Genomic DNA, 112,426 nt, shown 5'->3' on the forward strand with positions numbered 1-112,426 from the left:
TCGGCACGTTGTGCAGGATCGGCTCCTCGCCGGTGAAGAACTTCACGATCTCCGGCATGTAGCTGTAGACCGCCTTGTCGTCGGCGATGCCGGTGCCCACCGCGTTGGCGAGGGTCACGGTCCCGCGCTCGTAGGCGTTCATGATGCCGGGCACGCCGAGCACCGAATCGGGCCGGAAGACCAGGGGGTCGAGGAAGTCGTCGTCGAGGCGGCGATAGAGCACGTCGACCCGGCGCGGCCCCTCCGTGGTCCGCATGTAGACCACGTCGTCCTTGGTGAAGAGGTCCGAGGCCTCGACGAGGTCGACGCCGAGTTTATCCGCCAGGAACGAGTGCTCGTAGAAGGCCGAGTTGTAGCGGCCGGGCGTGAGCAGCGCCACGGTGGGGTCGCGGGTGGCGGTCGACGGCGCGAGGCTGCGCAGGGTGGCGAGCAGCGCGTCCGGGTAGTTCTCCACGGGGGCCACGCGGTGGCGCGAGAACAGCTCGGGGAAGAGCCGCAGCATCACCTCGCGGTTCTCCAGCATGTAGGAGACGCCCGACGGCGTGCGGGCATTGTCCTCCAGCACGAAGAAGTCGTTCTCGCCGGTCCGGACGATGTCGATGCCGGCGATGTGCACGTAGAGGTCGTGCGGCACCCGGAAGGCGCGCATCTCCATGCGGTAATGCGGATTGCGGTAGACGAGGTCGGCGGGGATTACCCCGGCCTTGATGCATTCCTGCGCGCCGTAGATGTCCTTCAGGAACGCGTTGATCGCGGTGACGCGCTGCTTCAGCCCCCGCTCCAGGAAACCCCATTCCGGCTTGGTGATGACCCGGGGAATGATGTCGAACGGGATCAGCCGCTCGGTCGATTCGTTCGCCCCGTACACCGCGAAGGTGATGCCGATGCGCCGGAACAGCATCTCGGCCTGGCTGCGGCGGGTGTTAAAATGCTCGGGCGGCGTCGTGTCGAGCCAGGTCTTGAGGCTGTTGTAGGCTTCGCGCACGGCGGGGTCGCTCAGCGCCCCATCGGGCAGGCCGGTCATCTCGTCGAATGCAGCGAGCGCCATTCGCGCCTCCCCCTTGAAACGCCACGATCCAGGCAAGAGGCGCGCCAGCGGTCGAGCCCCGCGGTCACAACCCTACCGCCCTGACGTGCACCGTAGCACGATCAGATCAACTTCAAGCCCTTGAAGCTGGCATGTCCCTCACGCCCCAGGATGATGTGATCGTGGACGATGATCCCGAGGGGATCGAGCACGCCGATGATCTCGCGGGTCATCCGGATGTCGGCCGCCGAGGGGGTCGGATCGCCCGACGGGTGGTTGTGGGCGAGCAGGATCGCGGTCGCGGAGAGCTCCAGCGCCCGGCGTGCCACCTCGCGCGGATAGACGGGCGTGTGGTCCACGGTCCCGCGCCCCTGGATCTCGTCGGCGATCAGATGGTTGCGCCGGTCGAGGAACAGCACGCGGAACTGCTCGCGGGGCGCGAAGGCCATGGTGGCGCGGCAGTATTCCAGCACCGCGCTCCAGGAGGAGAGCAGGGGCCGCTCGGCGATTGCACCCCGCGCCAGGCGGTGACCTGCCGCTTCGATGAGCTTCAGGTCGGCGATGACCCCGGCGCCGATGCCTTCGATTTCAGCAAGTCGGGCGGGTTCGGCGCTCACCACCTCGGCAAAGCTGCCGAAGCGCCGGATCAGGGCCTTGGCGAGCGGCTTCACGTCCCGGCGCGGAATCGCGCGGAACAGCGCGAGTTCGAGGAGTTCGTAGTCCGGCAGGGCGTCGGCACCCGCCTGCGCGAAGCGGGCCCGCAGGCGGTCGCGATGGCCGAGATAATGCGGCTCGGCCTCCTTCGCGCCGTCGAGGGGGTCGGGGCGGGGCGGGGGCGGGACGCTCACGGCGCGCGACGTCAGCCGGCCGTGGGAACCGGCTGGTGCAGGCCCTTGGGCGACAGGGTGAAGATCTCGGCCCCCGTCTCCGTCACCGCCACGGTGTGCTCGAACTGAGCCGAGAGCGACCGGTCCCGCGTCACCGCGGTCCAGCCGTCGGAGAGTACCTTCACCGCCGGGCGGCCGAGGTTGATCATCGGCTCCACAGTGAAGAACTGGCCGGGCTGGAACTTCACGTCGTAGCTCGGCTCGACGTAGTGCAGGATGGTGGGCGCGTCGTGATAGCTGCGTCCGAGGCCGTGGCCGCAGAAGTCGCGCACCACCGAGCAGCGCTCCGCCTCCGCGTAGGCCTGGATCGCCCGGCCGATATCCGTGGTGGAGCCACCGGGCTTGATCGCCGCGATGCCGCGCATCAGGCATTCATGCGTGATTTCGCAGAGGCGCTGGGCCTTGCGCGGCACGTCGCCCACATAGGCCATCCGGCTCGAATCGCCGTGCCAGCCGTCGACGATGAGGCAGATGTCGAGGTTGACGATGTCGCCCTCGCGCAGGGGCTTGTCGTTGGGAATGCCGTGGCAGACCACGTGGTTGATCGAGGTGCAGATCGACTTCGGATAGCCGCGGTAGAGCAGCGAGGCCGGGTAGGCGCCGTGATCCATGGCGAAGGTGTAGGCGAGCTTGTCGAGGTGTTCGGTGGTGACGCCGGGGCCGGTCGCCTCCATCAGGACGTCGAGGGCCTCGGCGGTGAGCCGGCCCGCCTTGCGCATGCCCTCGAAGGCCTCCGGGCCGTGGATCGGCGGCTGGGGCGTGCGGCGGCCGCTCTCGGAGGCGGCCTGTTCGGTCTGGGTCATGGGCGGGTTTCGTGCAGGTGCCGGAGCGGGTCGATCCCTCTGTACGATGGCGCGGGCAGGAGGCCAACCCGGCGGCCGGCCTTCCCGCGATGCACTAGGCGTGCGCCGTGCGAGCCGCTAGAGACGGGATCGGCAGACCCTTCACACGGAGCCCGCGCGGACGGCATGTCCCCGGGCCGGCAGGCAGGACGAGGCGATGGCTGACAAGGCGGTGCCGCATTTCCACAACGACCCCGGCGTGGCCGTGATCCATGTCGGTTCGAAGGAGTTCATGTGCATCGGCGCGAAGCCGCCCTTCGATCATCCGCACATCTTCCTCGACATGGGCACCGACGACGAGACCATCTGTCAGTACTGCTCGACGCTGTTCCGCTACCGGCCGAACCTCGCGGCCGGGACGGCGGACCCGGCGATCTGCGTCTGGGACAACCAGGCCTCGGCCGCCGCCTGACGCCTTGGATCGGACCGTCCCCGTGCCGGGACTGAACATCGCCATCGTGGGCGCCGGGATCGGCGGTCTCACGGCCGCGCTCGCCCTCGACGGGGCCGGCCATGCGGTGACGCTGATCGAGCGGCGCACCGGCTTCAGCGAGGTCGGGGCCGGCATCCAGGTTTCGCCGAACGCGAGCCGGGTCCTCATCGGCCTCGGCCTCGGCGCGGCCCTGCGGCGGGCAGCGAGCGAACCGCCGCGCGTGGTGGTGCGGTCGCTGCGCGGCGGTCAGCCGATCGGCGGCGTGGCGCTGGGGCAGAGCCAACGCGACGCCTTCGGCGCGCCCTACTACGTGATCCACCGGGCCGACCTTCAGACCCTGCTCCTCGACGCCGTGCGGGGGCGGCCCGGCATCCGTCTCCTCGTCGGCCGCGACGTGACCGGCTACGCCGAGCGGGCCGACGGCGCCGACCTGACCCTGGAAAGCACCAGCGGCGGACGGCCCGAGACCATCGCGGCCGACCTCGTCGTCGGGGCGGACGGCGTCCGCTCGCGCCTGCGCGCCCATCTCGACGGACGAGCGCTGCGCTCCTGTCGCGCGGCGGCGTGGCGGGCCATCGTCCCCCGCGAGGCGATGCCGCCGGATCTCGATGCGGAGGCCACCGGGCTCTGGCTCGGCCCGGGGCGCCACGTGGTGCACTACCCCTTGCGTGGCGGCCAGCACGTCAACCTCGTGGCGGTCATTCCGGAGCGCACGGGCAGCGAGGGCTGGGGCCAGCTCGGCGAGCCCGCCGTGCTGCGTGCCCGTTTCCGGGATGCCGCCGCCCCCCTCGCGGGCCTCCTCGCGGTGCCGGATTCCTGGCTCGTCTGGTCCCTCGAGGACCGCCCGGCCGCGCGCGTGATGGCGCGCGGGCGCCTCGCCCTCCTGGGTGACGCCGCGCATCCGATCCTGCCCTTCCTGGCCCAGGGCGCGGCCCTCGCCATCGAGGACGGTGCCGTCCTGGCGATGGCCCTCGGGCCGGCGGGCTCCGCGCGCGATCTGCCCGCGTCGCTGGATGCCTATCGGCGTGCCCGGACCGACCGCGTCGCCCGCGTGCGCGCGGCCGCCCGCGCCAACGGGCGCACCTATCACGCGGGCGCCCTCGTCGGCCGTGTGCGCAACGCCGTGATGCGCCGCCTCGGGCCGGACGGCATGAATCGCCGCTACGCCTGGCTGTACGGCTGGACGCCTTGATCTCCTTGGCCCATCCCGCTACCGCTGATCCGGGCACGCGGACGTGGCGAAACCGGTAGACGCACGAGACTTAAAATCTTGCGGCTGTAAGGCTGTGCGGGTTCGAGTCCCGCCGTCCGCACCAATTCCGTTCGGTGACCCTCGCTCCTGTCCGTCGACCGGACTTGGAGTCGGCCTCAGCGCGAACCGTGTGCCGGAATCCTTGCCACCGCCACCGAGCCGTCGTTGAGCATGAGGAAGCGAATCCCGGCGCGATGAAGGGCCACGATGGCCTTCCGGCGCGAGCGGCTGGGATGGGGATCCCCACCGTCTTCCAGGCGCTTGACGGTCGATATGGAGAGGTCGCTGAAGCCGGCCAGGGTCTGCATCGGCCAGTCGAGCAGCGCGCGCGCGGCCCTCAGATGACAGCCGAGGACCGCCCGCTCGAAGACGGTCGGAATCGAAAGCTCCGGCGGCAGATCCCGCGCGCGAGGGCCGGTATGCAGGGCGGAGTCCGGTTCAACCGGTCGACCGGACTCTCCGAGGGCGGATGGCGGCATATCCGGGAACCCCGTCATCACCGGCGACGAAATGCGATGTTTAAAACCTCAAGTTTATTTTGTGCCGCATAAGACGGGCGCAACATAAACATCAGGTTTATTTTGGTGATCGACCGCACAAGGCTTTTCCCGACGTGATAGACAAATGATACACCTTGCTCTTCCTGGCATCACGCGCTTGTCTTGCCCGAAAACGCGCGAACAGTTGTCCGGGGGCGCGAACGGCGACCGATGCCCGAGGAACCTCCGGTCGTCGCGGTCCGACGGTATCCGAGCCGTCCTCGTTGGTCGTCGGTGAGCCGCAATCGCCGTGGCGGAGAGGACGCGTTCCACGAGGAGGCAGACCCGCCGTGCAGACGATCTTTTCGACCGCAGCCGTCAAAGGGAAGGATCGCTTCCGCCTGTGGCAGGACTTCGTCCAGGATCGGGTCGGTCCGATCGAACAGGTGCACCTCGGCGCGGAGCCATTCGACGGACGGGTCGAGGCCCTCGACATCGGTCCGCTCCGGTTGACGCGGGTTGCCGAGAGCGCGGTCCAGAGCCGGGTGACGCCCGCCACCCTTCGCCGGCGCGACGAGCCCGGTTCGCTCTTCGTCCTGATCCAGCAGGCCGGCGTCTCGATGTCGGCACAGGACGATCGCGAGGCGATCCAGCGGAGCGGCGACATCACGGTGCTGGGCGGCAGGCCGAACGTCCACGTCGCGGGCCGGAGGGACGCGATGCTGGTGTTCGAAGTTCCGCGTGAGCGGCTGGAAGTGATGCTCGGATCGAGCCGGCTGTTCACGGCCCTGACGATCGAGGGGAACAGGCCGGCGACGGCGCTGGTGACGGGGTTCATTCAGGATCTTGTCCGTCTGGGCGGCCAACTCGACCCGGATAGCGCCGCCCGCATGGCCCACATCGCAACCGATCTCGTCATCGCCGGCATCGCCGACCGCCTCGCCCGCGACGTTCCCGGCCCGCTTCACGGGACGGTCGTGGTCCAGCGGGCGAAGGCTTACGTCGAGGTCCATCTCGGAGATCCGACCCTCGATCCGCGACGGCTCGCCGAAGCCGTCGGGGTCTCGCTCAGGCGCTTACAGGAACTGTTCCACGCTCAAGGACACCACATCGCCGACTGGATCTGGCAGCGTCGTCTGGAGGTGGCCGCCGAACGCCTCACCGATCCAGGAGCCGGGCACCTGACGATCGGTACCCTCGCGTATGGCTGCGGCTTTTCGAGCGCGGCCCATTTCTCGCGCCGCTTCCGGGCGCGATACGCGATGACCCCGCGCGAGTACCGAGACGCCGCCGGTCAGCCGACGTCCTGATGCATGGGCGCCGGTCGTCCATCGGAATTCGCGGACGCCAAGGTCAGTACGGCGGCGTCGACGCGGTCGCGTCCGTCACGCTTGGCGCGGTAGAGAGCGTCGTCGGCGGCCTTGAGAAGGTCGCTCTCGCTGATCCCGAAGGCCGCGATGCTTCCGTGGGCCGCGGCGATGCCGACGCTCACCGTCACGTGCGCGCTCCGGCCCAGGCCCGGATGCGGATATGCGAGCGCGGCGACCGCCGCGCGCAGGCGCTCGCCGATCGCGCGGGCCCGGCTCAGGTCGGATGACGGGATCTGGACGGCGAATTCCTCCCCGCCATAGCGCGCGATGCGAGCCCCCTCGGCTTCGGCGGCCTCCCGCAGGGCGTGGGCGACGCGCTGCAGGCAGAGGTCGCCTTCGAGGTGCCCCGCGGTGTCGTTCAGCCGCTTGAAGGCGTCGATGTCGATCAGCGCCACCGCCATCCAGTCCCCGGCTTCACAGGCGCCGAGCCAGTCCGCGCGCAGGTTCGCCGTGAAGGAGCGCCGGTTCGCCAGTCCCGTGAGGGCGTCGGTCTCGGACAGCACGGTCAGGCGCGCATTCGCTTCGGCGAGGTCCGCATCCCGGCGTGCCTTCTCGAGGGTCAGGAGGAACGCCTCCTTCAGGGTCCATTCCCGCGAATAGGCGAGTTTGAGCGGCACGAGGACGAGGCTGGCGATCAGCAGCGGCAGGCCCGTCGGTGCATCATGCGGCAGGACGAAGGCGATCACGTAGCCGACATAGAGCGCGAAGGCGGTGACGCAGAAGATCAGGCAGTGCCGGAACGACAGGGGCGCGATCATCCCGACGACGAGGGGAACCACCACCGCGAGGATCCGGTACGAATCGGCATGGCCGGCCGGCGCGATCTGCGCGCTGGTCAGGACCACCGTCATGTCGATGAGCGCGGTCCCGATCACCACCGTCGCCTGCCGGTCCGTGCTGGGCGAGCCATGCAGGGCGAGGATCCCCGCCACGGTGAGCGGCGTGAACACCCCGAGGGTGAGGAACGCCGGAACCACGAAGCGCTCGGCCCCGAACACGTCGAAGTCCATCTTCAGGGACAGGACGTTGAAGGCGATGAAGACGAGCAGCCAGGATTGCAGGTAGCCCCCCGGGGAGACCCGCGTGGTGGCACGGAACGCGGCCTCGAGGGCGCCCGGAAGACGCAGGCGAAACCACGGTCTGCGCCGGGCCGCCTCGATCAGGCTCTCGTTCGGATCAGACATCGGTCCCTTCGCCGGATGGCAGGCCTCATTTAGGCAATCTATCCTTTTCGGATCGTGAAGACGCAGGGTCATTGATCTGTTTTGCGTCAAATCGCGGATCGGAAACCCATGATCGTCCCAATCCCGACCGGGTCAGGAATCGCCTGACGCAGAACTGCCCGACGTTGCAAGGCGGTTCAATCCTGCTAGGAGGGGCCATGCTGAAGGATCGAGCCAGATTGTACGCACGGCCCACGCCGCCGTAGCCACCGCTCTCCGCAGGCGTTCCCCGTTCCGCTTTGGTGCCGTCGACGCGACGGCCGCCGCTTCCCATTCCTGTCCCCGCCGGCGCACGGGCGCGCGGGGACGACTGGATCGACACATCCTATGACGTTCACGAATCTGCGGAGCGAGTGGGCTCCCGACATCACGCGCGAGCTTCTGGCCGGCACTGTGGTCGCCCTGGCGCTGATCCCGGAGGCGATCGCCTTCTCCCTCATCGCGGGGGTCGATCCGAAGGTCGGCCTCTACGCCTCGTTCTGCATCGCGGTGATCACCGCCTTCGCGGGCGGGCGGCCGGCGATGATCTCCGCCGCCACGGGGGCGATGGCCCTCGTCATGGTCAGCCTGGTCAAGGAGCACGGGCTCGGCCACCTCTTCGCCGCGACCCTCCTGACGGGCGTGTTCCAGATCGTCGCCGGGGCGCTGCGGCTCGGCAACCTCATGCGCTTCGTCTCGCGCTCGGTGGTGACCGGCTTCGTCAACGCCCTCGCGATCCTCATCTTCCTCGCCCAGATGCCCGAACTGATCGGGCAGGGGAGCACCGTCTACGCGATGACGGCGGTCGGCCTCGCGCTGATCTACGGGCTGCCCTACCTGACGAAGGCAGTGCCGTCGCCCCTCGTAACCATCGTCCTCCTCACGGGTGTCTCGATGGCGCTCGGCCTGCCGATCCATACGGTCGGCGACATGGGCGCGCTGCCCACCGAACTGCCGGCCTTCGCCCTGCCGCAGGTGCCCTTCACCCTCGAGACCCTGCGGATCATCCTGCCCTACGCGCTGACGCTCACCATGGTCGGCCTCCTGGAGAGCCTGATGACGGCGGCGATCCTCGACGAGATGACCGATACCGGCTCGAACAAGAACCGCGAATGCGCCGGCCAGGGTCTCGCCAATATCGGCGCGGGTCTCTTCGGCGGCATGGCCGGCTGCGCGATGATCGGCCAGTCGGTGATCAACGTCTCCTCCGGCGGGCGCGGACGCCTCTCGACCCTGTGGGCGGGCGCCTTCCTGCTGTTCCTCATCGTCGTGCTCGGGCCCTACGTGGCGCAGATCCCGATGGCGGCCCTGGTGGCGGTGATGATCATGGTCTCGATCAACACCTTCCAGTGGAACTCGGTGCGTACCCTGCTGACGAACCCGAAGAGTTCGAGCGTGGTCATGCTCGGCACGGTGGCGGTGGTGGTGGCCACGCATGATCTGGCCAAGGGCGTGCTGTTCGGCGTGGTGCTGAGCGGCCTGTTCTTCGCCCACAAGGTGACGCGCTTCTTCGCCGTCGCCTCGGAGCGGAGCGGCACGGTGCGGACCTACCGCATCACGGGGCAGATCTTCTTCGCCACGGGGCAAGCCTTCCACGACGCCTTCGATTTCCGCGAGGCCGGGCTGACCGGCATCGTGATCGACCTGAACGCGGCCCATTTCTGGGACCTCACGGCGGTGAACGCCCTCGACCGGGTGGTGCTCAAGTTCCGCCACCACGGCGTAACGGTGGAGATCACCGGCATGAACGCCGCCACCGCCACGATGGTCGAGCGCCTGGGCACGCACCAGAAGCCCGGTATCGCCCTGGCACCCGGCGGCCATTGAGGCCACGGCGCGGGATCGGATCTGGCCCGCAATCTGCAGGCCCGCAATCTGCAATGGTTCGGGCCAGGGTTGCGGGCACAGGCCATTGACGGCGCGCGGGTCCGGCCGAAATCACCGGTCGGGCGCGCGATCGTCATGCGCCTGCGCTAGAATGAGGGTCGCGGCCGGCGCTCGCCCCGTATCGGGGCGGGCTGCCGCCGCGCCGACGCGAGGAGAGATTGGCCATGAGCGCGCTTCACCCCGAGATCGCCGCCGTCACGGCTCGCATCGTCGAGCGCTCGGCGCAGACGCGAAAGGCCTATCTCGACCTGATCGCCCGCGAGAAGGAATCCGGCGTCCACCGCCCGATGTTGAATTGCGGCAACCTCGCGCACGGCTTCGCGGCGTCCGGCGAGGACAAGGCCGTGATCAAGTCCGGCCGGGCCATGAACATGGCCATCGTCACGGCCTACAACGACATGCTCTCGGCGCACCAGCCCTACGGCCGCTACCCCGAGCAGATGAAGCTGTTCGCCCGCGAGGTCGGCGCCACCGCGCAGGTGGCCGGCGGCGTGCCGGCGATGTGCGACGGGGTCACGCAAGGCCAGCGCGGCATGGAATTGTCGCTGTTCTCGCGCGACACCATCGCGCTCTCCACGGCGGTCGCCCTCAGCCACGGCATGTTCGACGGTGCGGCGCTCCTCGGCATCTGCGACAAGATCGTGCCGGGCCTGCTCATCGGCGCGCTGCGCTTCGGGCACCTGCCGATGATCCTGATCCCGGCGGGTCCGATGCCCTCGGGGCTGGCCAACAAGGAGAAGCAGCGCATCCGCCAGCTCTACGCCGAGGGCAAGGTCGGGCGCGACGAGCTTCTGGAATCGGAATCCGCCTCCTATCACGGGGCCGGCACCTGCACCTTCTACGGCACCGCCAATTCGAACCAGATGATGATGGACGTGATGGGCCTGCACATGCCCGGCGCCTCCTTCATCAATCCGGGCACGAAGCTGCGCCAGGCCGTGACCCGCGCGGCGGTGCACCGCTTGTCCGAGATCGGCGCCAACGGCAACGACTACCGGCCGCTGGGCCACTGCGTCGACGAGAAGGCGATCGTGAACGCGGTCGTCGGGCTCCTGGCCACCGGCGGTTCCACCAACCACGCCATCCACCTGCCGGCCATCGCGCGGGCGGCCGGCATCGTCCTCGACTGGGCGGATTTCGACCGGCTCTCGGCCGTCGTGCCCCAGGTGGCGAAGGTCTATCCGAACGGCTCGGGCGACGTGAACCACTTCCACGCGGCCGGCGGCATGTCCTACGTCATCGCCAGCCTGATCGATGCCGGCCTGCTCCACGACGACATCCTCACCGTGGCGGGCACGCGCCTGCGCGACCACGCCCGCGACCCGAAGCTGATCGACGACGGCCTCGTCTTCGAGGACGCCCCCGAGCGTTCGCACGACGAGAGCATCCTGCGCGGCCCCGCCAACGCCTTCCAGCCCGATGGCGGCATGCGCCTGGTCAAGGGCAATCTCGGGCGCGCCACCTTCAAGACCAGCGCGGTCGATCCCGCGCGCTGGACGGTTCAAGCGCCGGCCCGCGTCTTCGACGACCAGGACGACGTCATGGCGGCCTTCAAGGCGGGCGAGTTGGACCGCGACGTGGTCGTGGTGGTGCGCTTCCAGGGGCCGCGCGCCAACGGGATGCCGGAACTCCACAAGCTGACGCCCCAGCTCGGCGTGCTGCAGGATCGCGGCTTCCGCGTCGCCCTCGTCACGGACGGGCGCATGTCGGGCGCCTCCGGCAAGGTCCCGGCCGCCATCCACCTCAGCCCGGAAGCCCTCGGTGGCGGGCCACTGGCGAAGCTGCGCGACGGCGACGTCGTTCGCCTCAGCGCCGAGGACGGGACCCTGGAGGCCCTGGTCGACGCGGACGATTGGGCGCGCCGCGACGAGGCCACCGCCCCGCCCCCGGCCTTCAGCACCGGCCGCGAGCTCTTCGCCTTCATGCGGCATGGGGCCGACGGGGCGGAGCAGGGCGCTTCAGCCATGCTGGCCGCCGCCGGTCTCTGACACCCGCCCCCGATCAAGGAGACTGCCCATGACCTCCATCGACGCGCTGATGCGCTCCGTCCCCGTCATTCCCGTCCTCGTGGTGGAGGACGTCGCCCAGGCCGAGCCCATCGCCGCCGCCCTGGTGGCGGGCGGGTTGACGGCGCTGGAGGTCACCCTGCGCACGCCGGCAGCCCTCGACGTCATCCGCGCGATGGCGCGGGTGGAGGGCGCCGTGGTGGGGGCCGGCACGGTCCTGAACGAACGGGACCTCGACGCCGCGATCGAGGCGGGGGCGACCTTCATCGTCAGCCCCGGCCTGACCGACCCGCTGACCAAGGCGGCGATCGCGCGCGGCATACCCTACCTGCCGGGGGTCGCCAACGCCGCCGACATCATGCGCGGCCTCGATCACGGCCTCGATCGCTTCAAGTTCTTCCCGGCGGAAGCCGCCGGCGGCATCAAGGCCCTGAAGGCCCTGGCGGGCCCCTTCGGTCAGGTCCGCTTCTGCCCGACCGGCGGCATCTCCGAGGCGACGGCGCCGGACTGGCTCGCCCTGAAGCCGGTGCTCTGCGTCGGCGGAAGCTGGGTCGTCCCGCCCGGCGCGCCGGACGCGGCCCTGATCCGGCGTGCGGCCGAGGCGGCGAGCCGCCTGCGTCCTGCCTGAGGCCCCCGGGAGCGGGTCTCGGACCCCGGAACCCGTCGGCGGACGCCGTGCTTGATTGTGGCCGAAAAAGGGCTAGCCTCCCCCCGACGAGCGCCCGGAGCGGCACGTTCCGGCCGAGAGATTAATCCTTTCGGCCGTCATCGCGACCCCGAGCCTGGCATGCCTCGTGCACGATCGTTCCGGACGAACCAGGGTCCTGGTTTTCTCGGAACGGAGCGTTTTCGGGCGCGCCGGGTGGGGGATAAGCGATGCAGTCCAGGCTCACCACGTACATCTTCATCGGCATGCTGCTCGGTATCGCGGTCGGATACCTGTGCAACATCACGTGGCCGGACCCGCAGACCTCCAAGGAAATCTCCGGATATATCGCGCTGATCAGCGACGTCTTCCTGCGCCTGATCAAGATGATCATCGCGCCGCTGGTCTTCTCCACCCTCGTCGTCGGCATCGCCCACATGGGCGACACCGCCTCCGTGGGCCGCGTCGGCGGCAAGGCGATGCTCTGGTTTGTGGGCGCCTCCCTGTGCTCGCTGCTCCTCGGGCTCGTGATGGTCAACATCCTGCGGCCGGGCGACAACCTCAACCTGCCGCTGCCCGATGCCGGCGCCACCACCAACCTCAAGGCCGCGTCGCTCTCCCTGAAGGAGTTCGTCACGCACCTCGTGCCGAAATCCCCGGTCGAGGCCATGGCCAACAACGAGATCCTGCAGATCGTGGTGTTCTCGATCTTCTTCGGCGTGGCGCTGGCAGCCCTCGGCGAGAAGGGCAAGCTGCTGGCGCAGGGCATCGAGGGCCTCGCCGACGTGATGCTGAAGATCACCGGCTACGTCATGGGCTTCGCGCCCATCGCGGTGTTCGCGGCCATCGCCGCGACCATCACCACGCAGGGCATCGGCGTACTCGTCACCTACGGCAAGTTCATGCTGGAATTCTACTTCAGCCTGGCGCTGCTCTGGTGCCTGCTCGCCTTCGCGGGCTTCCTCCTGGTGGGCACGGCGATGAAGCGCCTCCTCGACCTGATCAAGGAGCCCTTCCTCCTCGCCTTCTCCACCGCCTCCAGCGAGGCGGCCTACCCCAAGACCCTGACCAACCTCGAGCGCTTCGGCGTGCCGAACAAGATCACCTCGTTCGTTCTGCCGATGGGTTACTCGTTCAATCTCGACGGCTCGATGATGTACTGCACCTTCGCGGTCATGTTCATCGCCCAGGCCTACAACATTCCGCTCACCCTCGGTCAGCAACTCACGATGCTGCTCCTCCTGATGGTGACCTCGAAGGGCATGGCCGGCGTGCCGCGCGCCTCCCTGGTGGTGATCTCCGCCACCCTGACGACCTTTCACATTCCGGAGGCCGGCCTCCTCCTCATCATCGGCATCGACCAGTTCCTCGACATGGGCCGCTCCGCCACCAACGTGCTGGGCAACAGCGTCGCCACGGTCGCGGTGGCGAAGTGGGAGGGGCAGCTCGCCCTGACCGACCAGCGGCTCGACCGCGACGTCAGTCCCTTGCCGGAACCGGCCGAGTAGCGGCCCGGGAGCCGGTGGTGACCATGCCGCGCCATCCCCTTCTCGCCGCACCGTTGGCCGGGCTGCTCGCCGGCCTTGCCCTCTGCGCCTCGGTCGCACCCTCCCGCGCCGTCGAGGTCCTGACCGGAACCCTGAAGGGTATCGCCGAGACCGGCACCGTACGGCTCGGCTACCGCGAGAGTTCCCTGCCGTTCTCCTTCGCGGACGGCGCCGGCCGGCCCGCCGGATACGCCCTCGACCTCTGCCTCGAGGTCGTCGACGACCTCGCCAAGGAACTCGGCCGCAGCGACCTGAAGGTTCGCTACGAGCCCGTGACCTCCGAGAACCGGATTGAGGCGGTCACCTCCGGCCGCATCGACCTCGAATGCGGCTCCACCACCGCCAACGCCGAGCGGCGCCGCGTGGTGGCCTTCTCGCCCGTGACCTATTTCAGCGCGACCAAGCTCCTCGTGAAGCGCGGCGCGCCGATCGGCTCCTACCGGGACCTGGCCGGGCGCACGGTCGCGGTCACGGCCGGGACCACCAACGAGGCCGTGCTGCGCGCGCTCTTCGCCCGCCTCAAGATCCCCGCGACGATCGTCACGGGCCAGGATCACGCGCAATCCTTCGCCCTGGTCCGGGACGGGAAAGCCGATGCCCTCGGCCTCGACGACGTGCTGCTCTACGGCCTGATCGCCGGGGCCGGGCAGGACGGCGCGGCCTACACCGTCCTGCAGGACAAGCTCTCCTTCGAGCCCTACGGTCTGATGTTCCGCAAGGACGACCCGCAGTTCGCCGGCCTCGTCACTGCCACCTTCCAGCGTCTGGCCGAGTCGCGCGAACTGCGCTGGATCTACGAGCGCTGGTTCCTGAAACGTCTGCCGAGCGGGCTGCGCCTCAACGTGCCGATGTCCGACGAGCTTCACACCAACTTCCAGGTGATCGGGCTCCAGGACTGACCGGCATCGCCGGCTCGCGCGAGGACCTCCCACGTCCGCCCGAGTCGCCGTCGGCCCCGTGATTCGACCACGTGCCGCGCCTCGGAGAAGCCGGTTCTCCACAGATTGGCATACCAGAGCCTGAAAACCCGGAAGCGGGCCCGACGGCGGCGATCCGAGGCGGTGCATTCCCTGAGTGCAGGTCAGGAATGTACCGCGAATCGTGGATTATTCCGTATTCGCTATGACTTGGCGGCCGCGTCCACGCGGCGAATGCCGTCCCGGCGCGCCGAAACGTGCCTCCCTGACAGTCACTTAGCCGCCTGTTCAACGTTGCACGACGGCAACAGCATCGGGGAACCGCCGTCTCGATCACGATTCCGAGTTGCCGCCGTTAACCCGCTCGCACAGAGTGATTTTGCACTGGGGGCAACGCCAGGGCAGCAACGCAATTTCCAGCGGTCAACGCTCGGTCATTCAAAAACAAAGGGTGACGCGACATCGAGGTCTTCGAAGATCTCGGGCGCAGTATGCCTTCCCTCGGGTCTCGAAGCTTTTGGAGATATCAATGAAGCTCTTGAAGAGCTCGCTTCTCGCCTCCGCAGCAGGGTTTGCCGCGGTCGCCGGAGCACAGGCAGCCGACCTCCCGGTCAAGAAGGCCGCCCCGATCGAATACGTCCGCGTCTGCTCCGCCTACGGCGCCGGCTTCTTCTACATCCCCGGCACGGATACCTGCATTCGTCTCTCGGGCCGCGCCCGCCTCGACATCGGCTACCAGCCGACCGCAGCCCGCACCAGCCTCGGCTCGCAGGGTGACACCACCGGCTACATCGGCCTCGCCCGCATCAACGTCGACGCCCGCACCCAGACCGGCTACGGCACCCTGCGCGCCTTCGTGCGTCTCCAGTTCTCCTCGCGCACCGCTGCGACGGGTGGCCTCCGCTCCGGCACGCAGGAGCGTATCGGCAACGCCTTCGCCGCCACCGGTCAGGATCAGGCCGGCCGCGTCCAGCAGTTCGTGAACACCGACAAGGCGTTCATCCAGTTCGCCGGCCTCACCGCCGGTCGCGCCTCCTCGTTCTTCGACTTCTACGCCCACGACTTCGAGTTCGCCGGCGCCACCGCCAACTCCGACGTCCAGTCCACCAACCTGCTCGCCTACACGACCAAGCTCGGCAGCGACGGCTTCTCCGCAACGGTCTCGCTGGAAGATCCGACGTTCCGCCGCAACACGATCTACTCGCAGGAATCGCAGACGGTCGGCGCCCTCTCGCGCGTGGTCATCTCGACGAACGCCCTCGGCGTCCCGACCTTCTCGGCCGTCGACGTTTCCCAGCGTAACCGGATGCCCGACTTCGTCGGCGTGCTCCGCTACGATGCGGCCTGGGGCTCTGCTCAGCTCTCCGCTGCCGTCAAGGACCTGAACACCAGCAACGCGTTCAACCCGGCAGCCCTCGCTGGCGTCGCCAACGGCCTGTTCGCCCCCAACTTCGTCGGCCCCGGCGCGCGCGCCTCGACCGAGTACGGCTACGCCGTCCAGGCTGGCGTGAAGATCAACATGCCGTTCATCGCCCCGGGCGACACCCTGTACCTGCAGGGCGCTTACGGCGAGGGCGCGACCCTCTACACCGGCTACTCCTCGTACAACGGCAGCTACACCTCGCGTGCCAGCACCATCAACGGTGCCGCGTTCGACCCCTACATGGCCGACGCGACGCTCAACCCGATCACCGGCAAGATCGAGGCGTCCACCAGCTTCACGGTGGTTGGTTCGTTCCTGCACTACTGGTCGCCTGAGTGGCGTTCGGCCGTGTTCGGCAGCTACGGCGAGATGAGCTTCGCTCGTGGCGCTCGCGAGGCGAATGCCGCCGTCTATGCCGGTACGGCCTTCGCTGGAACTGGTGCATCGAACAACTTCGTCGGTGCTCCCGGAACCCGCGCCTTCGCGCTGAGCCCCACCCTGCGCGACAACTACCAGATCGTCGCCGGTGCGAGCCTGATCTGGTCGCCGGTGAAGGATCTCGATATCGGTCTCGAGGGCTTCTACACCAAGGTCGGCGTTACGAACGGCCGCGTGATCGACCAGTACAGCAACGCTGGTGTGACGGCTGCTCAGATCAACGCCGGTGCCAACGTTCGCACCGTCACCTCGGCCGACACCTTCCAGGTCCGCGCCCGCGTCCAGCGCGACTTCTAAGCGCCAACACCACGTCCGATCCGGGTTCCAGTGCGAGCCCGGATCGGACAATGCCCAGTATCTTCGAGACATGCGGACTGGCCCGGCTGAAAAGTCGGGCCTTTTTGCGTTTCGGCTCGACGCATCGCGGGGGAGGAGATCGTCAGGCGGCCCGGCCTACGGGATGCCCTCTGCGCGCGCAAATCGTTTCGTGCGCGCCGACGGACGCGTGAGTCGCGCGGCATACCCCTTGCCTGGGGCGAGGGCACTTCCACCCTGGAAAGTGCGAAAACAACGATTGCGGTGGTATACACCGCTGCTACGTTGCCTTCGGTCAAGTCCCAACGACCGCCGATGGGGCGGTCGGCCTTCAGGAGTCATCCTTGCAGATGCGTTCGAGTCATCAGAGATCCACCCTCTCCGCACTGGCACTCAGCCTTGCCGTGGCCGTGTCCGCGGGCGGGAGCGCCCAGGCGCAAGACCTCACGGGGACCCTGAAGAAGATCAAGGAAACCAACGCGATCACCATCGGCTACCGGGACGCCTCCGTTCCGTTCTCGTATCTCGACGGCGACCAGAAGCCCGTCGGCTACGCCTTCGAGATCTGCCAGAAGATCGCCGAGGCCGTGAAGACCAACCTCAAGCTTCCGAACCTCGAGGTGAAGCTGAACCCGGTCACCTCGGCCACCCGCATCCCGCTGATCGCCAACGGCACGATCGACCTCGAGTGCGGTTCCACCACGAACAACCCCGATCGCCAGAAGCAGGCGACCTTCACCAACACCCACTTCCTGACCGCGACGCGCTACGTCGCCAAGAAGTCGGCCAAGCTCGACAAGATCGAGGACCTGAAGGGCAAGACCGTCGTCTCGACCTCCGGCACCACCAACATCCGCCAGATCAACGAGGCGAACACCGCGCGCAACCTCGGCCTGACGATCCTGCCGGCCAAGGACCACGCGGAGGCCTTCCTGATGGTCGAGACCGGTCGCGCCGCGGCCTTCGTCATGGACGACGTGCTGCTGGCGTCGCTCGCCGCCAGCTCGAAGGAGCCGGGTGCCTACGCGATCTCCAGCGAGGCCCTGTCGAAGCCTGAGCCCTACGGCATCATGCTGCGCAAGGACGACGCCCCGTTCAAGGCCGTCGTCGATGAGGCCACCGCGAAGCTCTACAAGAGCCCGGAGGGCAAGGCCCTGTACGACAAGTGGTTCACGAAGCCGATCCCGCCGCGCGGCATCAACCTGAACCTGCCCATGAGCGAAGCGATGGCCAAGCAGTTCGCCGCGCCGAGCGACAGCCCGGACCCGGCGGCCTACTGAGCCTTCCGCCGTTTCAACGCCGAGACGCCGAGCGCCTCGCCCCACCCGGGGCGGGGCGTTCCGCTGTCGGGGGTACGGTCCTCGTTCAGGGCGCTTCGATCTCGCGTCTTTACCGCGTCGCGGCCGCCGCCCCGCGGGCGTCGTCCGAGCCGGGCTCCCGGGCGAGGCGCTCCATCGTCTTGAAGAGCACGGACCAGTCGACGGGCTTGGCGACGTGCGCGTCCATGCCGGCGGCGTGGCAGCGCTCGATCTCCTCGCTCATCGCGTTGGCGGTCAGGGCGATGATCGGGAGCCGGCCCCGCCCCTCCGCCCGCTCGCGGGCGCGGATGGCCCGGGTCGCCGCGAGTCCGTCCTGGCCCGGCATCTGGACGTCCATCAGCACGAGGTCGAGGGGACCCTGGTCGAGGGCGGCCGCCACGGCGCGCTCGCCGTCCTCCACCACCGTGACCGCATGCCCCTTCTGGCGCAGCACCGTGCCGATGATCTCCTGATTGATGGCGTTGTCCTCGGCCAGCAGGACCCGCCAGGCCGCCCCGGCGGTGGCCTGGAGCAGCGACGACGACCGATCCTCCGCCGCGCTCTCCGCCTCGGCCAGCCGCAGCGGTACCTCGAACCAGAAGGTCGACCCGGCGCCGAACCGGCTCTCGACCCCGATCTCGCCGCCCATGAGCTGCACCAGGCGCCGGCAGATGGTGAGGCCGAGCCCGGTCCCGCCGTACTTGCGCGAGGTCGAGCCGTCCGCCTGGGCGAAGCGCTCGAAAAGGTGCGGCAGGGTCTCGGGCAGGATGCCGATGCCCGTATCGACGAGCTCGATCCGGAGGCGCGCGCGGCTGCGGCGGTTCTCGGCGGGATCGCGGAGCCAGGAGGCCCGCAGGGTCACCGTCCCCTGCGGCGTGAATTTGATCGCGTTCGTGATGAGGTTCAGGATGACCTGACGCAGGCGCGTTGGATCTCCCAGGACCCAGTCGGGAACGTCCGGTGCGATCGCGATGCTGAAGGCGACCGGGCGATCCTGAAGCGTCTCGGCACTGAGTTCGCGGCAGCCCTCGATCAGGGCCAGCAGGCTGAAGGGGAGGGCCTCGATCGTCAGGTGACCGGCCTCGATCTTCGAGAAGTCGAGGATGTCGTTGACGATGGTGAGGAGCGAGCGACCCGATTCGCGGGCGAGACCCACGAGGCGCGCCTGGTCGCGGGTCAGCGTCGCGTCCTCCCGCAGGAGATCGTGCACGCCGAGGATGCCGGCCAGCGGGGTTCGGAGTTCGTGGCTCATGTTGGCCAGGAACTCGGCCTTGGCCCGCGCGCCGGCCTCGGCGGCGGCCCGGGCGCTCTTGAGGTCGGCCTCCTGGGTCTGGCGATCCGAGACGTCGCGGATGGCCTGGATGATCTGGATGCCGTTGGTGTCCTCGATCCGCCGGAACGCCGCCTCGACCCAGATCCAGCTTCCGGCCTTCCGACGCATCCGGTAGATCGCAGATCCGGTCGGTTGCTCGGCCCCGAGGGCCCGGAGGGTGGCGTCGAGGTTGGCGCCGTCCTCGCCGTGGACCAGCGTGCGCAGACCGATCGCGTCGGCTTCCTCGGCGGAGTAGCCGAGCATGCTCGTCACGGCGGGCGAGATGTAGCGATGACGGCCGGCCGCATCGTCGAGGACGATGAGATCCGAGGTGTAGTCCGCCAGGAGCCGGAAGCGGGCCTCGCTCTCGCGCAGGCGCTCCTCGGACCGCCGCCGGTGCGTGATGTCCGTCAGGGTCTGCACGTGTCCCTGACCTGTGTGCATCGGCAGGGAGCGGACCTCGATCACGCTGCCGTCCTGGCGCCGCCGCTCCGAGCGCAGGTCGGTGGTGCGGCGGTTCTCGTCGAGGAGCCAGTGGCGGGGATCCTGGATCGACGTGCCCCAGGCGCCGCTCTCGCGCAGGTGGAGCCGGATGGCGCGGTAATCGGGCTGCCGCGCCATCAGGGCGGCGGGTAGAGACAGGATCTCGACGGCGCGCCGGTTGATGACCGGGACCGAGCCGTCCGCGCCGATGAGCAGGAGGCCCTGATCCATGCTCTCGAGGGTCGCCTCCAGCAGCGCCGACTTGTCCGCGAGCGCGCGCTCGGCCTGCTTCACCTCCGTGACGTCGGCGACGACGCCGAAGATCGAGCGCGGCGATCCGAGCCGTCCCGCGCTGCCGTGCTCGAACTGGCAGAGGCCGCGCACCAGGACGTCACGGACCTCCCCCGAGGGACGCACCAGCCGCAGCGCGATGTCGAAGCCCTCCCGGCGCCGGATGGCGCGCGTGACGATCGCCCGGGCGGAGGCGCGATCGTCCGGATGGTAGGCGGCGAGGCTGTTGCGGATCGTCGGCGTGAAGGTCGCGGGGTCGAGGCCGTGGATGCGGTACACCTCGTCGGACCAGGTGAGGCGGCGCGCCTGCAGCTGGAGATCCCAGTGCCCCACATGGGCGACCTGCTCGGCCAGGACCAGGAGCCGGTTGGCCTCGCGCGCCTCGGCCTCGGCGAGCTTGAGGTGACTGATGTCGTGGATGCCCACATAGACGCGATCGATCGCCCGGGTGACGGGATCGCGCAGCGGAACATGCACGGCCTCGAAGAAAGACCCTTCGGCATGGTCTTCCAGGCGCACGGTCTTGCCGCTGACAAGGGTGCGCGCCAGGGCGGTGCGCATCCGCGCGGCCTGGATGGGGGGGAGGACGGCGTCGACCGGCCGACCCAGGGCCTCGTCGCCCTTGCCCGAGGCGGCGGCGGCGGCCGGATTCCAGTTCGCGAGGCGGAAATCCGCCGGCGGCTTGACGTGAAAGATGAATTGACGGTCCGCCGAGGCCTCGAACAGGTCGCGCAGGAGCGTCTGGGCCTCGTGGGCGCTGCGCCGCGCGATCGCATTCTGCCGGCGCCGCCGCCCGATGCGGATGCCGATGAGCACCAGGCCGACCAGGGCCAGCGCCACGGAGACGAGCGCGAGGTCGACACCCCCCGCACCCTCCTTCAGCGCCGCGATCGGATCGACGAGCTCGGCGGGGGTCGGGATCGCGCCGGGTGTGACGCCCTCCGCGCCCGGATCGCGCCAGGCCGGCCCCCAGGCGGGCAGGCTAGCCACGCGGCTCCTCCCGCATCGCGGTCCGGCGCTGCGTGAGCAGGAATGCGAGGCCGACGACGAGGAGCGCGACCGCGCCTCCCGTGATCGCGGGAAGGTGGGGCGCAAGCGGAAGCCGTCCGGCGATCAGCGGATCGGTGGCGATCATCTCCCCGGCGATCCAGCCCAGCAGCGCCGCACCGGCCCAGACGACGACGGGAAACCGGATCAGCAGCGCGGTGATCAGCGAGGCGCCCATGATGATGAGGGGAATCGAGAGCACGAGTCCGAAGGCGAAGAGCGCCGTGTGCCCCTTCGCGGCCGCCGCCACCGCCACCACGTTGTCGAGACTCATCACCGCGTCGGCGATCGCGATGGTGCGGACGGCGCGCCAGAGCGTCCCGCTCGCGGCCACCGTGGGGTCGGGCTCGGCTTCGCCCACCGCGAGCTTCACCGCGATCGTCACGAGCAGGAGGCCGCCGACGATGCGCAGGAGGGGAATCTCGAGGAGCGTCGAGACGATCAGCGCGAACAGGATGCGCAACGCCACGGCGGTGGCGGCGCCGAGGAGGATACCCGTGCGCCGACGGTTCTCGGGCAGGCCCCGGCACGCCATGGCGATGACGATCGCGTTGTCGCCCGAGAGAAGCAGGTCGATCCACACGATCTGAAGGACCGCGACGAGGAATTGCGGGTCGTTGATGTCCATCGAATCCTTCGAGGCCGACGCCCGATCCGGCGGCCGAGCGGGTCCGTCCGAGGTAGCCGATCGCCCCGCCTTCGCACACGCGGCATAGCGCCGATGCGGTGCATCCGCGTCTCAACCCGGAATGGCACCCCGTGGCAAGCGGAAGTTCCCGCCGGGACACGCGCCCGTCGCGCACCCCGACGGATAGCATCGAACCGGGCGCGGCGCGATCCGATGGTGCGGCCGGTTGCACCGCTTCGAGGGCGCGACGGGTTCGATTCGACCCGGCCTCACCCCCGGACCCGGACCAAGACCCGACGCACGGCGCATGGCTCGACCTGGAAGCGTTCGAGTCTGGCGCGCTGGTGCATGCCTCTTAGAATGCCGCCGCGGCCTCGCCGCAACGGGTCCGCGGCACGACGGTTAAGCGCATGATCCGAAGGGCTTCGCGCCTTGACTTCCGGTGACGCGGGGTCGCATTGCACAATCCTGTGGGATGGTGCTTCCGTCCCGCCGGGCTGACATTCCTTTGAAAGCCTCTAAGGTCCCTGCCGGCCATCGCCGCAAGTTGGGACAACGGTCACCCGGCGCATTCATGCTTGGAGCTTGACACTTGGCGAATACGGCAGGCCACCCCGAGAGCCCCCACGGCGCGCCGGACGGTACGCGGCGCGACTTCATGTTCCTCGCGACCGGTGCCGGGCTCGCGGTCGGTGCGGGCGCGCTCGCCTGGCCCTTCGTCGCCTCGATGGCGCCGGATGCGGAGACCATCGCGGCCGGTGCGCCCCTCGAAGTCGACCTGACGCCGATCCAGGAAGGCCAGATCGTCAACGTGTTCTGGCGCGGCAAGCTCATCTTCGTCCGGAACCGGACGGAGAAGGAGGTCAAGGAGGCCTCCGAGGTCAAGTTGGCCGACCTCATCGATCCGCAGGCCGACTCGGCCCGCGTCAAGCAGGGCCACGCCAAGTGGCTCGTCGTCTACGGCAATTGCACCCATCTCGGTTGCGTGCCGATCGGGCATCAGGGGCAGTACGAGGGCTGGTCCTGCCCCTGCCACGGCTCGCTCTACGATACGTCCGGCCGCGTCCGCCGGGGTCCCGCCCCGTCGAACCTGCCCATCCCACCCTACGTGTTCGAGTCGGATTCGAAGATCCGGATCGGCGAAGAGGGTGGCAAGGCGGTCGCCTGACACAGTGAAACAGGAATTGGAGCGGGTCGCCCCATGAGCGCACACGGCAATACCTACGTTCCCAAGAGTGCCCTGGCGAAGTGGTTCGAATCGCGCCTGCCCCTGATCGGGCTGGTGCATTCGTCCTTCGTGTCCTTTCCGGTGCCGCGGAACCTGAACTACTTCTGGACCTTCGGCGCGATCCTGATCGCCATGCTGGTCTCGCAGATCGTCACCGGCATCTGGCTGGCGATGCATTACGACCCCTCCGCCGCCAACGCCTTCAACTCCGTCGAGCACATCATGCGCGACGTGAATTACGGCTGGCTCCTGCGCTACATGCACGCCAACGGCGCCTCGATGTTCTTCGTGGCGGTCTACGTGCACATCTTCCGGGCGCTGTACTACGGGTCGTACAAGGCCCCGCGCGAGGTGCTCTACATCCTCGGCGTGATCATCTACCTCCTGATGATGGCCACCGCCTTCCTGGGCTACACCCTGCCGTGGGGCCAGATGAGCTTCTGGGGCGCCACCGTCATCACCAGCATCCTGGGCGCGATCCCGGTGGTGGGTGAGACCATCCAGAGCCTGCTCTGGGGCGGCTACTCGGTCGGCAGCCCGACCCTGAACCGCTTCTTCTCGCTGCATTACCTGCTGCCGTTCATGATTACGGGCGTCGTCGTCCTGCACGTCTGGGCGCTGCACGTGACGGGCCAGAACAACCCGGCCGGCATCCCGATCAAGTCCGGCAAGGACGCGGTGGCCTTCACGCCCTACGCGACCGTCAAGGACGTGTTCGCCTCGGTCGTGTTCTTCGCCTTCTTCGCCTACTGGATCTTCTACCAGCCGAACTACCTCGGCCACGCCGACAACTACGTGCCGGCCAACCCGGCCGTGACGCCCGCGCACATCGTGCCGGAATGGTACTTCCTGCCCTTCTACGCGATCCTGCGCGCGGTGCCGGACAAGCTCGGCGGCGTCATCCTGATGTTCAGCGCCGTGCTCATCCTGGCGCTGGCCCCCTGGCTCGACACCTCCCGCGTGCGCTCCTGCAACTACCGCCCGATCTACCGTCAGTTCTTCTGGCTGTTCCTGGTGGTCTGCGTGCTGCTCGGCTGGCTCGGCGCCAAGCCGCCGGAGGGTGGTTACGTCATCGCGGCTCGCATCTGCACGGCCTACTACTTCCTGCACTTCCTGCTCGTGATGCCGCTCGTCGGCCTGTTCGAGACGCCCAAGGCCCTTCCGGGATCGATCCTCGAGACGGTGACGGGACCGGGCAAGCAGGTGAGCGGGTCCGGCATGCCGATCGGTGCCGCCGCCGCACCGTCGTCCAAGGGTTGAGGGCAGGGGACTTTTGAGAACCATGAAAACGACCCGTCTCCTCCCCGCGTCCCTGCTCGCGGCTGTCATGAGCGTCTCTGCTGCCCACGCAGAGGACGAGCATGGCGCCCCCCATCCCCCCCGCGAGAAGTGGAGCTTCGCCGGCATCTTCGGCCGCTTCGACCAGGCCCAGCTCCAGCGCGGCTTCCAGGTCTACAAGGAGGTCTGCTCGAGCTGCCACAGCATGAGCCTCGTGCGCTTCCGCAACCTGGCCGAGGCGGGAGGCCCCGGCTTCAGCGCCGGTCAGGTCAAGGAGCTCGCCGCCCAGTACAAGGTGAAGGAGCAGAACGATGCCGGTGAGGACGTCGACCGTCCCGCCCGCGCCGCCGACGCCTTCCCGTCGCCCTTCCCGAACGAGAAGGCGGCCGCCGCCGCCAATGGCGGCAAGGCGCCGCCGGACTTCTCGGTGCTGGCCAAGGCGCGGACCTACGAGCGCGGCTTCCCGCTGTTCGTAATCGATGCGATGCCGTTCGTCGGCTATTCCGAGCAGGGCGTGGACTACATCCACGCGCTCCTGAACGGGTACGAAGACCCGCCGGCCGGCAAGGAGATCCCCACCGGCACCTACTACAACAAGTACTATGCCGGTCACCTGATCGCGATGCCCAAACCCATCAGCGACGGGCAGGTGACCTACGCCAAGAACGACAAGGGCGAGCCGGTCGTGCCCGAGACGACGGAGCAGTACTCCCACGACGTCGCGGCGTTCATGGCCTGGGCCGCCGAGCCCCACATGATGGCGCGCAAGGCCCTCGGCCTGCGGGTGATCCTGTTCCTGCTCGTCCTCTCGGGTCTGCTCTACTACGTGAAGAAGAAGATCTGGGCGAAGGTCGGCGGCGAGGTCCACGGCCTCCAGCCCGAACTGCACAAGACCTACTGATCCGAGACCTGCGGATCCGAGGGCGGGCGGTCCCCACGGGGCCGCTCGCTCTCGATTCCCCCTTCGTTGACATGTCCCGCGCCGGCGCCCCAAGGAGGGGCGACCGGCGCGATCTTTATGGAGACCAGGATGACGGCAGCGGTGCTCGGCGTGATGGGCGGTTCGGGGGTCTACGACCTCCCCGGTCTCGAGGATGTCCGCGAGGAGCGGATCGAGTCCCCCTGGGGCGAGCCCTCCGACGCCCTGCGCATCGGCCGCATCGGTGAGACCCGGGTGGTGTTCCTGGCCCGCCACGGGCGCGGCCACCGCTTCTCGCCCACAGGCATCAACTACCGCGCCAATATCGACATCCTGAAGCGGGCGGGTGTCACCGACCTCGTCTCCCTCTCGGCCTGCGGCTCGTTCAAGGCCGAGCTGCATCCCGGCCTGTTCGTCCTCGTCGACCAGTTCGTGGACCGGACGGTGGGACGGGCCTCGTCGTTCTTCGGCAACGGCTGCGTCGCCCACGTCTCCCTGGCCCACCCGGTCGGTCCCGCCCTGCAGGCCCGGATCGCGGCGGCGGCACAAGCCGAGGACATCGCGGTCCAGCGCGGCGGCACCTATGTCTGCATGGAGGGGCCGCAATTCTCCACCTACGCCGAATCCACCACCTACAAGGCGTTGGGCTACGACGTCATCGGCATGACCAACATGCCGGAGGCCAAGCTCGCCCGCGAGGCAGAGATCACCTACGCGACCATCGCGATGGTCACCGACTTCGACTGCTGGCACCCGACCCATGACGCCGTGGATGTCGCCGCCGTGGTGGCGGTGGCCCGGGCCAATGCCGACAAGGCGGCGCGCCTCGTCGCCCGCCTCGCCCGCGACTTTCCCGCCGAGCGCGAGGTCTGCCCGGTGGGCAGCGAGCGCGCCCTCGACGGCGCCATCATGACGGCGCCCGCCCAGCGCGACGCCACCCTGCTCGCCAAGCTCGAGGCCGTCGCCGGGCGGGTGATCGGGGCCTGACCGGCCGGCGGTGGATTTGGCCCCCACCGCCCTTCACGGGACCCCGACTTCGCACTAGAAGGCGGGTTCGTCCCAGAACCGGAACCGAACCGTGACCCCAGAGGCCCAGCGCGCCGCCAGCATCAGCCGCAAGACCGCGGAGACCGACGTGCGCGTGGCCTTCTCCCTCGACGGGACCGGGCAGGCCAGGATTTCCACCGGCGTCGGCTTCTTCGACCACATGCTGGAATTGTTCGCCCGGCACGGCCTGTTCGACCTCGACGTGCAGGTCAACGGCGACCTCCACGTGGATCACCACCACACCGTCGAGGATACGGGTATCACCCTGGGCCAGGCCTTCGCGCAGGCCCTGGCGGACAAGCGCGGCATCACCCGCTACGCCGACATCCATCTGCCCATGGACGAGACCCTGACCCGGGTTGCCATCGACATTTCGGGCCGGCCCTTCCTGGTCTTTCGCACGCAGTTCCGGGTGGAGAAGATCGGCCAGTTCGACACCGAACTGGTGCGTGAGTGGTTCCAGGCCTTCGCGATGAATGCCGGCCTGACGCTGCATGTCGAGACCCTGTACGGCGACAACGCGCATCACATCGCGGAGAGCTGCTTCAAGGGGTTGGCCCGTGCCTTGCGGCAGGCCGTCGCCATCGATCCGCGCGAGGGCGGGCGCGTTCCCTCGACGAAGGGTTCACTCTGATCCGCGTGACGGATCGGAGCAGAGGAGGCAAGACGTGATGCGGACCTACACGCTGCACCCGGAGCGGGACGCCCTGGCCGGCGAGGCGCACGGCCTCGAGCGCGCCTACCTCGTGCCGGACGGGTTCTCCTGGGCCGCGTTCGCCTACGGCCCCCTGTGGTTCTTCTTCCACCGTCTCTGGCTCGCCGGTCTCGGCGTCCTCGCCCTGCTCGTCGGCCTGGCGCTCGCCGGTCGCTTCCTCGGGCTGACACCGGTGGCGGGTTTCGTGATCGGCCTCCTGGCCATGGTGCTGATCGGCCTGGAGGCCTCGTCCCTGCGGCGCTGGACCTATGCCCGCGCGGGTCGGCCCGTGCGCGACGCCGTGATGGCGGCGAGCCCCGAGGAGGCCGAGATGAAGGCGGCGCTTCGCTGGCTCGGCGGGACTCCGCTCCCCCGGCCGGCCTCAGGCGGCCATGTCGGCCTCGCCGTGCCGCCGAGCGATCTCGCCATCGGCATGTTCCCCTTCAGCGAGGGCCGCCGGTGAGCGCCGAGACCGTCGCGATCATCGATTACGGATCGGGCAACCTGCACTCGGCCGCCAAGGCGTTCGAGCGCGCGGCGCGGGAAGCCGGCCTCGACGGGACCCGGATCGTCCTCACCGACGCGGCCGAGACCGTGGCGAACGCGGACCGTGTGGTCCTGCCGGGCGTCGGCGCCTACGCCGATTGCCGCCGCGGCCTCGACGCGGTGCCCGGCATGGTGGAGGCGATGACCCATGCGGCGCAGGCGCGGGCCCGTCCCTTCCTCGGCATCTGCGTCGGCATGCAGCTCCTGGCGACCCGCGGCCTCGAATACGACACCACCCCGGGGCTCGGCTGGATTCCCGGCGATGTCGGCCCGATCCGGCCCGACGACCCGGCCCTCAAGGTGCCCCACATGGGCTGGAACACCCTGGAGGTGGACCGCGACCACGCCCTGCTGGCCGACATCCCGACCGGGGCGGACGGCCTGCATGCCTACTTCGTGCACAGCTTCGCCCTGAGCCCGGAGCGGCCCGACGACCGCGTGGCGCACAGCGATTACGGCGGCGCCGTCACCGCGATGGTGGCGCGCGACAACGTCGCCGGCACCCAGTTCCACCCGGAGAAGAGCCAGCGCCTCGGCCTCGCGCTCCTCGCCAACTTCCTGCGCTGGCGTCCCTAGAACCACGCCGATCCCGACCCGCAACCCGCCCGCACACCCGAAAGCGAACCGACGCGTGATCCTGTTTCCGGCCATCGATCTCAAGGAAGGGCGCTGCGTCCGCCTCGTGCAGGGCGACATGGCGCAGGCCATCGTGTTCAGCGACGACCCGGCCGCCCAGGCCGCTGTCTTCGAGGAGCAGGGCTTCTCCTGGCTGCACGTGGTCGACCTCGACGGCGCCTTCGCGGGCGCGCCGATGAATGCCGGCGCCGTCGACGCGATCTTGGCCCGGACCAAGCTGCCGGTGCAGCTCGGCGGCGGCATCCGCGAGATGCGCACCCTCGAGGCTTGGATCGCCAAGGGCGTCAGCCGCGTCATCATCGGCACCGCCGCCGTGCGGGACCCGGCCTTCGTGCGCGAGGCCGCCCGGCTCTACCCCGGCAAGATCGCGGTCGGCATCGACGCCAAGGACGGCCGCGTCGCGGTGGAGGGATGGGCCACCACCTCCAGCATGACGGCGGAGGAACTCGGCCGCCGCTTCGAGGATGCCGGGGTCGCCGCCATCATCTACACGGACATCGCCCGCGACGGCATCCTGAAGGGCCTGAACATCGAGATGACTCTCGGGCTCGCCCGCGCGGTGACGATTCCCGTGATCGCGTCGGGCGGCCTCGCCTCCATCGACGACGTCCACCGCATCCTGGAGCCCGACTGCGCGCTCCTGGCCGGCGCCATCACGGGCCGCGCCCTCTACGACGGCCGCATCGACCCGCGCGAGGCGCTGGCCGCCATCAAGCGCGCCACCGGTTCGGCCGATGCCGCCCCGGCGGCCTGACGCGTTCGAGGCCCGCTTATGCTGAAGACCCGCATCATCCCCTGCCTCGACGTGAAGGACGGCCGCGTCGTGAAGGGCGTGCAGTTCCTCGAACTGCGCGATGCCGGCGATCCGGTGGAAGCGGCCAAGGCCTATGACGCCGCCGGGGCCGACGAACTCTGCTTCCTCGACATCACCGCGAGCCACGAGGACCGGGGCACGCTCCTCGACGTGGTCAGCCGCACGGCGGAAGCCTGCTTCATGCCGCTGACCGTGGGCGGCGGCATCCGCACGGTGGCGGATATCCGCACCCTGCTGCTCGCCGGGGCCGACAAGGTCTCGATCAACACGGCGGCGGTGAACGATCCCGACTTCGTGGCGCGCGGGGCCGAGAAGTTCGGCAGCCAGTGCATCGTCGTCGCCATCGACGCCAAGCGCACCTCCGGACCCGGCGAGCCCGCGGCCTGGCAGATCTTCACCCATGGCGGACGCAAGGCGACGGGCCTCGACGCCATCGACTTCGCCCGCACCGTCACCGCGCGCGGGGCCGGTGAATTGCTGGTGACCTCCATGGACCGGGACGGCATGCGCTCGGGCTACGACATCGGCCTGACGCGGGCGATCGCGGACGCCGTCACGGTGCCGGTCATCGCCTCGGGGGGCGTCGGCGGCCTCGACGATCTGGTGGCGGGCGTGCGCGACGGCGGCGCCAGCGCCGTGCTGGCGGCCTCGATCTTCCACTTCGGTCAGCACACCGTGTCCGAGGCCAAGGCCCACATGGCGGCGGCCGGACTTTCCATGCGCCTCGATCTGTAAGCACGCCGGCGGCCGGCCCTTGCGTCATGATCCATCGTGCCGCACGCTCGCGCCGACGGCACGATAGGCCCGGTTCGCCGGGACCCAGGATTGTATGACCCAGTTCACGCTCAACGACCTCGAAGCCCTCGTGGCCGACCGCGCCGCGGCGTCGCCCGAGACCTCCTACACGGCCAAGCTTCTCGCCGGCGGCCAGGGGCGGGCGGCCAAGAAGCTCGGCGAGGAGGCCGTGGAGGCCGCCATCGCCGCCGTGCAGGGTGACCGCGCCGGGCTGGTGAGCGAGGCGGCGGACGTGCTCTATCACCTGCTCGTGGTGCTGCGCGGCGGCGGCATCGCCCTCGACGAAGTGCTGGCCGAGCTGGAGCGCCGTACCGCCCAGAGCGGGATCGCCGAGAAGGCCGCGCGGGGGCCGGCGTGAACGCCGAGACGCCCGTTCCGCTCGCCGCGCCGCGCATGCCCGCGCAGGGGCAGGATCCGGTCACCGGGGAAGGCTCCGAGCGGCTCTCCCCCTACCGCCTGTTCACCCGCGAGGAATGGGCCCAGCTGCGCGCCGACACGCCGCTGACCCTGGCGGCCGAAGAGGTGGCGCGCCTGCAATCGCTCAACGATCCGATCTCCGTGGAGGAGGTCGAGGCGATCTACCTGCCGCTGTCGCGCCTGCTCTCGCTCTACGTCGCGGCGACGCAGGGGCTGTTCAAGGCGACCCAGCGCTTCCTGCTCGCCGAGCACGAGACCAAGGTGCCCTACATCATCGGCCTGGCGGGCTCCGTGGCGGTGGGCAAGTCCACCTCCGCCCGCGTCCTGGCGGCCCTGCTGGCGCGCTGGCCGAACACCCCGAAGGTCGACCTCGTCACCACGGACGGCTTCCTCCTGCCGAACGCCGAATTGCGCCGCATGGACGCGATGGAGCGCAAGGGCTTTCCGGAGAGCTACGACACCGCGGCCCTCCTGCGCTTCCTCACGGACATCAAGGCCGGCAAGAAGCGGGTCGCCGCCCCCCTCTACTCGCACCTCGTCTACGACGTCATGCCGGGCGAGGAGCGGGTCATCGAATCGCCCGACATCCTCATCGTCGAGGGCCTCAACGTGCTGCAGCCTGCGCGCCTGCCGCGCGACGGCACCGCGATTCCGTTCGTGTCCGACTTCTTCGACTTCTCGATCTACCTCGACGGGCACGAGGACGACCTGCACCGCTGGTACGTCAACCGCTTCCTGCGCCTGCGCCAGACCGCCTTCCGCGATCCGCTCTCCTATTTCCGCAAATACGCGGAGGTGACGGAGGCCGAGGCCATCGCGATCGCCGACACGCTCTGGACCACGATCAACCTCCCGAACCTGCGCGACAACATCCTGCCGACCCGCCAGCGGGCGAGCCTGATCCTCGCCAAGGGCGCCAGCCACCGCATCGAAAGCGTGGCCCTGCGCCGGCTCTGAGGTTCGCTATGGGTGGCAGGCGCTCGGGGCGCCCGGACGGGATGGCCGCTGCGGGTGGGGATATCCGAAAGCGGCCTTCCAATCTCGACCGTTTGCAGACCCTCCGCGACGAAGGCTCGATGTAGCCCTCCCCACCGAACCGGGCGCGCCGGACAATCGGATAGGCCAGAGCATGAGCCACGAACTCTACCGCGTTATCGGCCTGCTGGAACAGGAAGGCGTTCACTTCCGCCTCGACCGGCACCGCGACGACAGCATCATGATCACGGTGACCTTGGTCGGGGAGCGCATTGAGATCGACGTGTTCGAAGATGGACACATCGAGTACTCCCGTTTCCGCGGGAACGAGGACGTGGAGGACGATATCGCCCTGCTCGAAGCGCTGCTGCGTGGGCAAAGGCGCGCTCAAGACGATGTCCGCGCTGGGGACGCGTGCCATGATCGTTGAACGCCACGTCAGTCCGGACGGTGTTCTGACCTTCGTTGTCGAGCGGCTTGAGGATGGCCAAACTCTGCTCGGCTTCGAGCAATCTCAATGGCACACCCACCCCGATCTTCTCGTCGGCCAGTACGGCGACACGGAATCGACCGCCACGAGCGCGTACATCGACAGGCTTCTGCGCGGCACCGCTGTGATCGGCATACGGCGTCGAGAAGGCGCGATCACCGAAGCCTGGATCATGGATGATCCCGCGTTCGAGGCGGACGCATTCGCCGAGGGAGAGACCTTGGAGATGCGCCACTGGGACGGTCGCCCGTGGTCGCCGACCCAGACGGGAGGCGACGCGCGGGAGTGGGATATCTACGCTGAGGTGTCCGGCGGCCCTGAACTCGTCAGGCACTTCGGGCAGGTCCCAAGCTTTCACGACGCAGGAGTTCTCAGCCTGCACCTCAATCGGAATGGGCCAAGTGCCCTACGCCTGCACGGCTGGAGCAACACGGGTCGGCTCGGCGCAGACCGCGCGCTCGCACTGGACCGGCACGCCATCGTCACCTTTACCCTTGAGGGTCTGATGGACCTGCAAATCGACGGTTTCAGCATCCAGAATGTCATCGGCGGATTGATCCTGCGCCGTGCACCCGATCGCCTGGAGCGTCAGGGCTGTCTCGCGTTCGATCCCCAACCTCAGGATATCGAGATCGAACTCGTGCCCTGCTATGGTCTCAACGGCTTGATCCGCGCACGCTCGGTCGCCATCACCTTCGAGCCAGGGGAGCCCGGAGGCTGCGATGCCTGATGCGGGCGCCGTTGGACTCGCGACACATGTCGGCCGCGTGCTGCGCCGGATTTGGGACCCCATCGACCTGGGCGGGTGGGGACCGGAGGACGAGTACGACAGTTACGTGCCCGGCCTCGTGGCCCTCACGTGCGACCACGTCGTATTCGAGGAGGTTCTCATCGCGCATCTCGGGCGGATCGAGGTCGAACAGATGTGCATGTCTCTGACGCCCGCCAAGCGGACGCGGGCGGCCCGCGCGCTCCTCGGTCTACGCCACGCGCACATGCAGGGGTTCGGCAGGCTCGTCGAGCAGTGGTCGAGCCTGGACGGCCTACGCTGCCTCTGGGTCATCGAGACCCGTGATGGCCTCTACGCCTATGAAGAGGGCATCCTCCAGCACGAAGACGACGAAAACGGCCGGTACTCATGGTGGGCCGACGCGGGTCTGGGCAGGTCAGGATTATTCGACACGGTTGAGGCCGCCGAGCGGGAGGCGCATGCCGTGACCGGCTGGTTGCGCGAGGGGTGAATGGCGAGGGGCCGGTTGCAACCCATAGGTTACACAGCGGAATGATGGTTCGATGATCAGCACCGCCGTCGATCCAAGCGACTCGGTAAACGAGCCCTGGCGCGCATTGGTGCCGGGGGAGGTCGCAGTGCTCAACCTTCTTCTCGCCACCGACTTCCCCGGCCGGAGTGAACTTGCAGCCCAAGCCCGTTCCGCTCTCGCGCGCCGAGTAGATCAGGAAGGCAGCCTACGCTTCCAGGCCGATGTGCCACGGGCGGGAGTTCGAGTTCGGGTTCCGGTCGAGGGGCACTATCATGACGACGGCTCTGCACCGGGTCCGCATAGACCGGCCGTCAATCTCCTCCTGCACGTAGTCGACGGGCGGCTACATGAGCTTGAAGTCTACAAGGATGACGGCAGCGTCATCCGGATTCAGCCCTTCGCAGTCTCTCTCGCAGAGATCGAGGTCTTCGTGAACTGAGGTCCGCTCATCACCCCAGGCCGATCTCACGGGATGGCCAACGAACGACCGCTTTCGAGCAGCGCCGATGCTCGTCGGGACGATTATGGGTCGGGATTGGTCCCGCGCATGATCACACGAATTCCGTTTCAACCTCAGCCCAGCGGATAGGCTGCCTCGACCACGTAGGGGCCGCCGCCCTTCGAGTCCCGCGCCGAGAACAGCGCCACCCGCTCCACCGGGACGGTCAGGGGCGTGAACAGGCCGCGTTCGCCGAGATAGGCGGCCACATCCGCCGGGCCTGACTCGCGGCGCAGGCGCGCCAGGGTGACGTGGGGGGTGAACTTGCGCCGCTCCGGCTCCGCCCCGGCCTGGCGGGCGAGGCGTTCCTGCTCGGCCTGGAGATCGAGAAGCTCCGGGCTCGGCACCACCGTGGCGAGGATGGCGCGTGGCCGGTCGCCGCCGAAGCTCGCCAGCCCGTCGAGGGTGACGCAGAACGGCGCGCGCAGTCGCGCCGCGATCAGGGCCTCGTGCAGGGCCTCCGCGACCTCGACCTCGACGTCCCCGAGGAAGCGCAGGGTGATGTGGTAGTCGGACGGGTCGATCCAGCGACTGCCGCGAAGGGCACCGCGCTTCAGCGCCAGCGCTGCGCCGATCTCCGGCGGGATCTCGAGTCCGGTGAACAGGCGCGGCATCGGTTCAGCGGGGACCGGGCTTCACGCGGTCGAGGAAGCGCTCGACGGTGGGGAGAATGCCGGCCACGATGGTCTCGACCCCCTTCACGTTCGGGTGCAGCCCGTCGTCGAGATGGGCCGAGCGGTCGCCGACGATGCCGTCGAGGAAGAACGGGTAGAGGACGAGGTCGTGGCTGCGGGCGAGATCCGGGTAGATCGCGTCGAAGCGTGCCACGTAGTCCGGCCCTAGGTTGGGCGAGGCCTTCATCCCGGTGAGCAGTACGGGGATGCCGCGTGTCTTCAGCCGCGTGATCATCGCCTCCAGGGCCTTGCGGGTGACGGCCGGGTCGGTGCCCCGCAGCATGTCGTTGGCGCCGAGTTCGAGGATGACGCCGTCGGTGCCGTCGGGGATGGACCAGTCCAGGCGGTCGAGCCCGCCCGTCGTCGTGTCGCCGGAGACGCCCGCATTCGTGACCGCGACCTGCCGACCGCGCGCCTTCAGCGCACGCTCCAGCACGGCCGGGAAGGCAGCGTTCGCGGGCAGGCGGTACCCTGCCGTCAGGCTGTCGCCGAAGGCCACGAGCTTGATCGGGGCCGCATCGGGCGCGGCGCGGGCCGGTGCCGTCCCGAGGGTGAGTGCGGCAAAGAGCACCATCAGCGCGGCGATCCCGAAACCCGGATGGCGCCTGCTGGGCGCGCGGACCATATCGATGCGATGTGAGACTTCACACAGACCCATTCGCTCACAACTCCGACCCTCGGCTCATCATGTCCGCGCATCCTCACAGATCGGTCACCCGTTGAACTCCGACAAGGCCACGGCACCGACCATCGCCCTCTCCGACATCGACCTGAGCCTGGGACGTGGGCCCGCCCGTGTTCACGTGCTGCGCGGGATCTCCCTCGCGGTGGCGGCCGGAGAGGCCGTGGGCCTCGTCGGTCCCTCGGGCTCGGGCAAGTCGACGCTGCTCATGGTGATGGCCGGTCTGGAGCGCCCGGATGCCGGCCGCATCGTCGTGGAGGGCACGGATCTCGGCGCCCTCGACGAGGATGCGCTCGCGCGCTTCCGGGGCCGGCGCATCGGCATCGTGTTCCAGGCCTTCCACCTCGTGCCCACGATGACGGCCCTGGAGAACGTGGCGCTGCCCCTGGAACTGGCCGACAAGCCGGATGCCCATCGGCGGGCCCAGGCCGAACTCGAGGCGGTCGGCCTCGGTCATCGCCTGCAACACTACCCGGCCCAGCTCTCCGGCGGCGAGCAGCAGCGCGTCGCCATCGCCCGCGCCATCGCGCCGGACCCGGCGATCTTGGTCGCCGACGAACCCACCGGAAACCTCGACGAGGCGACGGGGCGCCAGATCGTCGACCTCCTGTTCGCGCTCAAGCGCGACCGGGGCGCGACCCTGGTGCTCGTGACCCACGATCCCGGCCTCGCCCGCCTCTGCGACCGGACCGTCCGCCTGCGCTCCGGCCGGGTGGAAGAGCCCGTGCCGGTCCGGGCCTGAGCGATGCACGGTACGCTGTCCCGGCCGGGCGAGCCCGGTCCCGCGCGACGCTCGTCCGGCCTTCGCGTGCCCCTGACGCTGCGCCTGGCCCTGCGCGAACTGCGCGGCGGCCTGTCCGGCTTCGCGGTGTTCCTCGCCTGCATCGCCCTCGGCGTCGCGGCGATCGCCGGCGTCGCCTCGATCTCGCGCTCCCTCACCGATGGGCTCGGCCGCGAGGGTGCGCGCATCCTCGGGGGCGACCTCACCTACAGCCTGATCAACCGCGCGGCGACGCCCGAGGAGCGCGCCGCCCTCGACGCGCAGGGCCGCGTCTCGGTGGTGACCACCCTGCGCGCCATGGCGGTGGCCGGCGAGGGTGCGGCGCTGGTCGAGCTGAAGGCGGTGGGGGACGATTATCCGAGCACGGGCGAACTCGTCACCGACCCGACCGGGCCCCTGACCGAGCTTCTCGCGGAGCGCGACGGCGCGGACGGGGCCGTGGCCGATCCGGTGCTGCTGACGCGCCTCGACCTCAAGGTCGGCGATCGCATCACCATCGCGGGCCGGCCCTTCGCGATCCGCGCGACCCTGGTCTCCGAGCCCGACCGCATCGCCAACGGCATCGGCTTCGGGCCCCGCGTCCTGATCTCGCACGCCGCGCTCGCGAAATCCGACCTCGTCCGTCCGGGCAGCCTCAACCGCTGGAGCTACCGGCTCCGCATCCCGGAAGCCGACGACGCGGCCCTGCAGAGCCGGGCGGCTTCCATCGCCAAGGCCGTGCCGGATGCGGGCTGGGAGATGCGGGCCCGCACCAACGCGGACCCGCGCTTCGCCAAGAGCATCGAGCGCTTCACCCAGTTCCTCACCCTGGTGGGACTGACGGCCCTCATCGTCGGCGGCGTCGGCGTGGCCAATGCGGTCGCGGCCTTCGTCGAGCGCAAGCGCGGCTCCATCGCCACCCTGAAGAGCGTCGGCGCGCCGGGCGGCCAGGTCGTGCTTCTCTACCTGACGCAGGTCGGGCTCATCGCGGCGCTCGGCATCGCGATCGGACTTGCGGTCGGCGCGCTGCTCCCGTTCGGGCTCGATGCGCTCTTCCACGATTCCCTGCCGCTGCCCCTGAACCCCACGATCGCCCCCGGCGAACTCGCCCTGGCCGCCGCTTACGGCTTCCTGACCGCGCTCGCCTTCGCCATCCTTCCCCTCGGCCGGGCGCACGACATCCCGGTCTCGGGCCTGTTCCGCGACGTGGTGGACCCGGGCGTGGGGCGCACGCGCCTGCGTTACCGGCTGATCCTGGTCGCGGCCCTGGCGGGCCTCGTCGCCCTGGCCGTGGGGACCGCCTTTGACCGGCGCCTCGCGCTGATCTTCATCGTGGCGGCCGGGCTCGCCTTCGGGCTCCTGCGCCTCGTCGCCATCGGGCTGATGGCGGGGGCCCGCCGCCTGCCGCGCCCGCGCATGGCCGCCCCCCGCATGGCGCTCGCCAACCTGCACCGGCCCGGGGCCCTGACCCCCGCCATCGTGCTCTCCCTCGGCCTCGGGGTGACGCTCCTCGTGACCCTGAGCCTGATCGACGCCAACGTCCGGCGCACGCTCACGAGTTCGCTGCCCGCCAAGGCCCCGAACCTGTTCTTCCTCGACATTCCCTCCAGCGACGCCGACGCCTTCCACGGCTTCCTGGGGGGCCTCGCTCCGGGCGCCAAGATCGAGCGCGTCCCGATGATGCGCGGGCGGATCACCGCCCTGAACAACGTGCCCGCAGAGGCGATCAAGGCGCCGGAGGAAGCCGCCTGGGTCCTCGACGGCGATCGCGGCATCACCTACGCGGAGGATCTGCCCGAGGGCTCGAGCCTCGTGGCCGGATCCTGGTGGAACGCCGAGGAGGCGAAGACGCCCCTCGTCTCGTTCGACGCCGAACTCGCGGCCAAGCTCGATCTGAAGGTCGGCAGCAGCGTCACGGTCAACGTGCTCGGGCGCACCCTCACGGCGCGGATCGCCAACTTGCGCAAGGTCGAGTGGCGATCGCTGGGCATCAACTTCGTCATGGTGTTCTCGCCCGGCACCTTCCGGGGGGCGCCGCATTCGGATCTCGCCACCCTGACCTTCCCGAACGGCCCCGACGCCCGGGCCGAGGCCGGCATCCTGCGGGACGTGGCGCGGGCCTACCCGTCCGTCACCAGCGTGCGGGTGAAGGAAGCGCTCGAAGCCGTCAGCGACATCGTCGGCAAGCTCGTGCTGGCCATCCGGGGCGCCAGCGGCATCGCCGTGGTGGCGAGCCTGTTTGTGCTCGCCGGGGCGCTGGCGGCCGGCCACCGGGCCCGGCTCTACGACGCCGTGGTGCTCAAGACCCTGGGCGCCACCCGGCGCCGCCTGCTTGCGGCCTACACCCTCGAATACGGGGCGCTCGGCCTCGCCACCGCGATCTTCGGCCTCGCCGCCGGCACCCTGGCGGGCTGGATCATCGTCACGCGGGTGATGAAGCTCGACTTCACTCTCGATCTCTCCGGCGCCCTGGTCGCCGCGACCCTGGCGGTCGCCTTCGCGATCCTGCTCGGGCTCGCCGGAACCTGGCGCATCCTCGGCCAGAAGCCGGCGCCCTACCTGCGCCAGTTCTAAACCTCACAGCACCTCGATGCCCGCCGTGCCGCCCTCCGCGTAGCGCGCCCCGGCCACGGCGCCCGGGCTGAAGAGGGCATCGAGCTCCGCGATCTCGCCCGGCGTCAGGACGAGATCCACGGCGGCGGCGTTCTCGGCGAGGCGCGCCCTCCGCCGCGCGCCGGGGATCGGCACCACATCCGGGGCCCGGCTGATCAGCCACGCGAGGGCGACCTGCGCCGGTGTCGCTCCGCGCCGTTCGGCGATTCCGCCGAGGCCGGTCAGAAGCCGCCGGTTCTGCGCCAGGGCCTCGCCCTGGAAGCGGGGATTGCCCGTCCGGAAATCGCCCGCCGCGAGGCGATCCGGATCGATCGCCCCGGTGAGGAAGCCCCGCCCGAGGGGCGAATAGGCCACGAAGGTGACGCCGAGCTCCCGGCAGGTTTCCAGCATCCCGTCCTCCGGCCCCCGGCTCCAGAGGGAGTACTCGCTCTGCACGGCGGCGATCGGATGGATCGCGTGGGCGGCCCGCAGGGTCTCGGGCGAGACCTCGGACAGGCCGAGCGCCCGGACCTTGCCCTGCTCGACGAGGCGCGCCATCGCCCCCACGGTCTCGGCGAGCGGCGTCTCCGGGTTCCGGCGATGGCAGTAGTAGAGGTCGATGGTGTCCAGGCCGAGCCGCCGCAGGGAGGCGTCGCAGGCGGACGCGATATAGGCGGCGGTGTTGTCGATCCGCCGCTCCGCGCTGTCGGCCCGGCGCACGATGCCGAACTTCGTGGCGACGACGACCCGGTCGCGCCGCCCCGCCAGGAAGCGGCCGAGGAGGGTTTCGTTGTGCCCGAGGCCGTAGGTGTCGGCGGTGTCGAGGAAGTCGTAGCCGAGGTCGAGAGCACCCGCGAGGGCGTCGCGGGACGCGGCCTCGTCGGCGGGGCCGTAGAACTCGGACATGCCCATACAGCCGAGGCCGGGCACGGAGACGGTGAGGCCGGTACGGCCGAGGGAGCGTCGCAGCATAGGCCTGTCCATCGCTTTCATTGATCGGGGCGGTTCGTGAACCGATCTCGGATGTGCCATGGCAGTTTTCCCCCGATAAGCTCAAGAAAGCGGGATGAGCCGTTGAGCCGGGGTCAACAATGCAGCGCGCCGATCTCTCCGACCTCGCGGCGTTCGTGGCCATCGCCACCCGGGGGAGCTTCCGGGCGGCCGCCCTCGATCTCGGGGTCTCCACCTCAGCCCTCAGCCATGCCCTGCGCGGCCTCGAAACCCGGTTGGGCGTTCGCCTCCTCAACCGCACCACCCGCAGCGTCGCGCCGACCGAGGCCGGCGCGGCGCTGCTCGCGCGGCTGGCCCCCGCCTTCGCGGAGATCGCCGAGGCGGTCGGGGAAGCGGGCGCCCGCCGCGAGACCCTGACCGGCGCGCTTCGCATCAACGCCCCGCGCTCGGCCTGCCGCTTCGTGCTGATGCCCCTGGTGGCGCGCTTTCTCTCCCGCCATCCGGGCGTGCGCGTCGAGATCAGCGCCGACGACGCGCTGACCGATGTGGTGGCGGGGCGCTTCGATGCCGGCGTGCGCGTGGGTGAGCGGCTGGCCGGCGACATGATCGCAGTGCCCCTCGGCGGCCCGTTGCGCTTCACGGTGGTGGGATCACCGGCCTATCTGGCGGATCGCCCCGCGCCGGAGAGCCCGGCCGACCTTCACGGCCACCGCTGCATCCGCCAGCGCTTCGCGGGCGGGAGCCTCTATCGCTGGGAGTTCGAGCGGGGCGGACGCGACATCGCGGTGGCGGTCGACGGGCCACTGATCCTCAACGACCAGGACCTCATCGTGCGTGCCGCCCTGGACGGGCTCGGACTCGGATTCGTGTTCGAGGACAGCGTGCGGGAACACCTCGCCGCCGGCCGCCTCGTTCGCCTGCTGGCGGATTGGTGCCCGGCCTTCCCGGGATTCTTCCTCTATCACGCCGGGCGCCGGCAGGTGCCGCCGCCCCTGCGCGCCTTCCTCGACCTGCTGCGCGAGATAGATCCTACGGCCAGACCTTGATGGCGAGCGGCCGCCGCACGAGGTCTCGGTCCGAGGTGATGGCGCAGCCCTCGGTGCGCAGGGTCACGTAGGTCAGGATCGCGCGGTCGCCGGTATCGTCGAAGTTGCGCCCCTGCGCGTCCGGATCGAGCAGGGACGGATAGGCGATGAGGCCGCCGGGGGCCTGGCAGGGATCGTCGTACAGGGTGGCGCCGGCCAGGAGCAGGCGCGGCTGGTCCCAGGCCAGGAGATCCCGCGAGGTCGTCCAGTAGAAGCCGGATTGCGGGAAGTCCCCGCCCGCCTTGGCCATGAAGACCGCGATCCAGGCGCCGCTCCCCCGGTGCCGCACCACCGCGCCGACCGGCGTCGGGAAGGGCGCGATGGGTGCGCAGGTGGCCGGGGCCTTGATCGGGCCCGCATAGGGGTCCGGAAAGGCCGCGGTGAAGCCCGATCCGGTCCAGGCCCGCCAGCGGCCCGGATCGGCCGGGTTGTCCGAGCGGAACAGGCAGACCCCGGCGGACTGGTCGCTGCCCGGTACGGTCCAGCCCGTGGTCGAGGCCAGGAAGTAGCGCCAGCGTCCGTCCGCGAAGATGTTGGACGGGTTGAAGAAGCCGCGATGGCGGCCCTGGCCGGTCTCCTGGCGGAAGGGCGGCCCGGCCACGACCGCCGGCGGCGTCGTCCGGGTGAAGCTGCGCCCGCCATCCGCCGAGCCCGCCGCCACGAGGCTGTTGTACCAGCACTCCATGTAGACCTTGGACCGGCAGCGCCCGGGATGCTCGTTGGCGCGGTACTCGTGATGGATCAGGGCCGCGACGTCGCGCCCGTCCTCGGTCCAGGTCGCGGTGATCCAGGAGGCGTCGTCGTAGGCGGCCGGGTCGGCCTTGCCGCCCGATTCGAGCACGACCGCGCAGTCGAGCTTGAGCGCGTCGAGGCTCGGCCCCCGGAAGGCGCGGTTCCGGTAATGCATCCCGAAGAGCGCGACGGCCCCCGACGCATCGCGAAAGGCCCGTGCCGAGGCGTCTGGCACGTCCACCCCGTCGCAGGCGTCCCGGGTCGCCTTGAACAAGGTCACCGGCGGGCCGACCAGGGTCAGGGCGGAGAGGGGCGGTTCGGACGCGGCGCGCGCAGGCCCGAGGCCGAGGCAGAGCCCGAGACAGAGACCGAGGGTAGCGAAGAGGAGGGGGCGCGTCATCGGGTGTGCCTGGACATCGGCCGAGGATTGCGTTTTGAACCGTTACACTCTGCTTGTCCGGCCGCGCATCGGGCCGGGCTTGTCCACACCGATCCGAATCCCGCGCCCCAATCCTCGCGAAAGCCCGCCATGCTGCTCCTCATCCTCGGCCTCGTGCTGTTCCTCGGCACGCATGCCTTCTCCATGGCGCGGTCGAAGCGTGCGAAGGTCATCGGCGAGGTCGGCGAGGGCCGCTACAAGCTCGCCTACACCCTGTCCTCCCTCCTCGGCCTGGTGCTGATCGCCTACGGATTCCACCTCTATCGCGAGGCCGGCTACATCGCGGTCTGGAATCCGCCGGTCTGGACGCGCCATCTCTCCCTGCTCCTGACGGCTCTGGCCTTCGTCGCCCTGGCCTCCGCCTACCTGCCGGGCCACATCCGCGCCCGGGCCAAGCACCCGATGCTGCTCGCGGTGAAGATCTGGGCCACCGCGCACCTCCTCGCCAACGGCGATCTCGGCTCGATCCTGCTCTTCGGGAGCTTCCTCGCCTGGGCGGTGATCGCGCGCATCAGCGCCAAGCGGCGGGCGCTCGCCCCCGGCGCCGTCGCCGCGCAGCATGCCGGCCCGGCCGTCGCCCCCGCCGGATGGCGCAACGACGCGCTGGCCGTGGTGATCGGTCTCGGCGTCTGGTTCGTCTTCGCCCGGTACCTGCATCCGCTGCTGATCGGCGTCGCCGCCTGGCCGGGCCAGGCCTGAATTCCGGGCCCCCGCGGCGGAGGCGCGCCGAAGCCGGTCGCCAAAGCCGGTCGCCTGTGCTAGGCGCAGGGCCTTCCTCTTCATGCAGCGGCCGTCCGGGCCCCGGGCGGCGTGAGACCACATGGCCGAGAACAACGAGTTTATCCGCGAGGTCAACGAGGACTATCGCCGCGATCAGGTCGCCGAGATCTGGCGCCGCTACAGCGGCGTGATCATCGCGCTCGCGGTCCTCGTGGTGGCCGGCGTCGGCGGCTGGCGCTACTGGCAGCACGACCAGGGCGTGCGCGCGCAAGCGGCGTCCGAGCGCTTCGAGGTCGCCAACCGCCTGGCCCGCGAGGGCAAGAATGCGGAGGCCGACAAGGCCTTCGAGGCGATCGAGGCCGAGGCGCCCGCCGGCTACGCCCTGCTCGCCCGCTTCCGCTCGGCCACCGAGACGGCCAAGCGCGACCCGAAGGCGGGCGCGGCCGAGTACGACGCCCTGGCCAACGACACCAAGATCAGCACCGGCCTGCGCGACCTCGCGCGCCTGCGCTCGGCCCTCCTGCGCGTCGACGGGACCGACGCGGATGCCGCCCTCGCCACGCTCCAGGGGCTCGCCGCTCCGAACGGCCCCTTCCGCCACACGGCTCGCGAAATGCTGGGCCTTGTCGCCCTGAAGCGCGGCGATTTCGAGGGCGCCGGCCGCTGGTTCGACCAGATCAACGCCGATCCGCAGACGCCGCAGAATCTCCGCCAGCGCATCGAGGTCTACGCGGCCCTGGTGGCCGGCGGACCCGTCACCGTGACGGCGGCGGCCCCCGCCGCGCCGGCCGCACCCCCTCCCGTAACGCGCTGAGCACACCTGCTTCTCCCGTACGCCTGACCGAAACGAGCACACCATGGATATGCCGACCGTCGCGATCGTCGGACGGCCGAACGTCGGCAAGTCGACCCTGTTCAACCGCCTCGTGGGCAAGAAGCTCGCCCTGGTGGACGACCGCCCCGGCGTGACCCGCGACCGGCGCGAGGGCGACGTCAATTTCGGTGGTCTCGTCTTCCGCATCATCGACACCGCCGGCCTCGAAGAGGCCGATCCGGGTTCGCTGATCGGCCGCATGCGCGCTCAGACCGAGGCCGCGATCCTCGAGGCCGACGTGGTGCTGTTCGTCATCGACGCCCGCGCGGGCATCCTGCCTGCCGACCAACCCTTCGCCGACATGGTCCGCCGGGCCGGCTGCCCCGTCATCCTCATCGCCAACAAGGCCGAGGGCGGCGCGGGCATGGCGGGCGCCTACGAGTCGTTCTCCCTCGGCCTCGGCGACCCGATCCCGTTCTCGGCCGAGCACGGCGAGGGCATCGGCGAGTTGCACGACGCGCTCATCGAGAACCTGCCGAAGCTCGACGACGACGAGGAGTACGACGACGATCCCCAGAACCGCTCCCTCAAGGTCGCCATCGTCGGCCGGCCCAATGCCGGCAAGTCGACCCTGATCAACCGGATGCTGGGCGAGGACCGCCTCCTCGTCGGCCCCGAGGCCGGCATCACCCGCGATTCGATCTCCCTCGATTGGGAATGGCGCGGCCGCCGGATCAAGCTCCACGACACCGCCGGCATGCGCCGCAAGGCCCGCATCGACGACAAGCTGGAGAAGCTCGCCGTGTCGGACGGCCTGCGCGCCGTGCGCTTCGCCGAGGTGGTGGTGGTGCTCCTCGACGCGACGATCCCGTTCGAGAAGCAGGATCTGACCATCGTCGACCTGATCGAGAGCGAGGGCCGCTCGCTCGTGATCGGCCTGAACAAGTGGGATCTGGTGGCGGACCAGAACGGTCTCCTGAAGAAGCTGCGCGAGGATTGCACCCGCCTGCTGCCGCAGGTTCGCGGCGTCGCGGTGGTGCCCCTCTCCGGCCTCGCCGGCGAAGGTATCGACAAGCTGATGCAGGCGGTCATCAGCGCCGAGGAGACCTGGAGTACCCGCGTCTCCACCTCGCGGATCAACGACTGGCTGAGCGAGGCGCTCCAGCGCAATCCGCCCCCGGCGGTCTCGGGCCGGCGCATCAAGATCCGCTACGCCACCCAGGTGAAGAGCCGTCCGCCGCACTTCGCCCTGTTCGGCAACCAGCTCGACGGCCTGCCGAAATCCTACACCCGCTACCTCGTCAACGGCCTGCGCGAGGCCTTCACGCTGCCGGGCACCCCGATCCGGCTCTCCCTGCGCACCTCGAAGAACCCGTTCGACCGGGAGAACAAGGGCTGAGCCCCAGGCTCAGGGCTTGAAGCCGAACCGGCTCGGATCCGCACCAAGATAGTCTAAGACGGTGCGGCCCTGCACCGAGGCGCCGGCGGATGGAGGCCGCGTCGGCATCACGGTTCCGCTCCAATCGACGACCGAGAGGGTGCGCGGCTCGGCGGCCATGCGGGGAAGCGCATCCGCGTAGGGCTTCCAGGCCCGCCACGCGGCATCGTCCCAGGCCTGGTAGGTAAAGGCGATCAGCGGCAGCACGGCGACGAGGTTCGGCGAGCGGTAGGGATAGGCCGTCTCGATACCCTCCCAGGCGACGCCGGCCGCCGAAGCCAGGAGTTCGAGGGCGCTGACGTGGATCATCTCCCCGATCGGCTCCTCATGCGGCTTGAGTCCCACGGTCTTGGTGCCGCGCCCCTTCACGGGAATTCCGTCGCTCTCGCGCGGACGGGTCTGATTGATCGCGCGGCAGGCTTGGCTCCGGAAGCGATCGAGCCTGCCCCAGGGCCGGTGGATCGGAGCCTCGACCTGCACCTCGGCCGCGCAGTCCAGGGCCGGTGCGGCCGCACCGGCGCACAGGGGGCCGAGCGGCAGGTCGGACACGTCGCGCAATCGGCCGAGCATCCAGGCGAAGGCGATGTCCTGGCGGCCCCGCTCTCGCTCGTCCCATTGCTGGTAGCCACCGCCGATATCGGCGTGAGCGCCCGGGAACCAGACCTGCTCGACCCGAGCCCCAGGGTACTTCTTGAACTTCGGCGTGTGCCATAGGGTGGCTTCGAACGCGTTCCGGTGCTCGTCGATGGCCACGGCGTGGAAGCTGTTCTCGACGATCGAGGAGAGCTCGGTGTTGTGGAACGCGTAGCGCAGTTCGTTCAGCTTCTGGAACGGTGTTGCGGGAATCCCCAAGGCGCCGACCGTGTCGAAGACGGCGACCGACGTCACCCGGACCTTGTCGGTCGGATGCAGGTAGGGCTTGAGGGCGTACCAGTCGCCGCAATTGCGGTCCCCTGGGCTCGTTCTGTAATGGCGCCAGGCCTGCGCTTCGCGCTCGGTGGTGCAGTGTTCGGGCTTCAGAAGGCCGGTGGCGAAGAGGTAGCCCACGATGCTGCGGGCGGTGTAGGCCCCGCGCGAGAAGCCCACGAGATGGATTTCGTCGTTCTCGCGGAAATGATTGCTCAGGAAGCGATAGGCCTCGCGGATGTTGTTCTCCAGGCCATCACCCATGATCCCGCCGGAGAGATGATCGAGGGCGCCGGTGCCGACGCCGCGATCGTAGTGAACCACGTATTCGAAGGTATGCAATGCCTGTTCGGCCACGGTTCCGTGTGCAATTCCGCCGCTGCCGGGAACGGCGGTAGTGTCCTCGATCGCTTCGAGACCGATCTTCAGGGCTTCGCGCAGACGCACCACGTTGGTCGGTGGATGAGATCCGTCATCGACGTTCCACGTTCCATCCAGGAACAGGATGAGCCTCCGCCTAATCGACCTCGTCATGGCAGTGACCTTGAGTTCTTGCGAATCTCCTCAAGGGTGCAATCTGTGGTTCATGGTGTCTACTGAAAAAGCCGGTCGTGCCGGAAGCGCGAACCTCAAGCCGCCGAGCGGCTCGTCTCCGCCAGCCAGTCCACCACCGCGTCGAGGGCCTGACGGTTCGAGGTGTCGCCGTTGCGCGTGTCCTCGAATGTCGCGATCTGACGGTCGGCGCTGGTGCCGTGCGCGAAGATATTCCGGGCCTGCGCGACCTCCGGTTCGCAGCCGAGGGCGGCGGCATCTTCGGCGACGAGGGCGAGGAGGTTGTCCAAGGCCTCGCCGAAGGGCAGCGCGACCTCGCTCGCCTCGTCGATCAGCTCCGCCTCCGTACCGCTGCGCTGGGCCCGCCACAGGTTCTCCTGGGCGAGCGCCCGTGAGACGCCGTCGAGACCGGCATTGAGATCCGGCCGACGCACGACGAGGCGCACGAGGCAGCGGTAGAGCGCCGCGATGGTGAGCGCGTCCTCCAGGCGGGTGCAGGAATCGGCGATCCGCAGTTCGAGCGTCGGGAATTTGATCGAGGGGCGCAGGGACCACCACAGGAAGCTCGCATCCTGGATCGAGCCCGCATTGGTCATGATCCGGACGTAGCGCTCATGGGCGGCCGCGTCGGCGAAGAGGTCGGGCAGGCCGGTGCGGGGCAATTCGCCGAAGGCGCTGAGGCGGTAGGCGCTCAGACCCGTCGGCTTGCCCTGCCAGAACGGCGACGAGGCCGAGAGGGCGAGCAGCAGCGGCTGGTAGGGCAGGAGGCGGTTCATCAGGTCGACGCGGGCGTCGGGATCGGGCACCTCCACGTGGACATGCATGCCGCAGATCAGGCTGCGCCGGCCGGCGAGGCCGACGTCCCGCAGGATGCCGCGATAGCGGTCGCCCTTGGTGGGGAGCTGGCGGGCCCAGTCCGCGACCGGGTGCGTCCCGGCGGCGAAGACCAGCAGACCGTGCTCGCGCCCGAGCTTCGCTAGTGCCGCGCGCTGCCGCGCCAGCACCTCGCGCGCCTGCGCGAAATCCGTCGCGGGCGGCGTGCAGACCTCGACCTGACACTGGAGCAGTTCGCGCCCGATCTCGGGCAGTTCCTCGCCGGCCTGGACGTGGAAGGGCTTCACCGAGCGGCGCGGGGTGCCGCGCGTCTCGGCATCCGCCAGGAAGTATTCCTCCTCGATGCCGAAGCGGTAGGGGGCTGAGGTCATCGGGAGCCTTGTGGAATGGTCGCTCCCCTCAACCCGTCAGGCGCCGGTTTGTGCCCGCGCGGGGCCGCCGACGAGCCAGGCCGGGTCGAACCAGCGGTCGGCCTCGCCGTCATAGGGCAGCCGGGTGATGTCCCAGTGCTGGATGTGCCGGGCATAGACGTCCCAGACCGCGATGCCGCCGCCGACGTAGATGCGCCGCCCGGGATAGCGCGCCAGCACGGCCTTCGGGTCCTCGTGGCTGCGGATGACGTCGATGGTGCGGTCCTTGAAGGCGAAGTCCGGCACCGACGCGATGGTCTTCGGCCCGGCGATCAGGACGTGGCCCATGGTGACGGCGAAGAACCGCGTCACGTCCTCGACGAAGAGCGGATCGGTGTTGCCCTCCCAGGGCAGGTGCCCGTTCAGGCCGAGCTGTCCGCGAAGGCCGATGGCGCAGATGCAGCGAACGTCGATCATGTGTTTCTCGGGCGGAAGGGGTCGGGACGAGCGCGGCCGGCGTCAGCTCGCCATCTGCGGCGTCAGGATCCGGTCGCTCGGGAAATCGTAGATCTTGCCGGATTCCGAAAAATCCGGGCTCGCGAGGCGCACGAAGTGCGGGGCGAGGTCGTCCGGGGTCTTCAGGGTCGTCTCGTCCTCGCCCGGCATCGCGGCCTTGCGCATCGCGGTCCGCAGGGGGCCGGGGTTGAGCAGCATGGCGCGCACGTTCGTCGTGGCCGTCTCGGCCGCGTAGGTCCGCACCAGGGCATCGAGGGCCGCCTTGGAGACGGCGTAGGGCCCCCAATAGGCCCGGCACTTCTGTGCGGCGCCCGAAGTCACGAAGATGGCGCGGCCCGCATCGGACATCCGAAGCAGCGGATCGAACGAGCGGATCAGGCGGTAATTCGCCGTGACGTTGATGTCCATCACCTGTGCCCAGGTCTTCGGCGTCACGTGCCCGATGGGCGTGAGGTTGCCGAGGATGCCCGCGTTGCCCACCAGGATGTCGAGGCGCCGCCAGCGCTCGTGGATGCCGGCGCCCAGGCGGTCGATGGCGTCGTAATCCGTGAGGTCGAGGGGCACCAGGGTAGCGCTGCCGCCGACGCCCCGGATGGCGTCGTCGAGTTCCTCGAGGCCCCCTTGGGTGCGGGAGACGGCGACGATGTGCGCGCCGGCCCCCGCCAGGGCGAGGGCGGCGGCGCGGCCGATGCCGCGCGAGGCGCCAGTGACGACGGCGAGGCGGCCGGCCAGCGGCTGGGTCGGGTGGCTCATCGGGCGCTCAATCGGCTTCGGCGAGCATGGCGAGGCGGCGGGGGCCTGCGATGGCCAGATCCGTGAGGGCGGTCGGGTAGTCGCCGGTGAAGCAATGGTCGGTGTATTGCGGGCAGGCCGCCTCGCGGCGCTCCTCGCCCATGGCCTTGTAGAGGCCGTCGATGGACAGGAAGGCCAGCGAATCCGCGCCGATGTAGCGGCGCATGCCCTCAAGGTCGTGGGTGGCGGCGAGCAGCTTCTCCCGCTCCGGCGTGTCGATGCCGTAGAAGTCCGGGTAGGTGATCGGCGGCGAGGCGATCCGGAAATGCACCTCGCGGGCGCCGGCCTCGCGCATCATGCGCACGATCTTCACCGAGGTGGTGCCGCGCACGAGGCTGTCGTCGACCAGCACGATGCGCTTGCCCTCGACCACCGCCCGGTTGGCCGAGTGCTTCATGCGCACGCCGAGTTCGCGCACCGACTGGGTCGGCTGGATGAAGGTGCGCCCGACATAGTGGTTGCGGATGATGCCCATCTCGAAGGGCAGGCCGGTCTCCTGGGCGAAGCCCAACGCGGCCGGCACGCCGGAATCCGGCACCGGAATGACCACGTCCGCCGCTGTCGCCGATTCCCGGGCGAGTTCGTGGCCGATGTTCTTGCGCACGGCATAGACGCTCTTGCCGTTCACCACCGAATCCGGCCGGGCGAAGTAGATGTACTCGAAGATGCACGGGCGCATGGGCTGCGCCGGGGCGAAGCGGATCGACTCGATGCCCTCTTCGGAAATCACCACGATCTCGCCGTTCTCGACATCGCGGATGAACTTGGCGCCGATGATGTCCAGGGCACAGGTCTCGGAGGCCAGGATGTAGCGGCCGTCAAGTTCGCCGAGCACCAGGGGCCGGATGCCCATGGGGTCGCGGGCGCCGATGAGCTTCTTGTTGGTGAGCGCCACGATGGCGTAGGCGCCCTCGATCTGGCGCAGGGCCTCGGTGAAGCGCTCGACGATGCGCGGCGCGCGGGAGCGCGCGGCCAGATGCAGGATCACCTCGGTGTCGGAGGTCGACTGGGTGATGGCGCCGTCGCGCACGAGGTCGCGGCGGATCGAGAGGGCGTTGGTGAGGTTGCCGTTATGCGCCACCGCGAGGCCGCCGCTGGCGAGTTCGGCGAAGAGCGGCTGCACGTTGCGCAGGATGGTGCCGCCGGTGGTGGAGTAGCGCACATGGCCGATGGAGGCCGGGCCCTTGAGGCGGGCGATGGTCTCGCCGTCCGAGAACGAATCGCCGACGAGGCCTGGGCGGCGCTCGGAATGAAAGACTTCTCCGTCGAAGGAGACGATGCCGGCGGCCTCCTGGCCGCGATGCTGCAGGGCGTGCAGCCCCAAGGCCACGATGGCGGAGGCATCCGGGTGGCCGAAGATGCCGAAGACGCCGCATTCCTCGCGCAGCGTATCGCCGTCGCGGTCGAGCCCGTCCACGACCTCGCGCGGCAGTCCCGTGCCCGGAAGAATCTGGGGGCGGGCGCTCGACTTGGCTACAGACATGGTGGTGTCGTTCCCTGCTTGGCCCCGCGCGAACCCCACGCGGGCACCGTCAGCCGACCGTCATGTAGTCGGCCTTCGCGCCGCGACCAAGCGCGCGGCAACGCAGATCAGCGTCGCGGGGCGGGCGTGGCTGGCGCTTCCGTACGGCGCTGGGCCGGAACCTCGCCCTCCGGCGGCTCCACCGGATCGGCCGGCGTCTCCGCCTTCGGCTTCTTGAACTGCTTGAGCAGACCTTCCGGATTCTCCGGGAGCTGAGCCACCAGGGCCTCGCCGGATTTCTCCAGCATGGGGCGGCTGCGCGCCTCCGAGGCCCAGGGCGGCATCTTGCCCTGAACCAGCCAGGCCAGGAACACCCAGCCGATCACGCAGATGAGGAAGCCGCGCCCGGCCCCGAACAGGAAGCCCAGCGACCGGTCGATCGCGCCGATGCGCGAATCGAGGATCATGTCCGACAGCTTCACGGTGAGGATGGACACCACGATCAGGGTCACGAGGAAGATCGCCGCGATCGAGGCGACGAGGGCGACGGTGGGGTTGCTCACGTGCTGGCTGATCGTGGGCAGCAGCAGGGGATGGAATTTCCACGCGATGGCGGCGGCCGCGACCCAGGCGATGATGGCGAGCACCTCGCGCGTCGCGCCGCGCACGGCAGCCAACAGCGCCGACACCACGACGATACCCAGGACGACGAGATCGAGAACGGAGAACGGCATCTCTGAGAAATGTCACTTCATGGGGCGGAGCGGCGACGATGATCGGATCGTGCGGCATCCCCCGGCCGCCACTCCGTATATCCTGCCGAAACTCGGCCGTCACCCTGGCCCGGGGGCCATCCGAGACCTGTTCGAGCGCATTCCGGATCCGGTTGATCCCTTTCGGCGATCCCTGCGGGATCGCGTTCGGGACGGTGGATTCGAGGATCGCGCGAGCGCCGCATCAATCGTCGTCGCCGTAATCCGGCGGGTTGTGCCCGCGCCGCGAAGCGCCCCGGCGCGGGCCGTTGCTGGCGATCCCCGCCACCATGTCGGCGATGTGGCGCAGGGCCTCCGTCGTCAGGGCGCCGTCGCCGCCCTCGCCGCGCCCCTGGGGCATGACGGCCTTGGCGAAGCCGAGCTTGAGCGCCTCCTTCAGACGGGCCGGGGCCTGCGCCACCGGGCGGACCGCCCCCGACAGTCCGATCTCGCCGAAATACACCGTCTCGGGCGGTAGCGTCGCCCCGGAGAGGGAAGACACGAGGGCGGCCGCGACCGCGAGGTCGGCCGCCGGCTCCGAGATGCGCAGGCCGCCCGCCACGTTGAGGTAGACGTCGTGGGTGCCGAGCCGGATGCCCCCATGGGCTTCCAGCACCGCCAGCACCATCGAGAGCCGGTTCGGGTCCCAGCCCACCACGGCCCGGCGCGGCATGCCCAGGGAGGAGGGGGCGACCAGGGCCTGGATCTCCACCAGCAGGGGCCGCGTGCCCTCCATGCCGGCGAAGACCGCGGTGCCGGGCGCCGCGTGGTCGCGCCCCGCCAGGAACAGCGCGGAGGGGTTCGGCACCTCGGCCAGACCCATATCCGTCATCTCGAACACACCGATCTCGTCGGTGGGCCCGAAGCGGTTCTTCACCGCGCGCAGGATTCGGAAGTGGTGGCCCTGGTCGCCCTCGAAGGAGGCGACGGCATCGACCATGTGCTCGACCACGCGGGGACCGGCGATCTGCCCATCCTTGGTGACGTGGCCGACGAGGATCACCGCGGTGCCGCTGGTCTTGGCGAAGCGGATCAGGGTCTGGGCCGAGCCGCGCACCTGGGTCACCGTGCCGGGCGCCGATTCCACCGTTTCGGTCCACATGGTCTGGATCGAATCGATGATGGCCAGCGCGGGCGGGCGCCCCTGCGACAGGGTCTCGACGATGTCCTCGACATTGGTTTCGGCCGCGAGCTCGACTTCGGCCGAAGACAGGCCGAGGCGCTCGGCCCGCAGGCGCACCTGGGCCACCGCCTCCTCGCCTGAGATGTAGACCACGCGCTCGCCGGTGCGCGCCATGGCGGCGGAGGCCTGCATCAGCAGGGTCGACTTGCCGATGCCGGGATCGCCGCCGAGGAGAATCACCGAGCCGCGCACGAAGCCGCCGCCGGTGACGCGGTCGAGTTCGTTGATGCCGGAGGGGATGCGCGGGGCCTCCTTCACCTCGCCGGTGAGGCCCTCCAGGGCGAAGACCCGGCCCCGGGCGCGGCTCGGGCGCGTCTTGACGGGCCCGGCCTGCGGCCCCGTGGCGCCGGTCTCCTCGACGATGGTGTTCCAGCCGTTGCAGGCCTCGCAGCGCCCGCGCCAGCGGTTGTAGACCGCCCCGCAGGACTGGCAGACGAAGGTCTGGTGGATCTTGGCCATCGCGGTTCCGCTGGAGGGGACGGTGCGACGCCGTCCGTCAGGCGGGCGTCAGGCGTCGTGTCCTGTCATATAATGGCGAACATAGCGAGAACCCAGGCCGGTGAGGATCTCGTACCCGATGGTGCCGGCGGCCCGCCCCACCGTGTCGACGTCGAGGGCGTCGCCGATCAGGGTCGCGGATGCGCCGCGCACGGCCTCGGGGGCGTCGGTGACGTCGAGGATGATGAGGTCCATCGAGATCAGCCCGAGGATCGGGCAGCGGGCGCCGCCGACGAGGGCCATGCCGCGGCCGCTCGCGGCGCGGGGATAGCCGTCCGCGTACCCCATCGAGAGCGTGGCGAGGCGCCGGGGTTCGGCCGCCCGCCAGCGGGCGTTGTAGCCGCAGGTCTCTCCGGCGGCGACCGTGCGGACCTGGGCGATCTGCGCCTCGAGCCGCACCACGGGCCGCATCGGGTTCGGCTTCCACGGGGTCGGGTTGCCGCCGAACAGGGCATAGCCGGGGCGCAGGAGGTCGTGATGCGCCGGTGCCCCGAGGAAGATGCCGGAGGAATTGGCGAAGGAGCCGGGGATTCCCGGATAGGCCGCCCGCACCCGTTCGAAGTCGCGCATCTGGCGTGCGTTGACGGGATCGCCCGACAGTTCCGCGCTGACGAGATGCGTCATCAGCAGGGCGATGCCGGCCCCCGCGATGACGGGATCGCCGGCGAGCGCCAGGGCCTCGGGCACGGCGAGGCCGAGGCGGTTCATGCCGGTATCCACGTGGAGCGCGGCTGGCAGCGCGCGGCCCTCGGATGCCGCCTGCGCGGCCCATTCGTCGAGTTCCGCGCGGCTGCCGAGAACCGGGCGAAGCGCGTGCGCGACCACGGCCGGGCCGTGGCCCGGCAGGAGTCCGTTGAGGACGTAGATCGTCGCCTCGGGCAGGGCCGCGCGGGCAGTGATTCCCTCGCTCAGGTGAGCGACGAAGAACGTCCGGCACCCGGCCGCCCATAGGGCCGGCGCGACCCGGGCGAGCCCGCAGCCATAGGCGTCCGCCTTGACCACCGCCGCGCAGGCTGCGTCCGGCGCCTGGGCGGCCAGGTGCCGCCAGTTCGCCACGATGGCCGCGAGGTCGACGGTGAGCCGGGCGCCGTGGGTGAGGTCTTGAATCGCGAGATCTCCCTGACTGACGGGTCGCGGGCCGCGCATCACATGTGCTGCTCGGGCATGCGATCCGACTGCGCGAGGTTCGAGAAGCGCGTGATGTTGGCGTCGAACTGCAGTTCCACGGTGCCGGTGGGGCCGTGGCGCTGTTTGCCTAAGATCACCTCGGCCTTGCCGTGGACGCGGTTCATCTCGGCCTCCCAGGCGAAGAACTCCTCGGTGCCCTCGCGGGGCTTCTTGTTGTTGACGTAGTACTCCTCGCGGAACACGAACATCACCACGTCGGCGTCCTGCTCGATCGAGCCCGATTCGCGAAGATCCGCGAGCTGGGGCCGCTTGTCCTCGCGGTTCTCGACCTGACGCGAGAGCTGGGACAGGGCGATGATCGGCACCGCCAGCTCCTTGGCCAGCGCCTTCATGCCGGTGGTGATCTCGGTCATCTCCTGCACGCGGTTGTCGCTGCGCTTGCCCGAGCCGGACAGCAGCTGCAGGTAGTCGACGATAAGGAGGTCGAGGCCCTTCTGGCGCTTCAGACGGCGCGCGCGGGCGGCGAGCTGCGCGATGGAGATGCCGCCGGTCTGGTCGATGTAGAACGGAATCGTCTGCATGTCCCGGGCGGCGTCGGTGATCTTGTAGAAGTCGGCCGGCTGGATGTCGCCGCGACGGATCTTGTAGGAGGCCACGCCCGATTGCTCGGCGATGATACGGGTGGCCAGCTGCTCCGCCGACATTTCGAGGGAGAAGAACCCCACGATGCCGCCGTTCTTGGTCTCGGTGCGCCCGTCCGGCAGCTTCTCGGACTGGTAGGCCTTGGCCACGTTGAAGGCGATGTTGGTGACGAGCGAGGTCTTGCCCATGGCCGGGCGGCCGGCCAGGATGATGAGATCCGAACGCTGCAGGCCGCCCATCTTGGCGTCGAGGTCGGACAGCCCCGTGGCGATGCCCGAGAGCTTGCCCTCGCGCTGATAGGCCTTGGCGGCCATGTCCACGGCCGCCGTGAGCGCGTCCGAGAACTTCTGGAAGCCTCCGTCGTACTTGCCCGATTCGGCGAGTTCGTAGAGCCGGCGCTCGGTGCCCTCGATCTGGTCGCGGGGCGAGGATTCCACCGGCGCCTCGTAGGCGCCGTTCACGAGGTCCTCGCCGATGGTGATCAGGCGGCGGCGGATGGCCAGATCGTAGATGGTGCGGCCGTAATCGCCGGCGTTGATCACGGTGGTGGCCTCGGCCGCGAGGCGGGCGAGGTACTGCATCACCGTCTGACCGCCGAGATCGGCGTCACCCAGATAGGTCTTCAGGGTGATGGGGGTCGCGAGCTTGCCCGCCTTGATGAGCTGGGCCGCCACCTCGAAGATCTTGCGGTGTACGTCCTCCATGAAGTGCTCGGCGAGGAGGAAGTCCGAGATCCGGTAATAGGCGTCGTTGTTGACCAGGATCGCGCCGAGCAGGGCCTGCTCCGCATCGATGTTGTGCGGCGCGACGCGGAATTCCTGCGCGACGGGCTGAAGGTTGGCCGTCAGGGCGTTGGGCAGGGCCATAGTCTGTTTCGAGGCTCCGACTCGTCGATACCGTGTCCGCGCGGCGACGAGGCCGCCGCGAGGTTCTAGCCGCCGACCATGGCCCCGGCATGGTTAGCCGAACCTTAGCCGATTCGCGCTCGCCCACCGTGGCATTCGCGCCACCCCCGCCCGGGTCGCGCCGCCCGGTATCCGCTCATGGAAACGCCCGCCATCCTCGCGGATGACGGGCGTCCATGCTGGAACAAATGGGGAACTAGTCAACCGGGAAAGCCGGCGATCCCCGTTGTTCACCGCGATGGAGGGAACTTACTCGCGGTCGTCGCCGGCCTCGGCGAGGGCAGCACCGACCTCGAGACCGAGGTCGTCGAGGTTGAAGGCCTCACGCTCGGTGGTCGATTCGCCGCGGGCCTGACGCTCGGCCTCTTCCGGCGAACGGGCGACGTTGACGGTGATCGAGACCTCGACCTCGGGGTGCAGCACGACCGGGACGGTGTGCAGGCCGAGCGTCTTGATCGGCTGGTTCAGGGCGAACTGGTCGCGGCCGACCGTGAAGCCGTCGGCGGTGACGACGTCGGCGAGATCGCGGGTCGAGACCGAACCGTAGAGCACGCCGGTCTCGCCCGACTGGCGGATGAGCACGAAGCTCTTGCCCTCGAGGGTCTCGGCGACGGCTTGCGCCTCGGACTTGCGCTCGAGGTTGCGGGCCTCGAGTTGGGCGCGCTGGGTCTCGAAGTGCTTCTTGTTGTTGGCGGTGGCGCGCAGGGCCTTGCCGCGGGCGAGGAGGAAGTTGCGGGCGTAGCCCGGCTTCACGTTCACGGTCTCGCCCATCTGGCCGAGCTTGGCGACGCGCTCGAGGAGAATGACTTCCATGGTCTTGGTCCTTTGGTTTGACGTTGAGGATCAGGGTCGTCCGGCCGCGTCGCGGGGACGGCGGCGGTCGAGGGCGGTATCGGCGATGCCGAACAGGGTCAGGGCGAGGAGGGCGACGCCCTGGGTGAAGAACAGGATGAGGTAGAGGCCGAACAGGAGCGCGAGGCGCCCGGGCCGCCCGCGGCTGCGGTCGTGGAAGGCGGCCAGCCCCTGCATCGCGAAGGCGGCGCTCAGCGCGCCCGCCACGGCGACGCCGAGGACACCGAGGTAGCCGGGAGCCAGGCCGACGAGCATCGCACCCGCCAGCACGCCGAGCACACGGCGCGGCATCATCGTCGCGGCGAGGTCCGGCCAGGGGCGGAGCAGGCGCCCCGAGATGCGCACGATGCGGGCGGCGGCCCAGAGGTAGAAGGTCAGCAGGACCGTCAGGCCGTGGGTGGCGAGGCCAGGCGCGACGGCGGCGAGCGCGTTGGCGACCTCGGTCCGCGTGCTCTCGGCGGGATCCTGCGGGCCCGGCTCGGCCGGAGCCTCGGCGCCGGCCTCGGGCGAGGGGGCCTCGGGCGCGGTGGGCTTGGGCGCGGTGGGCTTGGGAACGGGAGCGCCTGGATTGGCGGCGCGGTCGGCGCGGACCTCGATCAGCGTCCGGGTCATGCCCCGCAACTGCGACTGGAAGGTCTCGTAGTTCGGGGCCGCGATCACGGCGATCGCCACGAAGGCGAGGCCGGCGGTCCCCGCCGTCCAGGCGAGCAGGCGACCGGTCGGATACCATTCCATCGTGCCGTCGGCGCTCGCGCGGCCGAGGAGCGCCAGGTAGGCGAGCCACCAGGCGGGCAGGGCCAGATAGGCGAAGAAGCCGAGACCGAGGAAGGGCTGGACCACGACGGCCAGGGCCAGCGCGCCGGTGATTGCGGCGACCAGGGCGGCCCGGTGGCTCCAGCCGAGGCCCACGATCAGGATCGGGAGCGGGGCGAGCAGGTAGAGCAGGATCGCGAGCGCCGTCGCCTTCAGCAGGACGCCGAAGAGGAGGGCGGAGACGAGGCCCGCGCCGATACCGATGCCGAGAAACTGTGTCATCGATCCCGCTGTCCCACTGTCCCGGTCCGGGCAGGGTTAGAGGCGCGTGTCGCCCCAACGACTCCCGGCACCCGATCGGGAAAGCCGGTACGGACATGCACGCCGGGCGTGCACGAGTGCCTCGGCCCGGGCGATCCGGGCCGAGGCGCGCGTTGTTACTTGATCACGTAGGGGAGGAAGCCGAGGAAGCGGGCGCGCTTGATCGCCTGGGCGAGCTCGCGCTGCTTCTTGGCCGACACCGCCGTGATGCGGGACGGAACGATCTTGCCGCGCTCGGAGACGTAGCGGGACAGGAGCTTGACGTCCTTGTAGTCGATCTTGGGCGCGTTCGCGCCCGAGAAGGGGCAGGTCTTCCGACGACGGAAGAACGGACGGCGTCCACCGCCACCAGCACCACCGCCGCCAGCGGCGGGCGCACCGGGTCCAGCACCAAATGCCATGACTTAAGCCTCCCCGCCGAAGCTGCGCTCGGGGCGGTCACCCCGGTCGCCGCGATCACCACGGTCGCCGCGATCGCGGTCGCCGCCGAATCCACCACCACCGAAGCCTTCGTCGTCACGACGACGGCCGCGCTCACGATCCTTGCGGTCGTCGCGGTCGCGCTTCTGCATCATCGCCGACGGCTCGGACTCGAGCTCCTCGACCCGGACGGTCATGAAGCGCAGGACGTCCTCGGAGATCTGCATCTGGCGCTCCATCTCGGCGAGCGCCGCCGGGGGGGCGTCGACGTTGAGGAGCGTGAAATGCGCCTTGCGGTTCTTCTTGATGCGGTAGGCGAGGGACTTCACGCCCCACATCTCGATCTTCTCGACCTTGCCGCCATTGGCTTCGATGACGCCCTTGTAGGTCTCGACCATGGTCTCGACCTGCTGGGCCGTCACGTCCTGGCGCGCCAGGAAGACGTGTTCGTAGAGAGGCATTAACGGGCCCTTCATATCCAAAGGGACCCGACGGCACGGGATACGTGCGGGAAAGGGAGCGTCGGGCCGGTTCGTACGCGAGATCGCCCGGCGCCAAGCCCTTCGAGCCGTTTGAAGGCCCGAGCGGTTGATCGAAGGCGGAGACACGGGACGACGGGAAAACCCTCTTCAGGGTTCGGCCCTGTGCCGATGGAATCGGCACCGTCCGTTCAGCCCCCAGCCGGAGCGAACGCGAGGGGGTGCGCTTAAAGGAGTTGTTCGCGGTTGGCAAGTTCTGCGAGCATGCCGATAAGCGGTGTGATGGGTGTGCTGCCGAACCCCATCGGATCGAACCTGAGGGCGAGCGTGAACAGGTCGATGGAATTCAACCTCAGGGGCGATCTTGCGAAGCTCGATTCGTCGGCGCTGAACGACAGGATCGAACAGTTTTTCGCAGAATATGAGCGGCTTCGTGCGCCGATCGGGTTGGTCTCTCCGGTCAGGGCACCGTTTCTGCCCGAGTTCACGGGTCGCCCCAGATCACGAGGTCCATTTCGGGCGCTGATCTTCTACCAGATCATTTTGTTGATCGGGGGCGAGTTCTATTGGACGCGAAACGGTCGTCTCTACATCATCGAATGCGAGCTCAAGGACATGTTGGACGAATGTCAGCGTCGCATCGATCAGGGTGACCAATAGAATTCGCGCCTCGATCGTCAGGCGTCGGGATTGCGCCCCATGGTTCGACGCTCGATCGCCTCGACGCTCTCGACCGCTTCGTGACGGCGCAGGCGCTTGGTCAGGGCGTCGAGCGCGCCGCGATCCACGTGCACGAGGCAGAGGGTGATCTCGTCGCGATCGTCGGAGGCGCCCTGGCGGATCACGATCTGGCGCAGCTTTCCGGCACAGGGACCGGCCAGGATGCGGAGGCGCTCGGTGGTCAGGAGACCGTGCCGGGCCACCACACGCAGGTCGTGGCGCTGACGCCGCGCGCGGTAGCGCTCCTCGATCGGCTTCATGCCGGCGAGGATGGCGAGCACGATGACGGTCGTGGCGATGGCCGGCACGTAGAGGCCGCCGCCGGCCGCGAGGCCGATGGCCGCGACCGCCCAGAGGCTGGCGGCCGTGGTCAGGCCCTTCACCACCTCACCGCGCAGCAGGATGGTGCCCGCCCCGAGAAACCCGATGCCCGAGACGACCTGTGCGGCGACGCGGGACGGGTCGAGGGTGACGTTCGGCCGTCCGAGGATGTCCGCGAACCCGAAGGCGGAGACGATCATCAGCAGGCAGGAGCCGACGCAGACCAGCATGTGCGTGCGCATGCCGGCGGCCCAGACCAGGCGCTCGCGCTCGAAACCGATCACGCTGCCGAGGAGTGCGGCCGCCAGCAGGCGGCCGATCATGTCGAGGTTACTCAGCATGCTGCGTCCCTCGTCACGCGAGCGGGATCCGGCAGCCGGGGCATGCCCTCACGTGTCGGGCTTCTCCGACAGGATGGCGCCGGTCTTCGGGTCGGCGTGGAACTGCATCTTCACGCCGTTCTTCACACCCTCGCCCTCCCAATGGCCGTCATCGGCCTCGAATTCGGTGATGCTGGTATAGCCCGCCGCCATCAGCTTCTGCTTGACCTGATCGGCCGGCATCCAGTCGGCCCCGGGCGTATCCGCACTCGACGGGCCGACGGCGCCGGCACTCAGGGCGAGGGCGAGCAAAAGGGTCGCGAATCGGTTCATGAGGCACCTCCCGCTGATATAGCCGGCTATCAAACGAAGGCTGGGCGCTCCGGTTCCGCGGGCGTCAGGCGCTCCCACCGGCGAACACGGCGGCGATGTCGGCCTCGTCCAGGATGCGGTAGGCGCCGGGCCCGAGATCCGCCGGCAGGTCCAGGCCGCCAACGCGGTCGCGGTGCAGGGCGGTGACGTGGTTGCCGATCGCCGCGAACATGCGCCGGACCTGATGGTAACGGCCCTCGTGCAGGGTGACCACCGCGCCCGTCTCGCCCTCGGCCTCGAAGCCGACCGGCAGCAGGGGCTTCTCCTCGCCCTCCAGCATCAGGGTGCCGGCGGAAAAGATCGCGGCCTCGCCGCCGGTCAGGGGCCGGTCGAGGGTGACGCGGTAGCGCTTGGCTACGTTTGCTTTCGGGGCGATGATCCGGTGCAGCAGGGCGCCGTCGTCCGTGAGCAGCAGGAGACCGGAGGTTTCCTTGTCGAGGCGGCCGACCGTGGAGAGGGCCGGATCCCGCCGCCGCCAGCGCTCGGGCAGCAGGCCGTAGACCAGGGGGCCCACCTCCTTGTGCGAGCAGGTGACGCCCAGGGGCTTGTGCAGCATCAGGGTCAGGCCCGGGGGTGGATCGAGGGGTTCGCCGTCGATCGTCATCCGCTGCGCGAGGTCCGGCGTCACCGGAATGCGCTGGTCGGCATCGCGCAGGGGCACGCCGTCCAGCACCACGAGGCCGGCCCGGGTCAGCAGCCCGATCTCACGGCGGGAGCCGTAGCCCATGTTGGCGAGCAGCCGGTCGAGGCGCAGGTTGGCGGCCTTGGTCTTCGTCACCGGCGCGCCTCGTAGATCTTGTAGCCGCCCGCCGACGCCTTGAGTGCCACGGCCTTGAAGGCGGCGTTCAGGGGCGCCTCGTAGGGCAGGTGGGTGTTGGCCGTGAGCCAGAGGCTGCCGCCGGGGCGCAGGGCCTCCGCCGCCCGGGCGATGAAGGCCTGGCCGAGGGCTTGGTCCTCGGCGCCGCCGTCGTGGAAGGGCGGATTCATCACCACGAAGTCGAGGCGGCTGAGCCCGAGGCCGCCGGCGCGGATGTCGGCCCAGCGCAGGGTCGCGCGGGGATCGCCGACGTTGCGGGTCGCCATCTCGACGGCCCGCCGGTCGATGTCGACCAGGGTCAACCCCGTCACCTTCGGCGAGGCCAGGACCGCCCGGGCGAGGATGCCGAGGCCGCAGCCGAAATCGGCGCCGGTGCCGGCGAGGGGCGGCAGGTTGGCCAGGAGCAGGGCGGTGCCCGGATCGAGACGATCGTAGGAGAAGATCCCCGCCTGACTGCAGAGCGCGAGGTTGTCGATGTGGCGCGGGCCGCCCTCGTGGATCGCCTCTTCGAGGCCGCTTACCGTTTCGGGGCGCGTCAACGCGCAGATGCGGTGGTGCCGGCGGGCCTCCTCGTGCACGGTGCAGCCGAAGCCCGCCAGTTCCTTGCCGAGCCGGCTGCCGCCGCGATCCTTCGGGGCCAGGGCGGTCAGCCGGCCGCCGGGCCGCAGGGCCTGGAGGGCGAGGGCGAGCACGTAGCGCCGCTCGAGGGTGCCGGCCGGTGCCAGGACGTCGACGCGCTCAAGGCCACCGGGGGCGAGATCCTCCAGGCGGGCGGCACCCGGGATCAGGGGCGAGACCTGCAGGGCGGTCTCGGCCACCTGGACCAGTTCGAGGGGCGGCGCGCCGTAGACGGCTTCCGGGGCGGGCGCTTCCGAGACGGGTATGCGGGACATCGTAACGGGATCCGGCGCGACGGCGCGCGCGCCTCGACGGCTCAGGGCGTGACAGGAAATCGGGAGGCTCGGGCCACCGCGCGGCGAGAATCGTCGCGGGGGCCGGTCTCCCGTCCTCATAGCCCATGCTCAGCCGCGCGGGAACTCCAGACCCATCTCCCGGTAGCGCGCCGGATCGTCCGCCCAGTTCTCCCGCACCTTGACGTGCAGGAAGAGGTGGACCGTCTGCTCGGCCGCTTCCGCGATCTCGTGGCGGGCGGCCTGCCCGATGGCCTTGATGGTCTGGCCGCCCTTGCCGAGCACGATGGAGCGCTGGCTCTCGCGCTCCACGAAGATGGTCTGCTCGATGCGCACCGAGCCGTCGGGGCGGACCTGCCACTGGTCGGTCTCGACGGTGGAGCGGTAGGGCAGTTCCTCGTGCAGGCGGTCGTAGAGCTTTTCGCGGGTGATCTCGGCGGCGAGCATCCGGATCGGCGCGTCGGAGACCTGGTCCTCCGGGTAGAGCCAGGGGCTCTTCGGCATCATGCCGGCGAGCGTCGACTTCAGCGTCTCGATGCCGTCGCCGTTGAGCGCCGAGACCATGAAGGTGTGCTGGAACGGGATGCGCTCATTCAGCGAGGCCGCGAGAGCCAACAGGCGGTCGCGGGGGATCAGGTCGATCTTGTTGAGGATCAGCACCTTGGGGCGCTTCACGTCCGGCAGCTTGGCCAGGATCGCCTCGACCTCCTCGGTCACGCCCTTGCGGGCATCGATGAGGAGGCAGACCGCGTCGGCATCCGAGGCGCCGCTCCAGGCCGAGTGCACCATCGCCCGGTCGAGGCGGCGCTTCGGCGCGAAGATCCCGGGCGTGTCGACGAGGATGATCTGTGCGGTCTCGTGCATGACGATGCCGCGCACCAGCGCCCGGGTCGTCTGGACCTTGCGCGAGACGATCGAGACCTTGGTGCCGACGAGGCTGTTCAGGAGCGTCGACTTGCCGGCATTGGGGATGCCGATCAGCGCGACGAAGCCCGCGGTGGTGTTCTCCGGCATCGTCACGGCGGGCCGCGGCTGCAGCGGCGGCGGGGCGAAATCGTCGTCGCCGTCGAACTCGTCGTCCGGCACATCGTCGTCAGGCATCTGGGGCATGTCCTTCGTCGACGTCCGCCGACGTCACCTGGGTTCGGGAGGGATCGGGGCCGGTGATCTCGCGCTCCAGCACGAGGCGGGCGGCCTCCTGCTCGGCCAGACGCTTCGAGGGGCCGACCCCGATGCCAGGGTCCAGGCCCTCGACACGCACGGCGATCCGGAAGACGGGGGCGTGGTCGGGGCCGGAGCGCTCGACCACGTCGTAGACGGGAATCGGCAGGGCGCGGGCCATCGCCCATTCCTGCAGGGCCGACTTGGCGTCCCGGCCGCGGGGGGCCGCCGTGTCGGTGTCGGGCGTGAAGGCGGCGTTCACGATGACCTTGGCGGCCTCGTAGCCGGCATCGAGGTAGACCGCGCCGAGGATCGATTCGCAGACATCGGCCAGGATAGTCTGGTTGCGGCGGCCGCCGCTCTGGATCTCGCCGGGTCCGAGCGAGAGGTGGGGGCCGACATCCCACACCGTGGCGACGGCCGCGCAGGTCTCGCGGCGGACGAGGCCGGCCAGACGCCGGGACAATTCGCCCTCGTCCGCGCCCGGAAAGGCCTCGTAGAGGAGATCGCCGATGGCGAGGCCGAGGACGCGGTCGCCGAGGAATTCCAGCCGCTGATAGCTGCCGAGGCGGCCGTTGCCGCCGGCCTTGCTCACGTGAGTCAGGGCGAGGACGAGGAGTTTCGGGTCCGCGAAGACGTGGCCGATCCGGGCCTCGAGCACGGCGAGGCTGGGCTTGGGACGGGGCGCGCGCCGCGCCCGGCTGGAGGGACGCGCCTCTTCGGTCACGATGTGCTGCGTCCTAGTGAATGGCCGTGAAGAGCCGGTTCCAGCGCACTTTCGCCGGCCAGTTCCAGATCTGCCACGCCGGGGTGCCCTCGTCGATGGAGAAGAAGATCATCTCCGCGCGCCCGACGAAGTTCTCGAAGGGTACGAAGCCCACATTGGCGAGATCCCGCGAATCGGTCGAGTTGTCGCGGTTGTCGCCCATCATGAAGAACCGGCCCTGCGGCACGGTGTAGGGCTCGGTGTTGTCCCAGTAGCCGTTGTCGCCGTCGCGCTCGATCACCCGGTGGGTGACGCCGTTGGGCAGGGTCTCGAGGTACTGCTCGGCCTTGGCCTGCTCGCCGTAGGGCCCGGTCGTCTCGAACGGCGCGATCTTCTCGCGCTTGACCGGCACGTCGTTGATGTAGAGGAGCCCGGCCTTCATCTGGACCTTGTCGCCCGGCAGGCCGATGACGCGCTTGATGTAGTCGGTGGAATTGTCCTTGGGCAGCTTGAACACCGCGATGTCGCCGCGCTTGGGCTCGGCCGCCCAGATCCGCCCGTCGGCCGTGAACGGCAGGTACTCGCTCAGGGGCAGGGAGTATTTCGAGTAGCCGTAGGAATATTTCGAGACGAACAGGTAGTCGCCGATCAGCAGCGTCGGCACGAGGGAGCCCGACGGGATGTTGAAGGGCTGAAAGAGAAGCGTGCGCACCACGAGGGCGATGAGCAGGGCCTGCCCGCCGACCTTCAGCGTCTCCTTGATGCTCGCCCAAGTGCCGGTTTCGGCGGCCTTCAGGTCACGCTTCGTCTGGTGGTCCACGCGGGCACGTTCCATCTGGCTGCCATCTCCGGTCCGACGCTGCCGCCCGGATTCCGGGCGGCTTCCGTCGTCGACGGTCGAGCGGCGGCATAGACCATGCGCAAAGGCGCCGCAACGCGGGGCGTCGTCGGCTAAGTCCCCGCCGTGCTCTCCGGCACCGCCTCGATGATCACGAAGGCCTGAGCCATGGGCGGATCGTCCGTGAGGGTGATGTGCAGCTTCGGCACGTGGCCGTCCGGCACCATCGCGGCGAGGTGCTCGGCCGCCGCTCCGGTGAGGCGAAGGGTCGGGCGCCCCCCGGGCAGATTGACCACCTCCATGTCCCTCCAGAACACGCCCCGGGCGATGCCGGTGCCGAGCGCCTTGGCGCAGGCCTCCTTGGCGGCGAAGCGCCGGGCGTAGGATGGCGCGCGCGCCGCGCGGCCGTCGCACTTGGCCCGCTCGCCGTCCGTGAAGACCCGGTGGGTGAAGCGCTCGCCGTAGCGGGCGAGCGACTTCTCGATCCGGCGGATGTCGCAGAGGTCGGAGCCGATGCCGAGAATCATGCCCGCGCCGCCTCCATGGCCGCGCGCATGTCGCGGATCGCCTGGGGCAGGCCGACGAAGATCGCCTCGCCGATCAGGGCGTGGCCGATGTTGAGCTCCGCGATCTCGGGCAGGGCCGCCACCGGGCCGACGCTGTCGAGGGCGAGGCCGTGGCCGGCATGGATCTCGAGGCCGATCCCCGCCCCGTAGGTGGCCGCGCGGGTGATCCGGCCGAGTTCGTGCGCGGTGCGGGCGGCATCGCCCTCGGCCACCGCCTCGCAGTAGCTGCCGGTGTGCAGCTCCACCACCGGGGCGCCGAGCCGCCGGGCCGCGTCCATCACCGCCTCGTCCGGCTCGACGAAGAGCGAGACGCGGATGCCGGCTTGCCCCAGGCGGGCGACGCAGGGGAGCAGGGATTCGTACGCGCCGACGATGTCCAGGCCGCCCTCGGTGGTGCGCTCCTCGCGCTTTTCCGGCACGAGGCAGGCCGCGTGCGGCTTGAGGCGGATCGCCATCCCGATCATCTCGTCGGTGGCCGCCATCTCGAAGTTGAGGGGAACGGTGAGGACGCGCGCCAGGGTCTCCACGTCGGCGTCCCGGATGTGGCGCCGATCCTCGCGCAGGTGCGCGGTGATGCCGTCCGCCCCGGCCGCGACCGCGGCTTGCGCCGCGCGAATCGGGTCCGGCGCCGTGCCGCCGCGGGCGTTCCGCACCGTGGCGACGTGGTCGATGTTCACCCCGAGCCGGAGGCGATTCGGGGATGGGGCGGAGGTGGACATCGCGGCGGACTCCGAACGGGCACACGGCACCCTGACGGACGGGCACACGCGCCCCTACATAGGCGAGACGGAGCTTGAGGGGGATACGGCGCGCGATGGGTTTTCTCGACGGACTGCTCGGCCATGGCAGCGATCTCACGCCCGCGGAGGTGAACGAGCAGCTGACCGGCATCCTCACGCAGGGGGAATCGGTCCAGGTCGCCTTCCGCATCCTGCGCGACCTGATCGTCTTTACCGACCGGCGCCTGATTCTGGTGGACAAGCAGGGTCTTACCGGCCGCAAGGTCTCGTACATGACCGTGCCCTACCGGGCGATCACGTCGTTCTCCGTGGAGACGGCGGGCAGCTTCGACCTCGATTCCGAGCTCGCCATCTGGGTTTCGGGCCGGGCCGAGCCGATCCGCAAGACCCTGAAGCGGGGCGCCAACATCCTAGCGATCCAGCAGGCGATCGCGGCCTCGATCCGCTGACCGCGGCTGCGTCGGCAAACCTTGCCTCGGCGGGCGGCCTCTGTTAAGGCCCCGCCCATTCCACACGCGGAGCCGGCCTCATGCCTGAATGAGGCGTTTCCGGTGGTCGCCGCCCCTCGGGCGCGATCGCTTCCTCCGCGGCGGTACCAACCGGAGAGTACACAGACATGGCCGTTGATTTCACCATGCGTCAGCTTCTCGAGGCCGGCGCCCACTTCGGACACCAGGCCCACCGCTGGAACCCGAAGATGCAGTCCTACATCTTCGGGACGCGCAACAACATCCACATCATCGACCTCGCCCAGACCGTGCCGGCCCTCCACCAGGCCCTGCAGGCTGTGAGCGACACCGTCGCCAAGGGCGGCCGCGTGCTGTTCGTCGGCACCAAGCGCCAGGCGGCCGACACCATCGCGGAAGCGGCCAAGCGCTCGGCCCAGTACTACGTCAACTCCCGCTGGCTCGGCGGCATGCTGACCAACTGGAAGACCATCTCGGGCTCGATCCAGCGCCTGCGCAAGGTCGACGAGACCCTCGACGGCGGGGCCCAGGGCCTCACCAAGAAGGAGCGCCTGATGCTGGCCCGCGAGAAGGACAAGCTCGAGAAGGCGCTCGGCGGCATCAAGGACATGGGCGGCGTGCCGGACCTGCTGTTCGTGATCGACACGAACAAGGAGCAGCTGGCGATCAAGGAGGCCCAGCGCCTCGGCATCCCGGTGGCGGCCATCGTCGACACCAACTGCAATCCGGACGGCATCACCTACGTCGTGCCCGCGAACGATGACGCCGGCCGCGCCATCGCCCTGTACTGCGACCTGATCGCCCGCGCCGCCATCGACGGCATCTCGCGCGGCCAGGGTTCGAGCGGTATCGATCTCGGCGCCTCCGAGGAGCCGGTCGCCGAGGAACTGCCGGCCAACGACGACGCGGCGGCCTCCGTCGAGTCCGGCTCGGTCACCCAGGCCGACGTCGCCGCCCTCGTGGAGTCCACCGAGCACTTCGAGCTGCTCTCGGCTCCCCGCGGCGCGCCCGACGACCTGTCCAAGCTCCACGGCGCCGGCCCGCAGATCGTGCAGAAGCTCAACGAGGCGGGCATCTACCACTACTGGCAGCTCGCCTCTATGAGCGCCGACGACGTCGCCAAGGTCGATGCCGACCTCAAGCTGAACGGCCGCATCGGCCGCGACGGCTGGGTCGAGCAGGCCCGCGGCTTCGTCGAGGCCGCCGCCGCCGCCTGATCCCGCACCGGCGGCCCGTCATCGGGCCGCCATCGGCGGATCGGACACTGCTTCCTGAAGCCCGGTGCTTGTCCTGAGCGCCGGGCTCAGTCGCTTCAATAGACTCAACCCCTCAAGAATGTCGGCTTCGCGAGCCCCCCGGGGGGTGACTTCGCATCCGGCAAGACACGGAAAGGACCCGCCATGGCCAACATCACCGCCGCACTGGTGAAAGAGCTCCGCGAGAAGACCGGCGCGGGCATGATGGACTGCAAGGGCGCGCTCAACGAGACGGACGGCGACATCGAGGCCGCCGTGGACTGGCTGCGCAAGAAGGGTCTCGCCAAGGCCGCCAAGAAGGCCGGCCGCGTCGCCGCCGAGGGCCTCGTGGCCGTCGAGTCCGCCGGCCACCACGCCGCCATCGTCGAGGTGAATTCCGAGACCGACTTCGTCGCCCGCAACGACAGCTTCCAGGCCTTCGTCCGCGAAGCCGCCAAGCTCGCCCTGAACACCGACGGAACCCTTGAGGGCCTCGAGGCCACCACGTTCCCCGGCTCCGCGACGACGGTCAAGGAGAACCTCTCCAGCCTCATCGCCACCATCGGCGAGAACATGACCCTGCGCCGCGTCGCCAAGCTCGACGTGACCAAGGGCGTCATCGCCTCCTACGTCCACGGCCAGGTCGTCGACGGCCTCGGCAAGATCGGCGTGCTCGTCGCGCTGGAATCCGAGGGCGATGTCGAGGTGCTCTCCGCCCTCGGCCGTCAGATCGCCATGCATGTCGCCGCCACCAACCCGGTGGCGCTGGATGCCGCCGGCGTCGATCAGACGACCCTCGATCGCGAGATCAACATCCTGCGCGAGAAGAATGCCGGCAAGCCCGAGAACGTGCTCGCCAAGATCGTCGAGAGCGGCCTGAAGAGCTACTACAAGGAGGTCACCCTCCTGGAGCAGCCCTTCGTGCACGACGGCTCCAAGACCGTCGCCCAGGTCCTCAAGGAGGCCGAGGGCAAGGCCGGCGCGCCGGTCAAGCTCACCGCCTTCGTGCGCTACGCCCTTGGCGAGGGCATCGAGAAGGATGAGAGCCCGGACTTCGCGTCCGAGGTCGCGAGCCTCTCGCGCTGAAGCGCTCCGGTCGCCGATCCGGCGCCGAAATCCTTCGAAAACGACCGGGGGCGGTGGCAGCGATGCCGCCGCCCCTCGACGTTCCGGCCCGCCTTGGGCTAGACACCCCTCCGCTTCCATTTGGCTTCCCGCCCGAGATCTCGGGCCGGGTTTGAGGGGACTGGCTCGATGCCGGAGACCACACCGTTTCGCCGCGTCCTCGTGAAGCTCTCGGGCGAGGCCCTGACCGCCCCCGACGGCTACTGGCTCCACCCGCCGACGCTCGCTGGCATCGCCGATGACATCGCCCGCACCCGGGAGGCCGGCATCCAGATCGCCCTGGTCGTGGGCGGCGGCAACATGATCCGTGGGGCCCGCATCTCGGCCGCCGGCTGGATCGACCGGGCCACGGGCGACTCCCTGGGCATGATGGCCACGGTGATGAACTCGCTGGCCCTGGAGACGGCCCTGAACGCCGCCGGCGTTCCGGCCCGCACCATGTCGGCGGTCTCGATGCCGACGATCTGCGAGACCTATGCCCGCCAGCCCGCCCTGCACCACCTCGACAAGGGGCAGGTCGTGGTGCTCGCCGGCGGCACCGGCAACCCCTACTTCACCACCGACACCGCCGCCGTGCTGCGGGCCGCCGAACTGCGCTGCGAGGCGGTGCTCAAGGCGACGCAGGTGGACGGCGTCTACTCGGCCGATCCGAAGCGCGATCCGAGCGCCACCCGCTACGACCGCCTGACCCACGACGAGGCCATCGCCCGCGACCTCAAGGTGATGGATACGGCCGCCTTCGCGCTGGCCCGCGAGAGCCGCCTGTCGATCGTCGTTGGCTCGGTCCATGCCCCGAGTTCCATCAAGGCGATCCTCACCGGTGAGGCGCCGGCCACCCACGTCGTCCCCTGAACGCCTGCGCCGAAGTGCTCGCCCATTCGAGGAAAGAGAATGATGCGGGGGCGGAAAGCTTACGGACGTTGCGCCATGCACTCCGCCGGGGGATTCCGCCCGCGGGATCGGCGCGGATGACGGAGCGAGCGATTTCGCGCCGCGCGGGTGCGAACGCCATTTGCGACCCATCTCGTTTTGGTTCATTGAGGCCCACGAACGGGCCCCGGCGGCCCGACCCCACTCCCTCCAGTTCGCGTCGGGAACGATCCGCATGGCAGCCATTCCAGAGTTCGACCTGAATGACATCAAGCGTCGCATGCAGGGCGCCGTCGCCTCGCTGAAGGGCGACCTCGGCTCCCTGCGCACCGGCCGCGCCACGCCGAGCATCCTCGACCCGATCCAGGTCGACGCCTACGGGGCGATGATGCCCATGGCCCAGGTCGCCACCGTCAGCGTTCCGGAGCCGCGCCTCCTCTCGATCTCGGTCTGGGACCGCGGCATGGTCAGCGCCGTCGAGAAGGCCATCCGCGAGTCCGACCTCGGCATGAATCCGCAGACGGAAGGCCAGACGATCCGCCTGCGCGTGCCGGAGATGAACGAGCAGCGCCGCAAGGAGATGGTCAAGGTCGCGCACAAGTACACCGAGGAGGCCCGCGTCGCGGTCCGCCACGTGCGCCGCGACGGCCTCGACCACCTCAAGAAGCTCGAGAAGGACGGCGCCATCAGCGAGGACGACGAGAAGCGTCAGGCGGGCGACGTCCAGAAGGCGACCGACCAGTTCATCGCCGAGATCGACGGCGTGCTCGCCGCCAAGGAAAAGGAGATCATGCAGGTCTAGGAGCCCGCAGGATCGACCTGATACGGTCTCGGGACGGCGCGTGATCGACACGAACGACGGATGGGGGAGAAGCGCGTTGGGTCGCTCAGGGGGCGCGCGTCAGATCGAGGCCGCGAGGGTGCACGGCGCCGAGGCGGTCGCACCGGGCGCTCAGGATGGCGGGCCGACGGGCTTTTCCGCGCAGCCGCTCGCCGCCGTGCAGGCGGTGCCCGCCCATGTCGCCATCATCATGGACGGCAACGGGCGCTGGGCGGCCGGGCGCGGATTGCCCCGTGTCGAGGGCCACCGCCGGGGCGTCGAGGCGGTGCGCCGGGCCGTGCGCTCGGCCATCGACCTCGGCGTGCGCTACCTGACCATCTACAGCTTCTCGTCCGAGAACTGGCGCCGGCCCGCCGCCGAGGTCGCCGACCTCATGGGCCTGCTCAAGCTCTTCGTGCGCCGCGACCTCGCGGATCTGCACGGCAACAACGTGCGCGTGCGTATCATCGGTGAGCGGGCGGGCCTCAGCGTCGACATCGCCGGCCTCCTCGACGAGGCCGAGGAGCGCACCCGGGCCAATACCGGCCTCACCCTGGTGGTGGCCTTCAACTACGGCGGTCGCCAGGAGATCCTGCGCGCGGTGCGCCGCCTCGCCCGCGACGTCGCGGAGGGGCGCCTCGCCCCCGACGCCATCGACTTCGACGCCCTGTCGGGGGCCCTCGACACCACCGGCATCCCGGACCCGGACCTCGTCATCCGTACCTCCGGCGAGCAGCGCCTCTCGAACTTCCTCACCTGGCAGACGGCTTATGCCGAGTATGTGATCGTGCCGGAATTCTGGCCCGACTTCGACGACGACGCCTTCCGGGCGGCCCTCGACGAATACCATCGCCGCGACCGCCGCTTCGGCGGCCTCAGCGGCAAGGCCGGCTGATCATGGCCTCCGGAGACGCGGCGCCGGCCTCGCCGCGCGGTCCCTTCGCGGGCCGCGAGTTCCAGGCCCGGGTGGTCTCGGCGATCCTGCTCGGCGCCATCGTGCTCTCGGCCCTGATCATCGGCGGCTGGCCCTTCGCGGTGATCTGGCTCGCCGCCGGCATCGTCTTCGCCGCCGAGTGGATCGGCATGAGCGTGATCGTGCCGCGCCGCCTCGTGCTCGCGCTCACCGCCGCGACGCTGTTCGGCCTCGTGCTCTGCCTGCACGGGGACGCCTCGTTCGGGGTCGGCCTCGCCGTCGCGGGCATCGGCATGGTCCTGGTGGCGGCCGTGGCGAAAGAGGCCGCCGGACGGGTCCGGGCGGTGGCCGGCCTCCTCTGCGCGGCCGTGATCGCCCTGGTGCCCACCGCCCTGCGCGACGATCCGGCCATCGGCCTCCTCGGCCCCGCCTGGATGTTCGCCGTGGTCTGGACCACCGACATCGTGGCCTATTTCACCGGCCGCACCCTGGGCGGCCCCAAGCTCATGCCCCGCGTCAGCCCGAAGAAGACCTGGTCGGGCGCCATCGGCGGCCTCGTCGGCGGGACGCTGGCGGGGATCGGCCTCGTGGTCTTCGCCCGCGATCACGGCTGGAGCGACCTCGCCAGCGCGCCGCTCGCCCTCGTGGGCCTTCTCAGCGCCATCGCCTCGATCCTCAGCCAGGGCGGGGACCTCGTGGAATCGGCCCTCAAGCGTCGCTACGGCGTCAAGGATTCGGGCCGCGCCATCCCGGGCCACGGCGGCGTCATGGATCGCCTCGACGGCTTCTTCGCCGTGGCCGTCCTGGCCAGCTTCTATCTCATCGCCCGCCGCTTCGTGGCGGCCTGAAGGACCCTTCCGTTGCTGACCGTCACAATCCTCGGCGCCACCGGCTCCATCGGCCAATCCACCATCGACCTGCTGCTGCAGCATCCCGACCGCTTCCGCATCGGCGGCCTCGTGGCGGGGCGCGACGTCGCGGCGATCGCCCGGCTCGCCGGCAACCTGAACCCCGATTTCGTCGCGCTGGCCGATGAATCCACCGGCCCGGCCCTGCGCGAGGCGCTCGCCCACACGGGCATCCGCAACGGGGCCGGGGAGGGCGCCGTGCTGGAGGCGGTCGCCCGCGATGCCGACATCGTCGTTGCGGCGGTGAGCGGCGCGGCCGGTCTCCGGCCCACGCACGAGGCGCTAAAGCTCGGCCGCACGGTGGCGCTGGCCAACAAGGAGAGCCTGGTCTGCGCCGGCGACGCCTTCATGCGCGACGCCAAGCGCTACGGCGCCACCCTGTTGCCGGTGGATTCCGAGCACAACGCCCTGGCCCAGGCGCTCGGCGACGGGCGCCTCGACGACGTTTCGAAGATGACCATCACGGCTTCCGGCGGCCCGTTCCGGACCTGGACCCGCGAGCGCATCTCGAGCGCCTCGCCCACGGAGGCCGCCGCCCACCCGACCTGGTCGATGGGCATGAAGATCAACATCGATTCGGCCTCCCTGATGAACAAGGGCCTTGAGCTGATCGAGGCGCACCACCTCTTCGCCCTGGAGCCGGAACGACTGGACGTCATCGTCCACCCGCAATCGATCGTGCACGGCCTCGTCTACTGGCGTGACGGCGCGGTGACGGCCGGCCTCGCCATGCCGGACATGCGGGTGCCGATCGCCCATTGCCTCGGCCTCGGCGAGCGCCTGACGATCGCGCGCGGGCGCCATCTCGACCTCGCCGCCGCCGGCAGCCTCACCTTCGAGGCCGCCGACGAGGCGCGCTTCCCGTGTCTGCGCATCGCCCGTACGGCTCTCGCCGCCGGGGGTGCCGCCCCGACCGTGATGAACGCAGCCAACGAGATCGCGGTGGCGGCCTTCATCAAGGGGGCGATCGGCTTCTACGGCATCGCCGACCTCGTCGAGCGCGCCTGCGAGCACTTCGCCGGCCAATACCGGACCGCGCCGGAGAACGTGGACGAGGCGTTGGCCATCGACGCCGAGGTCCGCCGCTGGAGCAGCCAGGCCGTCGCGGCGGCCTGAGCCTCCTCAGGCGTCCGGGCTATAGCCCGCCAGGAAGACCCGCACGGCCTCGCCGACATTGTGCTCGATCTCCACCTGCGCGGCCCCGTCGCCGGCGTTGAACAGCAGGCGGGTCAGCAGTCCGGCCTGACAGATCTGCAGGAACTGGCGCGCCGCGAGGTTGGTGTCCGCCGGGCGCAGCCGCCCTGCCGCGACCTGCGCGTCGAGATAGGCGGCGAGCCGGGTCGTGCCCTGGACCGGCCCCGCCTCGAAGAAGGCCTGGCCGAGGCGGGGAAACTTCTCGCAGGCGCCGATGACCATCCGGATCACCGTGACGTGCTCCGGCCGGATCATCTCGGCGAGATAGCTGCGCCCCAGGCGCGTGAGCACCCCGCGTACATCCGGATCGTCGGCATCGAGCCGGAACAGCACCTCGGCGAGTCCGCGCTTCTCCGCCAGCGCCAGGGCCTCGAACAGGGCTTCCTTGCTGTCGAAGTAGACGTAGAGCGTCCCCTTGGAGACGCCCGCCGCCTTGGCGATCTCCCCCATGCTCGCGCCGTCGAACCCCGAGGCCATGAAGACCGCGCGGGCGCCTTCGAGGATCTGACGACGCTTGTCGGTCTCGGGCGATGTGCGCTCCCGCGCATCCAGGGTAGCTTCGGCGATCGCCATGGTCGTGATCCTGATTGACCGAACGGTTCGGTCATAATATCCCAGGGCCTCGGGCCGCGCCAGCTTTCGCGGCTCAGAAAATGACCGAACGGTTCGGTCAATGTCTGCCGAGAGGCCGATCGCCATCATGAGATCGACGCCATGAGTCTGCGCGAGGACGATGGATTGCGGGCCGAGCCCGCCCAGCTTGAGACCGTCGGGACGGGTGCCGCCTCCGTGCCCCCCGCGGCCGTGACGACTGCACCGAAGACTCCGGCCGTCATCGCGGCGTCGCCGGCAGAACTGCCGGCCAAGCCGCGGCGTGCGCGCAAGCTCGTCATGGCCACTCTGTTCCTCGCCGCCCTCGGGGGCGGCGCCTACAAGGCGCATGAGTGGTGGACGGTCGGGCGCTTCTTCGTGAGCACCGACGATGCCTACGTGCAGGCCGACATCTCGGTGCTGGCCGCCAAGGTCCCCGGCTACCTCGCGGCGGTGCCGGTCGTGAACGGGCAGATGATGCGCCGGGGCGACGTGATCGCCCGGATCGACGACGGTGACTACCGCCTCGCCGCCCAGGCCGCGCACGACAAGCTGGTGACGCAGCAGGCGGCCATCGCCCGCATCGGCCGCCAGGTCGAGGCCGCGCAGGCGCAGATGCTCCAGGCCTCGGCGCAGATCGACGCCAGCAAGGCCGACGCGGTGCGGGCCGCGGCCGACTATGCCCGCCAGCAGCAGCTCGAGAAGGTCGATTTCGTCGCCAAGGCGCGCATCGAGCAGGCGCGGGCCGACCGCGACCGCACCGATGCCGCCGTGAAGGGGGCGGAAGCCTCCCTCGTCGCCATGCGCGCCAATGTCGAGGTGCTGCGCGCGCAGGGTAAGGAGGCGGAGGGGTTGGCTGCCGAGTTGCGCACCGCCGAGGCGCGGGCCGCCCGCGACGTGGAATTCACGACGATCCGGGCGCCCTTCGACGGCGTGGTCGGCAACAAGGCCGTGGAGGCCGGCGCCTACGTCTCGCCGGGTTCGCGCATCGCCGCCCTGGTGCCCCTCGAGAGCGTCCGCATCGACGCCAACTTCAAGGAGACGCAGGTCGAGCGCATGCATCCCGGCCAGCGCGTCCACATCGCGGTGGACGCCTATCCGAACCGCGACATCGTCGGCGAGGTCGAGTCGCTCTCGCCCGCCTCCGGCTCGGTGTTCAGCCTGCTGCCGCCCGACAACGCCACCGGCAACTTCACCAAGATCGTCCAGCGCCTGCCGGTGCGGGTGCACGTGCCGGCGGACGTCGCCCGCGAGGGCATCCTGCGCCCCGGCCTCTCCGTCACCGTCCGGGTCGATACCCGCGAGGCGGCGGAGACTGCGGCCGGTGACGACCGCGTCCGTACGGCTTTGCGCCGCTAGGTCCCGCACATGGCCGCCACCGCCGCCCTGGGACCCGCCGCACCGGCGGCCGAGCCGCCGCTGGACCGCCGCCGGATGGTGGCGTTCGTCTGCATGGTGTTCGGGATGTTCATGGCGATCCTGGACATCCAGATCGTCTCCGCCTCGCTGGCCGAGATCCAGGCGGGTCTCTCGGCCTCGGGCGACGAGATTCCCTGGGTCCAGACCAGTTACCTCATCGCCGAGGTGATCTCGATCCCGCTTTCGGGCTTCCTGTCGCGGGTGGTCTCCACCCGCTGGATGTTCGTGATCTCGGCCGGCGGCTTCACCCTGATGAGCCTGATGTGCGCCACCTCGACCTCGATCAACGAGATGATCGTCTGGCGGGCCGCGCAGGGGTTCATCGGCGGCGGCATGATCCCCACGGTTTTCGCCTCGGCCTTCACGATCTTCCCGCCCTCGAAGCGCTCCATCGTCTCGCCGATGATCGGCCTCGTGGCGACGCTCGCCCCCACCATCGGGCCGACGGTGGGGGGCTACCTCACCGACCTGTTCGACTGGCACTGGCTGTTCCTCGTCAACGTCGTGCCGGGGATCTTCGTCACGGTGTCCACCTACCTGCTGGTCGATTTCGACGAACCGAACCTCGCCCTGTTCAAGCGCTTCGACTGGTTCGGTCTCGTCTTCATGGCGCTGATGCTCGGCTGCCTCGAATACGTGCTGGAGGAGGGGCCGAACCACGACTGGCTGGCGGACGAGGCGGTCTTCGCCTGCGCTGTGGTGTGCCTCACGGCCGGGCCGGCCTTCTTCTGGCGCGCCTTCACGGCGGCCGAGCCCATCGTCGACCTACGCGCCTTCTCCGACCGGAACTTCGCGGCCGGCAGCATCTTCAGCTTCGTCCTCGGCATCGGCCTCTACGGGCTGACCTACCTCTACCCGGTCTATCTCGGCCGGGTGCGCGGCTACTCCGCGCTGCAGATCGGCGAGACGATGTTCGTCTCGGGGCTCTGCATGTTCGCCACCGCCCCCATCGCGGGACGGCTCTCGGGCAAGGTCGATCCGCGCATCATGATGGGCCTGGGCTTCCTCGGCTTCGCCACCGGTACCTGGATGGTCACGGGGCTGACCAAGGACTGGGATTTCTGGGAACTCCTGGTGCCGCAGGTCCTGCGCGGCTGCTCGCTGATGCTGTGCATGATCCCGATCAACAACATCGCACTGGGCACCCTGCCGCCGGCCCGGATGAAGAACGCCTCGGGGCTCTACAATCTGACGCGCAACCTCGGGGGCGCCGTCGGCCTCGCGCTGATCAACACGGTGCTCAACGACCGCTGGGACCTCCACCTCGCGCGGCTGCACGAGCGCTTCACCTGGACGAACACCGCCGTGCTCGAACGCCTGGAGATGACGCGCCGCCAGTTCGAGGTGCTGGGGGGCAACGCCGACGCCGTGGCGCTGAAGGCGATGATGAACACCGTGCGGATGCAGGGGCTGGTGATGGGCTTCACCGACGTGTTCCTGGTGCTCACCGTCCTGTTCGTGGCCATGGCCTGCGCCGTGCCCTTCATCCGCCGGCCTCGGGCGGCGCCCGGTGCCGGTGGTGGGCACTGACGCCGGCCCCGATCTTTACCGTGTCGCCGGGAATGCGGGGACATCCGGCCCCCGCGCCCAGCTGCGACGCCGAATCCCGCTCTTCCGGTTTGCGTTCGCGTCGCACACACACGATCTGCTAGAGCGGAACGACGGCCCCGGGGAGGCCGAGAGGATCGACGCATGGACTTCCTGAACGCCATGGGCGGCACGGCCACCGGTTTCTTCGGTGCCGTGATCCCCTTCCTGATCGTGCTGAGCATCGTGGTCTTCGTTCACGAGATGGGGCACTTCCTGGTCGGGCGCTGGTGCGGCGTCGGTGTCCACGCCTTCTCCCTCGGTTTCGGCCCCGAGCTGTTCGGGTTCAACGATCGTTACGGAACCCGGTGGAAGCTCTCGGCGGTGCCGCTGGGCGGCTACGTCAAGTTCCACGGCGACGCCAACGGCGCCAGCGTGCCCGACCCCGAGGCGGTGGCGCGCATGAGCCCGGGAGAGCGCGCGACCAGCTTCCCGACCCAGCCGCTGGGCAAGCGCGCCGCCATCGTGGCCGCCGGGCCCGTCGCCAACTTCATTCTCGCCATCGCGCTGTTCTCCGGCGCCATCTACTTCGGTGGCCGCTACGAGACGCCGGCCCGGGTCGAGGCCGTGATCCCGGACAGCGCCGCCGCGCGCGCCGGCTTCCAGCCCGGCGACGTGATCCGCGCCATCGGCGGCTCGCGGATCAGCAGCTTCACCGACATGCAGCGCACGGTCTCGGGGGCGGCCGGGAACGCGCTCACCATCACGGTCGAGCGCGATGGCCAGACCTGGGATCTCGTCGCCGTGCCGGAGAGCAAGGAGGACGTGACGCCCTTCGGGCGGCATCGCTTCGGCCGCCTCGGCATCCAGGGTCCCAAGGCCGCCGAGGCCAAGCTCATTCATTACGGGCCCGTCGATTCCCTCGGCCTCGGCGTCTACGAGACCTACTTCGTGGTCGATCGGACCATCGACTACATCGGCAAGCTCCTCACCGGCCGGGAATCCCCCGACCAGCTCTCGGGGCCGATCGGGATCGCGCGGGTTTCGGGCGAGGTCGCCAAGGTCGGCGGAGTCGGGGGCCTGATCGGGCTGGTGGCCCTGCTCTCCGTCTCGATCGGCCTCCTGAACCTCTTCCCGGTGCCGCTCCTCGATGGCGGGCACCTGCTGTTCTACGCCTACGAGGCCGTGCGCGGGCGCCCCTTGAGCGAGCGCTCGCAGGAGATCGGCTTCCGGATCGGGCTGGCGCTCGTCCTGTTCCTCATGCTGTTCGCCGCCTGGAACGACATTCTGAACCTCGGTTTCTCCTGGCGCGGCCGCGGGACCTGAAGCCGGGCCCCGCGCGCCTGTGGATTGCGTGTGCATCCCGTTTCGGGACGCCTAAGCCCCTCCATCACCAGTGTATTCTTCGTTCCGCGCGGGGCCGCGAAGCCCCGCGCGGAACGATTCGTTGACCCTGTCGGGGGATCGAAGCGCGGCGTTAAGTGACCGGAAGGCCACGTCTCCGCAAAATCCCGGGTGAGCGGGAGCCCCGAGCGTTTGCTTCGCCTGGGAATCCCGATAGAAGCTGAGCTTGGGACCAGAGGTCAGGACGCCCGCAAACGGGTGACTGATTGCGGGTGCAAACTCGCGCTGAAGATAAAAGAGACGGGCGATTACATGATGTCGATGACGGGGAAGCGCCGGCGTAAGTCGGCGGAACAGACCATCGTCCTAGTCGCCGCGGCGGCCGCTGGCCTCGTCCTCGGTGGCGCCGCTCAGGCGCAGCAGATCGTCGTCCAGGGTAACAAGCGTGTCGATGCCGACACGATCCGGTCCTACGTGACCGGCACCGCCTCGGGCTCCCCCGAAGAGGCCCGCCGCAACCTGCTGGCGACCGGCATGTTCTCCGACGTGAAGGTGTCGCGCAGCGGCGGCGGCACGGTGGTGAGCGTCCGCGAGAACAACATCATCAACCGGGTGGTGTTCGAGGGGAACAAGAAGATCGAGAAGTCCACCCTCGAGGGTGAGGTCGAGGCCAAGGCGCGCGGCGCCTTCAGCCAGGGTGTCGTCCAGGCCGACATTCAGCGCATCAAGGAAGTCTACCGCCGCGCCGGCCGCGGCACCGCGAAGGTCAGCTTCCGCACGGTGGATCTGCCGAACGGCCGCCTCGACGTGATCTACGTCATCGAGGAAGGCGACAAGACCGGCATCAAGGCGATCAACTTCGTCGGCAACAACGTCTATTCAGATTCTAAGCTGCGCGAGCTCATGTCCTCGTCGGAGATGAACTTCCTCAGCTTCATCAAGACTTCGGACGTCTACGATCCCGATCGCATCACCAGCGATCTCGATATCGTTCGACGCTACTATTTGAAGAACGGCTACGCCGATTTCCGCGTCGTCAATGCCGATGCCCGCTACGTCGAGGGCGAGGGCGATGCCGGCTGGGTCATCACCGTCACCGTCGAGGAGGGCGAGCAGTACCGCGTCGGCGCGGTGGCGATCGATTCCCGCCTGCCGGGCCTCGACACGCAGAAGCTCGACGGTGAGGTGCGTGCCCAGGTCGGCGACGTCTACAACGCCGAGGACGTGGAGCGGACCCTCAACGGCGTGACCAATCAGGTTGGCCGCCAGGGCTACCCCTTCGCGCAGGTCCGCCCGACGGGCCAGCGCGACCGCGCCACCCACACCGTGGCCCTCGGCTTCGTGGTCGAGGACGGCCCGCGCGTCTATGTCGAGCGCATCAACATCCGCGGCAACACCCGCACCCGCGACTACGTCATCCGCCGCGAACTCGATATCACCGAGGGCGACGCCTATAACCGGGTGCTGACCGATCGCGCCGAGCGGCGCCTGAACGGCCTCGGCTTCTTCAAGAAAGTCCGCTTCTCCAACGAGCCGGGCTCCTCGGCCGACCGCGTGATCATCAACATCGACGTCGAGGATCAGCCCACGGGCTCGTTCTCGGTGGCGGGCGGCTACTCCACCCAGGACGGCATCATCGGCGAGGTCTCGGTCTCCGAGTCGAACTTCCTCGGACGCGGCCAGTACGTCCGCGTCGCCGGCACCGGTGGCCAGTACTCGCGCGGGTTGGACTTCTCGTTCACGGAGCCGTACTTCCTCGGCTACCGCCTGGCCGCCGGCTTCGACGCCTTCTACAAGTACAGCGACCAGACCCGCTACTCGCGCTACGAGACCACGGTCTACGGTGGACAGCTCCGCGTCGGCCTGCCGATCACGGAAGAGTTCGGCATCACGATGCGGTACTCGCTCTACAACACCGAGCTGCGCGTCCCGAACACCGTCAAGCGGCCGTACAACGACTGCTCGAACCCAATTCCGGGCTATACGACCCTCACGAACGGCCTGAAGGCCACGGGTGCGGCCGGTGAGCAGGCAGCGTTTCCGCTCTGTGCCGCAGATGGCGAAGCCTCGATCGCACTCAAGGGATCGCAGGGCTCGACCCTCACCTCGCTTGCCGGCCTGACGCTCGCCTACTCGACCCTCGACAACTTCGCCTCGCCGCGCAACGGTCTCTACGCCGAGCTGAAGCCCGACATCGCCGGTCTCGGTGGCGACTCGAAGTTCTTCCGCGTGACGGGCGACGCCCGCTACTACAAGGAATTCTACGAGGACATCGTCGGCTTCGTGCGCTTCCAGGGCGGTCACATCACGGCCCTGAACGATCAGCCGCTGCGCATCACCGACCAGTTCTTCCTCGGCCCGTCGCTCGTGCGCGGCTTCGCGCCCAACGGCATCGGCCCGCGCGACATCGGCATCTCCGACAGTCGCTCGAACGCCATCGGTGGCTCGACCTACTTCGGCGGAACACTCGAGGTGCAGTTCCCGCTCCCCGGCATCCCACGGGATCTGGGCCTGAAGGGCGCGGTCTTCGCCGATGCCGGTACGCTCTTCGGCTATAACGGCCGCACGCAGTTCGACGTGAACAACGACCGCTTCATCAACGGCTTCGCGCCGGGCAGCGGCTGTAACTTCAATCAATCGACCATCGGCGTCGAGCCCGAGTGCGTGAACGTCCGCGACAAGCTGATCATACGCTCCTCGGTGGGTGCTTCGATCCTCTGGAACTCGCCGCTCGGTCCGATCCGCTTCGACTACGCCTACGCCCTCTCGAAGGACGAGGGTATCAAGACCGCCTTCGGCCGCGTCGGCCAGGATCAGATCCAGGCCTTCCGGTTCTCCGGCGGCTCGCGCTTCTGACACCGAGCGCCGCCTCCTTTTCGGGAGGCGGCGCGTTGTGACAGCATGTCAGATCCGGTCTTCTTCTCCGCGTCCTCTACCCTCAGCCTCGGCGCCATCGCCGAGGCTGCTTGCGTTTCGCTGCCCGAGGGCGCCGATCCGCATCGTGTGATCACGGGGGCCGCGCCCCTCGAATCGGCGACGCCGCAGGATGTCGCCTATATGGACAACGCCCGCTACGGGGACGCGCTCGCCGCGACCCGGGCGGGCATCTGCCTGGTGTCGCCGCGCTTCGCGCCCCGCGTGCCCCCCGGCACCGTCGCCCTCGTCCTGCGCGATCCCTACCGGGCCTATGCCGGGCTGCTCGCCCGCCTGCATCCCGAGGCGATGCGACCCGCCTCGCTCTTTTCCGCGAGCGGCGTGGCGCCCGGCGCCCATGTCCATCCTGAGGCACGGCTTGAGCCCGGCGTGCACGTGGATCCGGGCGCCGTCATCGGCCCGAACGCCGAGATCGGGTCCGGCACCATCGTGGGTGCGAATGCCAGCATCGGACCGGGCGTGCGGATCGGGCGGGACTGTGCCATCGGCGCCGGGGTCACCCTGACGCATGCCCTGGTGGGAAACCGGGTCATCATCCATCCGGGCGCACGCCTCGGCCAGGACGGGTTCGGATTCGCCATGGGGCCCGGCGGCCACCTCAAGGTGCCGCAGATCGGTCGCGTCATCGTTCAGGACGACGTCGAGATCGGCGCCAACACGACGATCGACCGCGGCGCCAGCCGCGACACGGTGATCGGCGAGGGCACCAAGATCGACAACCTCGTGCAGATCGCTCACAACGTCGTGATCGGACGCCACTGCGTCATCGTCTCCGGTGTGGGCATCTCCGGCTCGACGACGCTCGAGGATTACGTCGTCCTCGGCGGACAGGTCGGTGTGGTCGGGCATCTGCGCATCGGCATGGGGTCGCAGATCGCCGGCTCCTCCAACGTGAACCGCGACGTGCCGCCGGGCAGCCGCTGGGGCGGGACGCCGGCGAAGCCCGTGCGCGCCTGGTTCCGGGAACTCACCACCCTGGCTCGCCTCGCCGAGCGCTCCGTCGGCGACGAACCGAAGGGTTGAGGCCGGGCTTCTCATGAGACGGAGCGGCGAGCCCGTTCATGCGCGGTCACCCCGTCCCCGATCCGTAGCCGGCATGCGTTCAATCCGCAGCCGGGGCTTGCATCCATTCATCATCTCGCGAATGAAGGCGCGTCCAACGCGTTGGTGATTTGGGAAACGAGGCGGGACGGCGGGGGCGTCGGCGCGCTCAGTGAGGTTATCTGATCGATGAACGACATGCCGCGAGAGCTCGGCTCGGCTGATATCCAGCAGGTCCTGGAACTGCTGCCGCACCGCTACCCCTTCCTGATGATCGACCGGATCGTCGAGATCGACGGCGACCGCAGCTGCATCGGGGTCAAGAACGTCACCATCAACGAGCCGCAATTCACCGGCCACTTTCCCGGACTGCCGGTGTTTCCCGGCGTCCTTCTGATCGAGGGCATGGCCCAGACCGCCGGCGCCATCTGCTGCCGTCACATCATGACCGAAAACCTGAAGACCAAGCAGGTGTTCTTCATGACCATCGACAAGTGCAAGTTCCGCAAGCCCGTCGTGCCGGGGGATACCGTGCACTACCACATGACCAGGACGAACCACCGCCGCACCATGTGGTGGTTCCGGGGTGAGGCGCGGGTCGATGGCGCGCTGGTGGCCGAGGCCGATATCGGCGCTATGCTGGTGACCGGGTGAGCGGGGCCCCCGGCATACACCCGAGCGCGGTGGTCGAGGACGGCGCCACCCTGGGGGAGGGCGTCCGGATCGGGCCGTTCTGCCACCTGGGGCCCGGCGTGACCCTGGGCGCGGGCTGCGAACTTGTCAGCCACGTCGTCGTCGCCGGCCGGACCACGATCGGTCCCCGCACGCGGCTCTATCCCTTCGCCTCCATCGGGCATCCGCCGCAGGACCTGAAGTACAGGGGCGAGGCCTCCACCCTGACCATCGGCGCGGATTGCCTGATCCGCGAGGGCGTCACCATGAATCCGGGGACCGCCGGCGGCGGCCTCGAGACCACGGTGGGCGACAACTGCACCTTCCTGGCCAATTCGCATGTCGGCCACGATTGCCGGGTGGGCGACGGCGTCGTGTTCTCCAACAACGTCATGCTGGCGGGCCATTGCAGCGTCGGCGACTACGCCATCCTGGGGGGCGGCGCGGCCGTGATCCAGTTCGCGCGCGTGGGCGCGCACGCCTTTGTGGGCGGCCTGTCGGGCCTGGAGAACGACTGCATCCCCTACGGCATGGCGCTGGGCAACCGGGCCTACCTGTCGGGCCTCAACATCATCGGCCTGCAGCGACGCGGGTTCGCCCGCGAGGACATCCACGCCCTGCGCCGGGCCTATCGCCTGCTCTTCGCCAACGAGGGGACGTTGATGGAGCGGGTGGAGGACGTGGCCTCCGAGTTCGAGCACCACCGCGCGGTGGCCGAGATCATCGCCTTCATCCGTGTCGGCGGCAAGCGCTCGATCTGCACCCCGCGCGAGGCGCCGGGCGCCACGTGAGCGCGAATCCCGCGCCGGCCGGGCGCGCCGACCCGCTGCCCGCGGCGCTGGTGCTGGTCGCGGGGGCCGGTCGCCTGCCGGAACTCGTGGCGGGCTCCCTCGACCGGGCGGGCCGGCCCTACCGCATCCTGGCGATCCGGGGCTTCGCCGAGCGGGCCATGCGCGCCCGGGCGGCGGCCACCGTCGACCTCCTCGACATCGCCGGCATCCTCGCCGTCCTGAAGCGCTGGGGGCCCGTCAGCGTGGTGCCGGCCGGCGGCGTTTCGCGCCCCAACCCGGCCGCGATCCTCAACGCCGCCGCGGCCCTGCGCAACCGCGAGGCCCTGCGGGCGATCTCGGGCGGCGGCGACGACCGGCTCCTGCGCGGCGCCCTCGCGCTCCTGGAAGAGAACGGCCACGGGGTGGTGGGCGTCCACGAGGTCGCTCCCGATCTCCTGAGCCCGGCGGGCGTGATGGGCCGCCACCGGCCCGACGCGGCGGCCGCCGTCTCCATCGCGGCCGGGCAGGCCCTTCTGGGGGCGCTGTCGCCCCACGATGTCGGGCAGGCGGCGGTGCTGGCGGGCCAGCGCGCCCTGGCGGTGGAGGGCCCCGAAGGCACCGACCGGATGCTGGCCCGGGCCCGGAGCCTCGCCCGGCGTCCCCTCGGTTTTGGCCGGGCCCAGGCCGGCATCGTCCTGGTGAAGCTCGCCAAGGTGGGCCAGGATCTGCGCGTCGATCTCCCGGCGATCGGGCCGCGCACCGTCGCCAACGCAGCGGCGGCGGGCTGCGTGGGGCTCGCCGTCCAGGCCCGCTTCACCCTGATCATCGACCGGCCCGCCACCATCGCGGCGGCCGATCGGGCGGGGCTCTTCCTCGTCGGACTCGATGCGGAAACGGGAATGGGCGCAAGGGACCTGGGAGCATGAGCGAGCCGAAGCCCGAGCGGACGATCTGGCTGGTGGCGGGCGAGGATTCCGGCGACCAGCTCGGGGCCAAGCTGATGCGCGGCCTCGTCGAACTCTCGGAGCGGCCGATCCGCTTCGGCGGGGTCGGCGGCGAGGCGATGGCCGAGCAGGGCTTCCACTCCCTGTTCCCGATCGACGACGTGGCGGTGATGGGCTACCTGCCGGTCGCCGCGCGGCTGCGCACCCTCCTGCGCCGCATCCGCGAGACCGTGCGGGATGTAGTCGCGGCGCGGCCCGACGTGCTCGTGATCATCGACAGCCCGGGCTTCACCCACGCGGTGGCCCAGCGGGTGCGCAAACGGATGCCCGACCTGCCCATCGTGGATTACGTCTCGCCCAGCGTCTGGGCGTGGCGGCCGTGGCGGGCGGCGCGGATGCGCCCCTTCATCGACCACGTGCTTGCCCTTCTGCCCTTCGAACCCGAGGCGCACCGGCGCCTGAACGGTCCCGCCTGCAGCTATGTCGGCCATCCGCTGATCGAGCGCCTGAACGAATTGCGGCCGGGGCCGGCCGAAGCGAAGGGCCGCATGGACGGCCCGCCGGTCCTCGCCATCCTGCCGGGCTCGCGCCGCTCCGAGATCGAGCGGCTGATGCCGGTCTTCAGCGCGGCCCTGGCCCGGCTCACCGCGCGCTTCGGGCCGATCGAGGCGGTGCTGCCCGCCGTGAGCCGGCACCGCGCCCTGATCGAGCGGCTGGCGCTCGCCTGGGATTCCCCGGTCACCCTGGTCCACGGCGAGGCGGCCAAGCACGCCACCTTCCGGCGGGCGCGGGCGGCCCTGGCGGCCTCCGGCACGGTGACCCTCGAACTGGCGCTCGCGGGCGTGCCGATGGTGGTGGCCTACAAAGTCTCGCGCATCGAGGAGGCGGTGGCCCGGCGCCTCATCCAGGTGCCGACCATCGTGCTGCCGAACCTCATCCTGGGTCAGAACGCGATGCCGGAATTCATCCAGGCGGATTGCACCGCGCCCCGCCTCGCCGAAGCGCTGGCGCCGCTCCTGGCCGGCGGCCCCGAACGCGATGCGCAGGTGGCGGCGCTCGCCCGCATCGACAGCCTGATGCGCCTGCCGGACGACGACCCGCCGAGTCGGAGTGCGGCCCGCATCGTGCTCGCGGCCCGGCGCGCCGCCTGACGCGCTACGGCATCGGGCCGAAGCGGTTCGGCCCGCGCGTTCCCGGCCTGAGCAGGGTCTCGATGAGGAACCACGCGGAGAACCCCAGCATCGCCAGAACGAGACCGATGACCACCTCTGGATAACGGTCGACCCAGCGTTCCAGGGGCAGGACGCCGAGGGCTTCCACCACCCCGTAGGGCGCGAGCCACCAGCCCGTGCGATCGCGGTCGTGCAGGCGCCGCGCCGTCTGGGCGAGGGCCGCCCCGGCGAGGGGGATCTGGCCCGCAAAGATTAGGAGGGCGGGCCAGCGCAGGCCGAGCCCGGCGAGCCAGATTGCCGCGCAGAGGAGCCCGAAGAAGGCCAGCAGCAGGCGGATCACCCGGTGGCGATAGGCCGGTGCCGAGAGACGTCCGCGCGGATCGAAGAGATCCAGGGCCGCGCGCAGCCTCACGTGCCCCTCGGCTTGACCCGGCGGGTCGGCGGCTCGGCCACCGGGTCCTCGGGCCAGGGATGACGCGGGTAGCGCCCGCGCATTTCCGCGCGCACGGCGCTCCAGGACCCGCGCCAGAAGCCCGGCAGGTCGCGGGTGATCTGGATCGGCCGTGAGGCGGGCGAGAGCAGGTGGAGCACCAGGGGGATCCGCCCGCCCGCGATGCTCGGGTGCCGCTCCAGGCCGAACAGCTCCTGCACCCGCACCGCCAGGACCGGGCCGCCCTCGGCCCCGTAATCGAGGGGGATGCGCGAGCCCGTCGGCACCTCCACGTGGGTCGGTGCCTCCGCGTCGAGGCGGGCCCGCAGGTCCCAGGGCAGCTGCGCCTGCAGGGCACGGCCGAGATCGTCGGCGCCGATCGCATCCAGGCCGGTCCGGCCGACGATCTCGGGGGCCAGCCACGCGGTGACGGTCTCGCTCAGGCGCGCGTCGGAGAGGTCCGGCCACGTCGCGGGATCGGCCGCGCGCAGGAAAGCGAGGCGCGCCCGCCACTGGGTCAGGGCCGGTGTCCAGGGCAGGGCCTGCAGGCCGATCTCGGCGATGCCGCGCGCCAGGATCGCCGCAGAGGCGTCGTCCGCCGGCACCGGCAGGGTGCGCTCGCCGAGCGTCAGCGCGCCGAGGCGGCGCAGGGAGCGGGCCCTGAGGGCACGAGCGCCCCAATCGAACGTCACCTGCATGGCGGCCTCGATCCGGTCGGGGAACAGCGCCTCGATGGCCTCCAGGGCGATGGGCGCGGCGGCCAGGATGCGGGCGTTCGCGGCGGTGCCGATGATGTCGGCCACCACCAGGAAGGGTTCGCGCGCCAGGGCCGAGGCCGCCTCGACCCGTCCGGCCCGGCCGTTGGCCATCACGAACTCGCCGTCGCGGCCCCGCGTCCGCGCGATCCGGTCGGGATAGGCGAGCGCCAGGAGGGGGCCGGCCTCGGTGAGATCGCTCCCGGAGAGGGCCGGCACCGTGCGGGCGAAGCCCTCCGCCTGCCGGGCCCAGGTCTGGGCGAGGCGGCGCATGTCGGTGGCGCGTTGGCCGCGGTCGCGGGCGAAGCGCTCGACCCGGTGGCCGACATCGGTCTCGTCGCCGCCGAGGCCGCGCTCGACCAGCACGGCGGCGAGGTCGGCCGCCGCGCGGGCCTGGCCCTGTCCGGCCGCCGCCACGACCATGCGCGCGAGGCGTGGGGGCAGGGGCAGCGCCCGCAGCGCCCGGCCGGTCTCGGTGAGCCGGCCGTCGGCCTCAATCGCGCCGAGGTCACGCAGCATCGCGCGCGCCTCGGTGAGGGCCGGCGCGGGCGGCGGGTCGAGGAAGGCGAGGACGGTCGGATCGACGACCCCCCAGGCGGCGGCGTCCAAGAGCAGCCCGGAGAGGTCGGCGGCGAGGATTTCGGGGCGCGTGAAGGGTTCGAGGGCGCTGGTGGCGGCCTCCGACCAGAGCCGGTGGCAGATGCCGGGCTCGGTACGGCCGGCGCGGCCTCGGCGCTGGTCGACGGAGGCACGGGAGGCCCGCGCGGTGACGAGGCGGGTCAGGCCGAGGTCCGGTTCGTAGACCGGTACCCGCGACAGGCCGGAATCGACCACGATCCGCACGCCCTGGATGGTCAGCGAGGTCTCGGCGATGCTGGTGGCGAGGACCACCTTGCGCCGACCGGGAGGCGCCGGAGCCACGGCCCGATCCTGCTCGGCCGGCGTGAGGGCACCGTAGAGCGGTGTGATTTCGGTGGCCGCGCCGACCCGGTCGGCCAGCAGCCCCACCACCCGGCGGATCTCGCCCTGGCCCGGCAGGAAGGCGAGCACCGAGCCGGGATCGGCCCGCAGGGCCCGCAGGACGGCGTCGGCCATGACGTCCTCGATGCGCCGGTTTGGGTCGCGCTCCCAGTACCGGGTCTCGACTGGGTAGGCGCGTCCCTCCGAGGCGACGACGGGGGCATCGCCCAGCAGGCCGGCGACGCGGGCGCCGTCGAGGGTGGCCGACATCACGAGGATGCGCAGGTCCTCGCGCAGGCCCCCTTGCGCGTCGAGGGCGAGCGCCAGCCCGAGATCGGCGTCGAGGGAGCGCTCGTGGAACTCGTCGAACAGCACGGCCCCGACGCCGCGCAGCTCGGGGTCGTCCAGGATCATCCGGGTGAACACGCCCTCGGTGACGACCTCGATCCGGGTCCGCCCCGAGACCTTGGAGCCCAGGCGCACCCGCAGGCCCACCGTGTCGCCGACGCGCTCGCCGAGGGTCGCCGCCATACGCTCGGCCGCCCCCCGCGCCGCGAGGCGGCGGGGCTCCAGCAGGATGATCCGGTCGCTCCGCCCGAGCCAGGGTGCGTCGAGGAGCGCCAGGGGCACGCGCGTGGTCTTGCCGGCGCCGGGCGGCGCGACGAGCACGGCGGATGAACGTGCCGCGAGGGCCTCGCGCAGGGCGGGAAGCGCCGTCTCGATCGGCAGGTCGGGCGCGTCGGCGGCGGGAGAGTGCGGGGCCATCGGCGCCGGTGGTGCCGCGATCGGAGCGGTTCCGCAAGTCGCGTGGGGTCAGACCACGTTTACGATGTTCCTCACATCCCACCCCACGAGCGAAATTAAACGTCGCCTCAGCACTTTAACGCGGGAACGGATTCCCCGCGCCGGACTTGTTCGGTCGCGGCGCGACGGGCGCTCGACGGAAGAAGAATTCATGAACAAGTTAGCGATCGCACTGGCCGCCAGCACTCTGCTCGGCGCCTTCGGACTGACGGCGGCCTCGGCCGCTCCCGTGACGCCGGCTCCCGCCGTCACGGTGGCCGGTGACGCGACCCTCGATCAGGTGGCCTATCGCCGCCACCATCACGGCATGCGCCACCATCGCCATCACCGCCGCATGCACCGCATGCCGCGCTCGCGCATGATGAGCGACCCGAATTCGCGCAACCCGTCGCAGCCGGGCTACATGCAGCAGAAGGGCAACACCTCGGGCGGTCCCCGCTACTGAGACGACTGCCCGTCTCGGACGGAAGGGAGGAGCCGGTGCGCGGGGCGCACCGGCTCCTCTCTGCGTTTTGGAGCCAGGATTCGTTCTCCACGCTTCTCCCCAGGGGAAGCGGGGCGCCGCGCTGATGCGGAGGGGCGGGCTCTGCTATGCTCGCCCCATGTCACAGCGTCCCGCCCGATCGGTCCCGAAGACCGGTGCCGCACCGTCGGATTACACCACCAGCGCGGCCATTCTCGACACGGCCGGCGCCACGCCGATGATGGCGCAGTACATCGAGATCAAGGCCGCCAACACCGACTGCCTGCTCTTCTACCGGATGGGCGACTTCTACGAGTTGTTCTTCGAGGACGCCGAGATCGCCTCCCGGGCGCTCGGCATCGTGTTGACGAAGCGCGGCAAGCACGGCGGCGCCGACATCCCGATGTGCGGCGTCCCCGTGGAGCGGGCCGACGATTACCTCAGCCGCCTCATCGCGCTCGGCCATCGCGTGGCCGTCTGCGCCCAGACGGAGGACCCGGCCGAGGCCAAGAAGCGCGGCCCGAAATCCGTGGTCCGGCGCGAGGTGGTCCGCCTCGTCACGCCCGGCACCATCACGGAGGACCGCCTCCTCGATCCGGCTCGCGCCAACGTGCTGCTGGCGCTCGGCCGGCGCAAGGCCGGCGAGTCCGCGTCCGTCTACGGGCTGGCGGCCCTCGACATTTCCACGGGCCGCTTCTCCCTCAGCGAGGTCCCGGCGGCCGAGCTCGCCTCGGCCATCGCCCGCCACGAGCCCCGCGAGATCGTGCTCTCGGAGGCGATCCACACCGATCCGGCCCTCGCCCGCCTCTGGCGCGAGATCCCGGCGCCGGTGACGCCGCTGCCGCAGGCCGAACTCGAGCCGGCTTCCGCCGAGCGGCGCCTGAAGGAACAATTCGGCGTCTCCACCCTGGAGGGCTTCGGCCAGTTCGGACGGGCCGAACTCGCCGCCGCCGGGGCCGCGCTCCTCTACATCGAGCGCACGCAGATCGGCGCGCGCCCGACGCTCTCCCCGCCGACGCGGGAATCGGCCGGGGCGACGCTGGCCATCGATGCGTCCACCCGCGCCAACCTCGAACTGACCCGCACCCTGTCCGGCGAGCGCCGGGGCAGCCTCCTCGACGCCATCGACCGGACGGTCTCGGCGAGCGGCGCGCGCCTTCTGGCCGAGCACCTCGCGGGTCCGCTCACCGATCTCGCGGCGATCCGGCACCGCCATGCGGCGGTGGAGTTCCTGGCCGAGAACGGTCCGGCCCGCGCGGCGATCCGCGAGAACCTTGCTCGGGCGCCGGACCTCGCCCGCGCGCTCGCGCGCCTCGGTCTCGGGCGCGGCGGCCCGCGCGACCTCGCCGCGCTCCGTGACGGCCTCGATGCCGCCCGGGCGCTCGCCGCGCATTGCGCCGCTCTCGACGGTCTGCCGGAAGACCTCGCGGCCCTCGCGAAGCGCCTCGCCACCGTCGATGCCGGGCTCGTCGGCGAGTTGCACGCGGCCCTCGCCGACGACCTCCCCCTGAAGCGCCAGGATGGCGGCTTCGTCCGGGCCGGCTACCAGCCCGAGATCGACGAGAGCCGGCTGCTCGGCCAGGATTCCCGCAAGGTCATCGCCGCCCTGCAGGCGCGCTACGCCGAGGAAACCGGCTGTCGCACGTTGCGGATCAAGCACAACAACATGCTGGGCTACTACATCGAGGTGCCGCAGGGGGTGGGCGAGGCCTGCCTGAAGGGCGTGATGCGCGAGACCTTCATCCATCGCCAGACCATGGTCGATGCGATGCGCTTCACCAGTGTCGAACTCGGCCAGCTGGAGAGCCGGATCTCCGGTGCCTCGGACCGGGCGCTGGCCCTCGAATCAGCGGTGTTCGACGCGCTCGCCGCGCGCATCCTGGGTCAGGCCCCGGCCATCGCCGAGGTGGCCGAGGCCCTCGCGGCCCTCGACGTGGCCGCTTCGCACGCCGAACTCGCCGTCGAGCGCGACTGGCGCCGGCCCGTGGTCGAGGAGGGCTTCGCCTTCGTGGTGGAGGGCGGGCGCCACCCGGTGGTGGAGGCCGCCCTCCGGCAATCGGGGGCGCCCTTCATCGCCAACGATTGCGACCTCTCGGGCGATGCGCGTGGGCGCATCCGCCTGATCACCGGTCCGAACATGGGCGGCAAGTCGACCTTCCTGCGCCAGAACGCGCTGATCGCCGTGCTGGCGCAGATCGGCGCTTTCGTGCCGGCCGCCCGCGCCCGCCTCGGTCTCGTCGACCGCCTGTTCTCCCGAGTCGGCGCCGCCGACGATCTCGCGCGCGGACAATCCACCTTCATGGTCGAGATGGTGGAGACCGCCGCGATCCTGAACCAGGCCACCCGGCGCTCCCTCGTGATCCTCGACGAGATCGGGCGCGGCACCGCCACCTTCGACGGTCTCTCGATCGCCTGGGCCTGCCTCGAGCACCTGCACGAGCAGAACGGCTGCCGCGCGCTCTTCGCCACCCACTTCCACGAGTTGACCGCCCTCGGGGCTCGCCTCTCGCACCTCGACAACGCCACCCTGCGGGTGACCGAGCACAAGGGCCAGGTGGTGTTCCTGCACGAGGTGGTGGCGGGTGTGGCCGAGCGCTCCTATGGCCTCCAGGTCGCGCGCCTCGCCGGCCTGCCCGCGGGCGTGATCGCCCGCGCCGGTGCGATCCTGAAGCACCTCGAGAAGGCGGAGCGCGACCGGCCGGGCAAGCCGCGCATCGACGACCTGCCGCTCTTCGCGAATCTCAGCCCCCCGCCGATGCCGGAGCCGGCGGCCGAGGCGCCCGACGATTCGCTGCGGCGCGCCCTCGACGCGATCGACCCCGACGCGCTGACCCCGCGCGAGGCCCTGGAGGCATTGTACCGGTTGAAGGCCGAGGCCGGCACGGGGCACTGACGCGCCGCGTGACGCGGAGCGGTCAGCCCCGCAGGGTGAGGCGGCCGCCGTTCATGCTGAACTCGCTCAGACGCTTCAGGAACGACATGCCCAGGAGGCTCGTCGACAGGCGGCCCCGGGGCATCACCATGCCGTCGACCCCCTGGACCACGATGTTGCCGACCCGCATTGACGGAATCCGCACGCGCGCGGCGTAGACCGTGCCGTTGGCCGTCTGCACCGGCATCCGGAACTCGCTCTCGCTCACGCGCAGCCCGCTGGCCTCGGCATCCTCGTAAGTGAAGGCGCAGGTGGTCGCCCCCGTATCCACCAGCATGCGGATGCGGCGCCCGTCGATCATCGCGTCGGTGGCGAAGTGGCCCTGCCGGTCGGCGAACAGGGTCTCGGTGTTGGGCTGGAAGGCGACCCTGGTGGGGCGTTCGTCCAATGCGGGCTTGGCCACCGCCGCAGGCGGAGCCCGTTCGAATCGGTCTACGAGGCCGACGGCCCAGAGCGCCGCCATCCCGGTCACACCGAGCGCCCAGAAGATTGGTCGGGTCATCGATCCCACCTGCCTGCGAGGCTTCGAGCCTTAGGCCGGCGACGGTGAATGAAACGTCGGCAACCCCTCAGGTTCCGGTCGCGCGGCGCCCGCGACCCACCGGGAGGGTTTCGGAAGTTCTAAGTGCCGCGATCGCAATCGACACGATGGTACCTGCGGGTCGGTTCCTGCGCGTCCGCGGGTGAGCCGAGCACAGGCCTCTCCACTGACCGTGCCGGATGACTTCGCGGCGAATCGGTTGCACTCGCGGGCACTTGGCGGTATAGGCCGCGCCAGCGCCCGCCAGACACCCTTGGAGGCACGGGCGCTTTCGGGATCGGGGCTTCGAGGATCGAGGTCTGGCCGTCCGTTTCGGGCGGCCTTTCGCGTTTTCCCGGAATGTTCATCTTTCAAAGGATCACGCCATGAGCGCAGTCAAGACGCTTGAGGCCGTGGCACGCGACCGGGTCGGCAAGGGGGCCGCCCGGGCCGTTCGTCGCCAGGGTCACGTTCCCGCCGTCATCTACGGAGGCGGCCAGGCCCCGCAATCCATCGCGGTCGACCTCATCCGCATCCGCACGCTGATCTACGCCGGTGGCTTCAAGACCACCCTGTTCGAGATCAACGCCGGCGGCAAGAAGACCCGCGCGATCCCGCGCGACTTCCACCTCGATCCGGTGACGGGCGTGCCGATCCACGTCGACTTCCTGCGCGTCGTCGCCGGCCAGTCGATCACGGTCGAGGTGCCGGTGCACTTCCTGAACGAGGACGCGGCCCCCGGCATCAAGCAGAAGGGCGGCACCCTCAACGTCGTCTCGCACACGCTGGCCCTCGAAGTCGCGCCCGACGCGATTCCGGACGCCATCGAGATCGACCTCACCGGTCGCGAGATCGGCGATGCCATCCACATCACCGATGTGAAGCTGCCGGCGAACGCCACCTTCACGGGTGAGCCCGACGCCACCATCGCCAACATCGTGCCGCCGACCGTGCTCGGCGCCGAGGTCGAGGCCGAGGAGGCCGCGATCGCCGAGGCGCAGTCCGCCGAGGCCGCCGAGGAGAAGGCCGAGGAAGAGGCTGCCGACGAGGCTGCCGAGGACGAGAAGAAGGAGGATTGAGACCGGGGCGCAAGCCCTGTCTCACGCCATCCCTGCGGATGCCCCGGCCACCCGGCCGGGGCATCTCCGTTTCGGGGGGTGCTCGCGCACTCCCGCTGTGAAGTCCCGTCAGGATCGATTCGCGCCATGCGCCTGATCGTCGGCCTGGGCAATCCCGGCCCCCGTTACGCCCGGAACCGCCACAACATCGGCTTCCTGGCCCTCGATGAGATCGCGCGCCTGCACCGCGCCGGGCCGTGGCGGCGCAAGTTCCAGGGCGAGATCGCCGAGGTGGCCCTCGGGCCCGAACGGGCGATCCTCCTGAAGCCGCAGACCTTCATGAACGAGTCCGGCCGCGCCGTTCAGGAGGCGCAGCGCTTCTACAAGATCGCGCTGGCGGACGTGATCGTGCTGCACGACGAACTCGACCTCGCCCCCGCCAAGCTGCGGGTGAAGGCGGGGGGCGGCAATGCCGGCCACAACGGCCTGCGCTCGATCACGGCCCAGTGCGGCAACGACTACCGCCGCGTCCGCCTCGGCATCGGGCATCCGGGCGACAAGGCGCTCGTCCACGCCTACGTGCTGAACGATTTCGGCAAGGGCGAGGAGGCCTGGGTCGACGACCTCTGCCGGGGGATCGCCGACCACGCGCCGCTGCTGGCGGCGGGCGAGGATGCGAGCTTCCAGAACAAGGTCCATCTCGCCATGGCGGGGCGGGGCTGGGACGACGTCAAGCAGGTCAACGCCCGCGATTGACCGCGGCGGCGACATCGGATTTTTGCGCGGGCAGGCGTCCAGCGGACCCGCGAACGGACAGGTGACCCATGGGCTTCAAATGCGGCATCGTCGGCCTGCCGAACGTCGGCAAGTCGACCCTCTTCAACGCGCTGACGCAGACGGCGGCCGCCCAGGCGGCGAACTATCCGTTCTGCACCATCGAGCCGAATGTCGGCGAGGTGGCGGTGCCGGACCCACGCCTCGACGACCTGGCGAAGATCGCCGCCTCGAAGGAGATCATCCCGACCCGGCTCACCTTCGTGGACATCGCGGGCCTCGTGCGCGGCGCCTCGAAGGGTGAGGGCCTCGGCAACCAGTTCCTCGCCAACATCCGCGAAGTGGACGCCATCGCCCACGTGGTGCGCTGCTTCACCGACGGCGACGTGACCCATGTGGAGGGCAAGGTCGACCCGGCCGCCGACATCGAGACCATCGAGACCGAGCTGATGCTGGCCGACCTCGACAGCCTGGAAAAGCGCGTGATCGCCCTGGAGAAGAAGGCCAAGGGCGCCGACAAGGAGGCCAAGGACATCCTCGACCTCGTGAACCGTGCGCTGCCGCTCCTGCGCGAGGGCAAGCCCGCCCGCCTCGTGCAGCGCAAACCCGAGGAGGAGCGCCTGTTCCAGAGCCTCGGCCTGATGACGGCCAAACCCGTCCTCTACGTCTGCAACGTCGACGAGGGTGATGCCGACAAGGGCAATGCCTACTCGGACGCGGTGATGGCCCGGGCCAAGGCGGAAGGCGCCAAGGCGGTGGTGGTCTCGGCCAAGATCGAGAGCGAGATCGCCGTGATGCCGGTGGCCGACCAGGGCGATTTCCTGGAGGCGGTGGGCCTGGTCGAGCCGGGCCTGAACCGGGTCATCCGGGCCGGCTACGAACTCCTCGGCCTCATCACCTACTTCACGGTCGGTCCGAAGGAGGCCCGCGCCTGGACCATCGAGAAGGGCACGCGGGCCCCCGCCGCGGCCGGGGTGATCCACACGGATTTCGAGAAGGGCTTCATCCGCGCCGAGACCATCGCGTTCGCCGATTACACCACCCTGAAGGGCGAGAGCGGCGCCAAGGAAGCCGGCAAGTTCCGCCTTGAGGGCAAGGAATACGTCGTGCAGGACGGCGACGTGCTGCATTTCCGCTTCGCCAACTGACCCGAAAGACCCGACGCCGACCGGCCGGTGCCCTCGACGGCGCCGGTTTCGCGCCGGGCTGGCCGCCGACCTTCCTGCAAAAAGGACCCGTATGACCGGCATCGCGTTCGAGGACTTCACGCCTGGCTCGGTGATCGAGGGAGGTCCCCTGACGGTCACGGAAGCGGCGATCGTGGCCTTCGCGGCCGAGTTCGATCCGCAGCCGTTCCATCTCGACGCCGAGGCCGCCAAGGCGACCTTCGTCGGGCAGTTGATCGGCTCCGGCTGGCAGACCGCCGGCTTCGGCATGCGGCTCCTCCAGGAACACGTCTTTCGAGGCGGCACCTCGATGGGCTCGCCCGGCATCACCGAACTGCGCTGGTTGCGCCCCGTCCTGCCCGGAGACGCCCTGCGCATCGCGGTGAAGGTCGAGAGCTGCCGGGCCTCGAACACCAAGCCGGATCGCGGCTTCGTCGCCTTCGCCATGACGGTGCTGAACGGCGCGGGCGAGCGGGTGATGACCCAGGATTTCAGCGTGATGTTTCCCCGGCGCGGGACCGAACCCCTGCCGCCGCGCGCCGTGACCCTGGCCGAGCCCGAAGCCCTGGTGGAGCCGGACGACGCCGAGGCGCTGCACTTCCTCGAATCCGCGCCGCTCGGCACCGCGCGGGATCTCGGCCGGCATCACTTCACGCCCGAGGCAGTGATCGCCTATGCGCGGGCCTACGACCCGCAGGCCTTCCACGTCGACCCGGAGGCCGCCCGGCGGACGCATTTCGGCGGCCTCTGCGCCTCCGGCTGGCACACCGCCGCCGCCTGGATGAAGCGCCTGCACATCACCCGTGAGCGCGACATCGCCTTCACGGCGCGGACCGGCCCGGTGCCGCAACTCGGCCCCTCGCCGGGCTTTCGCGACATGCGCTGGCTCGCCCCGGTCTACGCGGGCGACACCATCCGCTACACCTGCACCCTGGTGGACAAGCGCGCCGCCGCCTCGCGCCCGGGCTGGGGCCTCGCCACCCACGAGAATGTCGGCGTCAATCAGCGCGGCGAGACGGTTTTCCGCTTCACCGGCTCGGTGTTCTGGCAGTGGGCTCGCGAGGCCTGAGCCTCACGCGGCCTTGCGCCGCTCCGGGTAGAGCGACAGCAGGCCCTCCGCATCGGCGCTGGCGACGCCGCGCTCGGTGATGATGCCGGTCACGAGCCGGGCCGGGGTCACGTCGAAGGCCGGATTCGCCACCGGGCTTCCCGGCGAGACGACTTCGATCGTGGCAAAGCCCCCGTCGGCGAGGCGGCCGGTGAGGTGGGTCACCTCGCGCCCGTCGCGCTCCTCGATCGGGATCTCGGCGACGCCGTCGTCCAGCGTCCAGTCGATCGTCGAGAAGGGCAGGGCGGCGTAGAACGGAACCCGGTTGTCGGAGGCCGCCAGCGCCTTCAGGTAGGTGCCGATCTTGTTGCAGACGTCGCCCGAGGCCGTGGTGCGGTCCGAGCCGACGATGCAGACGTCGATGGCGCCGTGCTGCATGAGGTGGCCGCCGGCATTGTCGGCGATCACGGTGTGAGGCACGCCGTGGGCGTTGAGTTCGAAGGCGGTCAGGGCCGCGCCCTGGTTGCGGGGGCGCGTCTCGTCCACGAAGACGTGGACCGGCACGCCGGCATCGTGCGCCACGTAGATCGGCGCCAGGGCCGTGCCCCAATCCACCGTGGCGAGCCAGCCGGCGTTGCAGTGGGTCAGCACGTTGATCGGCCGGCCCTTGGCGCGGTGCAGGTCGCTCAGGATTCGGGCGCCGTGCACGCCGATGGCGTGGCAGCTCTCCACGTCCTCCTCGGCGATCCGGCCGGCCTCCGCGTAGGCGAAGGTGGCCCGCTCGGCCTCCGGGACCGTGCGGAGCTTCGCGGCCACCCGGTCGAGGGCCCAGCGCAGGTTGATCGCGGTGGGGCGCGTGGCCGCCAGCGTCGCCACGGCCCGGTCGAGCCCGGCCTCGGAGGCATCCGCGCGCAGGCCGAGGGCGAGGCCGTAGGCCGCCGTGACGCCGATCAGCGGCGCCCCGCGCACCACCATGGTGCGGATCGCCAAAGCCGCGTCGTCGAGGCTCGCGAGGGTCCTCAATTCGAAGGCGAAGGGCAGGCGGGTCTGGTCGATGACCGCGACGGAGGCCCCGTCGCCGGCGGGCAAGATGGTGCGGTAGGGCTTGCCGTCGATCTTCATGCCGCGCGTCCGGATGCTCGTGGGTTCGAGGCCGAAAGCCTCGTTGTCAAACCCGCCTTTACGTCAGAACGCCTTCGGGAGGCCAGCCTCCGCGTGGGCCTGCATCCGATCGGACCGGCTTTCCTCAGAACGACACCGGCCGCACCCACTTCACCTGCGGAATCGCCGCGATCCGCTCCAGGACGTCGTCCGGGACCGGCGCGTCGACGGCGCAGAGGCAGATCGCATTCCCGCCCCGTGCGTCGCGCCCGAGGTTGAAGGTCGCCACGTTGACGCTGGCCTCGCCCAGCACGCTGCCGAAGCGGCCGATGAAGCCGGGTTCGTCGCGGTTGCGCACGTAGAGCATGTGGGCGGAGAAGGCCGCGTCGATGGGGATCGACCGGATCTCGATCAGGCGCGGCTTGCCGTCGTGGAAGACGGTGCCGGCGGCGTCGCGGGGCATGTCCTCGGCATCGACGGTGATGCGCAGGACCGATTCGTAGTCCGGGGCCGATCCGGCCCGGGTCACCGCCTCCACCACGATGCCGCGTTCGCGGGCGATCGCGGGGGCTGAGACCATGTTGATGCCGGGCAGGACCGGGCGGAGCACGCCCGTGACGGCTGCGGCTGTGAGCGCGCGGGTGTTCATCTCGGCGACCGCGCCCTCGAAGGTGAGGCGGATGCCCCGGACCGGCGCGTCCGTGAGCTGCCCGAGGAACGAGCCGAGTTTTTCCGCGAGCGCCACGAAGGGACGCAGGCGCGGCGCCTCCTCGGCGGAGATCGCCGGCAGGTTGACGGCGTTGCGGACCGCCCCTTGCAGCAGGTAGTCGGCCATCTGCTCGGCGACCTGCAGGGCGACGTTCTCCTGCGCCTCGCGGGTGGCGGCGCCGAGATGGGGCGTGCAGACCACGTTCGGGTGCCCGAACAGCGGGTTGTCATGGGCCGGCTCAGTCACGAACACGTCGAAGGCAGCGCCCGCCACGTGGCCCGAATCGAGGGCCGCGCGAAGCGCGACCTCGTCCACCAGCCCGCCCCGGGCGCAGTTGACGATGCGCACGCCGGGCTTGGTCAAGGCCAGCGTCTCGGCCGAGAGGAGGTCGCGGGTCCGCTCGGTCAGCGGCACGTGCAGGCTGATGATGTCGGCCCGCGCCAGTAGGGCATCGAGGTCGAGCTTCTCGACGCCGAGTTCCGTGGCCCGCTCGGGCGTCAGATAGGGATCGTAGGCGACGACCCGGAGCCGCAGGCCGATGGCCCGGTCCGTCACCACGGCGCCGATGTTGCCGCAGCCGATGATGCCGAGGGTCTTGCCCGTCAGTTCCACCCCGAGGAACCGCGTCTTCTCCCAGCGTCCCGCCTGCGTCGAGGCATCGGCCTGGGGAATCTGCCGGGCCAGCGCGAACATCATCGCGATGGCGTGCTCGGCGGTGGTGATGGAATTGCCGAAGGGCGTGTTCATCACCACGACGCCCCGGGCGGTGGCGGCGGCCACGTCGACGTTGTCGACGCCGATGCCGGCGCGGCCGATCACGCGCAGGCGCCCGGCGCGGGCCAGCAGCTTCTCCGTCACGCGGGTGGCCGAGCGGATCGCGAGGCCGTCATAGGCGTCGATGCACGCCAGCAGCGCGTCCCGGTCCCGGCCGAGTTCGGGCCGGAAATCCACCGCGAGGCCGCGTTCGCGCAGGGACTGGACCGCCGCCTCGGAGAGGGCGTCGGAGATGAGGACCTTGGGCGCGGGCATGGTGGATTCCGGGCCGAACTTCGGATGGGGCAGGCGGCCGCCCGGCGGCGCTCGGATGGGAGAGCGCCGCCGGAGCGTTCTGGGCGGGCCCGTGAGCGCCTGCCGGAGGTCAGGCCGCCCGGGCGAGCTTCGCCTTCTCGGCCGCGAAGGCCCAGTCGAGCCACGGGGTCAGCGCTTCGAGGTCGGTGCGCTCCACCGTGCCGCCGCACCAGATCCGCAGGCCGGCGGGAGCGTCGCGATAGGCCCCGATGTCGTAGGCGATGCCTTCGCGGTCGAGGGTGTCGGCGATGCCCTTGGCGACCGCGCCGACCACGGCGTCACCCATGGCGAGGACGTCCGGATCGGTGATCACGAGGCAGACGCCCGTATTGCTGTAGGTGCCGGCATCGGCCGCGAGGTGGCCGATCCAGGGCGTGCGGGCCACCCAATCGTGGATCACCCGGGCATTGGCGTCCGCCCGCGCATGCAGCGCCGGGAGTCCGCCGAGCCCGTGCGCCCATTTCAGGGTGTCGAGGTAATCCTCCACCGCCAGCATGGAGGGCGTGTTGATGGTGTCGCCCTTGAAGATGCCCTCGATCAGCTTGCCGTCCTTGGCTAGGCGGAAGACCTTTGGCACAGGCCAGGCCGGGACGTTGGATTCGATGCGAGCGACCGCGTGGGGCGAGAGCACGATCATGCCGTGCGCTGCCTCTCCGCCCATCACCTTCTGCCAGGAGAAGGTCACGACATCGAGCTTGGCCCAGTCCAGCGGCATCGCGAAGGCGGCCGAGGTGGCGTCGCAGATGGTGACGCCCTCGCGGTCGGCGGCGATCCAGTCGCCGTTCGGAACGCGCACGCCCGCGGCCGTACCGTTCCAGGTGAAGATGACGTCGTTGTGCTTCGTATCGACGGCCGCGAGATCCGGCAGGATGCCGTAATCGCCCACATGCACGCGGGGCGCGATCTTGAGTTCCTTCAGGGCATCGGTGACCCATTCGAGGCCGAACGCCTCCCAGGCCACGACCTCGACGGTCTTGGGGCCGAGCATCGACCACATCGCCATCTCGACGGCGCCGGTGTCGGAGGCCGGCACGATGCCGATCCGGTAGTCCGCCGGCACCTGCAGCACGGTGCGGGTGAGGTCGATGGCTTGCTGGAGCTTGGCCTTGCCGATGGCCGAGCGGTGCGAGCGCCCGAGCGGCGCGTCCGCAAGGGCCTGGAGGCTCCAGCCGGGGCGCTTGGTGCAGGGGCCTGACGAGAAATTCGGCACGCGGGGGCGCGTGGCGGGTCGGTTGGTCACGTGCGTCATCCTTCCAGATGAAAGCTCCTCGTTGGGGAGGAGTGGCCCGGGCACGGCAATGAACCCGTGTCGCCCGAGACGCAAGCGTTCGTCCTCGCCCAACGCTCGAACCACACATCCGCGCTGGTGATCGAAACAGGACGCCTGGTGCCCTCCGGCACGGGGCTCGCCGCGAGCCTTCGCCCTCGCTCGAACCCATGGGACCCGTGGCGGACGCGGTGATCTTCCGGGATCAGACGCTCTTCGACAGATCGGTGAAGCTCGCGATCACCCCAGGCATCTTGGAACCCCGCCGTGTCGAGACCGTCAACCGGACCTGGTAACGCGCACCGTCCACCCCCTCGATGATCCGCTCCGAGAGCCGGTTTTCCGCCAGAACGATCTGGATCTCGTCCCGAAGCCAGGTCAGAGGGATTGGGGCCGAGAAATTGCGCAAGGACCGGCCCACGTCGCTGGGCTGAAGGCCGAAGATCTGGGCCGCCGCATTCGTGAACATGCGAATGCGCAGGTCCGGCGTCAGCAGCACGCTCGCGAGATCGATGCCCTCGAAGAGCAGGGCTTGATCCTCATTCATCTGATCGAGCGCCTCGATCTTCGAGGCAAGCTCGGCGTTGACGGTATGAAGCTCCTCGTTGAGCGACTGGGTTTCCTCCTTGGAGGCCTCCAGTTCCTCGTTTGCCGCCTGCATTTCCTCGTTGACGGAGTAGAGTTCCTCATTCGAGGACTTCAACTCTTCGAGGGAGGTCTCGTACTCCTCGACAACCGATTGAAGCCGTTCGCGCGTGTTGCCGAGTTCGCGCTCCAGGCGCTGGATGACCGCATCCCGCTCGTTCGCTTCCAGGGCCTGCTGCCGCTCCTTCTCGATGGGAGCGGCGGCTTCGTTGAACACGACCAGGAACAACGGTTCCTTCTCGATCTGGGTATGAAGCGGATTGATGACGAGGGAGATCGTCTGAACGCGCCCGTCGGGACGTTCGGCACTGAGACCGCTGCGCACGACACGCTTGTTGCCCTCGATCGCCTCGCGCAGGGCCGTGCGCAGTTCCAGGCGCAGCCCCTTGCGGGCCATCGCGGCCAGTTCGCGTGTCGGCTGGCCCGGGGCAACCTCCAGATGATCGCCGATCCGGGACGAGTAGTGCACGGCTTCGCCCGTCCGGGTCACCACGGCGTGGGGCGGTGTGAACTCGGACAGCATCTGGGCCTCGACGGCGTGGCGCAGGGCCGTGTGTGCCGTCGCATTCCGACGCCGCTGCTGTCCTGCGCCGGCGAAGGGGGGCGCGTCGAGGCCAGCCATAGCCGGCAACCGGACGGGCGGGATCGTGTCGCGCGCCTGGAAGATGCGATGGCGCTTGTCGACGGTGTCGAACAGGTCCTCGAATCGCGTGACGTTCTCGGCCATCCCGATGAACAGATAACCGCGCGGACGCAGGGCGTAGTGCAGGATCGGCATCAGATGCTGCTGGGCTTCGGCCCCGAGGTAGATGAGCAGATTGCGGCACGAGACGAGATCGAGGCGGGAGAACGGGGGATCACGCAGGACACTGTGCGGAGCGAAGGTGCAGATGTCCCGCACGGCCCTGCCGATCACGGCGCTCTCGCCGTCGATGACGAAATGGCGCGCGATCCGCTCGGGCGAGACGGATTCCAGGTAACCCATCGGGTAGCGGCCGATCCGGGCGACGGTCAGGGAGCGGTCGTCGATGTCGGTGGCGAAGATTTGCACGCGTGGGGCTGTCTCCAGCATCTCCATGTGCTCGCGCAGCAGGATCGCGAGGGAGTAGACCTCTTCGCCGGTCGAGCAGGCCGGAACCCAGATTCGGATGACGTCGCGGTCCGTGCGGCCCTCGAACAGCTTCGGGATGACCTGTAGCGCGAGGGATTCGAAGGCGGCCTGGTCGCGAAAGAAGTTGGTCACGCCGATCAGCAGATCCCGAAACAAGGCCCCGACTTCCGACGGGTCCGCGTGCAGCAGCTTGAGGTATTCGACCGGGCCGGACGCGCCGCTGACGCCGATCCGCCGTTGCAGACGACGCACGAAGGTACTGGGTTTGTAGCCCGAAAAGTCATGGCCGACCTGTCGGCGCAGGATGGCATAGCTCTTCATCAGCATATCGGCGTCGATGTCTTGTTCCGCCGGAGCGGTGCGGGCATCCGAGCCCCGGGCGCCGCCTTCGAAGGTGTACGCCGCGATCCGGTCGCCCATGCGTTCGGCCGGTTCTCCGAAATCGATGAAACCGGTCCGCATGGCGCTGAGGGGCATGCTGGGCGTCTCCGGCCCACTGTCGTCCGCGGTTTGCGCCAGAGTCAGGCCGCCATGCTCCTTGATGACCTTGATGCCGATGGCCCCGTCCCCGTCTCCTCCAGACAGGATCACCCCGGCGGCGCATTCACCCTGATCTTGCGCCAGGGCCGTCAGGAAGATGTCGATCGGCTTGGTCTCACGGCCCTCCGACCCCAGGGGGCGTACGGACAGGCGACCGCCGCGGATCCCGATCGTCGAACCGGGGGGCATGACGTAGACGTGGTCCGGCCGGACCAAAACATCGTCGACGGCGACCTCGACCGTCAACGGGGTGAGTCGGGCCAGAACCTCCGGCAGCAGGCTCTCACGTCCCGGGCTGAGATGGGTCACCACGACGAAGGCCGCGTGGAGCGTCTCGGGTAGCCCGTTGAAAAACCCCCGCATCGCCTCGATGCCCCCTGCGGAGGCGCCGATGCCGACGATCAAGAATTGGTCCGGTCCCAACACGGCATTCCAATCGCTGCAGGTCCTCGCCCCGGAGAACTGCCGTAGATGAGCGTTCCGTCCGCTTGACGTCGAATCAGGATCGCGCGCCGATCAGTCGTCCCGTGTGGCCTCCTGCACCACGTAGGCGAAACAACGTGCGCGCGCTTCCGGGCTCTTCAGTCGCACGAAAAGGCGTAACAAGGCCATGACCTGAGCCGGATCATCCCCTCCGACGTCGAGGGTTTCGATGCCCGGCATCGCGTGCGGTTCGGTCGCCAGGAAGGTTTCGATGGGGACGCCGAGTGTCCTGGCGATGCGCGTCAGCGTCCTTGCCTGAGTGTCGTCCTGTGGATTATCGCCGGTCATAGGTTCGGTGCCGATCTCCGCGACGCGGCGCTCAATGGACAGCCGCGCCGGCTGAGATCGGTCCGGCCGCACTCGCGATGCGACGACCGACATGGTGCAGGACGCAGCCGAGAAGAGCCTGGGTCCGGGCGTCGGTCTCCTCCTCCGCGGCTTCGTAGGCTTCCAGGAGACATTCGACCAAATGCTTCGAGGGCGCGGGCTCATCATCCGGGAGAGGCGATCGATCCGTGACCGGAAGCGGCTGCTCGCGGGAGCGCTGAATGAGTTCGCGCGATGTTTTGAGTACCCGTCGCGTTTCTTCGGCAGCGGCGCGCAGTTCGCGAGCGATTTCGAGGCTGCGATTTAATCGCTCGAACTGGTCATTCATCTGTACGCAGACCTCTGGTGTTCGATAAACTGCACATCGAAAACGACGCGACCAGAACCAGAATGCGCTGAATTACCAGGTGATGCAAACGTGATCTTCTTCGGTGTCGCGGGCTCGGACGGGCCTGTTCCACCGGTTTGAGCGAGGGCGAGGCCAGGCCTGGAGCAGCCGGTCCCGAAGGTTCGTCCGGCCGGGGTTGCGGGCTCAACCCGGATCGACGGTCCTTGAAACAGGAGCCAGCGTTCGCCCGGACCGCAGGTCTCCTCGGGGATCGCGCCCCGAGTCCACTCGGAGACGGCTCCATGGTCGGCCACTGCGCGTCAGGTTCTCCGCATCAGTCCTCGGACGGAGCCAGCAGGTCCGGCCGGCGCTCGCGCGTGAGGCGCAAGGCCTCGGCGCGACGCCATTTCGCGATGGCGCCGTGGTTGCCACCGGTGAGCACGTCGGGAATCGCCCGGCCCTCCCAGTCGCGGGGTCGGGTGTAGTGCGGATATTCGAGGTGGCCTGCCTCGAAGCTCTCCTCCTCGCCCGAGGCCACCTTGCCCATCACGCCCGGCAGGAGGCGGATGCACGCGTCGAGGAGCACCAGGGCGGCGATCTCGCCGCCGGACAGGATGTAATCGCCGATCGAGACCTCCTCCAGGCCGCGCCCCGCGATGACGCGCTCGTCCACGCCCTCGAAGCGGCCGCAGACCACGACGAGGCCCGGCCCCGCGCTGAGGGCGCGGACGCGCGCCTGCGTGAGGGGCTTTCCGCGCGGACTCATCAGCAAACGGGGCCGCGGATCGTTGCCCGGTGCCGCGGCGTCGATGGCGGCACCGAGCACGTCGCAGCGCAGGACCATGCCGGCGCCACCCCCGGCCGGGGTGTCGTCCACCGCCCGGTGACGGCCGAGGCCGTGCTCGCGGATGTCGCGCGCCTCCAGCGCCCAGGTGCCCCGCGCCAGGGCGTCCCCGGAGAGCGAGGCGCCGAGGGGCCCGGGAAACATGGCCGGGTAGAGAGTGAGGATGGTGGCGGTCCAGGGCGGGGTCGCCGGGGTCTGGGCGGGATTCTCGGGGGTCATGCCGCTTGATGGCGCCTCGCCCCGCGCGCGGTCAACGTGGCACCGAAGGGCCGGCGCGCGGTTGTCCCTGCATGATCCGTTCCGCGCTCGCCTTCCTCTGTGTCCTGACACTCACGCCGGCGCTCGCTGCCGAGCCCCTCGGTCCGCCCGGCGCGCCGGCGGCCGACTTCCCCAGGCCCGACCGGCCCGTCGCAGAGATCGTCGCCCCCCTCTGGGCCTCCGAGAAGCAGCGCGACGCGGTGGATGAGGTCGGGCAGGTCGCCCGGCTCATGGGTATCGCCCCCGGCGAGAGTGTCGCCGATATCGGCGCGGGCAGCGGCTACTACGTGATGCGCCTCGCCGCGCGCGTCGGCCCCCAGGGCCGCGTCTACGCGCAGGACGTGACGCCGCGCTACATCGCCGACCTGGAGGCACGGATCGCGAAGGCCGGCGTGACGAACGTCACCGTCGTGCGCGGGGAGCCGCACGACCCCCGGCTGGCGCCGGGCTCGCTGGATGCCGCCGTGCTGGTTCACATGTACCACGAGATCGTCCAGCCCTTCGGCCTGCTGCACAACCTCGCCGTCGCGATGCGGCCCGGCGGCCGCGTCGGCATCGTCGACGCCGACGACGTCCCCGCGCGGCACGGGACGCCGCCCGCGCTCCTGGCATGTGAGTTGAGCGCCGCCGGCTACCGCCAGACCGGCTTCACCACCCTGACGGGGGGCGTCGGCTACCTCGCGACCTTCGAGGCCCCCGCGGCCGAGGCGCGCCCGGACCCCCGCGCGATCAAGCCGTGCCGGGACGAGACCACCCGCCGGAGCAACGGCCGCCGGTGAGAGCGGCCCTCCGACGAGACAGTTCCGCCGGTCTGTGTGCGTGAATCCAGGCCCGTCGTGGAAGCGGGCGACGGTCGATTAGGGTTTGTCGTGCGAAATGGCCGCAGACCCCGAACCGATGCTCCAGCGGCACCGATGCGCCTGTCATCTCGAACCGACCGGTGGCTGTCCGCCTCCCGGACCTGGAACGTCCTCGGCATCCTCGCGCCGATCGGCATGCTCCTGATCTGCGGGCAGATGCTCCTCGACATGCGCAACGACGCCTGGGACAAGGCCACCCAGACGTCACGAAACCTGCTCCAGGTGATCGAGCGCGATATCGCCCGCAACGTCGAGATCATCGATCTCTCGCTGCGCGCCGTCGTCGACAACCTGTCGGCCCCGGGAATCTCGGAGATCAGCCCGGAGCTGCGCCAACTGGTTCTGTTCGACCGGGCCGCGACCGCCACCGACATGGGGGTGGTGCTCGTCCTGAACGAGAAGGGCGATACCGTCGTCGATTCGCACGCGGTCCCCGCCCGCCGTCTCAACAACGCCGACCGTGACTATTTCCGCGCGCATGCGGCGCATGCGGATCTCGGCCTCGTCATCAGCCGGCCGGTCACATCCCGCCTGGTCGGCGTTCCGGTCATCGTCCTGAGTCGACGCATCACCAAGCTGGATGGGAGCTTCGGCGGGATCGTCTCGGCCTCCCTCAAGCTTTCCTATTTCACCCGGCTGTTCGCGAATATCGGTCTCGGTCCGCGGGGTGCGATCAACCTGTACCTGCGCGACGGCACCCGGCTCATGCGCCATCCCCTCGCGGCGGCCGATATCGGTGCGGACGTGTCCGGTTCGGCGACCTTCCAACACTTCCTGAAGGCCACGCACGGCACCTTCGTCGGCGATTCGCTGCGCGATGCAGGCCAGCGCCTCTACGCGTATACGAGCGTCGGCGACCTGCCCCTCATCGTCAACGTCGCCCTCGCCGTGGAGGAGATCGACGCGCAGTGGCGCACCAAGGCCCTCGTCATCGGCCTGATGGTGCTCGCCCTGTGCGGCCTGACCATCGGCCTCTCATTCCTGTTCGGATGTGAACTGCGGCAGCGCACGCGGATGCAGGCGGAGCTCGCCCGCCTCTCGCTGACCGATGCCCTCACCGAATTGCCGAACCGCCGCCGCTTCGAGGACGAGATCGCCAGGGCCTGGACGGGACCGGCCGATCCGGTGGCGGTGCGCTCCCTGCTCGTCGTCGATGTCGATTACTTCAAGGCCATCAACGACCGCTACGGCCATGGGATCGGCGACGCGGTCCTGCGGGGGCTCGCCGCCTGCCTCTCCGCGAGCATCCGCCGGCCGGGCGATCTCGTCTGCCGGATCGGCGGCGAGGAGTTCGTGCTGCTGCTTCCGGACACGGACGAGGTGGGCGCGCTGCGGATCGCCGAGGCGGTGCATGCGGAGGTGGCCACCCTCGGCATCGCGTCGGCCGGGATTCGGCCGGGGTCGATCACCGTCAGCATCGGCCTCGCCAGCACCCTAGGGTCCGCGACCGGAACCGTGGCGCCCGCAGACCTCTACCAATTCGCCGACATCGCGCTGTACGCGGCAAAGGCCGCCGGCCGCAACCGGACTCATATCGCCGTGCCGCGTCGAAACCCGCCGATGAGCCAGGAGATCGCGGCGCAATGGGTCGGGGCTGCCTGAAACGGCGGCCGGGCCGTTCAGACCGGCTCGTTGGGTGGGCGGGGACCGGCCGGGACGAACAGATCCTCGGGCGGATCGACCACCACCCGGCCTTCTGCGATCGCGAGCACCGGCACGAAGGCCTTCGTGAAGGGCAGGAGGGCGGTGGCGCCGCCGAGCGCCGGCTTGATCTCGAGGAGATCGCCGCCGCCGTAATTCGGCACGTCCGCCACGGTGCCGAGCACCACGCCCTGCGTGTCGACCACGGTCAGGCCGACGAGGTCCGCCGTGAAGAATTCGTCCTCGTCCTCCGTGGCGCCGAGGCGCTCGCGGGGCAGGTAGAGGGCGACGCGGTTCAGCGCTTCTGCGCCGGTCCGGTCCGCCACACCCTTCACGCGCACGACGAGGAGGTCGGGGGAGCTGCCACCGGCCTGGCGGATGTCGGTAAACTCGATGCGGCGGCCGTCGCTGGCGATCAGCGGCCCGTAGGTTCCGATGGCCTGCGGGTCGCCGGTGTAGGATTTCAACCGGACCTCGCCGTTGAGACCGTGCGCGCGCCCGAACTCGCCCATGCGGACGAGGCTCGGGTCGGTCTCCGGCAGGGCGGCGGGATCGTCCGGCCGCGGACGGTGGGCCGAGGTGGCCGCATCGCTGCCGATGCGGCCCGGCCGGGCACGGCGGCCGCCGTCACCGTGGGGAGTGGTGCCTCCGGGACGGCGGGCCATGCGAGGGCCCTCAGGCCGCGGCGTCTTCGGCCGGGGCGGCGGCCTTCTCGGCGCGCTTGGCGGCGCGCTCCTTGGCCTTCTCGCCCGGCTCGGCCTTCTGGGGGTTGTTGCGCGCGGGGCGCTTGGCGAGGCCGGCGGCGTCGAGGAAGCGCAGGACGCGGTCGGTGGGCTGGGCGCCCTTGGCGAGCCAGGCCTGGATCTTGTCGGCCTCGAGCACGATGCGGGCCGGATCGTCCTTGGCCTTCATGGGATCGTAGACGCCGACCTTGTCGATGAAGCGGCCGTCGCGGGGAGCGCGGGCGTCGGCGACGACGATGCGGTAGTACGGGCGCTTCTTGGCGCCGCCACGGGTGAGACGAATCTTGAGGGACATGTTTGACTCCGAAGGATAGGTGTTCTGGTGACCTCGAGCGAGGGGCGCGTAGTGAGTAGGGAAGCGGGCCGGCGGGGCACCGCTTCGCTATTCGCTAAGCCCCCGTTCGCCCCTACTTCTTCTTCCCGAACGGGAAACCGCCGAGACCCGGCAGGCCGCCGGGGCCCTTGGGACCCCCGAGCCCGGGCAGGCCCGGCATCTTGCCCCTGAGGCCCGGAGGCATCGGGGGGAGCTTGCCGCCGAGCTGCTTCTGCATGTCGGCGATCATTTCCGGCGTCGGCTCCGGCATGCCGGGGGGCAGGCCGGGCATGCCGCCCATCCCACCGCCGCCACCCATGCCGAACATCGAGCCGAGGGCCTGCCCGATGCCGCGCTTGCCCGAACCCATCGCCTTCATCATGTCGGCCATGGTCCGGTGCATCTTGAGGAGCTTGTTGAGCTCCTCCACCTTCGTCCCCGAGCCCGCGGCGATGCGCTTCTTGCGGGAGTTCTTGAGGATGTCGGGATTCTTGCGCTCCTGCGCGGTCATCGACGAGATGATGGCCCGCTGACGGGCGAACATCTTCTCATCGAGGTTGGCGTTCTCGACCTGCTTCTTGATCTGACCCATGCCCGGGAGCATGCCCATCAGGCCGCCGATGCCGCCCATCTTCTCCATCTGGGCGAGCTGCATGGACAGGTCGTCGAGGTCGAACTTGCCCTTGCGCATCTTCTCCGCGGTGCGGAGCGCCTGCTCGTGGTCGATGGTCTCGGCCGCCTTCTCCACGAGGGAGACGATGTCGCCCATGCCGAGGATGCGGTTGGCGACGCGGGAGGGGTGGAACTCCTCCAGGGCGTCGACCTTCTCGCCGGTGCCGACGAGCTTGATCGGCTTGCCGGTGACGGCGCGCATCGAGAGCGCGGCGCCACCGCGCGAATCGCCGTCCATGCGGGTCAGCACGATGCCGGTGACGCCCAGGCGCTCGTCGAAGGCGCGGGCGGTGTTCACCGCGTCCTGGCCGGTCAGCGCGTCGGCGACGAGGAGCACCTCGTGCGGGTTGGTGGCGGCCTTGACCTCGGCCGCCTCCGCCATCAGCGCCTCGTCGAGGGTGATGCGGCCGGCGGTGTCGAGCATGACCACGTCGAAGCCGCCGAGGCGGGCGGCGTCCATGGCGCGGCGGGCGATCTGCACCGCCGACTGGCCGGCCACGATCGGCAGGCTCTCGACCTCGACCTGCTTGGCCAGGATCGCGAGCTGCTCCATCGCCGCCGGGCGGCGGGTGTCGAGGGAGGCCAGCAGCACCCGGCGCTTGTCGCGGGCCACCAGCCGGCGCGCGATCTTGGCGGTGGTGGTGGTCTTGCCCGAGCCCTGCAGGCCGACCATCAGGATGGCGACGGGCGCAGGGGCGTTCAGGTCGATGACGCTCGCATCCGAGCCGAGCATCGCCACGAGTTCGTCGTTGACGATCTTGACGACCATCTGGCCGGGGGTGACCGACTTCAGGACGATCGCGCCGACCGCCTTCTCGCGCACCTTCTCGGTGAAGCCGCGCACCACCTCGAGGGCGACGTCGGCCTCCAGCAGGGCGCGCCGGACCTCGCGCAGGGCCGCGGTGACGTCGGCCTCGGTCAGCGCGCCGCGGCGCGTGAGGCCGGAGAGAATCCCGGAGAGGCGATCGGACAGGCCTTCGAACATGCGTCAGGCTCCCTGGACCGGCATCGTCATCGGGTGACTCACTGGTTGACGCCCGCGCTCTCCGCCCGGCGCGCCTGGAGCGCGTCCTCGAAGCCGCGGATCGCCTTGGCGAACTTGTCCCGGCATTCCGGGTTGCAGAAGCCCACCACCGCGCCGTTGTAGAGGGTCAGCGAGTCGGCCGCGATCGGCTTGCCCGACCAGGGGCAGGTGTCGTTCACCGCATCCTCGATGCGCAGGGTCGTGTTCGCGGCAGCGTTGGGCATCGGGACTCGACGACGACGGGTGAAGCGGGGCCGACGTCCTGTTCCCCAACGCGAAGCTCGCCCGAGGGCGCATCGCGCTGTCGGGCGTTGACCTCCGGCCTCGCAGGGCCGGTCGGCGTTCGTGGTGACGATCAGACCGTCGAATGAATAGGGAGGCGGTTAGTCCGACGGCGGGGCCAAGTCAAGTTTTGCGATTGAAGGGCAGGGCTTCCACGTTCTTCCTGCGGTTCCGCCACGCTGCGCGGTTTCGTCGGCGTCGCCAGCCCCATCATCGCGTGTTCGGCCATGGATGCCCAGGTCTTCGCGGCGCTTCTCTACCCGATCCGCGCCTCGGCGCTGGGCCTCGGCACGCTGTGGCTGGCCCGGCGGAACCCCTGACGCGGCTCGGCTTCAGCGCCCCGCTGCCGGAAGCCCCGGCAGCGCCGTCAACGTCGCGTCCGAGAACGCCATCGCCTTGAACAGGCTGCCCATGCCGCGCCGGGACGGGTCGGTCAGGCGGGTCGCCGCCGCCGTGATCGCGTCGCGCTGTGCCGGTGACGCGTCTCGTCCCAGTCGCTCGGCCCGCTCGCGCAGACCCAGGGCGAGGAGGAAGTCGCGCTGGTCGACGGGGCCGTGCAGGATCGCGCCTTCGCCGGCCGCGGCGCGGCCGAGGGCGGTAAAATCCACGTGGGTGGTGAGGTCGGCCTCGCCGGGGGCGGCGAGCGACGGGACGAAGGCGTGGCCGCGCAGAGCCTGGAGCGTATCGCCGAAGCCCGGCCGGACATGGCCGTAATCGATGGCCAGCACCGCGCCCCGGTCGGCAACGATACGGCGGGCGAGGCCGCGCACGGTGTCGAGGGCCGCGCCCGGCAGGGTCATCAGAACGCCGGTGGGGCCGCTGGCGGCGATGCGGGTGTCGGGCTCGGCCGCGAGGCCGAAGGCGAGGGCGCCGCCATCCGCCGAGAGGCCGACGAGGCGCTCGAACCAGCCGCGCTCGGCGCGCTGGAACTGCCGCACGGGCAGGGCGTCGAAGAATTCGTTGGCGACGACCAGGGTCGGGCCGTGCGGCAGCGTCTCGAGGGTCTCGTGCCAAGTCGGGGCGGCGCCCGAAAGGCGGGATTCCTGTTCGGCCCGGAGCACCGGGCTCGTCTCGACGAGGTGCAGGGCCGGGCGCAGGGCCGGCGCGGCGCGGGACAGGGCCCGCAGCGCGTCCTGCATCAGGGTGCCCCGGCCGGGTCCGAGTTCCACCAGGGCGAGGTCGGCCGGCGCGCCCATGGCGCCCCAGCTCGCAGCGAGCCAGACCCCGATCAGTTCGCCGAACATCTGGCTGATCTCGGGGGCGGTGACGAAGTCGCCCCGCGCCCCGAGGGGGTCGCGGGTGCGGTAGTAGCCGTGCACGGGGTGGCCGAGGCAGAGGCTCATGTAGCGGTCGAGGCCGATCGGGCCGGAGGCCAGGATCTCGTCGCGGATCTCGGCGAAGAGCGGGCTCGTCACGCCGCGTCGGCCTTGGCGGGCGACACGGGTACGTCCTCCACGGCCACGCGGGGGCGGGTGGTGCCCCTGAGAGCCAGGACGATCGCACCGATGCCGACGAGCGCCATCGGCACGCACAGCACCATCCCCATGGTGATGCCGCCGGTGGACCAGGTCCCGGTGCCGAACAGGTAGCCGAGCTGGCGGTCCGGCTCGCGGAAGAACTCGCAGAACGTCCGGCTGAGCGCGTAGCCGAGGACGAAGATCCCGCCCATCAGGCCGGGCTTGCGGAAGCCGCTGGCGCGCACCGCGATCAGCATCACGACGAACAGCAGCGCGCCCTCGGTGGCCGCTTCGTAGAGCTGGCTCGGGTGGCGGGGCAGGGGACCGCCGGTGGGAAACACGATGGCGTAGGGGAAGTCCGGCGCGATGCGGCCCCAGAGCTCGCCGTTCACGAAATTGGCGATGCGCCCGAAGAACAGGCCGATCGGCACCACCACGGCGGCGAGGTCGAGGAGGGTGAGGGATTGGAGCTTGCGGGCGCGGGCGAACAGCACCATCGCCAGCACGGCGCCGAGGAAGCCGCCGTGGAAGGACATGCCGCCGTTGCGGATGGCCAGGATCTCGATGGGGTCGGCGAGGTAGAGCGGCAGGTTGTAGAACAGCACGTAGCCGATGCGCCCGCCGAGGACGACGCCGAGCGCCACCCAGACGATGAGGTCGTCGATGTCGTTCAGGCTCGGGCGCCGCACCACGCCCCAGTAGCGGTCCGCCGCCACCAGCCGGCGGGCGTAGTACCAGCCGCCGAGCAGGCCTACGATGTAGGCGAGGGCGTACCACTTGATGGTGATCGGCCCGATCGCCACCGCCACCGGATCGATGGCGGGGAAGGGCAGGGCGAGGAGCGGCGGCATCGGCGAGGGGTC

107 protein-coding genes and 1 tRNA gene (1 of these 108 only partly in view) are annotated in these 112,426 nt (G+C 69.8%); 59 read left to right on the plus strand and 49 right to left on the minus strand.

Going from position 1 to position 112,426, the window contains the following annotated elements; all coding sequences use genetic code 11:
• The 3 genes from MKK58_RS25280 to map all read right to left on the minus strand — a co-directional run.
• Positions 1-1,048, minus strand: the 5' portion of a protein-coding gene (locus MKK58_RS25280; RefSeq protein WP_243915702.1) for a circularly permuted type 2 ATP-grasp protein. It extends 392 nt beyond the left edge of the window; the window shows 1,048 of its 1,440 coding nt (coding positions 1-1,048); the start codon lies at positions 1,046-1,048; the stop codon falls past the left edge of the window.
• A 101-nt stretch (positions 1,049-1,149) separates the two neighbouring features.
• A complete protein-coding gene (gene radC / locus MKK58_RS25285) occupies positions 1,150-1,875 on the minus strand; it encodes a RadC family protein (RefSeq protein WP_243915703.1) in 726 nt (241 codons plus the stop codon).
• Positions 1,876-1,886: 11 nt separating this feature from the next.
• A complete protein-coding gene (gene map / locus MKK58_RS25290; protein ID WP_243915704.1) occupies positions 1,887-2,717 on the minus strand; it encodes a type I methionyl aminopeptidase in 831 nt (276 codons plus the stop codon).
• A 196-nt stretch (positions 2,718-2,913) separates the two neighbouring features.
• Between map and MKK58_RS25295 the strand changes: the two genes are divergently transcribed.
• The 3 genes from MKK58_RS25295 to MKK58_RS25305 all read left to right on the plus strand — a co-directional run bounded on the left by MKK58_RS25295 (position 2,914) and on the right by MKK58_RS25305 (position 4,505).
• Positions 2,914-3,168, plus strand: coding sequence for a zinc-finger domain-containing protein (locus MKK58_RS25295; protein ID WP_238278713.1), 255 nt, complete (start codon positions 2,914-2,916; stop codon positions 3,166-3,168).
• Between the two features lie 22 nt (positions 3,169-3,190).
• The gene (locus MKK58_RS25300; protein ID WP_243915705.1) at positions 3,191-4,381 is read left to right on the plus strand and encodes an FAD-dependent monooxygenase; all 1,191 of its coding nucleotides are present in this window, start codon (positions 3,191-3,193) and stop codon (positions 4,379-4,381) included.
• 37 nt (positions 4,382-4,418) lie between these two features.
• A tRNA-Leu gene (locus MKK58_RS25305) sits at positions 4,419-4,505 on the plus strand.
• A 52-nt stretch (positions 4,506-4,557) separates the two neighbouring features.
• Here the strand turns inward: MKK58_RS25305 and MKK58_RS25310 are convergent.
• Entirely contained in the window at positions 4,558-4,920 is a 363-nt protein-coding gene (locus MKK58_RS25310) for a hypothetical protein (protein ID WP_243915706.1), read from the minus strand.
• A gap of 350 nt (positions 4,921-5,270) precedes the next feature.
• Here MKK58_RS25310 and MKK58_RS25315 point away from each other — a divergent pair, with 350 nt between their 5' ends.
• Positions 5,271-6,230, plus strand: coding sequence for a helix-turn-helix domain-containing protein (locus MKK58_RS25315; RefSeq protein ID WP_243915707.1), 960 nt, complete (start codon positions 5,271-5,273; stop codon positions 6,228-6,230).
• On the opposite strand, the gene MKK58_RS25320 is transcribed toward MKK58_RS25315, so the two are convergent.
• The gene (locus MKK58_RS25320; RefSeq protein ID WP_243915708.1) at positions 6,215-7,474 is read right to left on the minus strand and encodes a GGDEF domain-containing protein; all 1,260 of its coding nucleotides are present in this window, start codon (positions 7,472-7,474) and stop codon (positions 6,215-6,217) included. The genes MKK58_RS25315 and MKK58_RS25320 overlap by 16 nt on opposite strands.
• A gap of 366 nt (positions 7,475-7,840) precedes the next feature.
• On the opposite strand from MKK58_RS25320, the gene MKK58_RS25325 reads away from it, so the two are divergent.
• The 7 genes from MKK58_RS25325 to MKK58_RS25355 all read left to right on the plus strand — a co-directional run bounded on the left by MKK58_RS25325 (position 7,841) and on the right by MKK58_RS25355 (position 17,951).
• A complete protein-coding gene (locus MKK58_RS25325) occupies positions 7,841-9,319 on the plus strand; it encodes a SulP family inorganic anion transporter (RefSeq protein ID WP_243915709.1) in 1,479 nt (492 codons plus the stop codon).
• 224 nt (positions 9,320-9,543) lie between these two features.
• Positions 9,544-11,367, plus strand: coding sequence for a phosphogluconate dehydratase (gene edd / locus MKK58_RS25330; RefSeq protein WP_243915710.1), 1,824 nt, complete (start codon positions 9,544-9,546; stop codon positions 11,365-11,367).
• A 28-nt stretch (positions 11,368-11,395) separates the two neighbouring features.
• Entirely contained in the window at positions 11,396-12,013 is a 618-nt protein-coding gene (eda, locus tag MKK58_RS25335) for a bifunctional 4-hydroxy-2-oxoglutarate aldolase/2-dehydro-3-deoxy-phosphogluconate aldolase (RefSeq protein ID WP_243915711.1), read from the plus strand.
• 248 nt (positions 12,014-12,261) lie between these two features.
• On the plus strand, positions 12,262-13,539 hold the full coding sequence (locus MKK58_RS25340) for a dicarboxylate/amino acid:cation symporter (RefSeq protein WP_243915712.1): 1,278 nt from the start codon (positions 12,262-12,264) through the stop codon (positions 13,537-13,539).
• Positions 13,540-13,562: 23 nt separating this feature from the next.
• Positions 13,563-14,477 carry an amino acid ABC transporter substrate-binding protein gene (locus MKK58_RS25345; protein WP_243915713.1) on the plus strand — a complete coding sequence of 305 codons (915 nt, stop codon included), beginning with the start codon at positions 13,563-13,565 and terminating at the stop codon, positions 14,475-14,477.
• Between the two features lie 547 nt (positions 14,478-15,024).
• A complete protein-coding gene (locus MKK58_RS25350; protein ID WP_243915714.1) occupies positions 15,025-16,653 on the plus strand; it encodes a porin in 1,629 nt (542 codons plus the stop codon).
• Between the two features lie 368 nt (positions 16,654-17,021).
• Positions 17,022-17,951 carry an amino acid ABC transporter substrate-binding protein gene (locus MKK58_RS25355; RefSeq protein ID WP_243915715.1) on the plus strand — a complete coding sequence of 310 codons (930 nt, stop codon included), beginning with the start codon at positions 17,022-17,024 and terminating at the stop codon, positions 17,949-17,951.
• A gap of 109 nt (positions 17,952-18,060) precedes the next feature.
• On the opposite strand, the gene MKK58_RS25360 is transcribed toward MKK58_RS25355, so the two are convergent.
• Both MKK58_RS25360 and MKK58_RS25365 read right to left on the minus strand, forming a co-directional pair.
• Positions 18,061-21,045 (minus strand): PAS domain S-box protein, encoded by a 2,985-nt coding sequence (locus MKK58_RS25360; RefSeq protein WP_243915716.1) that lies wholly within the window; start codon positions 21,043-21,045, stop codon positions 18,061-18,063.
• On the minus strand, positions 21,038-21,730 hold the full coding sequence (locus tag MKK58_RS25365) for a TerC family protein (RefSeq protein ID WP_243915717.1): 693 nt from the start codon (positions 21,728-21,730) through the stop codon (positions 21,038-21,040). Before MKK58_RS25365 ends, MKK58_RS25360 begins: the two co-directional genes overlap by 8 nt.
• A 592-nt stretch (positions 21,731-22,322) precedes the next feature.
• Between MKK58_RS25365 and petA the strand changes: the two genes are divergently transcribed.
• The 15 genes from petA (at position 22,323) to MKK58_RS25440 (ending at position 33,270) form a co-directional block, all read left to right on the plus strand.
• Entirely contained in the window at positions 22,323-22,898 is a 576-nt protein-coding gene (gene petA / locus MKK58_RS25370; RefSeq protein WP_279578560.1) for a ubiquinol-cytochrome c reductase iron-sulfur subunit, read from the plus strand.
• A 33-nt stretch (positions 22,899-22,931) separates the two neighbouring features.
• On the plus strand, positions 22,932-24,218 hold the full coding sequence (locus MKK58_RS25375) for a cytochrome b (RefSeq protein ID WP_238278689.1): 1,287 nt from the start codon (positions 22,932-22,934) through the stop codon (positions 24,216-24,218).
• 22 nt (positions 24,219-24,240) lie between these two features.
• Positions 24,241-25,137 carry a cytochrome c1 gene (locus MKK58_RS25380; RefSeq protein WP_243915718.1) on the plus strand — a complete coding sequence of 299 codons (897 nt, stop codon included), beginning with the start codon at positions 24,241-24,243 and terminating at the stop codon, positions 25,135-25,137.
• Positions 25,138-25,266: 129 nt separating this feature from the next.
• The gene (locus MKK58_RS25385; RefSeq protein ID WP_243915719.1) at positions 25,267-26,142 is read left to right on the plus strand and encodes an S-methyl-5'-thioadenosine phosphorylase; all 876 of its coding nucleotides are present in this window, start codon (positions 25,267-25,269) and stop codon (positions 26,140-26,142) included.
• Between the two features lie 91 nt (positions 26,143-26,233).
• Positions 26,234-26,836 (plus strand): imidazoleglycerol-phosphate dehydratase HisB, encoded by a 603-nt coding sequence (gene hisB / locus MKK58_RS25390; protein ID WP_243915720.1) that lies wholly within the window; start codon positions 26,234-26,236, stop codon positions 26,834-26,836.
• Between the two features lie 37 nt (positions 26,837-26,873).
• On the plus strand, positions 26,874-27,359 hold the full coding sequence (locus tag MKK58_RS25395) for a DUF2628 domain-containing protein (RefSeq protein WP_243915721.1): 486 nt from the start codon (positions 26,874-26,876) through the stop codon (positions 27,357-27,359).
• Positions 27,356-28,018 carry an imidazole glycerol phosphate synthase subunit HisH gene (gene hisH / locus MKK58_RS25400; RefSeq protein ID WP_243915722.1) on the plus strand — a complete coding sequence of 221 codons (663 nt, stop codon included), beginning with the start codon at positions 27,356-27,358 and terminating at the stop codon, positions 28,016-28,018. The genes MKK58_RS25395 and hisH overlap by 4 nt, the downstream gene beginning before the upstream one ends.
• A gap of 55 nt (positions 28,019-28,073) precedes the next feature.
• Entirely contained in the window at positions 28,074-28,832 is a 759-nt protein-coding gene (hisA, locus tag MKK58_RS25405; RefSeq protein WP_243915723.1) for a 1-(5-phosphoribosyl)-5-[(5-phosphoribosylamino)methylideneamino]imidazole-4-carboxamide isomerase, read from the plus strand.
• A gap of 18 nt (positions 28,833-28,850) precedes the next feature.
• A complete protein-coding gene (hisF, locus tag MKK58_RS25410; protein ID WP_243915724.1) occupies positions 28,851-29,627 on the plus strand; it encodes an imidazole glycerol phosphate synthase subunit HisF in 777 nt (258 codons plus the stop codon).
• Between the two features lie 94 nt (positions 29,628-29,721).
• On the plus strand, positions 29,722-30,045 hold the full coding sequence (locus tag MKK58_RS25415) for a phosphoribosyl-ATP diphosphatase (protein WP_243915725.1): 324 nt from the start codon (positions 29,722-29,724) through the stop codon (positions 30,043-30,045).
• Positions 30,046-30,080: 35 nt separating this feature from the next.
• Complete coding sequence (gene coaA / locus MKK58_RS25420) at positions 30,081-31,061, plus strand: type I pantothenate kinase (RefSeq protein WP_243915838.1); 981 nt, start codon at positions 30,081-30,083, stop codon at positions 31,059-31,061.
• A gap of 172 nt (positions 31,062-31,233) precedes the next feature.
• Positions 31,234-31,509: a hypothetical protein gene (locus tag MKK58_RS25425; protein WP_243915726.1), complete on the plus strand. Its 276-nt coding sequence runs from the start codon at positions 31,234-31,236 to the stop codon at positions 31,507-31,509.
• The gene (locus tag MKK58_RS25430) at positions 31,499-32,299 is read left to right on the plus strand and encodes an immunity 50 family protein (RefSeq protein ID WP_243915727.1); all 801 of its coding nucleotides are present in this window, start codon (positions 31,499-31,501) and stop codon (positions 32,297-32,299) included. The genes MKK58_RS25425 and MKK58_RS25430 overlap by 11 nt, the downstream gene beginning before the upstream one ends.
• The gene (locus MKK58_RS25435; protein WP_243915728.1) at positions 32,292-32,810 is read left to right on the plus strand and encodes a hypothetical protein; all 519 of its coding nucleotides are present in this window, start codon (positions 32,292-32,294) and stop codon (positions 32,808-32,810) included. Before MKK58_RS25430 ends, MKK58_RS25435 begins: the two co-directional genes overlap by 8 nt.
• Positions 32,811-32,862: 52 nt before the next feature.
• Entirely contained in the window at positions 32,863-33,270 is a 408-nt protein-coding gene (locus tag MKK58_RS25440; RefSeq protein ID WP_243915729.1) for a DUF6984 family protein, read from the plus strand.
• A gap of 134 nt (positions 33,271-33,404) precedes the next feature.
• On the opposite strand, the gene thpR is transcribed toward MKK58_RS25440, so the two are convergent.
• Positions 33,405-33,944 (minus strand): RNA 2',3'-cyclic phosphodiesterase, encoded by a 540-nt coding sequence (gene thpR, locus MKK58_RS25445; RefSeq protein ID WP_243915730.1) that lies wholly within the window; start codon positions 33,942-33,944, stop codon positions 33,405-33,407.
• 4 nt (positions 33,945-33,948) lie between these two features.
• Positions 33,949-34,578 (minus strand): arylesterase, encoded by a 630-nt coding sequence (locus tag MKK58_RS25450; protein WP_243915731.1) that lies wholly within the window; start codon positions 34,576-34,578, stop codon positions 33,949-33,951.
• Positions 34,579-34,723: 145 nt separating this feature from the next.
• Here MKK58_RS25450 and MKK58_RS25455 point away from each other — a divergent pair, with 145 nt between their 5' ends.
• Complete coding sequence (locus MKK58_RS25455; protein ID WP_243915732.1) at positions 34,724-35,428, plus strand: ABC transporter ATP-binding protein; 705 nt, start codon at positions 34,724-34,726, stop codon at positions 35,426-35,428.
• Between the two features lie 3 nt (positions 35,429-35,431).
• Positions 35,432-38,020, plus strand: a complete 2,589-nt coding sequence (locus tag MKK58_RS25460) for an ABC transporter permease (protein WP_243915733.1) — start codon at positions 35,432-35,434, stop codon at positions 38,018-38,020.
• Between the two features lie 3 nt (positions 38,021-38,023).
• On the opposite strand, the gene MKK58_RS25465 is transcribed toward MKK58_RS25460, so the two are convergent.
• Complete coding sequence (locus MKK58_RS25465; RefSeq protein ID WP_243915734.1) at positions 38,024-39,010, minus strand: aldo/keto reductase; 987 nt, start codon at positions 39,008-39,010, stop codon at positions 38,024-38,026.
• A gap of 119 nt (positions 39,011-39,129) precedes the next feature.
• Here MKK58_RS25465 and MKK58_RS25470 point away from each other — a divergent pair, with 119 nt between their 5' ends.
• Positions 39,130-40,035 carry a LysR family transcriptional regulator gene (locus MKK58_RS25470; protein WP_243915735.1) on the plus strand — a complete coding sequence of 302 codons (906 nt, stop codon included), beginning with the start codon at positions 39,130-39,132 and terminating at the stop codon, positions 40,033-40,035.
• On the opposite strand, the gene MKK58_RS25475 is transcribed toward MKK58_RS25470, so the two are convergent.
• The gene (locus tag MKK58_RS25475) at positions 40,019-41,206 is read right to left on the minus strand and encodes a hypothetical protein (protein WP_243915736.1); all 1,188 of its coding nucleotides are present in this window, start codon (positions 41,204-41,206) and stop codon (positions 40,019-40,021) included. The genes MKK58_RS25470 and MKK58_RS25475 overlap by 17 nt on opposite strands.
• Before the next feature lie 129 nt (positions 41,207-41,335).
• Here MKK58_RS25475 and MKK58_RS25480 point away from each other — a divergent pair, with 129 nt between their 5' ends.
• From MKK58_RS25480 to der, 3 genes are all read left to right on the plus strand, one after another.
• Positions 41,336-41,944, plus strand: coding sequence for an NnrU family protein (locus MKK58_RS25480; protein WP_238281959.1), 609 nt, complete (start codon positions 41,336-41,338; stop codon positions 41,942-41,944).
• Positions 41,945-42,065: 121 nt separating this feature from the next.
• Positions 42,066-42,779, plus strand: a complete 714-nt coding sequence (locus tag MKK58_RS25485) for a tetratricopeptide repeat protein (protein ID WP_243915737.1) — start codon at positions 42,066-42,068, stop codon at positions 42,777-42,779.
• A gap of 43 nt (positions 42,780-42,822) precedes the next feature.
• Complete coding sequence (der, locus tag MKK58_RS25490; RefSeq protein WP_243915738.1) at positions 42,823-44,178, plus strand: ribosome biogenesis GTPase Der; 1,356 nt, start codon at positions 42,823-42,825, stop codon at positions 44,176-44,178.
• A 9-nt stretch (positions 44,179-44,187) separates the two neighbouring features.
• On the opposite strand, the gene MKK58_RS25495 is transcribed toward der, so the two are convergent.
• From MKK58_RS25495 to rpsF, 13 genes are all read right to left on the minus strand, one after another.
• Complete coding sequence (locus MKK58_RS25495; protein ID WP_243915739.1) at positions 44,188-45,657, minus strand: DUF2235 domain-containing protein; 1,470 nt, start codon at positions 45,655-45,657, stop codon at positions 44,188-44,190.
• A 95-nt stretch (positions 45,658-45,752) separates the two neighbouring features.
• On the minus strand, positions 45,753-46,880 hold the full coding sequence (locus MKK58_RS25500; protein ID WP_243915740.1) for a carboxylate-amine ligase: 1,128 nt from the start codon (positions 46,878-46,880) through the stop codon (positions 45,753-45,755).
• A gap of 36 nt (positions 46,881-46,916) precedes the next feature.
• Complete coding sequence (locus MKK58_RS25505; protein ID WP_243915741.1) at positions 46,917-47,336, minus strand: dihydrofolate reductase; 420 nt, start codon at positions 47,334-47,336, stop codon at positions 46,917-46,919.
• A gap of 42 nt (positions 47,337-47,378) precedes the next feature.
• On the minus strand, positions 47,379-48,128 hold the full coding sequence (locus tag MKK58_RS25510) for an SDR family NAD(P)-dependent oxidoreductase (RefSeq protein ID WP_243915742.1): 750 nt from the start codon (positions 48,126-48,128) through the stop codon (positions 47,379-47,381).
• Positions 48,129-48,135: 7 nt separating this feature from the next.
• Entirely contained in the window at positions 48,136-49,650 is a 1,515-nt protein-coding gene (gene purF / locus MKK58_RS25515) for an amidophosphoribosyltransferase (RefSeq protein ID WP_243915743.1), read from the minus strand.
• Positions 49,651-49,757: 107 nt separating this feature from the next.
• Entirely contained in the window at positions 49,758-50,363 is a 606-nt protein-coding gene (locus MKK58_RS25520) for a CvpA family protein (RefSeq protein WP_243915744.1), read from the minus strand.
• A gap of 223 nt (positions 50,364-50,586) precedes the next feature.
• Positions 50,587-52,023, minus strand: a complete 1,437-nt coding sequence (gene radA / locus MKK58_RS25525; RefSeq protein ID WP_243915745.1) for a DNA repair protein RadA — start codon at positions 52,021-52,023, stop codon at positions 50,587-50,589.
• A gap of 48 nt (positions 52,024-52,071) precedes the next feature.
• The gene (gene alr, locus MKK58_RS25530) at positions 52,072-53,208 is read right to left on the minus strand and encodes an alanine racemase (RefSeq protein ID WP_243915746.1); all 1,137 of its coding nucleotides are present in this window, start codon (positions 53,206-53,208) and stop codon (positions 52,072-52,074) included.
• Positions 53,208-54,698, minus strand: coding sequence for a replicative DNA helicase (locus MKK58_RS25535; protein ID WP_243915747.1), 1,491 nt, complete (start codon positions 54,696-54,698; stop codon positions 53,208-53,210). The genes alr and MKK58_RS25535 overlap by 1 nt, the downstream gene beginning before the upstream one ends.
• Positions 54,699-54,986: 288 nt before the next feature.
• The gene (gene rplI, locus MKK58_RS25540; RefSeq protein WP_243915748.1) at positions 54,987-55,550 is read right to left on the minus strand and encodes a 50S ribosomal protein L9; all 564 of its coding nucleotides are present in this window, start codon (positions 55,548-55,550) and stop codon (positions 54,987-54,989) included.
• A gap of 30 nt (positions 55,551-55,580) precedes the next feature.
• The gene (locus MKK58_RS25545; protein ID WP_243915749.1) at positions 55,581-56,624 is read right to left on the minus strand and encodes a hypothetical protein; all 1,044 of its coding nucleotides are present in this window, start codon (positions 56,622-56,624) and stop codon (positions 55,581-55,583) included.
• A 155-nt stretch (positions 56,625-56,779) separates the two neighbouring features.
• Positions 56,780-57,064 (minus strand): 30S ribosomal protein S18, encoded by a 285-nt coding sequence (rpsR, locus tag MKK58_RS25550; RefSeq protein ID WP_243915750.1) that lies wholly within the window; start codon positions 57,062-57,064, stop codon positions 56,780-56,782.
• Positions 57,065-57,067: 3 nt separating this feature from the next.
• A complete protein-coding gene (gene rpsF / locus MKK58_RS25555; RefSeq protein WP_055956175.1) occupies positions 57,068-57,544 on the minus strand; it encodes a 30S ribosomal protein S6 in 477 nt (158 codons plus the stop codon).
• Positions 57,545-57,844: 300 nt separating this feature from the next.
• Between rpsF and MKK58_RS25560 the strand changes: the two genes are divergently transcribed.
• Positions 57,845-58,222, plus strand: coding sequence for a hypothetical protein (locus tag MKK58_RS25560; protein ID WP_243915751.1), 378 nt, complete (start codon positions 57,845-57,847; stop codon positions 58,220-58,222).
• A 17-nt stretch (positions 58,223-58,239) separates the two neighbouring features.
• Here the strand turns inward: MKK58_RS25560 and MKK58_RS25565 are convergent, their stop codons facing one another.
• The 9 genes from MKK58_RS25565 to MKK58_RS25605 all read right to left on the minus strand — a co-directional run bounded on the left by MKK58_RS25565 (position 58,240) and on the right by MKK58_RS25605 (position 65,013).
• Positions 58,240-58,944, minus strand: a complete 705-nt coding sequence (locus MKK58_RS25565; RefSeq protein WP_243915752.1) for an MgtC/SapB family protein — start codon at positions 58,942-58,944, stop codon at positions 58,240-58,242.
• A gap of 48 nt (positions 58,945-58,992) precedes the next feature.
• Positions 58,993-59,256 carry a PepSY domain-containing protein gene (locus tag MKK58_RS25570; RefSeq protein ID WP_243915753.1) on the minus strand — a complete coding sequence of 88 codons (264 nt, stop codon included), beginning with the start codon at positions 59,254-59,256 and terminating at the stop codon, positions 58,993-58,995.
• Between the two features lie 64 nt (positions 59,257-59,320).
• Positions 59,321-60,022 carry a pseudouridine synthase gene (locus tag MKK58_RS25575; protein ID WP_243915839.1) on the minus strand — a complete coding sequence of 234 codons (702 nt, stop codon included), beginning with the start codon at positions 60,020-60,022 and terminating at the stop codon, positions 59,321-59,323.
• Positions 60,023-60,069: 47 nt separating this feature from the next.
• Entirely contained in the window at positions 60,070-61,005 is a 936-nt protein-coding gene (locus tag MKK58_RS25580) for a class I SAM-dependent methyltransferase (protein WP_243915754.1), read from the minus strand.
• A 129-nt stretch (positions 61,006-61,134) separates the two neighbouring features.
• Positions 61,135-62,124, minus strand: a complete 990-nt coding sequence (gene era / locus MKK58_RS25585; protein WP_409565319.1) for a GTPase Era — start codon at positions 62,122-62,124, stop codon at positions 61,135-61,137.
• Positions 62,117-62,911, minus strand: coding sequence for a ribonuclease III (gene rnc / locus MKK58_RS25590; RefSeq protein ID WP_243915755.1), 795 nt, complete (start codon positions 62,909-62,911; stop codon positions 62,117-62,119). The genes era and rnc overlap by 8 nt, the downstream gene beginning before the upstream one ends.
• Before the next feature lie 13 nt (positions 62,912-62,924).
• Entirely contained in the window at positions 62,925-63,725 is an 801-nt protein-coding gene (gene lepB, locus MKK58_RS25595; protein ID WP_243915756.1) for a signal peptidase I, read from the minus strand.
• A gap of 116 nt (positions 63,726-63,841) precedes the next feature.
• On the minus strand, positions 63,842-64,255 hold the full coding sequence (gene acpS / locus MKK58_RS25600) for a holo-ACP synthase (RefSeq protein WP_243915757.1): 414 nt from the start codon (positions 64,253-64,255) through the stop codon (positions 63,842-63,844).
• Complete coding sequence (locus tag MKK58_RS25605; RefSeq protein WP_243915758.1) at positions 64,252-65,013, minus strand: pyridoxine 5'-phosphate synthase; 762 nt, start codon at positions 65,011-65,013, stop codon at positions 64,252-64,254. Before MKK58_RS25605 ends, acpS begins: the two co-directional genes overlap by 4 nt.
• Positions 65,014-65,108: 95 nt before the next feature.
• Here MKK58_RS25605 and MKK58_RS25610 point away from each other — a divergent pair, with 95 nt between their 5' ends.
• The 8 genes from MKK58_RS25610 to dxr all read left to right on the plus strand — a co-directional run bounded on the left by MKK58_RS25610 (position 65,109) and on the right by dxr (position 72,488).
• Complete coding sequence (locus tag MKK58_RS25610; RefSeq protein WP_238279827.1) at positions 65,109-65,483, plus strand: PH domain-containing protein; 375 nt, start codon at positions 65,109-65,111, stop codon at positions 65,481-65,483.
• 167 nt (positions 65,484-65,650) lie between these two features.
• A complete protein-coding gene (locus tag MKK58_RS25615; RefSeq protein WP_243915759.1) occupies positions 65,651-66,718 on the plus strand; it encodes a 30S ribosomal protein S2 in 1,068 nt (355 codons plus the stop codon).
• A gap of 183 nt (positions 66,719-66,901) precedes the next feature.
• Positions 66,902-67,822: a translation elongation factor Ts gene (tsf, locus tag MKK58_RS25620; protein ID WP_243915760.1), complete on the plus strand. Its 921-nt coding sequence runs from the start codon at positions 66,902-66,904 to the stop codon at positions 67,820-67,822.
• A gap of 168 nt (positions 67,823-67,990) precedes the next feature.
• Positions 67,991-68,713, plus strand: a complete 723-nt coding sequence (gene pyrH, locus MKK58_RS25625; protein ID WP_243915761.1) for a UMP kinase — start codon at positions 67,991-67,993, stop codon at positions 68,711-68,713.
• 253 nt (positions 68,714-68,966) lie between these two features.
• Positions 68,967-69,533 carry a ribosome recycling factor gene (gene frr, locus MKK58_RS25630; RefSeq protein WP_243915762.1) on the plus strand — a complete coding sequence of 189 codons (567 nt, stop codon included), beginning with the start codon at positions 68,967-68,969 and terminating at the stop codon, positions 69,531-69,533.
• Between the two features lie 196 nt (positions 69,534-69,729).
• A complete protein-coding gene (locus MKK58_RS25635) occupies positions 69,730-70,446 on the plus strand; it encodes an isoprenyl transferase (RefSeq protein ID WP_313899302.1) in 717 nt (238 codons plus the stop codon).
• Between the two features lie 2 nt (positions 70,447-70,448).
• The gene (locus MKK58_RS25640) at positions 70,449-71,312 is read left to right on the plus strand and encodes a phosphatidate cytidylyltransferase (protein WP_243915763.1); all 864 of its coding nucleotides are present in this window, start codon (positions 70,449-70,451) and stop codon (positions 71,310-71,312) included.
• A gap of 12 nt (positions 71,313-71,324) precedes the next feature.
• Positions 71,325-72,488: a 1-deoxy-D-xylulose-5-phosphate reductoisomerase gene (dxr, locus tag MKK58_RS25645; RefSeq protein WP_243915764.1), complete on the plus strand. Its 1,164-nt coding sequence runs from the start codon at positions 71,325-71,327 to the stop codon at positions 72,486-72,488.
• A 6-nt stretch (positions 72,489-72,494) separates the two neighbouring features.
• On the opposite strand, the gene MKK58_RS25650 is transcribed toward dxr, so the two are convergent.
• Positions 72,495-73,139: a TetR/AcrR family transcriptional regulator gene (locus tag MKK58_RS25650; protein WP_243915765.1), complete on the minus strand. Its 645-nt coding sequence runs from the start codon at positions 73,137-73,139 to the stop codon at positions 72,495-72,497.
• Between the two features lie 141 nt (positions 73,140-73,280).
• On the opposite strand from MKK58_RS25650, the gene MKK58_RS25655 reads away from it, so the two are divergent.
• The 9 genes from MKK58_RS25655 (at position 73,281) to lpxB (ending at position 84,959) form a co-directional block, all read left to right on the plus strand.
• Positions 73,281-74,516, plus strand: coding sequence for an HlyD family secretion protein (locus MKK58_RS25655; protein WP_243915766.1), 1,236 nt, complete (start codon positions 73,281-73,283; stop codon positions 74,514-74,516).
• Between the two features lie 9 nt (positions 74,517-74,525).
• Positions 74,526-76,106: a DHA2 family efflux MFS transporter permease subunit gene (locus MKK58_RS25660; RefSeq protein WP_243915767.1), complete on the plus strand. Its 1,581-nt coding sequence runs from the start codon at positions 74,526-74,528 to the stop codon at positions 76,104-76,106.
• A 162-nt stretch (positions 76,107-76,268) separates the two neighbouring features.
• Positions 76,269-77,429 carry an RIP metalloprotease RseP gene (gene rseP / locus MKK58_RS25665; RefSeq protein WP_243915768.1) on the plus strand — a complete coding sequence of 387 codons (1,161 nt, stop codon included), beginning with the start codon at positions 76,269-76,271 and terminating at the stop codon, positions 77,427-77,429.
• 330 nt (positions 77,430-77,759) lie between these two features.
• Positions 77,760-80,303, plus strand: a complete 2,544-nt coding sequence (gene bamA / locus MKK58_RS25670) for an outer membrane protein assembly factor BamA (protein WP_243915769.1) — start codon at positions 77,760-77,762, stop codon at positions 80,301-80,303.
• Positions 80,304-80,348: 45 nt separating this feature from the next.
• Positions 80,349-81,404 carry a UDP-3-O-(3-hydroxymyristoyl)glucosamine N-acyltransferase gene (lpxD, locus tag MKK58_RS25675; protein WP_243915770.1) on the plus strand — a complete coding sequence of 352 codons (1,056 nt, stop codon included), beginning with the start codon at positions 80,349-80,351 and terminating at the stop codon, positions 81,402-81,404.
• 207 nt (positions 81,405-81,611) lie between these two features.
• Complete coding sequence (fabZ, locus tag MKK58_RS25680; RefSeq protein WP_243915771.1) at positions 81,612-82,076, plus strand: 3-hydroxyacyl-ACP dehydratase FabZ; 465 nt, start codon at positions 81,612-81,614, stop codon at positions 82,074-82,076.
• Positions 82,073-82,885, plus strand: a complete 813-nt coding sequence (gene lpxA / locus MKK58_RS25685) for an acyl-ACP--UDP-N-acetylglucosamine O-acyltransferase (protein WP_243915772.1) — start codon at positions 82,073-82,075, stop codon at positions 82,883-82,885. Before fabZ ends, lpxA begins: the two co-directional genes overlap by 4 nt.
• A complete protein-coding gene (locus tag MKK58_RS25690) occupies positions 82,882-83,790 on the plus strand; it encodes an LpxI family protein (protein WP_243915773.1) in 909 nt (302 codons plus the stop codon). Before lpxA ends, MKK58_RS25690 begins: the two co-directional genes overlap by 4 nt.
• Positions 83,787-84,959 (plus strand): lipid-A-disaccharide synthase, encoded by a 1,173-nt coding sequence (gene lpxB, locus MKK58_RS25695; RefSeq protein ID WP_243915774.1) that lies wholly within the window; start codon positions 83,787-83,789, stop codon positions 84,957-84,959. The genes MKK58_RS25690 and lpxB overlap by 4 nt, the downstream gene beginning before the upstream one ends.
• 4 nt (positions 84,960-84,963) lie before the next feature.
• Here the strand turns inward: lpxB and MKK58_RS25700 are convergent, their stop codons facing one another.
• Both MKK58_RS25700 and hrpB read right to left on the minus strand, forming a co-directional pair.
• The gene (locus MKK58_RS25700; RefSeq protein WP_243915775.1) at positions 84,964-85,392 is read right to left on the minus strand and encodes a DUF805 domain-containing protein; all 429 of its coding nucleotides are present in this window, start codon (positions 85,390-85,392) and stop codon (positions 84,964-84,966) included.
• Complete coding sequence (gene hrpB / locus MKK58_RS25705; RefSeq protein ID WP_243915776.1) at positions 85,389-87,890, minus strand: ATP-dependent helicase HrpB; 2,502 nt, start codon at positions 87,888-87,890, stop codon at positions 85,389-85,391. Before hrpB ends, MKK58_RS25700 begins: the two co-directional genes overlap by 4 nt.
• Positions 87,891-88,080: 190 nt before the next feature.
• Here hrpB and MKK58_RS25710 point away from each other — a divergent pair, with 190 nt between their 5' ends.
• Positions 88,081-88,374, plus strand: a complete 294-nt coding sequence (locus MKK58_RS25710; protein WP_243915777.1) for a hypothetical protein — start codon at positions 88,081-88,083, stop codon at positions 88,372-88,374.
• A 157-nt stretch (positions 88,375-88,531) separates the two neighbouring features.
• Positions 88,532-91,285, plus strand: coding sequence for a DNA mismatch repair protein MutS (mutS, locus tag MKK58_RS25715; protein WP_409565320.1), 2,754 nt, complete (start codon positions 88,532-88,534; stop codon positions 91,283-91,285).
• Positions 91,286-91,307: 22 nt separating this feature from the next.
• On the opposite strand, the gene MKK58_RS25720 is transcribed toward mutS, so the two are convergent.
• A complete protein-coding gene (locus MKK58_RS25720) occupies positions 91,308-91,826 on the minus strand; it encodes a TIGR02281 family clan AA aspartic protease (protein WP_243915778.1) in 519 nt (172 codons plus the stop codon).
• Between the two features lie 404 nt (positions 91,827-92,230).
• On the opposite strand from MKK58_RS25720, the gene MKK58_RS25725 reads away from it, so the two are divergent.
• From MKK58_RS25725 to MKK58_RS25740, 4 genes are all read left to right on the plus strand, one after another.
• Positions 92,231-92,923, plus strand: a complete 693-nt coding sequence (locus MKK58_RS25725) for a 50S ribosomal protein L25/general stress protein Ctc (RefSeq protein ID WP_243915779.1) — start codon at positions 92,231-92,233, stop codon at positions 92,921-92,923.
• A gap of 126 nt (positions 92,924-93,049) precedes the next feature.
• Positions 93,050-93,658: an aminoacyl-tRNA hydrolase gene (gene pth / locus MKK58_RS25730; RefSeq protein ID WP_243915780.1), complete on the plus strand. Its 609-nt coding sequence runs from the start codon at positions 93,050-93,052 to the stop codon at positions 93,656-93,658.
• 68 nt (positions 93,659-93,726) lie between these two features.
• A complete protein-coding gene (gene ychF, locus MKK58_RS25735; protein ID WP_243915781.1) occupies positions 93,727-94,824 on the plus strand; it encodes a redox-regulated ATPase YchF in 1,098 nt (365 codons plus the stop codon).
• 58 nt (positions 94,825-94,882) lie between these two features.
• Positions 94,883-95,911 (plus strand): MaoC family dehydratase, encoded by a 1,029-nt coding sequence (locus tag MKK58_RS25740; RefSeq protein ID WP_409565322.1) that lies wholly within the window; start codon positions 94,883-94,885, stop codon positions 95,909-95,911.
• A gap of 3 nt (positions 95,912-95,914) precedes the next feature.
• Here the strand turns inward: MKK58_RS25740 and mtnA are convergent, their stop codons facing one another.
• From mtnA to MKK58_RS25770, 5 genes are all read right to left on the minus strand, one after another.
• Positions 95,915-97,012, minus strand: a complete 1,098-nt coding sequence (gene mtnA, locus MKK58_RS25745) for an S-methyl-5-thioribose-1-phosphate isomerase (protein WP_243915783.1) — start codon at positions 97,010-97,012, stop codon at positions 95,915-95,917.
• Between the two features lie 124 nt (positions 97,013-97,136).
• A complete protein-coding gene (gene serA / locus MKK58_RS25750; protein WP_243915784.1) occupies positions 97,137-98,729 on the minus strand; it encodes a phosphoglycerate dehydrogenase in 1,593 nt (530 codons plus the stop codon).
• Positions 98,730-98,838: 109 nt separating this feature from the next.
• Positions 98,839-100,017 (minus strand): phosphoserine transaminase, encoded by a 1,179-nt coding sequence (locus MKK58_RS25755; RefSeq protein ID WP_409565321.1) that lies wholly within the window; start codon positions 100,015-100,017, stop codon positions 98,839-98,841.
• A 223-nt stretch (positions 100,018-100,240) separates the two neighbouring features.
• Positions 100,241-102,694 (minus strand): CheR family methyltransferase, encoded by a 2,454-nt coding sequence (locus MKK58_RS25760; RefSeq protein ID WP_409565323.1) that lies wholly within the window; start codon positions 102,692-102,694, stop codon positions 100,241-100,243.
• A 153-nt stretch (positions 102,695-102,847) separates the two neighbouring features.
• A complete protein-coding gene (locus tag MKK58_RS25770) occupies positions 102,848-103,195 on the minus strand; it encodes a hypothetical protein (RefSeq protein ID WP_243915786.1) in 348 nt (115 codons plus the stop codon).
• Between MKK58_RS25770 and MKK58_RS25775 the strand changes: the two genes are divergently transcribed.
• Entirely contained in the window at positions 103,194-103,448 is a 255-nt protein-coding gene (locus tag MKK58_RS25775; RefSeq protein ID WP_243915787.1) for a hypothetical protein, read from the plus strand. The genes MKK58_RS25770 and MKK58_RS25775 overlap by 2 nt on opposite strands.
• Positions 103,449-103,803: 355 nt before the next feature.
• Here MKK58_RS25775 and trmD read toward each other — a convergent pair whose 3' ends face one another.
• Positions 103,804-104,532, minus strand: a complete 729-nt coding sequence (gene trmD, locus MKK58_RS25780; RefSeq protein ID WP_243915788.1) for a tRNA (guanosine(37)-N1)-methyltransferase TrmD — start codon at positions 104,530-104,532, stop codon at positions 103,804-103,806.
• Positions 104,533-104,603: 71 nt separating this feature from the next.
• Here trmD and MKK58_RS25785 point away from each other — a divergent pair, with 71 nt between their 5' ends.
• Together MKK58_RS25785 and MKK58_RS25790 are read left to right on the plus strand one after the other, a co-directional pair.
• Positions 104,604-105,350: a methyltransferase domain-containing protein gene (locus MKK58_RS25785; RefSeq protein WP_243915789.1), complete on the plus strand. Its 747-nt coding sequence runs from the start codon at positions 104,604-104,606 to the stop codon at positions 105,348-105,350.
• Positions 105,351-105,485: 135 nt separating this feature from the next.
• Entirely contained in the window at positions 105,486-107,033 is a 1,548-nt protein-coding gene (locus MKK58_RS25790) for a sensor domain-containing diguanylate cyclase (protein ID WP_243915790.1), read from the plus strand.
• Positions 107,034-107,050: 17 nt separating this feature from the next.
• Here MKK58_RS25790 and rimM read toward each other — a convergent pair whose 3' ends face one another.
• From rimM to lgt, 6 genes are all read right to left on the minus strand, one after another.
• Positions 107,051-107,737, minus strand: coding sequence for a ribosome maturation factor RimM (gene rimM / locus MKK58_RS25795; protein WP_243915791.1), 687 nt, complete (start codon positions 107,735-107,737; stop codon positions 107,051-107,053).
• 10 nt (positions 107,738-107,747) lie between these two features.
• A complete protein-coding gene (gene rpsP, locus MKK58_RS25800; RefSeq protein ID WP_055957770.1) occupies positions 107,748-108,110 on the minus strand; it encodes a 30S ribosomal protein S16 in 363 nt (120 codons plus the stop codon).
• Positions 108,111-108,222: 112 nt separating this feature from the next.
• The gene (gene ffh / locus MKK58_RS25805; RefSeq protein WP_243915792.1) at positions 108,223-109,785 is read right to left on the minus strand and encodes a signal recognition particle protein; all 1,563 of its coding nucleotides are present in this window, start codon (positions 109,783-109,785) and stop codon (positions 108,223-108,225) included.
• 38 nt (positions 109,786-109,823) lie between these two features.
• A complete protein-coding gene (locus tag MKK58_RS25810) occupies positions 109,824-110,048 on the minus strand; it encodes a hypothetical protein (RefSeq protein WP_056475430.1) in 225 nt (74 codons plus the stop codon).
• 390 nt (positions 110,049-110,438) lie between these two features.
• On the minus strand, positions 110,439-111,521 hold the full coding sequence (locus MKK58_RS25815; protein WP_243915793.1) for a class I SAM-dependent methyltransferase: 1,083 nt from the start codon (positions 111,519-111,521) through the stop codon (positions 110,439-110,441).
• Complete coding sequence (gene lgt, locus MKK58_RS25820) at positions 111,518-112,414, minus strand: prolipoprotein diacylglyceryl transferase (protein WP_243915794.1); 897 nt, start codon at positions 112,412-112,414, stop codon at positions 111,518-111,520. Before lgt ends, MKK58_RS25815 begins: the two co-directional genes overlap by 4 nt.
• Positions 112,415-112,426: the final 12 nt, after the last annotated feature.

Origin of the sequence: Methylobacterium sp. J-078 (assembly GCF_022829285.1) — a bacterium.
Lineage (GTDB): Bacteria > Pseudomonadota > Alphaproteobacteria > Rhizobiales > Beijerinckiaceae > Methylobacterium.

Bases quoted from the DNA above. Each gene is read 5' to 3' on its own strand.
- alr (WP_243915746.1), bottom strand. From the start codon at position 53,208: ATGCGCGGCCCGCGACCCGTCAGTCAGGGAGATCTCGCGATTCAAGAC.
- MKK58_RS25545 (WP_243915749.1), bottom strand. From the start codon at position 56,624: ATGACACAGTTTCTCGGCATCGGTATCGGCGCGGGCCTCGTCTCCGCC.
- rseP (WP_243915768.1), top strand. From the start codon at position 76,269: ATGGACTTCCTGAACGCCATGGGCGGCACGGCCACCGGTTTCTTCGGT.
- mutS (WP_409565320.1), top strand. From the start codon at position 88,532: ATGTCACAGCGTCCCGCCCGATCGGTCCCGAAGACCGGTGCCGCACCG.
- bamA (WP_243915769.1), top strand. From the start codon at position 77,760: ATGATGTCGATGACGGGGAAGCGCCGGCGTAAGTCGGCGGAACAGACC.
- eda (WP_243915711.1), top strand. From the start codon at position 11,396: ATGACCTCCATCGACGCGCTGATGCGCTCCGTCCCCGTCATTCCCGTC.
- MKK58_RS25295 (WP_238278713.1), top strand. From the start codon at position 2,914: ATGGCTGACAAGGCGGTGCCGCATTTCCACAACGACCCCGGCGTGGCC.
- MKK58_RS25365 (WP_243915717.1), bottom strand. From the start codon at position 21,730: ATGGACATCAACGACCCGCAATTCCTCGTCGCGGTCCTTCAGATCGTG.
- rpsR (WP_243915750.1), bottom strand. From the start codon at position 57,064: ATGGCATTTGGTGCTGGACCCGGTGCGCCCGCCGCTGGCGGCGGTGGT.
- map (WP_243915704.1), bottom strand. From the start codon at position 2,717: ATGACCCAGACCGAACAGGCCGCCTCCGAGAGCGGCCGCCGCACGCCC.
- MKK58_RS25755 (WP_409565321.1), bottom strand. From the start codon at position 100,017: ATGACGCACGTGACCAACCGACCCGCCACGCGCCCCCGCGTGCCGAAT.
- MKK58_RS25385 (WP_243915719.1), top strand. From the start codon at position 25,267: ATGACGGCAGCGGTGCTCGGCGTGATGGGCGGTTCGGGGGTCTACGAC.
- MKK58_RS25480 (WP_238281959.1), top strand. From the start codon at position 41,336: ATGCTGCTCCTCATCCTCGGCCTCGTGCTGTTCCTCGGCACGCATGCC.
- MKK58_RS25345 (WP_243915713.1), top strand. From the start codon at position 13,563: ATGCCGCGCCATCCCCTTCTCGCCGCACCGTTGGCCGGGCTGCTCGCC.
- frr (WP_243915762.1), top strand. From the start codon at position 68,967: ATGGCAGCCATTCCAGAGTTCGACCTGAATGACATCAAGCGTCGCATG.
- MKK58_RS25465 (WP_243915734.1), bottom strand. From the start codon at position 39,010: ATGCTGCGACGCTCCCTCGGCCGTACCGGCCTCACCGTCTCCGTGCCC.
- edd (WP_243915710.1), top strand. From the start codon at position 9,544: ATGAGCGCGCTTCACCCCGAGATCGCCGCCGTCACGGCTCGCATCGTC.
- MKK58_RS25340 (WP_243915712.1), top strand. From the start codon at position 12,262: ATGCAGTCCAGGCTCACCACGTACATCTTCATCGGCATGCTGCTCGGT.
- MKK58_RS25810 (WP_056475430.1), bottom strand. From the start codon at position 110,048: ATGCCCAACGCTGCCGCGAACACGACCCTGCGCATCGAGGATGCGGTG.
- MKK58_RS25460 (WP_243915733.1), top strand. From the start codon at position 35,432: ATGCACGGTACGCTGTCCCGGCCGGGCGAGCCCGGTCCCGCGCGACGC.
- MKK58_RS25450 (WP_243915731.1), bottom strand. From the start codon at position 34,578: ATGGTGCTCTTTGCCGCACTCACCCTCGGGACGGCACCGGCCCGCGCC.
- MKK58_RS25760 (WP_409565323.1), bottom strand. From the start codon at position 102,694: ATGCGGGGGTTTTTCAACGGGCTACCCGAGACGCTCCACGCGGCCTTC.
- MKK58_RS25505 (WP_243915741.1), bottom strand. From the start codon at position 47,336: ATGATCGACGTTCGCTGCATCTGCGCCATCGGCCTTCGCGGACAGCTC.
- acpS (WP_243915757.1), bottom strand. From the start codon at position 64,255: ATGATTCTCGGCATCGGCTCCGACCTCTGCGACATCCGCCGGATCGAG.
- MKK58_RS25660 (WP_243915767.1), top strand. From the start codon at position 74,526: ATGGCCGCCACCGCCGCCCTGGGACCCGCCGCACCGGCGGCCGAGCCG.
- MKK58_RS25350 (WP_243915714.1), top strand. From the start codon at position 15,025: ATGAAGCTCTTGAAGAGCTCGCTTCTCGCCTCCGCAGCAGGGTTTGCC.
- lgt (WP_243915794.1), bottom strand. From the start codon at position 112,414: ATGCCGCCGCTCCTCGCCCTGCCCTTCCCCGCCATCGATCCGGTGGCG.
- MKK58_RS25475 (WP_243915736.1), bottom strand. From the start codon at position 41,206: ATGACGCGCCCCCTCCTCTTCGCTACCCTCGGTCTCTGTCTCGGGCTC.
- lpxB (WP_243915774.1), top strand. From the start codon at position 83,787: ATGAGCGAGCCGAAGCCCGAGCGGACGATCTGGCTGGTGGCGGGCGAG.
- MKK58_RS25605 (WP_243915758.1), bottom strand. From the start codon at position 65,013: ATGTCCACCTCCGCCCCATCCCCGAATCGCCTCCGGCTCGGGGTGAAC.
- der (WP_243915738.1), top strand. From the start codon at position 42,823: ATGGATATGCCGACCGTCGCGATCGTCGGACGGCCGAACGTCGGCAAG.
- mtnA (WP_243915783.1), bottom strand. From the start codon at position 97,012: ATGAAGATCGACGGCAAGCCCTACCGCACCATCTTGCCCGCCGGCGAC.
- purF (WP_243915743.1), bottom strand. From the start codon at position 49,650: ATGTCTGTAGCCAAGTCGAGCGCCCGCCCCCAGATTCTTCCGGGCACG.
- MKK58_RS25430 (WP_243915727.1), top strand. From the start codon at position 31,499: ATGATCGTTGAACGCCACGTCAGTCCGGACGGTGTTCTGACCTTCGTT.
- MKK58_RS25535 (WP_243915747.1), bottom strand. From the start codon at position 54,698: ATGGCCCTGCCCAACGCCCTGACGGCCAACCTTCAGCCCGTCGCGCAG.
- MKK58_RS25510 (WP_243915742.1), bottom strand. From the start codon at position 48,128: ATGAGCCACCCGACCCAGCCGCTGGCCGGCCGCCTCGCCGTCGTCACT.
- ffh (WP_243915792.1), bottom strand. From the start codon at position 109,785: ATGTTCGAAGGCCTGTCCGATCGCCTCTCCGGGATTCTCTCCGGCCTC.
- hisF (WP_243915724.1), top strand. From the start codon at position 28,851: ATGCTGAAGACCCGCATCATCCCCTGCCTCGACGTGAAGGACGGCCGC.
- MKK58_RS25485 (WP_243915737.1), top strand. From the start codon at position 42,066: ATGGCCGAGAACAACGAGTTTATCCGCGAGGTCAACGAGGACTATCGC.
- pyrH (WP_243915761.1), top strand. From the start codon at position 67,991: ATGCCGGAGACCACACCGTTTCGCCGCGTCCTCGTGAAGCTCTCGGGC.
- MKK58_RS25375 (WP_238278689.1), top strand. From the start codon at position 22,932: ATGAGCGCACACGGCAATACCTACGTTCCCAAGAGTGCCCTGGCGAAG.
- ychF (WP_243915781.1), top strand. From the start codon at position 93,727: ATGGGCTTCAAATGCGGCATCGTCGGCCTGCCGAACGTCGGCAAGTCG.
- MKK58_RS25580 (WP_243915754.1), bottom strand. From the start codon at position 61,005: ATGTCCCGCATACCCGTCTCGGAAGCGCCCGCCCCGGAAGCCGTCTAC.
- MKK58_RS25355 (WP_243915715.1), top strand. From the start codon at position 17,022: ATGCGTTCGAGTCATCAGAGATCCACCCTCTCCGCACTGGCACTCAGC.
- fabZ (WP_243915771.1), top strand. From the start codon at position 81,612: ATGAACGACATGCCGCGAGAGCTCGGCTCGGCTGATATCCAGCAGGTC.
- MKK58_RS25710 (WP_243915777.1), top strand. From the start codon at position 88,081: ATGAACAAGTTAGCGATCGCACTGGCCGCCAGCACTCTGCTCGGCGCC.
- MKK58_RS25440 (WP_243915729.1), top strand. From the start codon at position 32,863: ATGATCAGCACCGCCGTCGATCCAAGCGACTCGGTAAACGAGCCCTGG.
- MKK58_RS25770 (WP_243915786.1), bottom strand. From the start codon at position 103,195: ATGTCGGTCGTCGCATCGCGAGTGCGGCCGGACCGATCTCAGCCGGCG.
- MKK58_RS25395 (WP_243915721.1), top strand. From the start codon at position 26,874: ATGCGGACCTACACGCTGCACCCGGAGCGGGACGCCCTGGCCGGCGAG.
- MKK58_RS25320 (WP_243915708.1), bottom strand. From the start codon at position 7,474: ATGTCTGATCCGAACGAGAGCCTGATCGAGGCGGCCCGGCGCAGACCG.
- hrpB (WP_243915776.1), bottom strand. From the start codon at position 87,890: ATGGCCCCGCACTCTCCCGCCGCCGACGCGCCCGACCTGCCGATCGAG.
- MKK58_RS25725 (WP_243915779.1), top strand. From the start codon at position 92,231: ATGAGCGCAGTCAAGACGCTTGAGGCCGTGGCACGCGACCGGGTCGGC.
- MKK58_RS25575 (WP_243915839.1), bottom strand. From the start codon at position 60,022: ATGGGCTACGGCTCCCGCCGTGAGATCGGGCTGCTGACCCGGGCCGGC.
- MKK58_RS25470 (WP_243915735.1), top strand. From the start codon at position 39,130: ATGCAGCGCGCCGATCTCTCCGACCTCGCGGCGTTCGTGGCCATCGCC.
- rpsF (WP_055956175.1), bottom strand. From the start codon at position 57,544: ATGCCTCTCTACGAACACGTCTTCCTGGCGCGCCAGGACGTGACGGCC.
- lpxD (WP_243915770.1), top strand. From the start codon at position 80,349: ATGTCAGATCCGGTCTTCTTCTCCGCGTCCTCTACCCTCAGCCTCGGC.
- MKK58_RS25720 (WP_243915778.1), bottom strand. From the start codon at position 91,826: ATGACCCGACCAATCTTCTGGGCGCTCGGTGTGACCGGGATGGCGGCG.
- MKK58_RS25790 (WP_243915790.1), top strand. From the start codon at position 105,486: ATGCGCCTGTCATCTCGAACCGACCGGTGGCTGTCCGCCTCCCGGACC.
- MKK58_RS25785 (WP_243915789.1), top strand. From the start codon at position 104,604: ATGATCCGTTCCGCGCTCGCCTTCCTCTGTGTCCTGACACTCACGCCG.
- MKK58_RS25310 (WP_243915706.1), bottom strand. From the start codon at position 4,920: ATGCCGCCATCCGCCCTCGGAGAGTCCGGTCGACCGGTTGAACCGGAC.
- serA (WP_243915784.1), bottom strand. From the start codon at position 98,729: ATGCCCGCGCCCAAGGTCCTCATCTCCGACGCCCTCTCCGAGGCGGCG.
- MKK58_RS25435 (WP_243915728.1), top strand. From the start codon at position 32,292: ATGCCTGATGCGGGCGCCGTTGGACTCGCGACACATGTCGGCCGCGTG.
- MKK58_RS25640 (WP_243915763.1), top strand. From the start codon at position 70,449: ATGGCCTCCGGAGACGCGGCGCCGGCCTCGCCGCGCGGTCCCTTCGCG.
- MKK58_RS25565 (WP_243915752.1), bottom strand. From the start codon at position 58,944: ATGCTGAGTAACCTCGACATGATCGGCCGCCTGCTGGCGGCCGCACTC.
- MKK58_RS25495 (WP_243915739.1), bottom strand. From the start codon at position 45,657: ATGACGAGGTCGATTAGGCGGAGGCTCATCCTGTTCCTGGATGGAACG.
- pth (WP_243915780.1), top strand. From the start codon at position 93,050: ATGCGCCTGATCGTCGGCCTGGGCAATCCCGGCCCCCGTTACGCCCGG.
- MKK58_RS25650 (WP_243915765.1), bottom strand. From the start codon at position 73,139: ATGGCGATCGCCGAAGCTACCCTGGATGCGCGGGAGCGCACATCGCCC.
- tsf (WP_243915760.1), top strand. From the start codon at position 66,902: ATGGCCAACATCACCGCCGCACTGGTGAAAGAGCTCCGCGAGAAGACC.
- coaA (WP_243915838.1), top strand. From the start codon at position 30,081: ATGCCCGCGCAGGGGCAGGATCCGGTCACCGGGGAAGGCTCCGAGCGG.
- radA (WP_243915745.1), bottom strand. From the start codon at position 52,023: ATGGCCAAGATCCACCAGACCTTCGTCTGCCAGTCCTGCGGGGCGGTC.
- MKK58_RS25425 (WP_243915726.1), top strand. From the start codon at position 31,234: ATGAGCCACGAACTCTACCGCGTTATCGGCCTGCTGGAACAGGAAGGC.
- lepB (WP_243915756.1), bottom strand. From the start codon at position 63,725: ATGGAACGTGCCCGCGTGGACCACCAGACGAAGCGTGACCTGAAGGCC.
- rimM (WP_243915791.1), bottom strand. From the start codon at position 107,737: ATGGCCCGCCGTCCCGGAGGCACCACTCCCCACGGTGACGGCGGCCGC.
- MKK58_RS25775 (WP_243915787.1), top strand. From the start codon at position 103,194: ATGGTGCAGGACGCAGCCGAGAAGAGCCTGGGTCCGGGCGTCGGTCTC.
- thpR (WP_243915730.1), bottom strand. From the start codon at position 33,944: ATGCCGCGCCTGTTCACCGGACTCGAGATCCCGCCGGAGATCGGCGCA.
- MKK58_RS25520 (WP_243915744.1), bottom strand. From the start codon at position 50,363: ATGCCGTTCTCCGTTCTCGATCTCGTCGTCCTGGGTATCGTCGTGGTG.
- MKK58_RS25655 (WP_243915766.1), top strand. From the start codon at position 73,281: ATGAGTCTGCGCGAGGACGATGGATTGCGGGCCGAGCCCGCCCAGCTT.
- era (WP_409565319.1), bottom strand. From the start codon at position 62,124: ATGCCTGACGACGATGTGCCGGACGACGAGTTCGACGGCGACGACGAT.
- MKK58_RS25560 (WP_243915751.1), top strand. From the start codon at position 57,845: ATGGGTGTGCTGCCGAACCCCATCGGATCGAACCTGAGGGCGAGCGTG.
- MKK58_RS25615 (WP_243915759.1), top strand. From the start codon at position 65,651: ATGGCCGTTGATTTCACCATGCGTCAGCTTCTCGAGGCCGGCGCCCAC.
- MKK58_RS25500 (WP_243915740.1), bottom strand. From the start codon at position 46,880: ATGACCTCAGCCCCCTACCGCTTCGGCATCGAGGAGGAATACTTCCTG.
- MKK58_RS25610 (WP_238279827.1), top strand. From the start codon at position 65,109: ATGGGTTTTCTCGACGGACTGCTCGGCCATGGCAGCGATCTCACGCCC.
- MKK58_RS25325 (WP_243915709.1), top strand. From the start codon at position 7,841: ATGACGTTCACGAATCTGCGGAGCGAGTGGGCTCCCGACATCACGCGC.
- MKK58_RS25380 (WP_243915718.1), top strand. From the start codon at position 24,241: ATGAAAACGACCCGTCTCCTCCCCGCGTCCCTGCTCGCGGCTGTCATG.
- MKK58_RS25415 (WP_243915725.1), top strand. From the start codon at position 29,722: ATGACCCAGTTCACGCTCAACGACCTCGAAGCCCTCGTGGCCGACCGC.
- rplI (WP_243915748.1), bottom strand. From the start codon at position 55,550: ATGGAAGTCATTCTCCTCGAGCGCGTCGCCAAGCTCGGCCAGATGGGC.
- MKK58_RS25570 (WP_243915753.1), bottom strand. From the start codon at position 59,256: ATGAACCGATTCGCGACCCTTTTGCTCGCCCTCGCCCTGAGTGCCGGC.
- rpsP (WP_055957770.1), bottom strand. From the start codon at position 108,110: ATGTCCCTCAAGATTCGTCTCACCCGTGGCGGCGCCAAGAAGCGCCCG.
- trmD (WP_243915788.1), bottom strand. From the start codon at position 104,532: ATGACCCCCGAGAATCCCGCCCAGACCCCGGCGACCCCGCCCTGGACC.